Source organism: Polaromonas sp. P1_F1 (genome assembly GCF_056405795.1).
On the sequence record NZ_JBFUBJ010000002.1, the window covers coordinates 170049 to 284896 of the forward strand.

Consider the following 114848-nt stretch of genomic DNA (forward strand, 5'->3'; position numbering starts at 1 on the left):
GTGCGGTCCGTGCGGGAGCAGGGGCTGGACCTGGACATGGCGAACTGGCGGGCAGTTTTTACCGGCCAGGGCGTCACGCCCGCGCGCCAGTCGGAGATGGTTGACGGCGTCAAGGCGTCGCTGGCCTATGAGCTGTGGAAAAAAACGCTCAAGGAAAGTTACTGGGAGCAGTCCTGGCTGTCCGGGGCTGACCTCACCAACTTTATCGACTTTGATACCAAGACCACACAGCTAATGATGCAGCTGCTCAAGCTCAAGGCTTGATAGCCACCGCAAGGAATATGGCTTATTGGTTGGCACCCAGGGCCCGCGCGCGCTGGCGTGTGCTGGTCAATTCCGCAGCTTCTGCGCCGGCTACCGGCCAGCCTGAAAGATGCAGCTGCGCCAGCTCGGCAAGCCCCGCAATCCATTCATGGCTGTCGTTCAGGCAAGGGATGTAGCTGAATTCCTTGCCGCCCGCATGCAGGAAAGCTTCGCGGGCTTCCATGTTGATTTCCTCCAGCGTTTCGAGGCAGTCGCCGGTAAAACCGGGGCAAATCACATCGACCCGCCCGACACCTGCCTTTGCCAGGGCCACCAGTGTGGGCTCGGTATACGGCTCAAGCCATTTGGCCTTGCCAAAGCGCGACTGGAAGGTGACCTTGTACTGCGCAGGCTGCAGGCTCAGTTGGGTGGCCAGCAGCCGGGCGGTTTTATGGCATTCACAGTGATACGGGTCGCCCAGCTTCAGCGTGCGCTCGGGTACCCCGTGAAAGCTCATGACCAGCTGCTCGCCGCGGCCGGCGGTGCGCCAGTGTTCGCGCACGCGTGCCGCCAGCGCGCTGATATAGCCGGGATGATCGTGGTAGTGGTTGACAAAGCGGAACTCGGGGATGCGGCGTATGCGCGCCGCCCAGGCGTAGACCGCATCAAAAACGCTGGCCGTGGTGGTGCCGCTGTATTGCGGATAGGCCGGCAGGATGAGGATGCGCGTGACGCCGTCGGCCTTGAGCTGATCAAGCTGCGAGGCGATGGATGGATGGCCGTAACGCATGGCGTAACGCACCTCGACGGGCAGTCCACGCACTGCCAGGTAACCGCGCAGCATGACGGCCTGCTTTTGCGTCCACACCCGCAGCGGCGAGCCTTCCTTCATCCAGATGCTGGCGTATTTGGCCGCAGACTTTTTGGGCCGCACGCGGAGGATGATTCCGTGCAGGATCAGCCACCAGAGCGCTCTGGGGATTTCAACCACGCGCGGGTCGCTTAAAAACTCCGCGAGGTAGCGGCGCAATGCCGGTGCCGTCGCTTCATCGGGCGTACCCAGGTTGCAGAGCAGGACGGCCGTGCCGCAGGCCGTGGGCGTGGCTGGCGCTGCATCGTGCGTGAAGGGGGGTTCGGGGTTGAAAGGCGTGAGGATGCGCGAGCGAAAAGACATGGGTTATTCTCGCCTATCCCATTGACGCTGCCTATGCTTGACCTGTCCACCATAAAAGCCATCACACTTGACCTCGATGACACCCTGTGGCCCATCTGGCCTGCCATTGAAAGGGCCGAGAAAGCACTGGACGACTGGCTCAGCCAGCATGCACCGATGACCGCGGCGCTGTTTTCCAACCCGGCGGCGCGCCATGAGATCCGGGAGCACGTCACACGCTCGCGCCCGGAGCTCAAATACAACCTGAGCGCGATACGCCGGGAGGCGATACGGGTGGCGCTGTACCGCTCCGGCGAAGACCCGTTGCTGGCGGAGGCTGCGTTCAACGTCTTCTTTGAAGAGCGCAACCGGGTCACCTTGTTTGAAGACGCGGTGCTGGCGCTGGAATTCCTGTCCGGGCGTTACCCGCTGGTGGCGGTTTCCAACGGCAACGCGGACGTCGAACGAATCGGCATCGGCCGGTATTTCAGGGCGGCCATCAGCGCCCAGCAGTTCGGTGTGGGCAAGCCCGACCCGCGCATTTTTCATGCGGCAGCTGGGGCCGTGGAGGTACTGCCCCAGGAAGTATTGCATGTGGGTGACGACGCCACACTGGACGTGCTGGGCGCGCTTAATTGCGGCATGCAGACGGTGTGGGTGAATCGCTCTGACCAGATGTGGGCACACCCCGCGGTGCCGCACGAAACGGTGACCACGCTGACAGAGCTGTGCGATTTGTTCCCGCAGTGAACGGTTGACTTTCAAGAGGCGCTTGCGATGACACTCAAAATCTACGGCACAGCCGCTTCGCGCGCAGCGCGTCCCCTGTGGACGGCACAGGAAATGGGCTTGTCCTATGAGCACATTGCGTTGCCGTATGTGGGCGGCGCTACGCGCACGCCGGAGTTTCTTGCCATCAACCCGAACGGCCGGATCCCCGTGGTGGATGACGATGGGGTCCTGGTCTGGGAGTCCATGGCCTGCGTGCTTTACCTGGCCGAGCGATTCAAAAGCGCTGATGCATCCGGCCTTGCCGCGCAGAGTTCCGCGGAGCAGGCAGACATCCTGCGCTGGAGCTTCTGGGTGGTGACCGAGTGCGAAAAAGACGCCCTGGCGTTCCTGATGCACCGCATCATGATGCCGACAGAGCGCCGCAAGCCCCAGCTGGCCGAGGACGCCGAGCGGCATCTGCTGGGCCCGCTGCGGGTGCTCGAACAGCATTTGCAGTCGCGCAGCTACCTGGCGGGTGAACGCTTTACGGCGGCCGATATCTGCGTGGCTTCCGTGCTGGCGTGGATTCAGGGCGCTGCGGGCCTGATGGCGCAATGCCCGGCAGTGGACGAGTGGCTCAAGCGCTGTCTTGCGCGTCCGGCGTACCGCGCGGTGAGATTTATGGCGAAAAGTGCCTGAAACCCATTGTGGCTGTGCGCAAGCAGCTATTTAATTGATAGCAATACGGGCGACGTGGTCGCGATGACCGCGAGCCGCGGATGTGCCGGGGCAGATCAATGCAGGCGCTGCGCCGCTTCCAGCCCCGAGCGCACGGCTCCCTCCAGCGTGGCCGGATAAGGCCCGGCGATGTAATCGCCGCAGGCATAAAGACCTGGTGCTACCTCGATTGCCGGGCGCAGCAGGCCCGGCGTGCAGGCAAAAGTCGCACGCTTTTCCACGATGGTTTGCACCACCTGCAAGGTGTCCAGGCCCAGCTGCTGTGCCGCCTGCGCCAGTACCTGTGCAGCCAGCGTCGTGCCATCGCCCGTGCTGGCGCTGATCACAAAAGCCAGCAGGCCGGTGGGCCCGCCCAGTTGCCCGCGGTCGAACACAAATTGCGCGGGTCCGGTCGCATCGGCGCGTAAGGCCAGCATGGGCTGCTGAAGGCGCACGCCTGCCGCCCAGGCGTAGACCGTGGTCAGCGCTTCGTGTTGAAGGCCTTTCGCCTGCGCCAGCCAGTCGCCGGGTTGCAGGCCGCTGCTTTCCACAAGCCGCGCCGCTTCATGGGGCGGGCAGGCCAGCACCAAGCAGTCGAAGGCTGCGCTGATGTCGGTGTTGACCACCCAGCTGGAACCGAGGGGCGCAATGGATTGCACGCGGGCGCCCAGCCGCACGGTGCTGCCCTGGGCCGCCAGCCAGCGCAGGGCGGCGTCGGGCAGCAGTGCGCTGAGGTCGGCGCGCGGCAGCAAGAGGTTGGAGCCGTCGCTTTCCGAGAACAGCGAGTCGTGCATCACGCGCAGGAAAACCTGGCCGCTGGCGCGCTCTGCTGGCGTGTTCAGCGCCGAGACGCAGAGGGGCTCGATCAATGAGGCCATGGCACCGGGTAACAGGCCGCGGCACAGGTCGGCCACCGACACGCCGGGGTCGCACTTGAATTTCGCGAGCTGCCAGCCAACGGCGACCTTGAGCATCGAGAGCTTGTCGGCCCAGGACCAGCCGCGTGCCAGGAGGATACCGGCCAGCGCATCAAGCGGGGCCGGCAGCTGCGGAAGGCTCAGGCCGCTGCCGTCCGGAAACCGCAGTGTCAGCGGCATTCGCAGCAAGGAAGTTTCTGCGTCGACACCCAGGTCCTTCATCAGGCGCAGCGTTTCGGCATATGCACCAATCAGGATGTGCTGGCCGTTGTCGAGCACGACCGGCTTGCCTGCCACCGTGCCGCCAACGCGGCGCGCACGTCCGCCGGCGATGCGGGTGGTCTCAAACAACGTGACCTGGTAACCCAGGCGCGTGGCCTCCACGGCAGCAGCGCATCCGGCCCAGCCGGCGCCGATCACGGCGACTCTCATGATGGGCACGGTTGCGTGCAGGTGATCGTGTGAGTTCCATACCAGCCGGGGCCGCGGAACTGGCTTTGCCAGGCCGCAGGCGCAGGGCCCCCGCGGGGGGCAGCGAACCACACGAAGTGGGGAGCGTGGGGGCTCATTGGATTTTGCCGAAGGCCTGGGTCTTCCACGCCAGCCAGAATTTGCGCAGCGGTGTGAGACTGACGCGCTGGTGCAGCACCTGGTAGCCATCGGAGGCGATTTCGCGCAGCAGGGTGCGGTAGATGCTGGCCATCATGAGGCCGGGCTTCTGGGCGCGGCGGTCGGCTTCGGGCAGCATGGCCAGTGCCTCGTCATAGAGCGCCAGCGCGCGGTCGGTCTGGAATTTCATCAGTGCGCTGAAGCGGTCGGAGTACTGGCGCTTGAGGACCTCATGCGCCTTCACGTCAAATTGCTGCAGCTCGTTGACGGGCAGGTAGATGCGCCCGCGCATCGCGTCTTCGCCGACGTCCCGGATGATATTGGTGAGCTGGAACGCCAGGCCGAGCTTGTGCGCGTAGGCGGTGGTGGCTTCGTCGGTCTGGCCGAAGATGCGCGCCGCCACTTCGCCCACGATGCCGGCCACCAGGTGGCAATACTGCCGCAGGCCGGGAAAATCCAGGTAGCGGTTTTGCTCCAGGTCCATCTGGCAGCCATCAATGACAGCCTGCAGGTGGCGCGCTTCAATGCGATAGGTGAGGGCCAGCGGCATCAGCGCCTTCATCACTGGATGGGTTGGGTTGCCGGCATAGGCGTTGAGCACCTCGCCTTGCCACCAGGCGAGCTTGGTGCGCGCTACGCCGGGGTCGGTAATTTCGTCGACGACATCGTCGATCTCGCGGCAAAAGGCGTAGAACGCGGTGATGGCGGCGCGCCGTTCCTTGGGTAAGAACAGGAAGGCGTAATAAAAACTGCTGCCGGATGCGGCGGCTTTTTGCTGGACATATTGCTCAGGCGTCATACGGTAATTGTCACATGGGACTTGTTGGCCGGATGGGTATCAGGATGCTTTGGGGGCAGTGCGTTCGGCGAAGTAAAGCTTCAGCGCAAACACCACGGCAATCAGGACGACCCAGATGATCAACACATCACCGAATTGCCAGAAGAGCCAGAGCGGGGAGCCTAATTGACCCAGCAAGGGCAGCAGGAACGGCTGCAGCCGGGGTGTCCAGAAACCAGGCCTGGACATGCAGGCCGATACCAGGGGATCGAAGCTGCCCGGATTGCATCCGAGGGCCTGCAGTATTTCGCGCGATACATACGTGCTCAGGAAGGGCGTGCCGAAGGCGATGCAAAACGCGATCAACCCCAGCAGCAAAATCCAGAAGCTGACTTGCAAAAACTGGTGCAACCTTCGTTGCATTGGCACTGCCGTGGCGGCAGGCGCACGCGGGGCAGTAATGGCCTTGGGGTTTTGGTATGCATGGCGGCTCCAGCCGATGGCGACCAGCCAGGCCAGGATGAGCCACCAGAAGTTGCGCAACAGGATGAAGGGGTAATCCAGCGGAGTCTGCGCAGACAGAAAGGGTGTGAGCCTTGAGGCCAACGCGTTCTGGAAGAAGGAACACGTTCCGGCTCGCGGGTCTGCATGGAATTGGCAATTGAGGGCGGCCAGCGCCTGCTCTGCGATGACGCCGCCGATCAGCGCGAAGCTGAAGCAAAAGAGGAAGAAGCCCCACACCAGCGCGCGATAGAGGCCCGAGGGCGGCAGTTTTACCGGTGGCGTTGCCATGTGGCTTTCTGTGGGTTTGTTGACAGGTCTGTCCGTCCCTGATGCGATCCGGCTGCTTGGCTACATGAACAGCGCGCGCCAGCCCATCACCAGTACATCCCAGGGGCCGAGCTTGGGGCGCCGCTGCAGGGTATTGAATCCCTGGGCCTCGATTTTCTCAAGGATGCGCAGGCCGCCTTGCACCACCAGCCGCAACTCCCAGCCGCCGCGGCCCGGTATTCTTTTCGTGAGTGGCAAGCCTTTTAGCATCGTGGCCCTTGCAGAGCGTGCGCAAACAGCTATCAAATTGATAGTAGAGGGGTTGGCCTCCAGTGCCAGCAGTTGTGCTTCGTCAACGCCATGGCGGGCCCAGGCATCGGCCGGCAGGTAAATGCGCCCGCGCGGAATGTCCACGCTGAGGTCTTGCCAGAAATTGATGAGTTGCAGGGCGGTGCAAATGCAGTCGCTCATCTGCAGCGAGGCGGCATCATGGATGCCGTACAGATGCAGCAGCAGCCGGCCCACGGGATTGGCCGAGCGGTTGCAGTAATGGGCCAGCTCGGCCTCATCGGCATAACGCTGCTTGACGACGTCCTGCTCGAAAGCGCTGAGTAAGTCAGCCAGCAGATTTACCGGCAGCTGGAATTCCGCCATCATGGGCGCCAGCTGTGCAAACACGGGCGCCCAGCGAGGCGAAGGTGCAAGGCCTGCAGAGGCGGCCATCAGGTCCGCGCGGTAGGCCGCCAGGTCAGCCAGGCGTGCCGCCGGTGGGGCATCGCCTTCATCGGCGATGTCATCCGCCGTGCGGGCAAACCAGTAAATCGCCGCGATGGGCGGACGCAGGCGCGGTGGGCACAGCAGCGAAGCCACCGGGAAGTTTTCATAGTGCGCTACACCCTGCAGAGACGGCGTCAGGGTGGCTGGCGATTGGGAGCCTTGGGTCATGCGGGCGATTGTCGCTTGACAAGCCTTGGCAATTACCCTAGATTACTAACCGGTCAGTCAGTAGCAGTTTCCTGACCCTTTTCCAGGCTCATTTTTTACCCTGCCATCCAAGCGGGTTTCATCCCGATCAGATCATGAACAAAACCGTTTTCTCCCTGGTGGGCGCCGCCGTCCTGCTGGCCGCCTGTTCCAAACCCGCCCCGCCAGAAGAGCCGGTTCGCGCCGTCAAGGTGGTCACTGTCGGGACCAACGCCTTTTCATCGAGCCACGAATATGCTGGCGAGGTCCGCGCCCAGGTGGAATCGAGGCTCGGCTTTCGGGTTGCGGGGAAGATCATCAAGCGGCAGGCTGAACTGGGCCAGCGCGTCAAGGCCGGGCAAGTGCTTGCCAACCTCGATCCCCAGGATTACAAGCTCGCGGCCGATGCAGCCCGTGCGCAGGTCGCCGCCGCCGCCACCAACCGCGACCTTGCTGCCGCCGATTTCAAGCGCTATAGGGAGCTGAAAGAGCAGAACTTCATCAGCGGCGCCGAACTGGAGCGCCGCGAAACCACCCTGAAGGCAGCGCAGGCGCAACTGGAGCAAGCCCAGTCCCAACTGGCCGTGCAGGGCAACCAGGCCAACTACGCGGCGCTGGTCGCGGACGTGTCGGGGGTTGTCACCGCCATCGAGGCCGAGCCGGGCCAGGTCGTGACGGCTGGCGCGCCGGTGGTGCGGATTGCAGCGGATGGTGTGCGTGATGTGGTGTTCTCTGTGCCCGAAGACAAGGTGGCGGCCATCAAGGTCGGCTCGCCGGTCAGTATCCGCGTGTGGTCCCAGACCGCCGAGCTGACTGGAAAAGTGCGCGAAGTGGCGGCCAGCAATGACCCCGTCACGCGGACCTACACCGTCAAGGTTTCCGTTGACGCGAAAGAACCGCCGCCGCTAGGTGCCACGGTGTATGTGGTGCCGCAGGCCGGCAGCGTGGTGGGTGCGCCGGTCATCAAGCTGCCGACAACAGCGCTGCGTCAGGAAGGCAAGGCCACGGCGGTATGGGTGGTTGACAAGGCCACCATGACCGTCAAACCGCAACTCATTCAGGTTGCCACGGCCGACGGCAACGACGTGGTGGTGGCTTCCGGGTTGCAGCCCGGGATGCTGGTGGTCAGCGCCGGCGTGCATGTGCTCTCGCCGGGCCAGAAAGTCAGTATTTACCAGCCAAGTGTGGCTGTAGCCGGCGCCAGTCCTGCGCAAACAGCTATCAATTCAGTAGCAACGCCCGCGACATCCGCGGCGCCTGTGACAGCACCGGTTGCCGTCTCCGCGGCTTCTGCCGCGAAGTGAGGACGGCATGACGCAACCCCATCCAGACAGCAGCAGCGCTGCCGGCGAACTGGCTTCGCCCTCGACCCGTTTCAACCTTTCCAAATGGGCGCTGGACCACCCGGCGCTCACCCGTTATCTCCTGCTGGTGCTGATGATTCTGGGCTTTGTCGCCTACTTCCAGCTTGGGCAGGACGAAGACCCACCGTTTACCTTCCGCGCCATGGTCGTGCGCACCTACTGGCCGGGCGCGACAGCGCAGCAGGTGGCCGAGCAGGTGACCGACAAGCTGGAGCGCACGCTGCAGGAAGCGCCTTATGCCGACAGGATTCGCAGCTACTCCAAACCCGGTGAATCGCAGATCATTTTCCAGATCAAGGACTCGTCCAAACCCGGCGACGTTGCCAACGTCTGGTATTCGGTGCGCAAGAAAATCGGCGACATGCGCGGCACGTTGCCGGGCGGCATCCAGGGCCCGTTCTTCAACGACGAATTCGGCGATGTGTATGGCGTGATCTACGCGCTGGAAGCCGACGGCTTCAATTACGCTGAACTCAAGACTTTTGCCGACGATGTGCGCCAGCAACTGCTGCGTGTGCCCGACGTGAGCAAGGTGGAGCTGTTTGGTGTCCAGGACGAAAAAGTCTACATAGAGATTTCGCAAAAGCGCCTGGCGCAACTGGGGCTGGACCTGAACCAGGTGCTGGCGCAACTGGGCCAGCAAAACGCGGTGGAATCTGCCGGTGCGGTGCAGACGCCGCTGGATGTGGTGCAGGTGCGCGTGGCGGGTCAGTTCGAGGCGATTGAACAATTGCGCATCATGCCGATTCGCGGCAGCTCCGGCAACCAGCTGCAACTGGGCGACATCGCCGAAATCAAGCGCGGTTATGTGGATCCGCCTTCCGTCAAGGTGCATCACCAGGGCAAGGAAGTGATTGCGCTGGGCGTGTCCATGGGCAAGGGCGGCGATATCATCGCGCTGGGCAAGTCGCTCACGGCGCTGTCGGGCCGAATCGAAAAAACCTTGCCAAGGGGCATCGAGCTGGTGAACGTGCAGAACCAGCCCAAGGCGGTGGCCACCTCGGTCAACGAGTTCGTGCGCGTGCTGATCGAGGCCGTGGTGATCGTGCTGGCGGTGAGTTTCATCGCCCTGGGCTTTCACAAGCGGCCGCACAACGGCCCCGGCCAGCTCCCGTTGTGGAAGCGTTATTACATCGACATGCGGCCTGGCCTGGTGGTGGGCATCACAATCCCGCTGGTACTGAGCCTGACCTTTCTGGCCATGTGGTACTACGGCATCGGGCTGCACAAGATTTCGCTGGGCTCGCTCATCATTGCGCTGGGCCTGCTGGTGGACGACGCCATCATCGCTGTCGAGATGATGGTGCGCAAAATGGAAGAGGGCTACGACAAGGTGCGCGCCGCAACCTTTGCCTATGAGATTACGGCCATGCCCATGTTGACGGGCACGCTGATCACGGCCACGGGATTTTTGCCCATCGGCCTGGCCAAGTCCACCACCGGTGAATACACCTTTGCGATTTTTGCGGTGACGGTGATCGCGCTGGTGCTCAGCTGGATCGTCTCCGTTTATTTCGTTCCTTATTTGGGAACGCTGCTTCTGAAGGTGCCGCCGCATGTACAGGAAGTGGCCGCAGGCCAGGACAGCCCGCATGAGATGTTCGACAGCCCGTTCTACAACACCTTTCGCAAAACGGTGAACTGGTGCGTGGAGCATCGCTGGATCACCATCGGCTCGACGGTGCTGATTTTTGCGCTGGGCATCGTCGGCATGGGCAAGGTGCAGCAGCAGTTCTTCCCGGACTCCAGCCGGCCCGAGATCATGGTCGATATCTGGTTCCCGGAAGGAACTTCCTTCGCCGCCAACGAGGCCACGGCTAAACGGGTGGAGGCGCGCCTCATGAAGGAGGAGGGCGTGAGCACGGTCAGCACCTGGATAGGCTCGGGCGTGCCGCGCTTTTATTTGCCGCTGGACCAGGTTTTTCCGCAAACCAACGTCTCGCAGATGATTGTGCTGCCGAAAGACCTGAAGGTGCGCGAGTCGCTGCGCATCAAGCTGCCCGCCCTGCTGGCCACCGAATTCCCCGAAGTGCGCGGTCGGGTCAAGCTGTTGCCCAACGGTCCGCCCGTGCCTTACCCGGTGCAGTTCCGCGTGGTCGGTATTGACCCGCTGGTGCTGCGTGACCGCGCCGATGAGGTCAAGGCGGTGATGCGCGAGAGCGGCAACACGCGCGGTGTGAACGACAACTGGAACGAGTCGGTGAAAGTGCTGCGGCTGGAAGTGGACCAGGCCAAGGCGCGCGCGCTGGGCGTGACCAGCCAGTCGATTGCACAGGCTTCACGCACCATCCTGGCAGGCACCTCAGTCGGCCAGTTCCGTGAGGGTGACAAGCTGATCGACATCGTGCTGCGCCAGCCGCTGGACGAGCGAAACGCAATCACCGACATCGGCAACGCCTACCTGCCTACGGCTTCAGGCAAGTCGATTCCGCTGACGCAGATTGCCAAGCCGGTGTTTACCTGGGAACCGGGCGTGATGTGGCGCGAGAACCGCGACTACGCCATCACGGTGCAAAGTGACATCGTCGAAGGCCTGCAGGGTGCCACGGTGACACAGGAGTTGATGCCCAAGCTCAAGGCGCTGGAAGCCAAGTGGCTGGACAAGGGCATGGCGGGCTACCGCATCCAGGTGGCCGGCGCGGTGGAGGAAAGCAGCAAGGGATCCTCCTCAATTGTGGCGGGCTTGCCGGTCGCACTGTTTATCGTGCTCACCCTGTTGATGCTGCAACTGCACAGCTTCAGCCGTTCGATCCTCGCCTTTTTGACGGGCTTCATGGGCATCGCAGGTGTGGCCGGAGCTCTGCTGTTGTTGAACCGGCCGTTTGGTTTCGTCGCGCTGCTGGGCGTGATTGCGCTGTTCGGCATGATCATCCGCAACTCGGTGATCCTGATCGACCAGATCGAGCAGGACCGCGCCCGCGGCGTACCCACCTGGGAAGCCATCGTCGAGTCGGCCGTGCGCAGGCTTCGGCCGATTGTGCTGACGGCCGCCGCGGCGGTTTTGGCCATGATCCCGCTGTCGCGCAGCGTGTTCTGGGGGCCTATGGCGGTTGCCATTATGGGCGGCCTGGTGGTGGCGACGGTGCTGACCTTGCTGGCCCTGCCTGCCATGTATGCAGCGTGGTTCCGTGTCAAACGGGAAGATAAGCTGGAAGTTAAGCCACACATGGGCGAAAAGCCACAGCCGGCCTGATTCTCTCTGGCCGTCGGTTCCGGACGAAAAACCGGGCCCGATAACGGCTAAAATAGAGAGTTGACCGATTTCAAGCGGGGATTCGGAGGTTTTTCGGATTCCCGTTTTTATTTCAGGCGCGCGGGTGGCGAAATTGGTAGACGCACCAGGTTTAGGTCCTGACGTCCGCAAGGATGTGCGGGTTCGAGTCCCGCCCCGCGCACCACCCTGAGGCTTGTGGGCGGCCCTGTTGCCCCTCCTTGCTTTCAGTCGTTGCGGCAAACCCCGCAACATGCCAGGTGAAAACCTGTTTTGACTATTTTTGATCTTAGGAACCATCATGGCCGTGACTGTTGAAACCCTTGAAAAGCTCGAGCGCAAAATGACGCTCTCGCTGCCCGTCAACACCATTCAGTCGGAAGTTGATACCCGTCTGAAGAAGCTGGCCCGTACGGTCAAGATGGACGGCTTCCGTCCGGGCAAAGTCCCCATGAACGTGGTGGCCCAGCGCTACGGCTATTCGGTGCACTACGAAGTCATGAACGACAAGGTCGGTGAAGCTTTTGCCGTGGCCGCCAATGAAGCCAAGCTGCGTGTTGCCGGCCAGCCCCGCATCAGCGAAAAAGAGGGCGCGCCTGAGGGCGAACTGGTGTTTGACGCGGTGTTCGAGGTCTACCCTGAAGTCAAGATCGCCGACCTGTCGGGCGCCGAAGTCGAAAAGGTCAGCGCTGAAGTCAGCGACGCCGCCATCGACAAGACGCTGGATATCCTGCGCAAGCAGCGCCGTACCTTTGCCCAGCGCGCAGCCGATGCGCCGGCGCAAGACGGTGACCGCGCCACCATCGACTTCGAAGGCAAGATCGACGGCGAGCCTTTCGCCGGCGGCAAGGCCGAGGACTACCAGTTCCTGATCGGCGACGGGCAAATGCTCAAGGAATTCGAAGACGCCGTGCGCGGCATGAAAAGCGGCGAAAGCAAGACCTTCCCCCTGAACTTCCCCGCCGACTACCACGGTAAAGATGTGGCCGGAAAACAGGCCGATTTCCTCGTGACGGTCAAAAAAATCGAAGCAGCTCACCTGCCCGAAGTCAATGAAGCACTGGCCAAGTCCCTGGGCATCGCTGACTCCACGGTCGAAGGCCTGCGCACCGACATCAAGAAAAACCTCGAGCGCGAAGTCAAGTTCCGCCTGCTGGCCCGTAACAAGAACGCCGTGATGGACGCGTTGGTCGCCAACGCCGAACTCGACCTGCCCAAGTCCAGCGTCCAGGCCGAGCTGGACCGCATGATCGAAGGCGCCCGCGCCGACTTGAAGCAGCGCGGCATCAAGGACGCCGACAAGGCGCCGATTCCCGAAGAAATCTTCCGTCCCCAAGCCGAAAAGCGCGTGCGCCTGGGCCTGGTGGTGGCTGAATTGGTGCGCAGCAATGACCTGCAGGCCAAGCCTGAGCAGCTCAAGGCGCACATCGAAGAGCTGGCCGCCAGCTACGAGAAGCCGCAAGACGTAGTGCGCTGGTACCTGAGCGACAACCGTCGCATGGCCGAAGTCGAGGCTGTTGTGATTGAAAACAACGTGACCGACTTCGTGCTGGGCAAAGCCAAAGTCAGCGAAAAAGCCATCTCCTTTGACGAGCTGATGGGCCAGAACTGATTCTTCAGCGCCTTTGCTGACATTGGGGCTTGTGCTTTGCGGCACAGGCCCCAATTTCTTTGAGCTACGGCACAACAGCTCGCGAATCTGTTGTCAGCCATCGCCGAAACTCCCTGGGGGAGTTTTTGGGTACAGTACAAACATCTCTGGAGAAAACATGATGGTCCGAAACAGTATTTACGGCGGCGCTTATACGGCCCCGCAAGCCGGCGCGCAGGATGCACAAGGCTTGGGCATGGTGCCCATGGTCATCGAGCAATCCGGCCGTGGCGAGCGCTCTTACGACATTTATTCGCGCCTGCTCAAGGAGCGCGTGATTTTCCTGGTGGGGCCGGTCAATGACCAGACGGCCAACCTGGTGGTGGCCCAGCTCCTCTTCCTGGAGAGCGAAAACCCGGACAAGGACATTTCCTTCTACATCAACTCCCCCGGCGGTTCCGTGACGGCCGGCATGGCGATTTACGACACCATGCAATTCATCAAACCCGACGTTTCCACCCTGTGCGTGGGCATGGCGGCCAGCATGGGTGCTTTCCTGCTGTCGGCCGGCACTAAAGGCAAGCGCTTTTCGCTGCCTAATTCCCGCGTCATGATTCACCAACCATCCGGTGGTGCGCAAGGCCAGGCGTCGGACATTGAAATCCATGCCCGCGACATTCTCAAGACGCGGGACCAGCTCAACCGCATCCTGGCGGCCAATACCGGCCAGCCTATCGAAAAGATCGAACGCGATACCGAACGTGACTATTTCATGTTTGCGGAAGACGCCAAAGAGTACGGGCTGGTCGACCAGGTCATTTCCAAGCGGCCCTGAGCGTCGAAAGCTCTTCAGTTGCACTGCAACAACGGCGTTTTCTGTAACAGAAACGCCGTTTTTTTATTGGTTATCATTAGGTAACAGTTCCCCCTTCAGGCTCCTTAAAGGCATCCCCCCAATGGCCGAGAAAAAAGGCTCCTCCAGCGAAAAGACTTTGCACTGCTCCTTCTGCGGTAAAAGTCAGCACGAAGTCAAAAAACTGATCGCTGGCCCTTCGGTTTTTATCTGTGACGAGTGCATCGATCTTTGCAACGAGATCATTCGCGACGAACTCCCCGCTGGTGACGACGTTCGTGAGACGCGCACCGACCTGCCCACGCCCTCAGAGATCAAGGGAACACTGGACGGCTATGTGATTGGCCAGGAACCGGCCAAGCGCACCCTGGCAGTGGCGGTGTACAACCACTACAAGCGGCTGCGCCACAAGGAAAAAGCCAAAAAAGACGATGTGGAGCTGACCAAAAGCAATATTTTGCTGATCGGCCCCACAGGTTCCGGCAAGACCCTGCTGGCCCAAACGCTGGCGCGTACGCTGAACGTTCCCTTTGTGATGGCCGACGCTACTACGCTGACCGAAGCAGGTTATGTCGGCGAGGATGTCGAAAACATCATTCAGAAGCTGCTGCAGAGCTGCAATTACGAAGTTGAACGTGCCCAGCAGGGGATTGTCTACATTGACGAAATTGACAAGATTTCGCGCAAGTCCGACAACCCTTCCATCACGCGTGACGTGTCCGGCGAGGGTGTGCAGCAGGCGCTGCTCAAACTGATCGAAGGAACGATGGCGTCGGTGCCGCCACAGGGCGGCCGCAAGCACCCCAACCAGGACTTCCTGCAGGTGGACACCACGAATATCCTGTTTATCTGCGGCGGTGCATTCTCGGGCCTGGAAAAGGTCATCGAGAACCGGACCGAAGCTTCCGGGATCGGTTTTGGCGCGGCCGTCAAGAGCAAGAAGGCCCGCAGCCTGACCGAAGCCTTCAAGGATGTCGAGCCTGAAGACCTGATCAAGTTCGGGCTGATTCCTGAGCTGGTCGGCCGGATGCCGGTCGTGGCGACGCTGGCCGAGCTCACAGAAGACGCCTTGGTGCAGATCCTTACAGAACCCAAAAATGCCGTGGTCAAGCAATTCAGCAAGTTGCTGGCCATGGAAGGGGTTGATCTGGAAATCCGGCCCTCCGCACTCAAAGCGATTGCCCGCAGGGCGCTGGCCCGTAAAACCGGTGCGCGCGGCTTGCGTTCCATCCTGGAGCAGTCGCTGATCGACACCATGTTCGACCTGCCGAATGCCAGCAATGTGGATAAAGTGGTGGTGGACGAGTCCACAATCGAAGAAAACAAAGCCCCCTTGCTTGTGTACCGTGAAGCGGCCAAGAAAGCCTGAACATCCCAAAAGGCTGGCCGGAATGCTTGAAAAGCGCCTCCTGCGCCCCATGTCTGGGTTGATTGTGTTTCGCCGGGCCATGCAACTGGCCGTCACGGCTAACGTTTAAGGTTTATATGTCCGGACAAACTTCATTGCCTTCCACCCCCATTGACCTTCCCCTCCTGCCTTTGCGGGATGTGGTGGTCTTTCCGCACATGGTGATCCCCCTGTTCGTGGGCCGCCCCAAGAGCATCAAGGCGCTGGAGTCGGCGATGGAGGCCGAGCGCCGCATCATGCTGGTGGCGCAGAAGGCTGCGGCCAAGGATGAGCCTTCGGTGGAAGATATGTTCCAGGTGGGCTGCGTTGCCACGATCCTGCAACTGCTCAAATTGCCTGACGGTACTGTCAAGGTTTTGGTGGAAGGACAGCAGCGCGCCAGTGTGAACAAGATCGAAGAGGGCGAGCAGCATTTCACGGCCAATGTCACACCTGTAGAGCCCGTGGTTGTGATCGCCGGTGACAAGACCAGTGAGATAGAAGCATTGCGCCGTGCCGTGATGCAGCAGTTTGACCATTACGTCAAATTGAACAAGAAGATTCCGCCCGAGATACTGACCTCGATTTCCAGCATCGACGATGCGGGACGCCTGGCCGACACGATTGCCGCGCACCTGCCGCTCAAGCTGGATGCGAAGCAGGTGATCCTGGATCTTGACAATGTCAAGGCCCGGCTGGAGAACCTGTACGAACAGCTTGAGCGTGAGGTCGACATCCTCAACGTCGACAAAAAAATCCGCGGGCGTGTGAAGCGCCAGATGGAAAAGAACCAGCGCGATTTTTACCTCAACGAGCAGGTCAAGGCCATCCAGAAGGAACTGGGCGAAGGCGAAGAGGGGGCGGACATCGAAGAGATCGAGAAAAAGATCAAGACCGCCAAGATGCCGCAGGAAGCCCGTAAAAAGGCCGAGAGCGAGCTCAAGAAGCTCAAACTCATGTCGCCGATGTCCGCGGAGGCGACCGTGGTGCGCACCTATATCGATGTGCTGACCGGCCTGCCGTGGAGCAAAAAGACCAAGATCAAACACGACCTGGGCAACGCCGAGAACGTTCTCAACGAAGACCACTATGGTCTTGAAAAAGTCAAAGACCGCATTGTTGAGTATCTTGCGGTGCAGCAGCGCGTGGACAAGCTCAAGGCTCCTATCCTGTGCCTGGTTGGGCCTCCCGGGGTCGGCAAAACCTCCCTGGGCCAGTCGATCGCCAAGGCCACGGGCCGCAAGTATGTGCGTATGGCTTTGGGCGGCATGCGCGATGAAGCTGAAATCCGCGGCCATCGCCGTACCTATATTGGCGCTTTGCCGGGCAAGGTCCTGCAGAGCCTGACCAAGGCCGGCACGCGCAATCCGCTGTTCCTGCTGGATGAGATCGACAAGCTGGGCACCGACTTCCGTGGCGACCCGTCCAGCGCGCTGCTGGAGGTGCTCGACCCTGAGCAGAATCACACCTTCGGTGACCACTATGTCGAGGTGGACTTCGACCTGAGCGACGTGATGTTCGTGGCCACCTCGAACTCGATGAACATTCCGCCAGCCTTGCTGGACCGCATGGAGGTGATTCGCCTTTCCGGTTACACCGAAGACGAAAAGACCAGCATCGCAATGCGCTATCTGTTGCCCAAGCAGGTCAAGAACAACGGCGTGAAGGAAGAAGAGCTTGAAGTGCAGGAGCAGGCGGTGCGTGACATCGTGCGTTACTACACACGTGAAGCCGGCGTGCGCTCGCTTGAGCGCGAACTCTCCAAGATCTGCCGCAAGGTGGTCAAGGGTATCCAGCTCAAGAAGATGACACCCAAGGTCGTCGTGACACCCGATAACCTCAACGATTTTCTGGGCGTGCGCAAGTTCAACTATGGTCGTGCCGAACAACAAAACCAGGTCGGCCAGGTGGTGGGGCTGGCGTGGACGGAAGTCGGCGGCGACTTGCTGACGATTGAGGCTGCCATGATGCCCGGCAAGGGCGTGATCACACGTACGGGATCGCTGGGCGATGTCATGAAGGAATCCGTTGAGGCCGCACGCACGGTGGTGCGCAGCCGTTCCAAGGTTCTCGGCATCAAGGACGAGATGTTTGAAAAGCGCGATATCCATATCCACGTACCGGACGGGGCAACACCGAAGGACGGCCCAAGCGCGGGTGCCGCGATGACCACCGCTTTTGTTTCAGCGATGACGGGTATCCCTGTGCGCGGTGATGTGGCCATGACGGGCGAGATCACGTTGCGCGGCGAGGTCACGGCCATCGGCGGGCTGAAGGAAAAACTGCTCGCTGCCTTGAGGGGCGGCATCAAGACCGTGCTGATCCCCGAGGAAAATGCCAAGGACCTGCAGGAGATTCCAGACAACGTCAAGAGCGGCCTGGAGATCGTGCCGGTGAAATGGATCGACCAGGTGTTGCAGGTTGCGCTCGAGCGCCAGCCTGTTCCGCTGACCGACGAGGAAGCCGCTGTTGTTGCGCCGGCTGCTGTGGTTCCGCCTGCGGAAGCAGCCGGTACGGTGAAGCATTAATGAGGCCTTTCGCAAAGTTTTTTGCGGCTTTTGGAAAAGCCCAAAAAACTACGCTATAATTTGAGGCTGTAATCGCGGGAGTAGCTCAGTTGGTAGAGCGCAACCTTGCCAAGGTTGAGGTCGAGAGTTCGAGACTCTTCTCCCGCTCCAATTCAAAGGGCAGCACTTTAAAAATGCTGTCCTTTTTCATTGGGGGTTTCGTTGGATTATTGGGTAAAGCCGTAGGGCTTTATCAGGCAGACAGAATACGGCGCGGTAACAAAGCGGTTATGTACCGGATTGCAAATCCGAGTAGGTCGGTTCGACTCCGGCCCGCGCCTCCATCACAGCTCCCTGCAACCAGCCCCAGTTATGGGGCTTTTTTGTTTGACAATACGCTGCCGGACGTTTGAATACGGCGTTTGAGCCTGAGTGGTGAAATAGGTAGACACAGCGGACTTAAAATCCGCCGCTTCGTGAATAACGGGCGTACCGGTTCGATTCCGGTCTCAGGCACCACGATTGGGCGGCTCACCCACGCGCCGGGCGCGCTTTTGAAAACTGGGTAAGATAAATTCCATCATGTCCCGCTACAACACACCTTTTGAGATCCACGTCCACGGCGAAGTGCCATTGCGCGCGGACGTTAATTTTGAACAGCTGCAGGAGGCCCTCAAGCCGCTGTGGAAGTACACCGGCTCCAAGTCCCTGGCGGCCGGTGCTGCCAGCGCTTATGAGGAAGAGCCGGGCATCCGGTTCGACGCGCAAAAACATTTGCTGCAAATGTGCTGGACAGTCCCTGGTGACGAAGATTTTCGCCAGGCGCTTGACGAAATGTGCATGGGCCTGAACGACCTCGCGGAAGCGGGCGCTCCCATCGAAGTGACCTTCTATGACTCCGACTTTGACGAAGATGAAGGTGCCGACGATGAGGAGGCCCGTGATGATTTCGCGATGTATTTTGTGGGCCCCACGCCGGCAGCCATCATGCAGGTGCAGCGCGATCTCCTGGTCCAGGACATGATCGGCCTGATGGAGCGCCACTTTGACGGATCAGAGCTCGGTGAGGTCGTTGCGGCTGTCGACAAGCTGTTCGAGCAGCGCTTTGATGCACTGGTGAACTCGATGCAACTCGGTAAACCGCCGCGCGGCCTGGGCGGACCGCCGGGCGGTTCGGGCCATGGCGGCGGTGGCCGCAAGCCCCGGCATTTGCACTAAGCCGGCTTGGGCGAGCCTGAAGCTGCAGGTGAGCCAGGAAAGCCGAGTCCCCTCAGGTAAACATCAATCGCATGCTGGCCGACCTCCAACAGGTCAAAAGCCCCCGGATCCAGCAGCCAGTTCTGTATCAGGCCATCGATCAGCGCATGTAGCCCCTGCGCCGCCGCTGAAGCCGGCGCAGGTAACTGGAGGCGCATCTGTGCAGTTGCCGCCTCCATGCTTTGCTGGATGCCGGATAAAAAACCACCGCGCACTGCCAGGTGACGCAGGCGAACCGCCTGGAGTTCTTCCACATATTCGACCTTCTGGGTCGCCACTTCAAACACGCGCCGCGTTTGCGCGTCAGTCACAATTTGTCGCAGCGCGTTGGCAGTGGAACGTCGTATCCTGTCCATCGGATTGAGGAGGTCCTCGCCCGGATGTTGCTGCGGGTCAATTTCCTGGTTGAACGCGTTTTCCATGGGCAGGGTGACCCGTTCCATCATGGCGTTGAACAGGTCTGCCTTGTCCTTGAAATGCCAGTAGACAGCACCGCGTGTAGCGCCTGCGCGGCGTGCAATGTCCTGCAGGCTTGTGCGTGAGACACCTTGCGCCTGAAACAGGTGTTCCGCAGCATCCAGCAGCTTGTGCCGGGTCGCCATGGCTTCTTCTTTTGTCCGACGGGCCAATCCATGTCTCCTGCAAGTCAATTTAACGGGTTGTCGTATACATTCACAAATGTATGTAAACTATATCACTCGTAAAAACCCTTATTCTTTTTGTTTTCGGCAAAACGATGACTTGCATCAAATGCCGCTCACATATTCCGTTTTCCGCTTTTTTCCCAAATTTTGAGGATCAGCATGCCCAAGTCTCGCATTGTCCATTCGCCTTTATTCTCCCCGTTTGCGCCATACCAGCCTCTCGTCCTGATTGCTGCACTCACATTGTTCCTGGCCGGATGCGGCAAGGGTGCCGGTGCTCCCGGCGGGGCACCGCCTCCTGCGGAAGTGGGTGTGGTGACAGTTACCCAGGGTGACGTCGGTTTGGTGACCGAGCTGCCCGGCCGCCTTGAGGCTTCGCGTGTGGCACAGGTCAGGGCCCGTGCGGCCGGTATCCTGCAAAAACGGCTGTTCCGTGAAGGCAGCGACGTGAAAGAAGGGCAGGCGCTGTTCACGATTGATCCCGCACCGTATGCCGCCGCCGCCGCCAGCGCGAAAGCGGGCCAGGCGCGCGCCGAGGCCAACCTGGCGCAGGCCGCCGCATTGGCCGAGCGTTACAAGCCGCTGGTAGAAGCTAACGCCATCAGCAAGCAGGAATATGCCAACGCTGTCGCGGCGCAAAAGCAGGCGGAGGCCGACGTTGCCGTGGGCAAGGCGAATGTGCAGACAGCCAGCATCAATCTGGGCTACGCGGCAGTGACAGCCCCGATCTCGGGCCGCATTGGCCGCGCATTGGTCACCGAAGGCGCCCTGGTTGGTCAGGGCGAGGCCACCCAGCTGGCTGTGGTCCAGCAAATCAACCCCATGTATGTGAACTTCACGCAATCCGCTCCTGAAATCATGAAGCTGCGTGCCGCCATGGAAAGTGGCCAGTTCAAACGTGCCACCGGTGCCGAAGCGGCCAGCGTGCGCATCGTGCTCGAAGATGGCACTGAATACGCCCGCCCCGGCCGCCTGCTGTTTTCCGACCTGACGGTCGACTCCACGACGGGGCAGGTGACCCTGAGGGCAGAGGTGCCCAATCCCGGTGGCCAGCTGCTTCCCGGCCTTTATGTGCGCGTACGCCTGGAGCAGGCGCAGGCCAGCAATGCCATCACCTTGCCCCAGCAAGCTGTCACGCGCACCGCGCAGGGCGACACTGTCATGGTGGTGGGTGACGATGGAAAAGTCAGCCCGCGCCCCATCAAGATTGGCTCCGCCAAGGGCAACCAGTGGGTGGTGCTCGACGGTCTGAAGACCGGCGAAAAAGTCATGGTGGATGGATTCCAGAAACTGCAGCCAGGTGCACCCGTGAAGCCCGTGCCATGGCAACCGGCCGGTGCGAAGCCGGCCGATGCGGCTTCCGCCCCCGTATCCGCCGCCTCCGGTGCGCAAGCTGCTGCGCCTGCGGCCTCCGCTGCTTCTGCAGCAGCGAAGTAAGGAGCCAACTACATGGCCAAGTTTTTTATTGATCGGCCGATCTTTGCCTGGGTGATCGCACTGTTCATCCTGGTGGTCGGCGGCGTGGCTATCACGCAGCTGCCGATTGCCCAGTACCCGCCCGTCGCGCCGCCTTCGATTGTCGTCAACACCGCCTATCCCGGCGCCTCTGCCCAGACGCTCGAAGACAGCGTGTTGTCGGTGATCGAGCGCGAAATGAACGGTTCACCCGGCCTGATCTACATGGAGTCGGTGGCGCAGGCCGACGGCTCCGGCAGCATCACGCTGAGCTTCGAGCCCGGCACCAACCCCGATCTCGCGCAGGTGGATGTGCAGAACCGCCTGTCGCGCGCCTCGCCGCGGCTGCCCGCCGCCGTCACGCAGCAAGGCGTTCGCGTCGACAAATCACGCTCCAACTTCCTGCTGTTCATCATGCTGTCGTCCGACAATCCCGCGCACGACCCCGTCGCGCTCGGTGATTACGCTTCGCGCAACATCGTGCCCGAGATCCAGCGTGTCAAAGGAATCGGCCAAGCCCAGCTCTTCGGCAGTGAGCGCGCCATGCGCATCTGGCTGGACCCGGCCAAGCTCACGGGTTTCAGCCTGTCGGCAAATGACGTTAACAACGCCATCCGCGCGCAAAATGCCCAGGTGTCGGCCGGCAGCATCGGCGACCGTCCCAATGTAGCGGGACAAGGCATTGCTGCCACCGTGGTAGTCACCGGCCAGCTTGCCAATGTCGAGCAGTTCGGCAACATTGTCCTTCGCGCCAACACCGACGGTTCGTCGGTGCGCCTTAAAGACGTGGCCCGCATTGAACTGGGTGGCCAAACGTATGCCACGTCGGCTCGCCTGAACGGCAAGACGGCGATCGGTATCGGTGTTCAGCTGGCACCCAGCGGCAACGCGCTTGCCGCTGCCAAGGCCGTTCGAACCAAGATGACCGAACTCGAGCGCTATTTTCCGCAAGGCATGAAGTGGAGCATCCCCTACGACAGCTCGCGCTTCGTCAAGATTTCGATTTCCCAGGTCGCGGAAACGCTGTTTGAGGCGGTGGCCCTGGTGTTCCTCGTGATGTTCCTGTTCCTGCAGAACTGGCGCTACACCATCATCCCGACCATCGTGGTGCCGATTGCATTGCTGGGCACTTTCGCCACCTTGCTGGCGCTCGGTTTCTCGATCAACGTGCTCACCATGTTCGGCATGGTGCTGGTGATCGGTATCGTCGTCGATGATGCGATCGTGGTCGTCGAAAACGTCGAACGCATCATGACCGAAGAGGGCCTGCCGCCGCTGGAGGCCACCCGCAAGGCGATGGGCCAGATTTCGGGCGCCATCATTGGCGTCACCGTGGTGCTGATTTCCGTGTTTGTGCCTTTGGCATTTTTCGCGGGCTCGACCGGCAACATCTACCGCCAGTTCTCCGCCGTGATGGTTTCGTCCATCGGCTTTTCCGCCTTCCTGGCCCTGTCCCTCACGCCGGCACTTTGCGCCACGCTGCTCAAGCCGGTTGAGGCTGGGCACCATCACGAGAAAAAGGGTTTTTTCGGCTGGTTCAACCGGGGGTTCTCGCGCACCGCAAAAAGCTATGAAAGCATGGTCGCGCGTATTCTCAAACGCGCCGCACGTTACCTGGTGATCTATGTGGCCATCATTGCCGCTGTGGCGGTGGTATACCTGCGTTTGCCCACATCCTTCCTGCCCAATGAAGACCAGGGCAACCTGCTGGTGAACGTGCAGTTGCCGCCGGGCGCAACTTACGAGCGCACGCTTTCGGTGATGGAGAAAGTCGAGGGTTTCATGCTCAAGCAGCCGGAAGTCGAAAGCATGGTCGGCGTGCTTGGCTTCAGCTTTTCCGGCCAGGGCCAGAATGCCGCGCTGGCGTTCGTGACGCTCAAGGACTGGAACGAGCGCGACGGCGAAGCGCATTCGGCCTCAGCGATAGCAGGACGGGCTTTCGGCGCCCTCATGGGTGTGCGTGATGCCTTCATCTTTCCGCTCAGCCCCCCACCCATTCCCGAACTGGGAACGGCCTCGGGCTTCAGCTTCCGCCTGCAGGACCGCGGAGGTGCGGGCCATGATGCGCTTATCAACGCACGCAACCAGCTTTTGGGCATGGTTGCCAAGAGTCCGGTGCTCACACAGGTACGGCCCGACGGCCTGGAAGATGCGCCGCAGCTGCAGCTGGACATAGACCGTGACAAAGCCAATGCGCTGGGCGTGCCGTTTGACGCGATCAACGCGGTCCTGTCGACCTCGCTGGGATCCAGCTATGTGAACGACTTCCCCAACCAGGGGCGCCTGCAGCGTGTGGTGGTACAGGCCGACGCGCCTTCGCGCATGCAGCCCGACGACCTGCTCCGGCTCAACGCCATCAACAGCCGCGGCCTGCCGGTTCCGTTGTCGTCGTTTGCCAGCACGCGGTGGATCAAGGGTGCGATGCAAACAGTGCGTTACAACGGCTACCCGGCCGTGCGTATCAGCGGCAGCGCCGCGCCAGGCTACAGCTCGGGCGCAGCAATGGCCGAGATGGAAAAACTCGCAGCGCAACTGCCGCAGGGCTTCGGTTTCGAATGGACGGGCCAGTCGCGTGAGGAAAAACTTGCGGGCTCGCAAGCCATGTTGCTCTATGGTTTCGCCATCCTCGCGGTGTTCCTGTGCCTTGCGGCCCTGTACGAAAGCTGGAGCATTCCGCTCGCGGTGATCCTGGTGGTGCCGTTAGGCGTGATCGGTGTGTTGCTGGCAACGCTGCTGCGTAGTTATTCGAATGACGTGTACTTCCAGGTGGGGCTGATCACCATCATCGGCCTGTCGGCGAAGAACGCGATTCTGATCATCGAGTTTGCCAAGGACTTGCAGGCGCAGGGCAAAGGTGTCATCGAGTCGGCGCTGGCTGCCGCGCACCTGCGGTTCCGACCCATCGTCATGACGTCGCTGGCCTTCGGTCTGGGCGTGCTGCCGCTGGTACTGGCTTCGGGCGCCGGCTCCGCAAGCCAGCGTGCCATCGGTACCGGCGTGATCGGCGGCATGATCACCGGCACGATCCTGGCGGTGATTTTCGTTCCGGTGTTCTTTGTGGTCGTGCGCGGCCTCTTCAAGGGCAGCGAGCGGCAAAACAGGATGTATTCGGAGCATGCCAAGGCGGCAGGCATCACCGGAGAAGAAGGAAGTGAAGGTAAAGCCCATGAGTAAATCCAGCATGAAACCCAGGTTCCCGCAGCTTTTGGCGGTTGGTGCTGCGGCACTCCTGGCCGGCTGCTCGATGATTCCGAAGTACGAGCGCCCGGCAGCCCCCATCGCAGACCAGTGGCCGGCTGTTTCCGGTTTCACCACCGGTTCCGCGCAAGCGCAGTCTGCTGCTACCGCACCGGCCGTCGCGGCAGCCGACATCGAGTGGCAGGCTTTTTTCAGCGACCCTAAATTGCGGCAGCTGATTGAGGCCGCGCTGCGCAACAACCGCGACCTGCGCATCGCCGTGCTCAATATTGAGCAAGCCAGGGCCCAGTACCGGATCCAGCGTGCCGACCAGTTTCCCACGATCAATGCCGGCATCACCGGTTCGCGCCAGCCCAATGCCAACGGTAACGGCAGCATCACCAGCACTTATACCGGCGGTTTGCTGATGCCATCCTACGAGCTCGACTTTTTCGGCCGGGTCTCCAGTCTGAAAGAGGCGGCGTTGGCGCAGTACCTGGCAACGGAAGAAGGTCGCAAGACGGCACAGATCAGCCTGATTGCATCGGTGGCCAACACCTACCTCAGCCTGCTGGCCGACGAAGAACTGCTGGCCATCACGCAGCAAACACTGGCTACACGGGAAGAGTCCTTCAAGCTCAGCAAGCTGCGCTTTGACAACGGCGTCGCTTCCGAGCTGGACTTCCGCCAGGCCGAGTCATTGACCGAAGCGGCCCGCGCATCGCTGGCCCAACTGGTGCGCCAGCGTGCGCTGGATCAGAACGCACTGACCCTGCTGATCGGCCAGCCATTGAGCGGTGACCTGGCGGTGGCCTTGCCTGCCGGCAAAGGTCTGGCAGACGCCCCCATGATGGTGGACGTGCCCGCGGGGCTGCCGTCTGACTTGCTGGAACGCCGCCCAGACATCCGCCAGGCCGAGCAACAGCTGCTGTCTGCCAACGCCGACATCGGCGCGGCCCGTGCGGCTTTTTTCCCGCGTATCTCACTCACGGCTTCTGCCGGCAGCGCCAGCTCGCACCTGTCGGGCCTGTTCAAGAGCGGATCCTACGGCTGGACGCTGGCGCCGCAACTGATCCTTCCGCTTTTTGATGCGGGCCGTAACCGTGCCGGGCTGGATTCGGCCAATGCCGGGCGTGACATTGCCATCGCCCAGTACGAAAAGTCCATCCAGACGGCTTTCCGTGAAGTGGCCGATGCGCTGGCGGGCCGCGACACCTTGGGCGAGCAGCTGCGTGCCCAGCAGGCGCAGGCCAATGCCGAGGCGACGCGTTTCAAACTGGCTGATCTGCGCTACCAGAACGGTGTGGCCAGCTATCTGGACCAGCTCGATGCACAGCGCTCGCTGTTCGCCGCACGCCAGGCGGTGGTGCAAACCCGGCTGGCACAGCTGCAAAGCCAGGTCACGCTGTACAAGACCTTGGGTGGCGGCTGGAAAGAGCCGCCTGAGGAAGCCTTGAGCCTGAAGGCGTCCACCCAGCTCAGCCGCTGAGCGGGTGCGCGGCGCCTGAGGGCGTCTGCGGGACCAGACGCCCGCGCTACAAGATTGATAGCTGCTTGCGCCCATGGTTATTGGGCTGGTAGCTATTTTTATTTAAATTCTCACAAGAGCAGGGCGGCCGGTTTTCTTCCGGTACCCAAAATTCAGGTGATTTGTGCCTGCAAGTCAATCATCGTGGGCGCAAGCAGCTATCAAAACAATAGCAATCCTGCTGACACTCGCCATGGCGTCAGAAGGCGCCGCCGCTTCGCCGCCGGAATTGCGTGAAGGCTTGAACCAGGCACTGACTCCAGCCGTGCCGTGATGCACGGCTTGAATCGCGGTACCTGTCCATGCCCCGTGGCTGTCGCCTCGCTCGTTCAGTTGTGAGCAAGTGTTCCCTATGTATCCCCTTGACTTCCGCGCCACCCATGGCTTCGTGAAGGCACGGTAATTGCTGAAGGGTTACTCCCTACGGGGCTGCGCCTGGCGCGGCGGTATATTCGCGCCGACTGACAGGCAAACGGGGGCTCCTCTCACGAGAGGGGCCCCGTTCCATCAACCATGGCGGGCCACAAGCCCGCCAATTTTCTATTCGGGAGTGCAACAGGCATGAACTCAAACTGGACGATGAAGGCGCTGACAAGCGCCGTGCTGCTGGCCTTGGCTGGCCTGGCGGTGGCGGCCACGGTGCCCGCGGGCGTGAAGCTGCACGAGACGCAGGAACTGGTCCGCAACAATGGCTCCGAGCCTGAAACCCTGGATGCGGCACTGGCGACGGGTGTTCCGGCCAACAACGTGATCCGCGACATGTTTGAAGGCCTGGCTGCCGCCGACCAAAACGGCAAGATCGTCCCCGCCGTGGCAGAGAGCTGGAAGCAGATGGACCCCCTGACCTGGGTCTTCAAGCTGCGCAAGAACGCCAAATGGTCCAACGGCGACCCGGTGACGGCCGAAGACTTCATCTACAGCATGCGCCGCTTCGTCGATCCGGCGACCGCCTCCAAATACGCTTCCACCTACGGCGTCTTCCTGCTCAATGCCAAAGAGATCATTGAAGGCAAGAAGCCCGTCACCGAGTTGGGTGTCAAGGCCGTGGACCCTTACACCCTGGAAATCAGGACACCTTTCCCGGTCGGTTTCCTGCCCGAGGTCGTTTCCAATCCCCAGCTCGCTCCCCTGCATAAAGCCACCATCGAGAAATTCGGCAAGGACTGGACCCGGCCCGCCAACATGGTGAACAACGGCGCCTTCTCGCTGAAAGACTGGCAGGTCAACAGCAAGATCATCCTGGTCAAGAACCCGGCGTACTGGGACGCGAAGAATGTCCAGCTCACCAAACTCACCTACCTCTCGGTCGAAGACGGCAATGCCGATGTGAAGCTTTATGAGTCGGGCGAGAACGACTGGGTTTACCAGCTCCCGCCAGGCACCTTCGACAAGTACAAGGCGCAATATCCCAAGGAAATCCGCAACACCGACATGCTGGGCCTGCGCTATTACTCGCTCAACAATGCGGACCCGGCACTCAAGGACATCCGTGTGCGCAAGGCGCTGTCGATGGCGCTGGACCGCGACATCCTCGCGCAGCGCGTGACGGCCGACGGCCAGACCCCGGCATACGGCGTGATCGTCAAAGGCACTTCGGGTGCCGACGTCACCTCTTACGACTGGGCCAAGTGGCCCGCCGACAAGCGCATCGCCGAAGCCAAGAAGCTGCTGAAGGAAGCGAATCTTCCGGCCGGCACCAAGCTCAAGTTCTCCTACAACACCAGCGATTACCACAAGAAAATGGCCATCTTTGCGGCCTCCGAGTGGAAGACCAAGCTGGGCCTGGACGTCGAACTCGAAGCGATGGAGTTCAAGGTGCTGATCAAGAAGCGCACCGACAAGGACTACCAGATCGCCCGCAACGGCTGGATCGCCGACTACAACGACGCCACCACCTGGTTGACGCTGGTGCAGTGCGATTCTGACCAGAACTACCACAACAGCTGCAACCGCAAGGCCTCTGCGCTGATCGATGAAGGCAACCAGTCGATGGACCCGGCCAAGCGCAAGACGCTGCTGACGCAAGCCGCCAGGATGATCATGGAAGACTATCCCATCATCCCTTTGCTGCAATACACCGTGCCGCGCCTGGTCAAGCCTTATGTGGGCGGTTATTCGACCACCAACGCGCTGGACCGCTACCGCGGCAAGGACCTGTACATCATCAAGCATTGATGTCCGGATGGCGGGCGCCGCCGTGCGCCTGCCTGTCCTTGATCTGCTTTTCACCGCCTTTCAACGTTTTTCTGATGCCTCGCAGGCCTTTCAGGGCTAAGCTGTACCTGGCCGACGCGTTCAGGCGCTCACACTGACATAGACCTAGCCCGGAGATATTCCCCATGTGGTCCTACACCTTCAGACGCATCCTGGCGACGATTCCCACCTTGCTGGCCGTTGTCACCGTCTGCTATATCCTCCTGCACGGCACGCCGGGCGGGCCGTTTGACGACGAGCGCAAGGTGTCCGCCGCGGTGCTGGCCAATCTGCAGGCCAAGTACCACCTTGATTTGCCGCTGTGGCAGCAGTACCTGTATTACCTCAACAGCCTGCTGCACGGCGATCTGGGCGCCTCGTTCCGTTATGCCGACTGGTCGGTCAACGAGTTGGTGGCCAATGCGCTGCCGGTGTCCGCGGCGATAGGCGGGGGCGCCATCGTCATCTCCTTCTTTCTCGGTGTGTTCCTTGGCACGGTGGCCGCCGTGCGCCAGAACAGCGCGGTCGACTACCTCGTGATGCTGCTCGGCAATGCCGGGCATGTGTTCCCCTCGTTCGTGATCGGCCCGGTGTTGATCCTGGTGTTCGCCGTCTGGCTGAAGGTGGCACCGGCGGGGGGCTGGAACGACTTCGCGCCGCGCTTCATGATCCTGCCCATGCTGCTGCTGATCTTCATCAACGTGGCCACCATCGCGCGCGTCATGCGCGGCAGCCTGATTGAGGTGCTGCACAGCAATTTCATCCGCACCGCGCGCGCCAAGGGCCTGCCCATGCGCACCGTCATCCTGCGCCACGCCCTCAAGCCCGCGCTGCTGCCGGTGGTGTCTGTCATGGGCCCCCTGGCGATTTCATCCATCACCTCCGCCATCGTGACCGAGTCGGTGTTCTCGCTGCCGGGCATCGGCAAGCTGATCGTCAATGGCGCCGCCAACCGCGACTACACCCTGGTCCTGGGCCTCGTCGTGCTGGTGACCGTGATCGCCGTCACATTGAATTTGCTGGTGGACCTGGCCTACGCCTTGCTCGACCCGAAGATCCGGTACTGAGCAGAGGCCTGCATGCTGCTCGAAAAAAAAACCAGACAAGACCAACTCGCCACGGCTGTCGGCCAGACGCTGGCCGACGCCGAGATCCACGGCCGCAGCCCCTGGGCGGATGCGCGCGTGCGCTTCATGCGCAACAAGGCCGCGGTGTTCAGCCTGTACCTGCTGGCATTTATCACGCTGTGCTGCATCGTCGGACCCTGGCTGCTGCCCAATGCTTTTGACGCCGCCGACTGGGACGCGATGAGCCTGCCGCCCATGCTCAAGGGCTGGCATTTTTTCGGCACCGACGAGTCGGGCCGCGACCTGTTGGTGCGCAGTCTGATTGGCGGCCGCGTGTCGCTCTTGGTGGGATTCCTGGCGACCATGTCAGCCGTCACGCTGGGCATTGTCTGGGGCGCGACGGCGGGCTTTATAGGCGGCAGGGTAGATGCCTTCATGATGCGCGTCGTTGACATGATGTACGCGGTGCCTTACTTGCTGATCGCCATCCTGATGGTGACCATATTGGGGCGGGCTTTTTACCTGGTGGTGATCACCATCACGGTATTTTCGTGGATGAACATGGCACGCGTGGTGCGCGGCCAGACGCTGTCGCTGCGCTCCAAGGAGTTCATTGAAGCGGCCCGCGCGTTGGGCGTGCCTACACGGCGCATCATCTTCCAGCACATTGTTCCCAATCTTCTGGGCATCGTCGCGATCTACACCACGGTCACCGTGCCGGCCGTGATCCTGGTCGAGTCCGTGCTGTCATTCCTGGGGCTGGGCATCCAGGAGCCAATGACAAGTTGGGGCGTGCTGATCCACGACGGTGCGTCCGTCATGGAAGTCTCGCCCTGGATGCTGCTGTTTCCGGCGGGCATGCTCTCGTTGACCCTGTACTGCTTCAACTACATCGGGGACGGCCTGCGTGATGCGCTCGACCCCAAAGACCGCTGAGCCGCACCATGAGCCTGATTGAAGTCAACAACCTCGGGGTCCAGTTCCAGACCCAGGACGGGCTTGTCTACGCCGTCAACGGCATCAATTTTTCGCTGGAGCGCGGCCAGACTTTGGGCATCGTCGGCGAAAGCGGTTCCGGAAAAAGCCAGAGCGTGCTGGCCATGATGGGCCTGCTCGCCGGCAACGGCAAAGCCACCGGCCAGGCCCTCTACAAAGGCCAGGACCTGCTGGCCATGAAGCCGGCCGAGCTCAACAGGATTCGCGGCAACCGCGTGGCCATGATCTTTCAGGACCCGATGACGTCGCTGAACCCTTACCTGACGGTGGAGCGGCAGATGACCGAGGTGCTGCAGTTCCACAAGGGCTTTGACCGGAAGTCCGCCCGCGCAAGGTCGGTCCAGCTGCTGGACGCCGTCAAGATCCCGGAAGCTGCGCGGCGTATCACCATGTACCCGCACGAGTTTTCGGGCGGCATGCGCCAGCGTGTGATGATCGCCATGGCCTTGCTCTGCGAGCCCGAAGTGCTGATCGCCGACGAGCCCACCACGGCGCTGGACGTGACGGTGCAGGCGCAAATCATCGCCTTGCTGCGCGATCTTCAGCGCGACTTCGGAACGGCGATCATCATGATCACGCACGACCTGGGCGTGGTGGCGGGCCTGTGCGATGAAGTGATGGTGCTGTACGGCGGGCGCGTGATGGAGCAGGGCAGTGCCGACAGCATTTTTTATGGAGCCTCCCATCCCTATACCGTGGGCCTGCTGGGTGCCATACCGCGCCTGGACGCGGATGACGAAGCGCTGGTCGCCATCCCAGGCGCGCCGCCCAACATGGCGCGGCTTCCCAAGGGCTGCCCGTTCAGCGAACGTTGTACGCTGGCCAGCGATCAGTGCCGTGACGTGATGCCCGCGTTGCTGCCGGCCTTGCACAACCCGGCGGTGCTCAGGGCTTGCCACAAATCAAGTGAGGCTGTGTCTGAACTTGCGGCCAAGGGAGCCGTCCATGCGTGATGCCTCTCAACCTATTTTGTCGGTGCGCGACCTGAAAGTGCACTTCAGGATCAAAAGCGGCGCCTGGCCCTGGTCGCCGGCGCGAATCCTGAAAGCCGTGGACGGCATTTCCTTCGACATCCATGCGGGCGAAACGCTGGGCGTGGTGGGTGAGTCGGGCTGCGGAAAATCCACCTTGGCGCGTGCGGTGCTGAACCTGATTCCTGCCACCGCCGGCAACATTGTCTGGATGGGCCAGGAGATGACGGGCGCTTCATCTCAAGCCTGGCTGGGCGTGCGGTCAGACATCCAGATGATCTTCCAGGATCCGTTGGCCTCGCTGGACCCGCGCATGACCATCGCGCAGATCATTGCCGAACCTTTGCGCACGCATCGCCCGCGCATGCCCGAGGCCGAAGTGATGCAGCGCGTCAAGGCCATGATGGGCCGCGTTGGCCTGATGGCGCAGCAGATCAACCGCTACCCGCATGAATTTTCAGGCGGCCAGTGCCAGCGCATCGGTATCGCCCGGGCGCTGATCCTGGAGCCCAAGCTCATCATCTGCGACGAGCCGGTGTCAGCGCTCGATGTCTCGATCCAGGCGCAAATCATCAACCTGCTCAAGGCGCTGCAAAAATCCATGGGTCTGGCGCTGATCTTCATCGCGCATGACCTGGCCGTCGTCAAACACATCAGCGACCGCATTTTGGTGATGTACCTGGGGCATGAAATGGAAGTGGCGAAAAAGAAGGCGTTGTATGCCGCGCCGCGTCACCCCTACACGCAGGCGTTGCTGTCGGCCATCCCGATTCCCGACCCGGCGCTGGAGCGCAAGAAGGTGATCCAGCTGCTGCAGGGCGACCTGCCGTCGCCGATGTCACCGCCCTCGGGGTGTGTGTTCCGAACGCGCTGCCCCTTGGCCGTTGCGCGCTGCGCTGAAGAGGTGCCTGAGCTTCGCCGCCTGGACGACCAGACGGAAGCGGCTTGCCTGCTGGCTTGAAGTCTTAAGCCTTTTAGGGCTCCAGCCCTTTAAGCATGAGCGCAAGCAGCTATAAAAATCATAGCAAATTCCGGCCGAATCATCACCGGACAATGCACAGGTACACCGCAAAAACGGCGACCAGCCACAGGGTTTCCAGCAGCATCAGGGCCATGGGCCGCCAGCCGAGCTGCACCAGTGCTTCAAACGAGGTCTTGATGCCCAGCGCTGAAATGGCGACCACGAGACACGCGCGCGACACATGGCCCAGCGCCTCATTGAGCCGTGGCGTCACCACGCCCAGGCTGTTGGCCAGCACCAGCGCCATGAAGCCGACCAGGAAGAAGGGCAGCAGCGGCGTGCGCGGGCCGGTATCGCCGCCGGGGCTGCTGCGCCGCCGCCAGTACCAGGCCAGCACTGCCACCACAGGCACCAGCAGCGTGACGCGAAAGAGCTTGACGATCACCGCGACGTCGCCAGTCTCGTGCGATAGCAGCAAGCCGGCGCCGACAACCTGCGCCACGTCATGGATGGTGCCACCCAGGAAGATGCCGGCAGCGGTGTCGTCCAGCCGCAAACCCTTTGCCAGCAACGGAAACACAACCATTGCCAGTGTCGAGAGGCCGGTGACGCCGACAACGGTTAGCAGTGTGTAGCGCTCGCTCTCTTCGGTTTTGGGCATGACGGCCGCCACGGCCAGCGCTGCGGAGGCGCCGCAAATCGAAACAGCCGCGCCGCAAAGCAGGCCGAAATCGGTCTTTAAATCAAAGCGCCGTGCCAGCCAGGCGCCCAGGGTAATCGTGCTGGCAATGCCCAGCACCGCGGTGGCCAGCGGCCCGATACCCAAGTGCCCGATTTGGGAGAGCGTGATGCGCGCACCCAGCAAGGCCACGCCGATGCGCAACAGGGTTTTGGCGCAGAACTCTATACCGGGCCGGCAGCGTGCGTCCTCGTGCAGGAAATGAAAGGCCAGTCCGAACAGCAGGGCGTATAGCAGTTGCGGGCCGCCGTAATGTTCGGAGACGAAAGTGGCGGCCAGCATGATGAGCAGCGGCGAGGCAATGCCCGGCCAGAGGCTGCGGGTGCGTTGGAGCCAAAGGTGTGCGTGGCTGGGCATGGTGATGCAAACCTGAAAGAAAAGGGCAGGCGAGAGCCGCCGCGGGGGCGGATGAAAAGGAGTGAGGGAGAGGAAAGAGGCTGGGGGAGAAGCGAAGGGCAAAGGCGCGGAGGTAAAACCTTCAGGCAGCCAATGCGGCAAACCCCTGTTGCAAGTCGCATATCAGGTCGACCGGGTCTTCCAGGCCGATGTGCAAGCGCACGATCTGGCCATGGCCCGACCAGTCGGTCACGCTGCGCGCGCCCCGCATGTTGGTCATCGTGACCAGGCTTTCATAGCCGCCCCACGAAGCGCCCAGGCCAAACAGCCGCAGGCCGTCGATCAGCCGCTCGGCGGCGGCCTGGTCGAAGGTGCGCTGGAGCTCGAAGGACAACAGGCCGTTGGTGCCCTTGCAGTCGCGTTGCCAGATGGCGTGACCTGGATGGCCGGGCAGGGCCGGGCAGAACACGGTCGCCACTTCGCTGCGCGTTTGCAGCCAGGCCGCCACCTTCAGGGCGCCGCTTTCATGCAGGGCCAGGCGCGCGGCCATGCTGCGTGTGCCGCGCAGCACCAGGTAGGCATCGTCGGGGCTCACCGTCATGCCGAAGGCATCGCTGCGCTCGTTGAGCGCCTGCCAGGCGGCTTGCGTGGTGGCCACGGTGCCCATCATCACGTCGGAGTGGCCCGACAGGTATTTGGTGGCCGCCATGATGGACACGTCGGCACCCAGTGCCAGCGGCCGGTATTGGTAGCCGGAGCCCCAGGTGTTGTCGGCCACCAGCAGCAGGCCCCGCGCACGGGCAATGCCGGCCAGGCGCGGCAGGTCGCACATTTCATACACCAGCGAACCCGGGCATTCGGCATAAATCATGCGCGTGCCCGGCTCGATTTTTTCTTCCACGTCGCTGCCGTCGGCTGCAAAGAAGGTGCAGCGGATGTTGTAGGGCGTGAGGAAGGACTCCACCAGCTTGCGCGCCGGTTCGTAGACGCTGTCCGACATCAGCAGGTGGTCACCGGGCTTGAGGTAGGACAACAGCGTCATCGCGATGGCGGCCAGGCCTGTGGGAAAGAGCCGGGTGCGCCAGGCGCCTTCAAGCTCGCTGACCATGTCTTCCAGCGCGTAGTTGGTCGGGTTGCCGCGCGCCCCGTAGGTGAACACGCGCTCCTCGCCGCGGCGCAGGCGCATCTCGCGCTGATGCGCCGTGTTGTCGAACAGCACGGTGCTGGCGCGCACCACGGCCGGGTTGACCGGCCGGCCGCCGTCATAGGCCGGCTGTTTGCCGGCGTGGACCAGGCGGGTCAGGGGTGACGCACTGGGTGCGGTGGCCGGTGGTGTTTTTTTGCTCATGTCGGGGCGGTTTGATGAATCCGGGGTCAGTCTAGCTTGGCGCCCGAGAGCTTGACGACGCGCGACCAGCGGGCGATGTCTGCCTTGAGCTGCGCGGCAAAAGCTGCCGGTGTGTTACCCACCACTTCGCTGCCGCCCTCGGTGATCAGCTTGCTGACTTCCGGCGACTTGAGCGAGCGCACGATGCTGTCGTGCAGGTAGGCCACGCGTTCGGGCGGCGTGCCGGCCGGTGCGAAGAAGCCGTACCAGTCTTCAAAGGTCGTGTTCTTGTAGCCCAGCTCTTCCAGCGTCGGCACCTTGGTGAAGACGCCGATGCGGCGCGGGCTGGTGACGGCCAGGGCGCGCATCTTGCCGTTCTGGATGAAGCTGGACACCGAGGCGGTGGAGGTAATGAGCACGTCTACCTGGCCGCCCAGCAGGTCGGTGATGGCGGGCGCCGCGCCCTTGTAGGGCACGTGGGTCATGCTGATGGCGCTGTCTTTTTCCAGAACCACGCCGACGAGGTGCGAGAGTGTGCCATTGCCGGGCGTGGCATAGGTGACTCGCCCGCCTGGGGCTTTGGTCTGCGCGGCGAGGTCGGCAAAACTTTTCAGGGGCGAGTTGCTGGCCACTACCAGCACCAGCGGCGCGGCATTGATCTGGGTGATGGGCAGGAAGTTTTTCAGCGGGTCAAAACCCGGCGAGGCATACAGCGAGGGATTGACGGCCATCAACGAGACCTGGCCTGTGAGCACGGTGTAGCCGTCCGGCTTGGCGTCGGCCACGGCCTTGGCACCTATGTTGCCGCCGGCGCCGCCGCGGTTGTCGACGATGGCGCTCTGTCCGGTGATGTCGGACAGGCGGCTCGTCACGAAGCGCGTCGTGGCGTCATTGCCGCCGCCGGCCGGGAAAGGCGACACAAACTTGATGGCCTGGTTCGGGAAGCCGCCGACCTGCGGCATGGGTTGGGCTGAGGGGGCGCCGTGTACGGAGAGGAGGGCGCAGCACAGTGTGGCTGCGGTGAACTTCAGTTTGGCAAGCATGGGGGCTCCTGAATGAATTGGGGCAAAAGATGAATAAAAAAAATGAGGCGGCGCGGGGCCAAATCAGTATTACGCGGGGTGGGCGGCCGCGGCATCGGGCAACTGGAATGCCTTCAGTTCCAGCGCGTCCAACTGCCCGATCAGGTTCACTTCCCAGGCCAGGTACTGGCGGGCAGCTTCCTTGTTGCCGTCGTGCCGGTCATGCACGAAGAAAAGGTAGTCGATGCAGTCGCTGTCGGCCGGGATGTTGTCAGTGGCCTGCAGCGCAAAGCCGGCGGCGCGCCAGGCATCGAGGCCGCCCTCGAGCAGGCTGGCTTTCAGGCCCAGTGCCTGGAGGTCAACGGCCGCGCAGGCGGCCACAGCGGACTCGTCGGCAACCAGCACCACCGGGCGGTGTTCACCGGCCAGCGCCTGTGCCAGGCGAGGCCGTATGGACCAGCATGTGCCCGCGATATGGTTTTGGCGAAACTGCATGCTGGGCCGCAGGTCGATGGCGGCCACGGTGCCATCGGCCAGCCCGGCCGACAGGGCCTGCGCGGTGGTGGCGGGCAGCGCGGGCAGGGCCACGGGCGCCGTGGCGGGCAGCGCCAGACCACTGGCCAGGCCCTGGTCCAGCACGCTGGCGTCGTGGCCCAGCTGGCGCAGCCAGCTGGCGACCGTCAGGGCGCGTATGCCGTCCGTATCGAACAGCACCAGCCGGGCCTGGCGCACGCCCACATACTGGTCGGTGGCCTGGATCAGCTGGCCGCCCGGCGTGTGCTGCGCGCCCGGCAGGCTGCCGCGTGCAAATTCTTCGGGGCTGCGAACATCGCACAAAAAGAGCGTGCGCGTCGCGTCGCCTGCCCAGCCGTGCACAGTCTGTGCGTCGACGACAGGTACCTCGAAACGCTTTGCAAGCGCCTGGGCCGCCGCACGCATGCCGGCAGGCTCTGTGGGCTGGGCCGAGTCCTTGTAGCGGCGCGTGCCGCCGTGCTCGAGTTTGAAGTCTGCCAGGTACCAGCCCTGGGTACCGTTTTCCAGCGCCGATACAGGGTTGCGCAGGCCCAGGTTGATCAGCGTTTGCGCGCCTATGATGCTGCGAGTGCGGCCTGCGCAGTTGATCACGATGTGGGTGTTATCGCTGGGTACCAGGTCGCGGATGCGCAGGGCCAGCTCGCCGTTCGGGCAACTGATCGCCGTCGGGATGTTCATCTTGCGGAATTCCGAAAACGGCCGGCCGTCGAGCACCACCACGTCGTCTTGCCGCTCCAGCATGGCCGCAAGTTCGGTCGCGCTGACGCGGGGCGTGTGATAGACCTGTTCGGCCAGCTCGCCGAAGGTCTTGGACGGTACGTTGACGCCGGCAAACAGAGGGAAACCGGCGGCTTGCCAGCCGGTTGTGCCGCCCTGCAGCACCTGCACGTCGCTGTAGCCGAGTGCGCTGAAGCGGCGCGCGGCCAAAGGTGCTGCGCCACTGCCGTCGGTGTCATAAACCACCAACCGCACACTGCGGCGCGGCGCCAGGCGCGGTGCGTCCAGTTCAAGCCGGCTGTAGGGAAGGGGGATGCCGTAAAACAAATGCGACTGGCCGTACTGGCCATGCTCGCGCACATCAAACAGGGCGATTTCCGCGCCATCGTGCAGCCAGGCTTTCAGCGTGGCCGCGTCTACAAAACGTGTCATGGGATAGGGGGCGTGTAGGTTCGGAAATTCAGGGAAGGGGGTAAGGGTGCGCGGGGGTCAGCGGCGTGTCTGCACGCCGATGCCCATGGTTTCGTACGTACCTTTTTCCAGGTCGTAGCCGGTGCGGGTGTTCAGCGTTTCAAGCGCGCGGCCATACATGTGCAAGTGGCGTATCACCTGACCGGCCGGGATCTCCACCGAGTGGATGTCTTCGGGCATCAGGGCGATGCCCGTGCCGGGCTCGACCACCACGGCGTTGACCTCCTTGAGCTGCGCCTTGCCCGGCACCGAGCCATCGTCCTGGCGTTCGTACACCCGGTTGAGCTCGCTGCCTTCCACCGCGCTGATGCAGGCCCAGGTGGTGTGGTTGTGCGGCACGATGCGTTTGCCGGGGCGCATCACGTTGAGGTAAAGCGCGAAGCTCTGGTCGGCGTCTTCAGCGATCAGGTAGCGCGCCTGCAGTTCGGGGCTTTCGGGCGCAGCGAAATCCGTGGCACTCCACAGCTCCTTCTGGCCGGCCAGCTGGTTCAAGACCGCGAGCACTTTGGCCAGCGACTGGCGATTTGCTTCACCGCTCCCAACAATAATTTTAATGTTTTGAATGGCGGCGCCAACCACCTGGCTACGCTGTGCTGCTGCGTTCATGGAGATTTTCCTGAGTGAGGTTTCGGTTTATTGAGCCTAATATAGTCAAGGCGTATTCTTGAAACAACTCAGAAATAGAGATAAATACATTAGTATTTGTAATAAGTAAATCCTGTCGAACTCTTTGAATGAAAACCCTTGACCTGGAATTGCTGCGGGCCCTGATGGCCATCGACGAGCAGGACAGCTTTGCCGGTGCCGCCATCCAGCTGGGCAAAACACAGTCGGCGGTGACGCAACAAATGCAGCGCCTGGAAGACCAGATCGGCCATCCGCTGTTTGAAAAGCATGGGCGCCAGAAGCGCCTGACGCCGCATGGGTTAAAGCTGCTCGGTTACGCGCGTCACCTGCTGGCCATCAATGACGATGCCTTGCGCAGCCTGCAGCAAGGCAACCTGGAGGGTGTATTGCGCATAGGCGCGCCGCACGACGTGGCCGACACCATGCTGCCGACGCTGCTGGCACAGGTGGCGCGTGCTTCGCCGCTGTTGCAGCTCGACATCCATGTGGGGCGCAGCCCTTTCCTGATGGAATCCCTCAAGCGCGGCGAGATCGACATGACTATCTCGAACCGCAACGACCCGGCACTTGACGGCGTGGTGCTGCGTACCTCACCCACGGTGTGGTTGTGCTCAGCCAGCTACGTACATGACCGCGCCAAGCCGGTGCCGCTGATCCTGGTGGAGGGCCCCAGCGTATTTCACAGGCTGGCGCGCGAGGCGCTGGACGCCGCCGGAATTCCCTGGTCGCCAAGCTATACCGCTTCCAGCCTGATCGGCATCAAGGCTGCGCTGCGTGCGGGTTTGGGCGTGACTGCGCGCGGTATCGAGATGGCGGGCAGCGACCTGCGCGTGCTGGGCGAAAACGATGGACTGCCGCGTTTGCCGGAGCTTGATTACTACCTGTTCGTTCGAAAGAATGTTATTAACCCGGTGACACGCAAGGTGTTCGAGATGCTGAAATCCAACCTCGGTTTGATTCGCAGTGCGGCGGACCCGGCTATCCCCGCCGCGCGTGCCGATCGGGAAATTTAAGCGCCGTCTGAAAAAGCAAACGGCCGGAATTCCGGAGGGAAAACGCATCCGCGAATGCGCTGCAGACTTTTTAATTACTTTGCTGAAAAGTGTGCGCATGTGAATTTCCGGCATCGTGAGATCACAAAAAATAAACGCGCGAAAACGTTGGACGCGAGCCACAAGTAGCGGCTGTATCTGCGTGGTAACACGGCGCATGCGTCATCTGCGGTGTACGCTCGCCGGACGCTGACGATGCCCACGAGGAGGTGGGGTTGTCTCGCGTATCCGATCAATGCAAGGAGAGTTCATGTCAGTTTCAACATTCCCCATCAAGCGGCGCACGCTGCTTGCTGGTTCCGCAGCCACCCTGGCGCTTGGCGCTGCGCCCGCATGGGCTGCCTACCCCGACAAGCCCATCAAGATCATCGTTCCCTGGGCAACGGGCGGTAGCACCGATGCCATTACCCGCGTGCTCGCACAGCGGCTGAGCGAAGGGCTGAAGCAACCCGTGATCGTCGACAACAAGCCGGGTGGCGCGGGCCACGTGGGCATTGACCAGGCCGCCAAGTCGGCACCCGATGGCTATACGCTGGCGATCGTGGAGTTGTCGCACGTGTACGCGCCTGCAGTTGTTGCCAACCTGCCTTACGACATGCTGCGCGACTTCACGCCGATCACGCTGGTGGGTACATCGCCCATGGTGCTGTTTACCGGCATGGGCCCCGAAAACAGCGACTTCAAGACTTTCCTGAAAACTTCTTCGACCGCCAAGGGCGGGCCTCCTGCCATGGCGAACAGCGGCACAGGGTCTATCAGCCACCTGGTGGGCGAGCTGTTTTCCCAGGAAACCAAAATCAAGTTCAACATGGTGCCTTACCGCGGCGGCGCACCGGCGATGGTGGACCTGGCTGCCGGCCAGGTGTCTTCTTATTTCGCCACGCTGGCGACCGGCTCCAGCCTCATGGCCTCCGGAAAGGTCAAGGCGCTGGCGGTGACGGGCCGCAAGCGCTCGGACGTCCCCATCCTGCGCTCCTTGCCGACGATGACTGAGCTCGGCTTGAAGAACATGGATGTGGCGCAATGGTGGGCGCTTGTTGCGCCAGCGACCACGCCGCTTGAAGTTACCGAGCGGCTTCGCCTCGAACTCCTGAGTGCGATGTCGGATTTCAAGGTGGTGGAACGTATGTCCGCTTTGGGCGTGGAAATGAAAGGTACTTCACGCGACCAGTTGCGTGGATTCCTTCGGGCGGAGTCGGAGCGCTGGCGCACCCTGGCGCGTAACGTGGGATTGAAGCCGCAATAACTTCAGTTCTTCAACGGATTCGGCTCATCACTGAGTCGATGCGTACCAGCGCCGGCGAGTCCAGCCGGCGCTGTGGTGCTATAGCTGCAGGCCCAGCCAGCGTCGTGCGGCTGCGTTCAGTGCCTCCTGTTGACCCGTTGTCAGCAAAGTGATGTGGCCGGATGCGGCGCCTTGCCGCAGCTGCCCGGCGGCTTCGAGCAAACGGCGTGTCTGCCGCGCGACCGGCTCGCCGGTTTCGATCAGGCGAACGTCGGTGCCCACCATTTTCTGCAGTGTGTCCCACGCGAAGGCGTAATGCGTGCAGCCCAGCACCAGGGTATCGACCTGCCCGGCCTGGCCGCCGAAGGGTCCGATCGCTTGCGTGTATTCACGGCATAAAGCACCGATCTGCGCAACATCATGGTTCTGGATCGCATCGGCCAGCCCGTCGCACGGCTGCAGGATGAACTCGGCCTGGCCTTTCAGCGAATCGTGCAGGGCGCGCAGCTTGGCGCTTGCCACCGTGCCGCGCGTCGCCATCACGCCGATGCGGCGTGTCTTGCTCAACGCGACGGCCGGCTTGAGCGCCGGTTCGACGCCGACCAGCGGCAAGTCTGGGTGCTCGGTTCGTACGAGGTGAACGGCGGCGGCCGTCGCGGTATTGCACGCGATCACCAGTGCCTTGATCGCATGCTCTTCGCGCAATTTGCGCACGACGGCGCGCGTGCGCTCAATGACAAAAGCGTCGCCGCGCTCGCCATAAGGCGCGAAGCCCGCATCGGCCAGGTAGACGAAGGACTCCGCGGGCAATTCGGCCCGCAATGCCTTGAAGACGCTAAGGCCGCCCACGCCGCTGTCGAACACGCCGACCGGCCGGTCGGCGCCGGCATGGCCTTCGCTCACGCGGCTGCGACGGGAATGTTTTTGAACTCGCCGGTGGCGATTTTCTTTTGCCACTCGGCTGGGCCGGTGATGTGCGCGCTGGTGCCGCCCGCATCCACCGCCACGGTCACGGGCATGTCAATCACGTCGAACTCATAGATCGCTTCCATGCCCAGGTCGGCAAAGCCCACCACCTTGGCGGTCTTGATGGCCTTGCTGACCAGGTAGGCCGCACCGCCGACGGCCATCAGGTAAGCGCTCTTGTGCTTCTTGATGGCTTCGATGGCGACCGGGCCGCGCTCGGACTTGCCGATCATTGAAATCAAACCGGTCTCGGCCAGCATCATTTCAGTAAAGCCGTCCATGCGGGTGGCAGTGGTCGGGCCGGCAGGTCCTACGGCTTCATCGCGCACTGGATCGACCGGGCCGACGTAGTAGATGACGCGGTTGGTGAAATCCACCGGCAGTTTTTCGCCCTTGCCCAGCATGTCCTGAATGCGCTTGTGCGCCGCGTCGCGGCCGGTCAGCATCTTGCCGTTGAGCAGCAAGGTCTGGCCGGGCTTCCAGCTGGCAACTTCTTCTTTGGTCAGCGTGTTGAGATCGACCTTTTTGCTCTTCTTGTAGTCGGGCGTCCAGTTCACGTTGGGCCAGAGATCCAGCGAAGGCGGGTCCAGGTAGACCGGGCCGCTGCCGTCCATCACGAAGTGCGCGTGGCGCGTGGCGGCGCAGTTGGGGATCATCGCGACAGGCTTGCTGGCCGCGTGCGTCGGGTACATCTTGATCTTGATGTCCAGCACGGTGGTGAGGCCGCCCAGGCCTTGCGCGCCTATGCCCAGCGCGTTGACCTTCTCAAACAGTTCAAGTCGCAGCTCTTCGGTCTTGGTCATCTTGGCGCCAGAAGACGATTTGGCTTGGAGCTCGTACATGTCCAGGTCGTCCATCAGGCTTTCCTTGGCCATCAGCACGGCTTTTTCGGCAGTACCGCCAATGCCGATGCCCAGCATGCCGGGCGGGCACCAGCCTGCGCCCATGGTGGGCACGGTCTTGAGCACCCAGTCGACCACCGAGTCGCCGGGGTTGAGCATGACCATCTTGCTTTTGTTTTCACTGCCGCCGCCTTTGGCCGCCACGGTGACGTCGATCTTGTTGCCGGGCACGAGCTCGGTGAAGATCACGGCCGGTGTGTTGTCTTTGGTGTTCTTGCGGTCGAACTGCGGGTCGGCCACCACAGAGGCGCGCAAGGTGTTGTCAGGGTGGTTGTAGCCACGGCGCACGCCTTCGTTGATGGCGTCGTCAATGCTGCCGGTGAAGCCTTCCCAGCGCACGTCCATGCCGACCTTGAGGAACACGTTGACGATGCCGGTGTCCTGGCAGATCGGGCGCTGGCCCGTCGCGCTCATCTTGCTGTTGGTGAGGATCTGTGCAATCGCATCCCTGGCGGCCGGGCTTTGCTCACGCTCATAGGCGCGCGCCAGGTGGGCGATGTAGTCGGTGGGGTGGTAGTAGCTGATGTACTGCAGGGCAGCGGCTACGGATTCGATGAGGTCGGCTTGCTTGATCGTGGTCATGGTGGGTCGTCGTTATGAGGGCGTTTCGGGGAAATTTCGGGCAAACCCCGCAATTATCCGCCCTTGGGCGGGCGACTCGGGCATGTCGGGCGAGAGGATCCAAAACCCTTCAGATGAGAATCTTTCTCGTCTGCGGTCATACTAGGACTCTTAACCATCTTTTTTGACGCGCAGGATATTTCCATGACGACAAGCAGCACGCGCACGGAGCGCGATACCTTTGGCCCTATCGAGGTGCCGGCCAACAAACTCTGGGGTGCGCAGACGCAGCGCTCGCTGCAGAATTTCGACATCTCGGGCGAGCAGCAGCCACGTGAAATCATCAAGGCGCTGGCGCAGGTCAAGCGCTCATCGGCCAGGGTCAACCATGCGTTGGGCCTTCAGGACGAGAAAAAAACCAAAGCCATCGTGGCCGCAGCCGACGAGGTGATCGCGGGCGGGTATGCGGACGAATTCCCCCTGGTGGTATGGCAGACGGGCTCCGGTACGCAGACCAACATGAACGTCAATGAAGTGCTGGCCAATCGCGCCAGCGAAATTCTGGGCGGCGAGCGCGGCGAGGGCCGCCTGGTGCATCCCAATGACGATGTCAACCGCAGCCAGTCGTCCAACGATGTGTTTCCTACCGCCATGCATGTTGCCGCTGTAGAGGCCATGACCCACAAGCTCCTGCCAGCGATTGCGAAGTTGCGCGCGACGCTGGCGCAAAAAGCCCAAGACTTCGGCACCATCGTGAAGATTGGGCGTACCCATCTGCAGGATGCGACACCACTCACCCTGGGCCAGGAATTCTCGGGTTATGTCGCGCAGCTTGACCACGGCGAAAAGCATGTGCGTGCCGCCTTGCCGCACCTGTATGAACTGGCACTCGGCGGTACTGCCGTTGGTACGGGGCTGAATGCACCGAAGGGGTATGCGGAGCAAGTGGCGGCCGAACTGGCCACGCTGACAGGCCTGCCTTTTGTGACTGCACCCAACAAGTTCGAGGCGCTGGCCTCGGTCGACGGCCTGGTGCATGCGCACGGCGCCCTCAAGACACTCGCCGCCAGCATGATGAAAATCGCCAACGATGTGCGCTGGCTGGCCAGCGGCCCGCGCAGCGGCATCGGCGAGCTCAGCATTCCCGAGAACGAGCCCGGCTCGTCCATCATGCCGGGCAAGGTCAACCCGACGCAGAGCGAAGCCGTCACCATGCTGGCGGCACAGGTGTTCGGCAACGACGTGGCCATCAACTTCGGCGGTGCCTCGGGCAACTTCGAGCTCAATGTGTTCCGGCCCATGGTGGCGCACAACTTTTTGCAAAGCGTGCGCCTGCTGGCCGATGGCATGGTGAGCTTTAACGACCACTGCGCCGTCGGCATTGAGCCGAATCGCGAACGCATCGCCGAGCTGGTTGACCGCTCGCTGATGCTGGTGACGGCGCTGAACACGCACATCGGCTATGACAAGGCCGCCTTCATCGCCAAAAAGGCGCACAAGGAAGGCAGCAGCCTGCGCGATGCGGCACTGGCCTCCGGCCATGTCACGGGCGAGCAGTTTGATGCCTGGGTGCGGCCTGAAAACATGGTGGGCTGACGCTGGCCACACCCGGTTCGGGGGGGGTTAGCTGGTGGGTTGAAGGGATTAAGGGTTTACCCTATGATTGTGTCCGTAGATGCCTCACGCCACAAAGGAAATTCATGACCGCCTTCGCCTTGTATTTGAAGATTGCCCAGCCCGCCGCCAGTGCACGCGTACGCCTTGTATTGCGTGAGCTGGTTGCTGCTACGCCTCTGCATATTTTTATCAGCGCGCTGCGAGCGCGCTAATTTTTGCCGGGCGGTTTGCGCCGCCGGCAGTAGACCGCACCACGCGGTTGCTCTTTTCTCTTGTTTTCTTTTCAGTGCCGCCGGTGCAATGCCGGGCACTTGCTGATCCCGCATTGCGCGCTCAGGCTCAGCGCCGCTAACAAGCGCACTCCCCATTCTGTAAATCAAATCCATCGCAGTGGCCGGGGTTTGGCATGGCGCGATTCTTTCAATCCGCTTTCGTTTTTTTGAGCGATGTGTAAAGTTTTTTTCAAACTTGATCGCGGTCAATGGGCTCATAAATGTCCGCTCTCACAATCCGCTCACAACAACAGCATCAACGATTGCAATCGCAATTTCCACGGCATAAAAGAGACAGGAGACATCAATGACATACGCCCCTACGGCAACCCCCGCACCATCCAGCGCCCATCGCTGGATACAGCTTCTCTTGGGCATCGTCTGCATGGCGATGATTGCCAACCTGCAATATGGCTGGACCCTTTTTGTGAATCCGATTGCCGACAAGTACGGCTGGAGCAAGGCCGCCATTCAGGTGGCCTTCACGATTTTTGTGTTGACCGAAACCTGGCTCGTGCCGATTGAAGGCTACCTGGTCGACCGTTTCGGGCCACGTCCGGTGGTCATGGTCGGCGGCATTCTTTGCGGCGTCGGTTGGGTGATCAATTCTTTTGCCGATTCGCTGATGCTGCTCTACATCGCTGCTGCGATCAGCGGCATTGGCGCGGGTGCGGTGTACGGTACCTGTGTCGGCAATGCCTTGAAGTGGTTTCCGGATCGCCGCGGCCTGGCTGCGGGCCTGACAGCCGCGGGCTTCGGTGCGGGCTCCGCGCTCACCATTCTTCCGATCTCGGCCATGATCAAGGGCAGCGGCTACCAGTCTGCCTTCCTGTATTTCGGGATCATTCAGGGTGTGATCGTATTTGTCGTGTCGTTCCTGCTGACGCGGGCACCGGCGAATCTGGCCAAAAGCGGCTCGATCTCCACGATCAATGTGCAACAGAGCCGGCGCGACTACACGCCGTCCGAAGTCCTGCGTTCACCCGTGTTCTGGGTGATGTACGTCATGTTCGTGATGGTGGCGGCCGGCGGGCTGATGGCTACGGCCCAGCTCGGACCTATCGCCAAGGATTTCAACGTCGGCGACGTGCCCGTCAGCATCATGGGCCTGGCGCTGCCGGCGCTCACATTTGCCCTGGCCATTGACCGCGTGCTCAACGGGCTCACCCGTCCGTTCTTTGGTTGGGTGTCGGACCAGATCGGCCGTGAAAAAACGATGCTGATCGCCTTTGGCATCGAGTCGGTGGGCATCCTGGCTCTCTACCAGTTTGGCCACAATCCGGTCGCCTTCGTGGTCTTGACGGGTATGGTGTTCTTCGCCTGGGGCGAAATCTACAGCCTCTTTCCTTCAACCTGCGCCGATACCTTTGGCTCCAAGTACGCTGCATCCAATGCCGGCCTGCTTTACACGGCCAAGGGGACGGCGTCGCTGCTGGTTCCACTGTCCAGCGTGCTCACGGCAATGACCGGCAACTGGCACGCAGTGTTCATTGTCGGTAGCGTCATGAACGCGATCGCGGCGCTGATGGCCTGGTATGTGCTGCGCCCGATGCGGCGTGCCGAGATGGAAAAGGCCGTGCTGCCGGCGGCCGCCTCCGGCAAGGCTGCCAGCTTCGGTCCTCTTCCGCAGTCCGCGCAATAGAGAGCAGCATTGCGGCCCGGAGCCTGCAGCGCAATGGGCCGCCGTCCTGCGGGTCTGGGACAATAGGGCATGCTCAAGTTTGTCCACCGCACCCTCAACCAGTTCATCAATTCGCAATCGCTTTCGGGCGTGGTGCTGGCGCTGGCCGCTGTGGCCGCGCTGGTGTTGAGCAACTCGCCATGGGGTGAGGCTTACAACCGGTTTGTGCAACTGCCAGGTGAGCTGCGGGTGGGCGGTGATCTGCTGGTGCTCTCCAAGTCGTTATTGCATTGGGTCAATGACCTGTGGATGGCGGTGTTTTTCTTTCTGGTGGGCCTGGAGATCAAGCGCGAGCTGATTGAGGGCGAGCTGGCCTCGCGTGCGCAGGCGCTGTTGCCGGCGGGCGCCGCGTTGGGCGGCATGGTGGCGCCGGCGCTCATCTACATGGCGATCAATGCCGGCGACCCGGTCGCGATGCGCGGCTGGGCGATTCCGGCCGCCACCGACATTGCCTTTGCGCTGGGCATCCTGGTGTTGCTGGGTAGCCGCGTGCCGGCATCGCTCAAGGTGTTTTTGACTGCTGTCGCCATCATTGATGACCTGGGCGCCATCCTGATCATTGCGTTTTTCTACACCGAGGGTTTGTCGGTGATGGCGTTGTTGGTCGCCGGGATCGGTGGGTTGCTCTTGCTGGCCTTTAATCGGGCGAAGGTGATGGCCATAGGGCCCTACGTGGCGGTGGGCCTGGTGATCTGGCTCTTTGTTTACAAGTCCGGCATTCACGCCACGCTGGCAGGTGTGATTACCGCGCTGGCGATTCCCCTTTCAGATGGCAAAGGCGGCTCGCCATTGAAAACCGCTGAGCACGCGCTGCACCCCTGGGTGGCTTTTGCGGTGCTACCGATGTTTGCGTTTGCCAATGCGGGAGTGTCGCTTCAGGGTGTGACCGTCGGAACGCTTCTTCAAAGCGTGCCCTTGGGTATTACGGCAGGCCTGCTGGTGGGCAAGGCCGTCGGCGTGTTAGGGGCTTCCTGGCTGCTGATTCGCTTTGTCGGTGCACGCCTGCCCGCCGGCGCTGGCTGGAGCCAGTTTGTTGGTGTCTGCCTGCTGTGCGGCGTGGGCTTTACCATGAGCCTTTTCATCGGTGCGCTCGCATTTGCCGGCCAGGATGCGGCATACGAGACGCAACTAAAGCTGGGTGTGCTGTGCGGTTCGTTGTTGTCAGGGGTGCTGGGTGCGGTGATGCTGATGCGCGCCAGCGCTGCCGAAAAGGCGCCGGGCTAGGACCGCCTGGCGTGACGCGGTCAGTGCTTTTGTGCGGCGATCGCGGACATGATTTTGTCGGTGTAGGCGATCGCAATCGCCGACAACAGGAAGGTGATATGGATCACCGTTTGCGCGATCAGGACCTTGTCGGTGTAGTTGTCGGCGTTGATAAACGTCTTCAGCAGGTGGATGGAGCTGATACCGATGATGGCCGTGGCCAGCTTGACCTTCAATACCGAAGCGTTCACGTGGCTCAGCCATTCGGGCTGGTCGCGGTGGCCTTCGAGGTTCATGCGGCTCACAAAGGTTTCGTAGCCACCCACGATCACCATGATCAAGAGGTTGGAGATCATCACCACGTCGATCAGCGCCAGCACCACCAGCATGATGACCGTTTCGTTGAGCGACACGACGGGTATGGCGGTCTTGTAGCCTATGCTGGTGATTAGTGCCTGCAACGCGGTCTGACTCCCGAATGCGGCTTCAATCAGGTGCCACAGTTCCACCAGAAAGTGCACTACGTAGACGGCCTGCGCGGCGATGAGGCCGAGGTAAAGCGGCAGTTGCAGCCAGCGGCTGGCGAAAATCAGGTTGGGCAGCGGGCGCAGGGGTGAGATTTTGGCAGGGGCAGGGGATTGAGTGGGTTCAGTCATGATGGCGTAAGCTGGGGTTTGCGGCATTGTAGGGGGAGGGTAGATACCCCTTCAATTGCAGAAGTTGTAAGGTTCAAGCCAGTCAGTGGCTTGTAAGTGCGGCAGAAGACAGTACCACGCATTCAGTGACAAACAGGAGACAAAACCAATGAGCGCCCCTTCATCCGCGATCGAATCCACCCTGGTTGAAAATCGCATCTTCCCGCCGGCGCCGGCCACCGTGAAGGCCGCGCGTATTTCGGGTATGCCGGCTTACCAGGCGCTGTGCGTGGAAGCCGAGAAGGATTTCGAGGGTTTCTGGGCCCGCCTGGCGCGCGAAAACCTGAGCTGGAAGAAGCCCTTCACCCAGACACTGGATGAGTCCAATGCTCCGTTCTACAAGTGGTTTGCCGACGGCGAGCTCAACGCTTCTTACAACTGTCTGGACCGCCATCTGGGCACACCGGTCGAAAACAAAAAAGCCATCATCTTTGAAAGCGACGACGGCAAGGTTACCAACGTCACTTACAAAGAATTGCATGCCAGGGTCAGCCAGTTTGCGAGCGCGCTGAAAGGCGCCGGCATCAAAAAGGGCGACCGCGTCATCATCTACATGCCAATGACGGTCGAAGGTGTGGTGGCCATGCAGGCTTGCGCCCGCATAGGCGCCACGCATTCGGTGGTTTTCGGCGGCTTCTCGGCCAAGAGCCTTCAGGAGCGTATTCAGGATGCTGGTGCGGTCGCCGTCATCACCGCCAGCTACCAGTTGCGCGGCGGCAAGGAGTTGCCACTCAAGGCCATCGTCGATGAAGGCATCGCCATGGGCGGCTGCGAGTCGATCAAAAACGTGATCGTCTACCAACGTACGGCCACTGCCTGCAACATGGTGGCTGGCCGCGACAGCCTGATGCACGAGATCACCGCCAAGGCAGCTCCGGTGTGCGAACCCGAGTTCGTCGGCGCGGAGCACCCGCTTTTTATCCTTTACACCTCGGGCTCGACCGGCAAGCCCAAGGGCGTGCAGCACAGCACCGGAGGTTACCTGCTCTGGGCCAAACTCACCATGGACTGGACCTTCGACATCCAGCCCGCCGACGTGTTCTGGTGCACCGCCGACATCGGCTGGATCACTGGCCACACCTACGTGGCCTACGGCCCGCTGGCTGCCGGCGCAACGCAGATCATCTTTGAAGGAATACCGACCTTCCCGAATGCGGGCCGCTTCTGGCAGATGATCGAAAAACACAAGGTCACGATTTTCTACACGGCGCCTACGGCCATCCGTTCATTGATCAAGGCTGCCGAGGCTGACGAGAAAGTGCATCCGGCCCGCTCCGACTTGAGCAGCCTGCGCATCCTGGGCTCTGTTGGCGAGCCGATCAACCCCGAAGCCTGGATGTGGTACTACAAGAACGTGGGCGGCGAGCGCTGCCCCATCGTGGATACCTTCTGGCAAACCGAAACCGGTGGCCACATGATCACGCCGCTGCCCGGCGCCACGCCGCTGGTGCCCGGCAGCTGCACGCTGCCATTGCCCGGCATCATGACTGCCATCGTCGACGAAACCGGCAAGGATCTCCCCAATGGCGCGGGCGGCATGCTGGTCGTCAAGCGGCCCTGGCCCTCCATGATCCGCACCATCTGGAACGACCCGGACCGCTTCAAGAAAAGCTATTTTCCCGAAGAAATGGGCGGCACGATTTACCTGGCCGGCGACGGGGCAGTGCGCAATGTCGACAACGGCTATTTCCGCATCACCGGCCGTATCGATGACGTGCTGAATGTGTCGGGCCATCGCATGGGCACCATGGAAATCGAATCGGCGCTGGTAGCGCACTCTACGCTGGTGGCCGAGGCCGCCGTGGTGGGGCGGCCCGATGACCTGACGGGCGAGGCCATTGTGGCCTTTGTAGTGCTCAAGCGTTCACGCCCGACGGGTGAAGAAGCCAAGGCGATTGCCAAGGAGCTGCGCGACTGGGTGGGCAAAGAAATCGGCCCGATCGCCAAGCCCAAGGACATCCGCTTTGGCGACAACCTGCCCAAGACCCGAAGTGGCAAGATCATGCGCCGTCTGTTGCGCGGCATCGCCAAGGGCGAGACCATCACCCAGGACACCTCGACGCTTGAAAACCCTGCCATTCTCGATCAGCTGTCTGAAAAGCAGTGATCGAGAACGTGGCGTAGCCGCGTCAGCGAAGCTGGGGCAGGGTTGGGGGACACTCATATCGCGAAGCGATGTGACGTGGCCACAAAACCCTGCCATTCTCGATCAGCTGTCTGAAAAGCAGCGATTCTGAAGTCGGCATAAAAAAAGCCCGTCATTGACGGGCTTTTTTATGGGCGAGAAGCCCTCGGTTATTTCTGGGTCAGGATCCAGGCAACCAGTTTTTTGGCTTCGTCTGGGCTTACCTGGGCGTTGGCTGGCATAGGCACCGGGCCCCAGACGCCTGAACCGCCCTTGATGACTTTGGCAGCGAGCTTGTCGGCTGCGTCTTTTTGCCCAGCATATTTGGCTGCGACATCCTTGTAGGAGGGCCCAACCAGTTTTTTGTCAACGGCGTGGCAAGCCATGCAGTTTTTTGCGGTTGCCAGTTGCAGATCCGCCAGTGCAGGGGTCGATACTGCAAAAACTGCAGCCATGGAAGCGATGACCGAAAGAATGCGTTTCATGGATTGTCCTCGTGGGGAGTTGTGGATTCGGTTACAGTCAATTAACGTCATTGTAGTGGTGCCGGTTGACCCGGGTTTCAAGGGTTGACCCGGCCAGACCACCACACATTCAGAGGAGTTACAGATGTTTTTTCTATTGGTTGGAATTGTTGCGTTGGCACTGAAGTATCTCGAAATCGGGCCCGTTGCCACGTTAAGCTGGTGGATTGTGCTTTCTCCATTCGTGCTTGCAGCCCTCTGGTGGTGGTGGGCGGATGCATCGGGCTATACCAAGCGCAGGGAAGTAGACAAGATGGACAAACGCAGGCAAGACCGCATCGACAAGCAGCGCGACGCCATGGGTATGCTTTCGGCGAAGAAAAAGAAATAGCTGATACAGCGCAACTAGCTAAGACGCCAGGCAAGTTACCCGGTTTTTGCAACTGGCAGCTGGCTCCAAAGCAAAGAGCCCGTGAAGTCTGTAACTTCACGGGCTCTTTGCGCTTCAGCGGATCAAATCAATAGTCGTCCAGCACCGCACCCTTGCTGGCACTTGATGCATTGAAAGCGAACTTGGCCTGGACGCCGCGGGTATAGCGTGGCGCGGGGGCTTTCCAGCCGACCTTGCGTTTGGCCAATTCGGCGTCACTGATATTCAGCTGCAACAGGAGTTGCTTCGAATCGATGGTGATCGAATCTCCCTCATTGATGAAGGCGATATTGCCGCCAGCCGCAGCTTCAGGCGCCACGTGGCCAACCACCATGCCCCAGGTGCCACCGGAGAAGCGGCCATCGGTGATCAAGCCGACACTCTCGCCGAGGCCGGCACCGATCAGCGCGCCGGTGGGGGCCAGCATTTCAGGCATGCCGGGGCCGCCCTTGGGGCCGAGGTAACGCAGCACCATCACGTCACCAGCCTTGATCTTGCCGGCCAGGATGGCTGCAAGTGCTGATTGTTCGTCATCAAATACCCGGGCCGGGCCGGTCATGACGGGATTTTTCAGGCCGGTGATCTTGGCCACGCAGCCTTCGGGTGAGAGGTTGCCCTTCAGGATGGCCAGGTGGCCCTGGGCGTACATGGGTTTGTCGATGGGGCGGATCACATCCTGGTCTGCGCGCGGAACTTCAGGCACGTCCTTGAGCGTCTCGGCGATGGTCTGGCCGGAGATCGTCAGGCAATCGCCATGCAGCAGGCCGGCGGCCAGCAGTGTTTTCATGACCTGTGGAATACCGCCGGCGCGGTGCAGATCCACGGCGAGGTATTTGCCGGAGGGCTTCAAATCGCACAGTACTGGCGTACGCTGGCGCACGCGCTCGAAATCATCAATCGTCCACTCGACGCCGGCCGTGTGGGCGATGGCCAGGAAGTGCAGCACAGCGTTGGTGGAGCCGCCGGTTGCCATGATCACGGCGACCGCGTTTTCAATAGCCTTCTTGGTGACGATGTCGCGCGGCTTGATGTCCTTCTTGATCGCTTCAACCAGAACCTTGGCCGACTCTTTGGCTGAGTTCATTTTCTCGTCGTGCGGATTGGCCATGGTGCTGGAGTAGGGCAGTGAGATGCCCAGGGCCTCGAAAGCGCTGGACATGGTGTTGGCCGTGTACATGCCGCCGCAGCTGCCGGTGCCCGGAATGGCGCGGCGCTCGATTTGCAGCAGGTCTTCGTCGCTCATGCGCCCGGCGGCGTTTTCGCCCACGGCTTCAAACACGCTGACGATGTTGAGGTCTTTGCCCTTGTAGGTGCCCGGCAGGATGGTGCCGCCGTAGACGTAGATCGCCGGCACGTTGGCGCGCAGCATGCCCATCAGACCACCGGGCATGTTCTTGTCGCAGCCACCAACCACCAGCACGCCGTCCATCCACTGGCCCTGCACGCAGGTCTCGATGCAGTCGGAGATCACTTCGCGGCTCACGAGGGAGTACTTCATGCCCTCGGTGCCCATGGCCATGCCGTCGGAAATCGTCGGCGTGCCGAATACCTGCGCGTTACCGCCAGCTTCCTCGATGCCGACAATTGCCGCGTCGGCCAGTTTTTGCAGGCCGCTGTTGCATGGCGTGATCGTGCTGTGCCCATTGGCCACGCCGATCATTGGTTTCTTGAAATCGTCGGCCTCGTAGCCCATGGCGTAGTACATGGAGCGGTTGGGCGCGCGCGATTTGCCCTCGGTGATGTTCTTGCTGCGCGGGTTGGCAACGATGTTGACAGTTTTGGTTTCCATGGGGTGTCTCGTGGTGTTGGCTACTATGGCTTGCCCGCGTTTGACCTTGGGCATGCATCGGGAGAAACAGAGTATGCGTGCTTTGATTGATTCTTTCCAATCCATTATTAATCATCTATTAATATGTATGGCATATGAAAGATATTCTCGGCACCGCGGGCATGGCTTCCCGTAAACCGCCCTTGATCGAGCTTCGCCTGTGGCGTCAGTTTCTGGCAGTGGCCGAGGAGCTTCACTTCGGCCGCGCTGCCAAAAGCCTCAACATGACCCAGCCGCCGCTCACGCAGGCCATTGCGCAGCTGGAGGCGCATTTGGGCCTCAGATTGTTCGACCGCACCAAGCGCAGCGTGCAGCTCACGACGGCAGGTGCTGCCCTGGTGCCCGAAGCGCGTGACCTGCTGACACGTGCCTTGGCTCTTCCGGCCTATGCGCGCGCCAGCGCGGAGGGCGAGGCCGGGCGCTTGCGGCTGGCTTTTGTGTCTACGGTCGGTTTTGAGTTGTTGCCGCGTTGGGTGCTGGCCTTTCGCGAGCAATACCCCAAGGTGCAGCTGGAATTGATAGAGGCGACCGGCGACGTGCAGCTGCAGGCTTTTGAGCGCGGAGAGATCGACGCGGGCTTCATGTTGCATTCCCCTGGGTTCGCGCCGCCAGGCCTGGCCTGCCGGCGCATCAGCCAGGACCCGTTGGTGGTGGCGCTACCCGGGCAGCACTCGCTGGCAAGCAAGACTACGATTGCGCTCCCTGATCTGCTGGGCGAGCCTCTAGTGATCTTTCCGCGGCGAATCGTTCCGTCACTCTACGACGCGATTTTTGCGATGTATCACGCCGCAGGGCAATTGCCGCAGGTTGCCCAGGAAGCCATCCAGATGCAGACTATCGTGAACCTGGTATCCGCCGGGCTCGGCGTGGCCTGGGTTCCCGAGAGCGTGCGGCAGTTTCAGCGCCCTGGCGTGGTGTATCGCAGCCTGCCTGGTGGCAGGCCTTCCATGCGTAGTGGTGCACGGGGTGCTTCGGCCGTGGTGCCTGGCTGTGAGACCAGTCTGGTCTGGCCGCGGGCAAGCGCCAACCCGGCGCTTGCCCGCTTTATCACCTTTATCGGCGCATAGACCGCTCGAAGGCTTCTTCCCGTTCGCGTTGCCGGCGCGCCGCCACCGCACTTTGCTGCTGCTGCTTTTCCGCTGGGGTGAGTTCGCGCTGCTCCATTCTTCGTTGGGCTATTTCGCCGGCACTGCTGCAGCGGGCGCCGTGGTTGGCTTCGCAATTGGCAATGATCTGTTTGTCGGAAGCCTGCGCCTGGGTTTGGGCACCGCCTTTGCGCAGGCCACCCAGTGCCGAGGGCATGGCCTGGCGCGATCCGCCGCTGGATCGGTCAGCAGCAGCTGCCCGCGCATTCGCCGCAGCGTTTTCCGCTGCCCAATCCTTGGGTGCCGCGGCGGCTCCGCCATTGCCATAAAGCACGCCGGGCACGCCTGTTACAGGTGTGCCGTCAGTTGATGCTGGTGCCGCGGCAGGGGCCGGTGCGCGGACAATGAGCTTTTCATTGCCACCGCCGCTGGTCGCACAGGGCGTTTGTGAAAACACCTTTTTGCCGGCTGAATCAAGGCATTGGTAGACCTGTGCCGCAGCGGGTTGTATGCACAACAAACCCAAGCCTGAAACAACGGTAAAACAGAATAAATGACGCATGGTGTGATCCTGTACGGCGTTACTCCCAGTTTAAGCGAGCGGGCTCACTGTAAGCCCTTTCCTACGAGCCTCGCATGCAAAAATACGGCCCATGCTTATTCATCCGCAAATCAATCCGGTTGCCCTGCAGTTGGGTCCCCTGGCCATCCATTGGTATGGCCTGACATATCTGGCGGCTTTTGGCCTCTTCTTCTTCCTGGCTACGCGGCGCCTTCGCCACGAGCCCTATGCGTCCATCACCGGCCCCGGCGCCTGGTCGCGCAGGGACATTGAAGACATCCTGTTCCTGGGTGTCATGGGTGTGGTGGTCGGTGGGCGGCTTGGCTACTGCCTTTTTTACAAGCCCGGTTACTACCTGTCGCACCCGCTTGAAATCTTTTTTGTGTGGCAGGGCGGCATGAGCTTTCACGGCGGGATGCTGGGTGTGCTGGCCTCGCAATGGTGGTTTGCCCGTTCGCGCCAGCGGCCCTGGCTGCAGGTCATGGACTTCGTCGCGCCTTGCGTACCGACCGGGTTGGCGGCGGGGCGCGTTGGCAACTTCATTAACGGTGAGCTCTGGGGACGCTTCAGCGACCCTGCTTTGCCCTGGGGCATGGTATTTCCGGGCAGCGGCGCCATGCAGCCGCGTCACCCCTCACAAATCTATCAATTTCTGATGGAGGGCTTGTTGCTGTTCGTGCTCCTCTGGCTGTACGCGCGCAAGCCGCGTAAGGTGGGGCAGGTCTCAGGGGCCTTCCTGGTCGGCTACGGTGTGTTTCGTTTCATCGCCGAGTTTTTCCGTGAGCCCGACGACTTCCTGGGCATCCTCGCCCTGGGTATGAGCATGGGTCAATGGCTTTGCGTGCCCATGATCGCAGCGGGTGTCGGGCTCTGGGTGTGGGCTTCCCGGCAGGGTCAACCCCGAAAATCCATCGCAGGCAGCTATTGATTTGTGGCGATAGCTCAGGGCGTCAGGACTGTCTGGCGCCCTGAGCCTCTCGCTTCGGGGCGCTAGGGTTTCTCCCTGTCGTTTTCGGGCACAGGGCACTTGCCTGACTGCTTTTTAGCTCCCATAATTATGTGTAATTACTTGAAATTACCGCTGGAATTCTGAAAACTCCAGACGCTGCCGGGGCAGTTGTATGAAAGCAGGTGGGTTTTCGGGACGTACCGGGCCATCGCGGTTGCCGGGTTCGGTGGATGTCTCGTGTATTTGGGTTCATTGCGTCAGCCGGTCAAAAGGGGTCTGTCATGCGTCTGGTCCAGAGTTCATTGCATCAGGAAGTCGCCAATACCCTGCGCGAGCAGATTTTTGCCGGCCAGCTGGCGCCCGGGAGTTTTCTGGACGAGGTGGCGCTATGCGAACGGCTGGAAATCTCCCGCACGCCACTGCGCGAGGCGCTCAAGGTGCTGACCTCGGAAGGGCTTCTGCGCCACGAACCCCGGCGGGGTTGCTTTGTCAATGAGGTGACCGAGCAAGACCTGGACGACATTTTCCCGGTCATCGCCTTGCTGGAGGGGCGCTGCGCCTATGAGGCGGCACGCAATGCCACCGACGCCGATCTGGCTGCGCTCACTACTTTGCATGAGCGGCTTAACAGTCACGCCAAAGCCGGCCGGATCAATGACTATTACGCGACCAATTTCGCCATTCACGAGGCCATCATCCTGTTGGCCAACAACCGCTGGCTCGCGCAGGCGATTGCGGACCTGCGAAAAATATTGAAGCTGGCGCGGCTCCAGCAGTTGCACGCGCCGGGCCGCCTGGCGCAAAGTCTTTCAGAGCACATGACGGTGTTTGCGGCCCTCAAAAGCCGTGACAGCGAAGGTGCCGATGCCGCCATGCGCACTCACCTGACGCGCCAGCGCGAAGCGCTGCGTGACCTTTCCCGCAGCCAGCGCTCCAGGGTGGCCTCATGAGCGCCGCAGACTGGCTCAGCCGCAATGTTTCGCGGCTCACGGCAGGCGAGAAAGGCCTTACAGAAAAAACTGCCGCAGGGCAAGCAAACCGTGCGCAAGCAGCTACAAAAAAGATAGCAGCTAGCGTCGAATTGCCCGCGCGAAGCACGCATGAACGGCTTCAGGCAACCCTGAGTCATAAGGACGAAGCGCTGTCGCCGCGCGTACTCCGCCGCACCTTGCAGGAGCTGCAGGCCATCATCGACCCACGCGTGAGTGAGGTGGAAGGCGGCCGGCGCGCCATGGCCATTGCGGCCTGGTACCAGGGCGCCACCCCGGCTCGCCGGCGCGACCTGTGGATGCTGATGAGTGAGCAGTTCGTCGCCAATCCGCAGAAGGTCAAGGCTGCGCAGGCGCAGTTTGCGGCTGCCGTGGGTACACCCGAAGAGGCGGTGGCCGAGGTGCGTTACCGCCGTGCCACAGTCTCACCGCGCCGGCGTCTGCTGCAGCGCTTCAGCGTCTATCCGGGCGGCATCCAGTTCCTGGTCGAAATGCGTGCGGACATGCAGCCCAGCCTCAAGGCCGACAAGCGCTTGCTCGCCCTGGATGTCGAAATGGAATACATGTTCTCGACATGGTTCGACGTCGGTTTCCTTGACCTGCGCCGCATCACCTGGGATTCACCGGCATCACTGATTGAAAAACTGATCAAGTACGAAGCGGTCCATGACATCAAGGGATGGGCCGACGTCAAAAACCGGCTCGACAGTGACCGTCGCTGCTATGGCTTCTTCCACCCGCGTCTTCCAGAGGTGCCGCTGATTTTTGTCGAGGTCGCGATGGTCGAGACGATCGCGGGCGACATCATGCCTTTGCTCGATGAGCTGGCAGCGCCCTCGGACCTGAGCCGCGCGACCACTGCGATTTTCTATTCCATCAGCAATACGCAGGCCGGCCTGCGCGGCGTGAGCTTTGGCGATTCGCTGATCAAGCGCGTGGTGGAGACCCTGAAAGAGGAGTTTCCCAAGCTCAAGACCTTTGCCACTCTTTCTCCGATTCCGGGGTTTCGCAGCTGGCTGGGCAAGAACGCGGCGGCCATGCTGGAAACGCTGGGAGACAAGGAGCTTGCCGCCCTGGGCCGGGCGGTGGGGTTTGAGCCGCCCACTGCAGGGCACCTGCTGACCGCCGCAGAAAACCCGCTGGCCCTCGGTGAAAAGTCGCCGGTGCGAAAGATGCTGCTGCACTGCGCGGCCCATTACCTGGGCCGGGCCCTGGAAGAGGGCAAGCCGCTGGATCCGGTGGCACGCTTTCATCTGGGCAATGGGGCGCGCGTGGAGCGCATCAACTGGGCGGGCGACCCGACGCCCAAAGGGCTCAGGCAATCGTACGGCCTGATGGTGAATTATCTCTATGACCTCAAGCGCCTGGACAAGCACCGCGCCTTGCTGGCCCAAGGAAAGGTGGCCGTTTCCGGCGCGATTGAGTCGCTTTTGTAGTTTTTTGCAGTTGCAGACGAGCAGTCGACATAAAAAAACGAAGGAGACAGACATGAGACCCGTTCACCTGCTGGGAAGGCTGGCGCTTGCGTCGCTGGCTGCCGTGTTGTTGCTGGGACATTCCGCCCAGGCCCGCGTCACGCGGATCGTGATTGACGAAACCGTTCCCCTGGCGGCAGATTTGTCGGGTGGTGTGGCCTTTGAACAGGTTGCCGGCCGCGCGTTCGGCGAGCTGGACCCCAAGGCGTCTGGCAATGCCATCATCCAGGACATTGAACTGGGCAAAGAGGCCGATGGCAAGGTACGTTACGTGGCCACCTTTGTGTTGACCAAGCCGGTTGATTTGTCCAAGGCCAGCGGCATAATGTGGCATGAGGTGCCCAACCGTGGTTTGCGCCGGCCCAATGTGGTGCAGGAGCGTGCATTGGGTGACATCGACCTCACAAGCGCCTGGCAGGGCGACAATGCCGGCGCCACCATGGTGCGGGCCACTGCTGCGGTCGAGCTTCCCCACTGGCTCAAGGTGCCGGTGGCAAGGAATGCCGACGGCTCACCCGTCACCGGCGAGGTGTTTGGCCGCATCGTCAATCGCACCGGCCCGGGTTCGCAACCGCTGGTTGTGCAAACAAATCCTGTTCCGTACAAGCCCGTGAGCCTGGACACGCGCCAGTCGCGCCTGGTGTCGCGCGCGGCTGAATCCACCCGCGGCGATGTGACCGGCGAGACAGTGATTCCTTCCACCGACTGGGCCTGGGCCAAGTGCGATGCGGCCAATCCTTTTCCCGGCGTACCTGATGCCACGCAGATATGCCTGAAAAACGGTTTTGATGCCGGCAAGCTTTACCAGGTAGTGTTCAAGGCCGCCGATCCTTACCTGCTGGGCGTGGGCTTTGCCGCCTGGCGCGATATGGGGGTGTTCTTCAAGACGGCCAGGGCTGATGACGCCGGCACACCGAACCCGGTGGCTGGGGTGGTGACCCACAGCATTGGCCGGGGCGTCTCGCAATCCGGCAACTTTCTGCGCGGCTGGCTGCACTTGGGCTTTAACCGGGACGAAGCCGGGCGCCAGGTGCATGACGGCCTCTGGCCCATCATTGCGGGCCGGCGCATCGCGCTGAACTTCCGCTGGGCCCAGCCCGATGGCGTGCTGGAGCTGTACCAGGCCGGCAGTGAAGGGCCGCAGTGGTGGGCACGCGCGGCCGACCCGGTGCGCGGTGGGCCGCCTGCCGGTATTCTTGATCGTTGCGAAGCCAGCAAGACCTGCCCGAAAATCGTTGAGCACTTTGGCTCGGCCGAGGTCTGGGCCCTGAAACTTACGCCGGAATGGGTGGGTACCGATGCCAGGGCCGACCTGCCTCTGCCTGCCAACGTGCGGCGCTATTACATTGCCAGCTCCAGCCACGGCGGCGGGGCAGGGGGCTTTGACAACAGCCTGCCGGGCGTGGGCCTTCCAACGGCAGGCGCCAGTTGTCCGGGCAATAATTTCGGCACGGGTGTATTGCCTGCCAACCCGGTGCCGCATACCGAAACCGTGAACGCGCTGCGCGTGCACTTTCGTAACTGGGTGATGCGCGGCACCGAGCCACCGCCCAGCCGCTGGCCCACCCTGGCGCCGCGTGCGGGCGAGCCGCGCGGCACGCTGGCGCTGGCTACCAAGGAAGGCATCGGCTTTCCCACGCTGCCGCAGTTGCGCCCCACCGTGCCCGAGCCGGACTTCATCATGCCGGTGCTCGACTATGACTGGGGCCCCGCCTTCAATCCTGCCGATGGCTCGGGCGTGGCATCCAATGCGCCGCCGCCCATCCGCCGGGTGCTGCCCATGCTGGCGCCGCGGGTGGACGCCGATGGCAATGAGCTGGGCGGCGTGCCGGTGGTGCTGCTCGAAGCGCCGCTGGGCACTTACCTGGGCTGGAACATCACGGCGGGCGGTGCCCGGCCGTTCCACCAGGGGCAGATCTGCAATTACGTGGGCGGCATGGTGCCCTTTGCCCGAACGGCGCAAGAGCGCGGTGCCAACGGTGACCCGCGCCTGTCGCTGCAGGAGCGCTACGGTTCGCACGAGGGCTATGTGGCCGCCGTACGCAAGGCCACCGACAAAGCCCAGGCCCAGGGCTTCCTGCTGGCCGAAGACGCGGTGCGCTTAATCAAGGCTGCCGAAGCCAGTGCGGTGCTGCGCTGAAGGCGATTTTTACCGAATATCATCCCGTAGTAAAACCCATCAAAGGAGACAAACCATGATTTCATTTAACCGGCGCGACGTCCTGCGCATCGCTGCGGCCAGTGCTGCAACCGCATCACCCCTGCTGCATGCGCAGTCAGCCTGGCCCACCAAGCCAGTGACGATGATCGTGCCGTTTCCAGCCGGTGGCGGCACCGACGCATTCGCCCGCCCGCTGTCCGCCCAGTTCGCGAAGCTGACCGGCAAGCAGCTCATCATCGACAACCGCGGCGGCGCCGGCGGCACGCTGGGGGCCAGTATCGCTGCCAGGGCCCAGCCCGACGGCTATACGCTCTTCATGGGCGCAGTGCACCACACCATCGCGCCCTCGATGTATCCCAAGCTGGACTACGACATCGAGAAAGATTTTGTGCCACTGGCCCTGATGGCCAACGTGCCGCAGGTGCTGGTGGTCAACCCCCGCAACTTGCCGTTCCCCGACTTCAAGGCCTACCTTGAAGCTGTGCGCAAGGCGCCGGGCAAGTACAACTACGGTTCGGCCGGCGCGGGCACTTCGCACCACCTGGCCGGCGAGTTGTTCAAGCAGCAGACCAAGACCTTCATCACCCACATTCCCTACCGCGGCGCGGGCCCGGCCCTGCAGGATTTGATTTCCGGCAATGTCGACATGATGTTTGACGGCCTGGGCTCTTCCGCCAACCATATCAAGGGCGGCCGGATCAAGGCGCTCATGGTGTCCGGCACCAAACGCAACCCGGCTTTCCCGGATGTGCCCTGCGCCGGCGAACTGGGCTTGCCCAACTACACCGTGACCACCTGGTACGGCATGTGGGCGCCCAAGGGTACGCCGGCAGACGTGCAGGCGCGCATCGTGGAAGACCTGCGCAAAGCCGCCACCACCGACGAGCTCAAAGCCATCTGGGCCAACAACGGCGCGGACTTCGGCAACCTCACGCCGCAGCAATTCGGCGCGTTCGTGAGCGGCGAGGTCAAACGCTGGTCGGCCGTGGTGAAAGCCTCTGGCGCCAAACTCGACTGATCCCTTGATGACCGGTGTCGTTTTACTGGAAGTGAAGGGCCCCGTTGCCTTTGTGACGCTGTCCCATCCCGGCAAGCTCAATGCCATGTCTCGCGCCATGTGGCGCGAGTTGCGCGCGGCGTTTGAGCGCATCCAGCAAAGCGCAGCGTTGTGTTGCGTGCTGGTGCGGGGAGAGTGCGGGCAATTTTGCGCGGGCGGCGACATCTCCGAATACGCCGGCTTTCGCTTTGAAGAAGCGGGTCTGCGCGCGTTTCATGAAGACGATGTATGGGGCGGCTTGCAGGCCATGCTGGACTGCGACGTCCCCATCATCGCGCAGATCGAAGGCAACTGTATAGGCGCCGGCGTTGAGATCGCCAGCTGCTGCGATATCCGCATTGCCGGCGATACGGCAAAGTTTGGTGCGCCCATCGCGAAGCTCGGGTTCCCGATGGCGCCGCGCGAGGCTGCACTGGTGATGCGTGCCGCCGGGGAGCTGACCGCTCGGGAGATGCTGCTTTCGGCTGCCGTTCTGGGGGCCGCCGAGATGAAGCAGCGCGGCTTTCTCAACCAGGTTGCTCCAGGCCAGGACGTCGGGGCCCTGGTCATGGCTTGCGTGGATCGCACCTGCGCCCTTGCGCGTGGCGCCGCGCGCCTGAATAAACAGGCATTCAGGGCTCTGGCGCCCACTGGATCAGCGCAACCAGCTACTGATTTGATAGCAACAGCCTACCGTTATGCACCTTCTGCCGAGCACCGGGAAGGTATTGCCGCTTTCACTGAAAAACGCCTGCCCCGGTTTGATCGCCGAGCGGCCGAAATTCCAACCATAGCCAGCCTGACCCATGAAAAACCATAACCTGTTTGCAGCGCTTCGAGCCGCGTTTCCTTCTTCGCTCAATGAAGTTGCCGTCGAAACCGACAACGGCCTTTGCTATTCGTGGCGCGACCTCGAACGCGGCACTGCGATGATGGCCAACCTGCTGGCTTCGCTGGGGTTGCCTGAAGGGGCCAGGGTGGCGGTGCAGGTCGAGAAGTCGGTGGAGGCCATGATGCTTTACCTGGCGACGCTGCGCGCCGGCTATGTGTTTTTGCCGCTCAACACTGCCTACCAAAGCGCCGAGATCGAATACTTCATCGGCAACGCGGAGCCGTCGGTGATGGTCTGCAGCAGCAAGAATTTTGGCTGGGTCAGCAAGATCGCCTTCAAGGCCGGCACGCAGAACGTGTTCACACTGGACGATGACCGCACAGGCTCGCTGCTGGACCGTGCAACGCATTGCAGCGACCGGCATGAAGTGGTGGCACGGCGGGCGGACGACCTGGCCGCCATCCTCTACACCAGCGGTACCACCGGCCGCAGCAAGGGCGCCATGCTTTCCCACGGCAACATGCTGAGCAATGCGCTGGTGCTTAAAGATGCCTGGGGCTGGACGGCTACCGGAGGGCCCGAAGGCCGTGGCGATGTGCTGATCCATGCCCTGCCGATTTTTCATGTGCACGGACTCTTTGTTGCCATTCACGGTGCGCTCATCAACGGCAGCAAGATGATCTGGCTGGCCAAATTCGACCCCAAGCTGGTGGTGAAAAAGCTGCCCCAAGCCACGGTGTTCATGGGAGTGCCCACGCTGTATGTGCGCCTGCTGGCCGAGCCGGGCCTGACGCGCGAGGCTTGCCGCAACATGCGGCTCTTTGTGGCGGGGTCGGCGCCTTTGCTGATCGAGACCTTCAACGAGTGGAAAGAGCGCACCGGCCACACCATTCTGGAACGCTACGGCATGTCGGAAACCGTGATGCTCACGTCCAACCCCTACCAAGGCGCCGAGCGGCGCGGCGGTACGGTGGGCTTTGCGCTGCCGGGTGTCAGCCTGCGTGTGCAGGACGAAGGCGGCGAGTCATTGCCGGCCGGCGAGATCGGCGGCATCCAGGTCAAGGGCCCGAATATTTTCAAGGGCTATTGGCGCATGCCGGAGAAGACAAAAGAAGAGTTCACCGCAGACGGCTACTTCAAGACCGGCGACGTGGGCAAGATCGACGAGCGCGGCTACATCGTCATCGTGGGCCGCAGCAAGGACCTCATCATCAGCGGCGGCTACAACGTCTATCCCGCCGAAATCGAAGGCTACATCAACGACATGCCTGGCGTGGCCGAAAGCGCGCTGGTCGGTGTGCCGCACCCGGATTTCGGCGAGGTCGGCGTGGCCGTCGTTATCGCCAAGCCGGGCGTCGTGCTCGAGGGCAGCGGGATTGTGGGCGAATTGAAATCGAAGCTGGCCAACTTCAAGATTCCCAAGCACTGCTTTGTGGTCAGTGAATTGCCGCGCAACACCATGGGCAAGGTACAGAAGAATTTGCTGCGTGAGCAGTACAAGGGATTGTTTACCCGGGCCGCGGCTTAAGAACAGGTTCTAAGGCGCAAAGTCGTCGACCTGGATCACCTTGTCGGCGGCGCGTAAATAAGCCAACGCCAGGTCCGGGCGGCTTGAGGCTTTCGCGGCGTGCTCCATGGACTGATTGCTGCGCACGGCCTTGTTCAGCGCCACGGTTTCTTCGCCGAGCTGCGTTGCCAGATCGAGCGCATCCATCAGGTCGCGCAGCCCGCCGCTGGTAGGCGTTGCCAAGTCAGGGCACAAGCGTTTCACCACGACGGGGTGGGTTCGCAGAAGTTTGGCCAGCTCCAGCAACTGAACATCCCGAAGCGGTGCCAGGCGTGTGCTGCGGTTCAGCACCAGCGCACCCACTACACGCCTTAGCGGCGAAGGAAAGTTGGCATAGAGGGCCTCCAGCGTGTTGCCGGCTTCATCGAGCCGTACGCGAATGGCTGCCTGTGCGACCGGCAGCATATTCGTATCCTTGTCGACGGCATAACGCCAAAGGCAGGCGCTGGCCATGTAGAGGTGGGCCAGCACATCGCCCAGCCGGGCCGACAGCAGCTCCATGCGCTTGAGCTTGCCGCCCAGCAAGCCCATGGCCAGGTCGCAGGTCAATGCGTACTGGCTGCTCAAGCGGGCGATGAGTCGGGCTTCTTTTTCCAGGCCCGCGGGGGGCGAGCCTTGCAAGGGTGCACCGGCTATGCTGTGCCAGAAGTTACGCAGCACGTGTCCGCCATGGCCGATCAGCGCTTCCCCCAGCGCCTGCGCATCGTTGCCTTGCACGGCTTGCATTTCCTTCATCACGTAGGGGTGGCAGCGCACCGCGCCTTGTCCAAAAATGATCAGCGAGCGGGTCAGGATGTTGGCGCCTTCCACGGTGATGGCAATAGGCGCGCCGCGGTAAGCCACCGACAACAGATTGGATGGCCCCTGGATGATCCCCTTGCCGCCCAGGATGTCCATGCCGCGGTTGACGGCGCGCCGGCCGGCTTCGGTCAGGTGCACTTTCAGGATGGCGCTGGCCACGCTGGGCTGCTCGCCCTTGTCGAGTACGGCGGCGGTGTAGCGGCGTGCGGCGTCCGTCGCATAGAGCTCACAGGCCATTTCCGCAATCACGCCGGCAATCGCGTCGAAGCGGCCGATGGGCAGGCCGAACTGCTCCCGCACCTGGCCGTAACCGTTGGCGACGAAAAGCGCGGTTTGCTGCATGGCCGAGCCCAACGCCGGCAGGGAGATCGCGCGCCCCGCCGCCAGGCATTCCATCAGCATGCGCCAGCCCTGGCCGACCTGCTGCTCGCCACCGATGATCCAGTCCATGGGGATGAAGACTTCACGGCCTTCGATGGGACCATTCATGAAGGCGGCGTCCATCGGCCGGTGCCGCCTGCCGATCTGCATGCCCGGTTGCGGCACGGGAATCAGCGCGCAGGTGATGCCCAGGTTGCGCTGTCCTTCGGGCAGGGTTTCGTCCACCGCGTTGAAGGCCAGGCCGACTACGGTAGCCACCGGCGCCAGGGTGATGTAGCGCTTGGAGAAATCCACACTGAAGCCGCGCACCATGACGCCGTCGATCTCGCGCGCGGTGACAACGCCGCGGTCAGGGATGGATGCGGCATCGGAGCCCGCATAAGGCGAGGTCAGTCCGAAGCAGGGCAGGTCGCGGCCATCGGCCAGGCGTGGCAGGTAGTGCTCTTTTTGCGCCGCTGTGCCATAGCGCAGCAACAGTTCGGCCGGACCCAGCGAATTGGGCACCATGACGGTGACTGCCGCAGAAATATTGAGTGTGGCGATACGCGTCACTACCGTGGCATGGGCGTAGTGGCTGAAGCCGAGGCCGCCCCACTCCTCGGGAATGATCATTCCGAAGAAGCGCCTGCCGCGCATGAAAGCCCAGACTTCGGCCGGCAGGTCGCCAGCCTGGTCGATGGCGAAATCGTCCAGCAGTGCGCACAATGCCGTGACCTCGTTGTCCAGGAAAGCCTGCTCTTTGGCGCTCAGTACATTGGGTCCAGCGGCCAGCAGGGCATCAAAATGGGGCGTTCCCGAGAACAGCTGGCCTTCGAACCCGACCGTGCCCGCCTCCAGCGCTGCCCGCTCGGTATCGCCCATGACGGGCAGTGCACGGGCAAAGGGTTTCATGGCGGCCTCGCCTAACCATCGGGTCAATCCCATGGGTTTCTCCTGAGCTGAAAGTAAGGGGTTGCCCTTAGCGTATGCAGCGCAGGCCAATTGGGCAGCCGTCCTTGGGCGTATCTGGCTGTAGGCGAATTGGCCCAGATGCCGGGCTGCCGTGGAGGCAAGCCCCGGGGAGAAAAAGTTCCCGCGGCTCTAGGGCCTGTCATCATATAAATCGCCCCCGCGTGGCATCCGGAAAAGGCCGCAATCTAGGCGCGAAATGAAGCCGGGGTAGGCCCCCGGTGAGGCTTCGCAACGACGAGTGCGGCCTTTTCCGGGTGCCACCCGTAGGGCTGGGGCTGCAAGGGGCGCCTCGCGTTGTTGCAGCCCTTGACCGGGGGGATACCCCCGGTCGGCGGCCTGCGCCTAGCGCTGCGCCCCTTGCAGCCCCAGCGCGGGGGCGATTTATATGATGACAGGCCCTAGCCCTCTTATACAATTGCTCCGGTCTGATTTTTGCTTGAGTTTCCTGGTTTTTACTTCCAAGTTTTAAGAGGAGTTACGGACATTATGAAAAAGCATCTTGGCTATCTGGCGATTTCAACCATCCTGGCAGCCATGCTGGCCGGTTGCGGTAAAAAAGAGGAGGCACCTGTCGCTGCTGCTCCGGCGCCCGCAGCAAGCGCACCCGCCGCTGCCCCCGCCGAAGAAAAGGTGCTCAATGTCTACAACTGGCCTGACTATGTCGCCAAGGACATGATCGCCAACTTCGAAAAAGAAACCGGCATCAAGGTCAACTACCAGACCTTTGAAAACAACGAAGCCCTGCACGCCAAGCTGGTGGCAGGGAACACCGGCTACGACATCGTGGTGCCGGGCGCCGTATTCGCCAAACCACAAATCGACGGCGGCCTGCTTGCCAAGCTCGACAAGTCCAAGGTCGCCAACTACGGCAACCTCGACCCCGCCATCATGGAAAAGCTGGGCACCATCGACCCGGGTAACGCCTATCTCGTCCCCTGGGCCTGGAGCTTCACCACGGTTGGCATCAACAAGGCCAAGGTAACGAAGGCGCTGGGCTCCACCCCCATGCCTGAAAACGCATGGGACCTGGTGTTCAACCCGGTCTACACCGCCAAGCTCAAATCCTGCGGTATTGCCTACCTCGACTCGCCAACCGAAGTGCTGCCGCCCGCCATGCATTACCTGGGCAAAAACGCCTATTCGAACGACCCGGCCGACCACAAGGCTGCGGCCGCAATGCTGGCCAAGGTGCGTCCGCACATCCGCATGTTCTCCAGCACCATGATTGACGACCTGGCCGGCGGCAAGGCCTGCGTGGCACTGGCTTGGGCCGGCGACATCAACATCGCCCGTGCCCGCGCCCTTGAAAACAAGAGCGGCAATGACGTCGAGGCCCTGTTGCCCAGCACCGGCGGCCTGATCTTCTTTGACACGCTGGCCATTCCGAAGGATGCCAAGCACCCGAACAACGCGCTGGCTTTCATCAATTATTCGCTGCGCCCCGAGGTGTCCGCGTCCTTGACCAACGAGCTGGGTTACGCCACCGCCAACAAGGCCAGCCTGGCCAGCGTCAAGCCCGAGATTGCCAAGGACAAGGCGGTATTCCCCGATGCGGACAACCTGAAGAAAATGGTGTCTCCGGCCAGCTTCAGCAACGAAGCGCGTGAATCCATGAGCAACGTGTTCACTGCCTTCAAAAAAGGCAAGTGACGTTTTACTGATCTCTGGCAAGCGCTGATTTCAGTGTGAACCCGGCTGTGCATGCAATGCTTTGTGTGCGCAGCTTTTTTCTTGGTGAGAACCCCTGTTCATGAATCTACCCCTCCCGGCCGGTGACGGATTTTTGCGGACTGAGCAGCTGGTCAAGCGCTTTGATGGTGTGGCGGCGGTGGACGATGTGTCCCTGTCGATTCACAAGGGTGAAATCTTCGCGCTGCTCGGGAGCTCGGGTTGCGGCAAGTCGACCTTGCTGCGCATGCTGGCGGGTTTTGAAAAACCGACCGAAGGCTCGGTGATCCTGGACGGTGTGGACATCGCCTCTTTTCCGCCTTACGAACGGCCCATCAACATGATGTTCCAGTCGTACGCGCTCTTTCCCCATCTGACGGTGTGGGACAACATTGCCTTCGGACTCAAGCGCGAAGGCATGCCCAAGGGTGAGATCGAGGCGCGTGTGCAGGAGATGCTCAAGCTGGTCCAGCTGGAGACCTTTGCCAAACGCAAGCCGCACCAGCTCTCGGGCGGCCAGCAGCAGCGTGTGGCCCTGGCGCGCAGCCTGGCCAAGCGGCCCCAGTTGCTGCTGCTCGATGAGCCGCTGGGCGCGCTCGACAAGAAGCTGCGCGAACGCACCCAGTTCGAACTGGTCAACATTCTTGAATCCGTGGGCGTGACCTGCGTCATGGTGACGCACGACCAGGAAGAAGCCATGGCCATGGCATCCCGCATTGCCGTCATGAGCCACGGCCGTGTCCTGCAGGTCGGCACACCCAAGGAAATCTACGAGCACCCCAACTGCCGGTTTGTGGCCGACTTTATCGGCAACGTCAATATGTTTGAAGGTGAGCTCACGCTGGACGAGGCGGACCGCTGTGAAGTCACGACGGAGCAGGGCGTGGTGAATGTGGGCCACGGCATTAGTGGAACGTTAGGCATGTCGGTGGCCATCGCGGTGCGGCCGGAGAAGATTCACATTGCCAAGACCCGCCCTGAGGTGAACATCAACCTGTTCACTGGCAAGGTGCGGGAGATTGCTTATTTCGGCAGCTACAACACTTTCATTGTGGAAATGCCGGGCGGCCGCAGGGTGAAGATCACCGAGACCAACACCACGCGCCACGAGAGCTCCCTGATCACCTGGGAAGACGCGGTGTTCTTCTGGTGGGACGATTCGGCGCCCGTGGTGTTGACTCAATAAGCTGCTGCTGCGACGCCAAGCTATCTCACTACCGCGATGAAAATTCATTCCTGGCTTCAACTCAACCTGGGGCGACGCTTCGTGATCGGCGTGCCCTATGTCTGGCTGCTGTTGTTCTTTGTGTTGCCTTTCCTGATCCTGCTGCGGATCAGCGTCACGGACATGGGCAACGGTGTGGATCCCTTTGCGCCGCTGATCGAGACGGTGCAGGGGTCCTGGCACGTCATGCTGCGCTACAACAACTATGCGTCCATCTTCATCGACAAAGCGGCCGATACCGCAGGCGGCTTCGGCAACACCATCTACATGGAGGCGTACAAGACTTCGCTGAAGTACGCGGTACTGACGACGCTGTCGTGCCTGCTGATTGGCTATCCGTTTGCGTACTTCATTGCCCGGTCGCGGCCAGCGATCCGGCCGGCCTTGCTGATGCTGGTCATGCTGCCGTTCTGGACGTCCTTCCTGCTGCGCGTGTACGCGTGGAAGGGCATCCTGGCCGACCAGGGCGTGCTCAACAACCTGCTGCTATCCCTGGGCATCATCCAGGAGCCGATGGTGATGCTTTACACGGATGTGTCGATGCTGGTGGGTATGACTTATGTGTACTGCCCCTTCATGATCCTGCCGCTTTACGCCAACCTGGTGAAGATGGACTTTCGTCTGCTGGAGGCTGCCCACGATCTGGGCGCCAGCGCCTGGAAGGCTTTCTGGCTGATCACTGTTCCGCTCAGCAAGTCCGGGATCATCGCCGGCTCGATGCTGGTTTTCATCCCCAGCGTCGGCGAGTTCGTGATTCCGTCGCTGCTGGGGGGCGCTGAAAACATCATGATCGGCCGCGTGGTGTGGGACGAGATGTTCAGCAGCAACAACTGGCCGCGCGCATCCGCGCTGGCCGTGGTGATGATCCTCCTGATCCTGGTGCCGCTGGCTTTTTATTACCGCTCCAGCAGCGACCGTGACGCGCAAGGACGCCACTGAGATGAAAGAAGCCATGAGAACCTTCCTGCGCCTGGCAGAAGGCAACATAGGCCGGATCTGGATGGGGCTGGTGTACCTTTTCCTCTATATCCCGCTGATTTTCCTCATCGTCTTTTCATTCAACAGCACCCGGCAAGACGGTGTTTTCACCGGCTTTTCAACGCGCTGGTATGAGGCGCTGCTGTCGGACTCGCGGTTGGTGGAAGGATTTTTTCTGTCCCTCAAGGTGGCGCTGATCACCGGCACGCTGTCGGTGGTGCTCGGCAGCTTTGCTGCCTTTGTACTGGTGCGCTATTTGCGCTTTACCGGGCGTACGCTGTTCTATGGGTTGGTCAACGCGCCGCTGGTCATGCCCGAGGTCATCATCGGCCTGGCCTTGCTGCTGCTGATGGTGGCGGTGCAGCGCACCATCGGCTGGCCGGACCGGGGTTTCATCACCATCGTGACGGGGCACACCTTGCTCGGCATGGCCTACGCCACGGTGGTCATCCAGTCACGCCTCAGTGAAATGGACCGCACCCTTGAAGAGGCCGCCATGGACCTGGGCTGCCGGCCCGTGCAGGTGTTTTTTCTGGTGACCTTGCCAAGCATTGCACCGGCACTGGTGTCGGCCTGGCTGCTCACCTTCACACTGTCGTTTGACGACGTGGTGATCTCCGAATTCTTGTCAGGGCCCGGCGTGACGACCTTGCCGCAGGTGATCTTCAGCTACGCCCGCCGCGGTGTGAACCCGTCGATTTACGCAGCGGCCACGATTTTGATCACGGTGGTGTCGTTGGGCATCATTGCCTACAGCATTTCCGTGATGCGCCGGCAAAAGCGGCTGGACCGCGAAATCAGTGCGGCGGCTCGACCGGAACAGGCTTTCCCGGACCCCGTCCGGGCAAAGTAGCCAGCACGACGCCGGTCAGCGCGATGGCAAAAGCGCCGATCTGGGTGCCATTGAGCTTTTCTCCCAGAACAATGACGCCGACCGCTGCGGCACTGACCGGCAGCAATACGGTGAAAACGCCGGCCTGATTCGCCGGAATCGTCCTGAGCCCGGTCATCCAGAGCCAGACCGTCCATACGCTGGCTGCGAGCGAATAAAACAGCAGCAACAGCCACGCGGAGGGCGCCACCTTGCCAAAGTCAAATCCCCAAGCCATCCAGAGGCCGAAAGGGGTGACGAGGGCAAAGCCCCAGAGGTTGATCAGTGCGGTGATGCGTTTGGGGCTGAGTACGCCGGTCAGCTTCTTGCCGATGACGGCGTAGGCCGCCTCGCATAAAACCGCGCCCACCAGCAGCAAATTGCCCAGCCAGGCATTTCTGTGTGCCAAATCGGCCTCCGGACCAATGCTGACGGGCGCAACCAGCTCATTTTTTGATAGCGAAACAAGGCCAATGCCGAGCACCGCGCAGGCTATAGCGCCCCATACGCGCGCACCGATGCGCTCCCGCAGGAAGAGCCAGCTCATCAGCGCAACGGCTGCCGGAATGGAAGCCATGATCACACCGGCCGCAACCGCGCTGGTCATGCTCACGCCGAACAGCATGCAGATGGAAAAGAGGAAATTGCCCAGAAAGGATTCGAGGAACAGCAGTCGGCTGGTTTGCCGGCTCATGGGGACTTCGCCTGCCGGTTTTTTCAGCCAATGCAGCATTGCGGTGCCACCGATGCCAAAGCGCAGCCAGGCCAGCAAAAAGACGGGGAAGGCGATGACGAGGGGTTTGGAAAGCGCCACGTAGCTGCCAACGAGCGACATGCTGAGCGCCAGGCAGGCGTAGGCCACGATTCGGTTCATTAAACTGGAGGCTCCTGTGGTGCGGGCCAGTGCGGGGGCCTGCGTTTGTACCGGCCGGGAACGGCCTGGCAGAGGTTGAAATCATGCCTTAATTTCAGAGGGGCATTGCCGGTTACACGCAGCCTGGACAGCCCACAATCCAATGACGACTCTGGCGACGACACTCAAACAATGCCTCAATCTCCTGTCCGTTATGTTTTTGTTTACGGCACCCTGCGCAAGGGTGAGCAGCGTGACATCAACCATTTGCAGCCGCCACCTCGATGGATAGGGCGTGCCAGCGTGGCTGGCGTGATGCACCACCTGGGCAGCTATCCTGGCCTGACGCTAACCGGCCCGGGCACCGTGCAGGGAGAGGTGTATGCCGTGGCGCCCGAGCTGGAGCGTGTGCTGGATGAAATTGAGGAGGTCTGGCCGCAGCAGACCGGTGAATACACCAAGCGCGAGGTGGCGGTGCAGCTTGAGCCGGTATCCGGGCCTGGCCAACCGGAGCGCGCGCGGGAACTGGTGTGTTTCCTCTATGAGATCGCTCCCGAACGGATTCACGGAAAACCGGTGATTACGCTGGGCGATTGGGTGTTGCACCGAACTGGTGGCGCTAGCTGAGTCTCGCAGAGGGTCTGAGGGCCTCGAGAGGAAAGTCAGGGCCGAGGTGCGCTCTTGGCCATCGATACAAGCTGCCTTTCACATTTCATCATTCAATAAATTGATTCCGTAATGTGGAATTAACGAATGCTGCAGTGCAAAATTATTTCTCAATATGAGAGATTGAATTTTGCATTACGATAATTTTAATAAATATCATTGATTTTATTGAATTTTATTTTTGTCTTATATAAGACATAAGATCTTCACAAGGTCTTGTAGAAGACTTAAAGTTGATCCATCGAATTAGCCATTTCTTTATTCAACCTACGGAGCCCACCATGCCGCAAACCCTGACCGAACAATTGAGCCGCGACCAGCAAATTTCCGCCCTGGAAAAAGACTGGGCCACCAACCCGCGCTGGAAAGGCATCAAGCGCGGCTACAGCGCCGCCGACGTGGTGCGCCTGCGCGGATCCTTCCCGATCGAACACACGCTGGCCCGCCGCGGTGCCGAAAAACTGTGGGATCTGCTGCACAACGAGCCTTATGTGAACTGCCTGGGTGCACTCACTGGCGGCCAGGCCATGCAGCAGGTCAAGGCCGGCGTCAAAGCCATCTATCTGTCGGGCTGGCAAGTTGCTGCCGACAACAACAGCTACTCCGCCATGTATCCGGACCAGTCCCTGTACCCGGTGGACTCGGTGCCCAAGGTCGTTGAAACCATCAACAACACCTTCCGCCGTGCAGACGAGATCCAGCACTCCAAAGGCATTGATGCCGGCGACAAAGACTACATCGACTACTTTGCACCCATCGTCGCGGATGCTGAAGCCGGTTTCGGCGGTGTTCTGAATGCCTTCGAACTGATGAAGGCCATGATCAAGTCTGGCGCAGGTGGCGTGCACTGGGAAGACCAATTGGCTTCCGTCAAGAAGTGCGGCCACATGGGTGGCAAGGTATTGCTGCCCACCCGTGAGTCCTGCCAGAAGCTGATCGCTGCGCGTATGGCGGCCGACGTCTGCGGCGTGCCCACGCTGGTGATTGCCCGCACCGATGCTGAAGCCGCTGATTTGCTGACTTCCGACTACGACGAGATCGACAAGCCTTTCCTGACCGGCGAACGCACGGCCGAAGGCTTCTACAAGACGCGCAAGGGTCTTGAGCAGGCTGTAGCCCGTGCCAACGCCTATGCCCACTACGCTGACCTGGTGTGGTGCGAAACCGGCACGCCTGACCTCGACTTCGCGAAGAAATTCGCCGATGCTGTGCACAAGGTTCACCCAGGCAAGATGCTGGCCTACAACTGCTCGCCGTCTTTCAACTGGAAGAAAAACCTCGACGATGCCACCATCGCCAAGTTCCAGCGCGAGCTCGGCGCCATGGGATACAAGTACCAGTTCATCACGTTGGCTGGTATTCACTCCATGTGGTACAACATGTACGACCTGTCGCAAGACTACGTCAAGCGCGGCATGACGGCTTACATCGAGAAGGTGCAGGAGCCCGAATTCGCAGCACGCGACCGCGGCTACACCTTTGTGTCGCACCAGCAGGAAGTTGGCACTGGTTACTTCGATGAAGTGACCACCGCCATTCAGGGCGGCAAATCCAGCGTGACCGCACTGACCGGCTCTACCGAAGAAGAGCAGTTCCACTGATCTCACCTGACCGACGATTACCCAGACACTAGCGCCCTTAACGCGCAGCTTTTCAGCCCGGACAGGACTTAGGGCCTGTCCGGGCTTTTTTACAGGCATTTTTTAGCGTAGAGTGCAGTTTGTTACATAAAACACAAGATGTGCATGATTAACCGGAGGAGGTTGCCGTGTCGGAATTAACCGTGGGTTTCAAGCGTGTTCCCTGTCCTGATTGCAATGGCACCGGCGAACTGCGCATTGAAAGCGAAAACATCAATGAGCATTTTGAAGTCGAAAAACAAACGGTGATCACCGAATGTCCGCGTTGCCTTGGCCTGGGATTTTTGCCGCCGGCCTCACCGCAATAGGACTTTGTGGCGCGAGGCAAACAGGTGGCCGGCGAGCCATCTGCAAGCTGCCGTAAAATAGCCGCATGCAATCAATCAAGCTGGAAACAGGAAGGATCGTTCGGGTTATGACACCGCGAACTACGCCCTCGTCCGTTTTCTGGAGTCATCCAGGGCGCTAGTCCGCACCCCTTGGTGATTGTTAGCTACTGATTTCATAGCTTAAATCCATATCCCCCATCAAAGCGCGGCAGGTTCCGCGCTTTTTTGTTTTTCTGATTTCAGCCTGCTTATAAAAGTTATTCACATGATTCAAATCACGCTCCCCGATGATTCCAAGCGCGAATACCCCCAAGCCGTCACGGTGGCCGAAGTCGCCGCCTCAATCGGTACCGGCCTGGCCAAAGCGGCCTTGGGCGGGAAAGTTGACGGCAAGGTGGTCGACACCAGCTATCTGATTGATAAGGACAGCTCGGTTTCCATCATCACAGCCAAGGATGCCGACGGGTTGGACATGATCCGCCATTCCACGGCCCACTTGCTGGCCTACGCCGTCAAGGAACTGTTCCCGGATGCGCAGGTCACCATAGGCCCGGTGATTGAAAACGGGTTTTTCTACGATTTCTCCTACAAGCGTCCGTTCACGCCGGAAGACCTGGTGGCGATCGAAAAGCGCATGACGGAACTTGCGGCCAGGGATGAGCCAGTGACGCGCCGGGTGCTGCCGCGCGATGAAGCCGTGGCGCATTTCAAGAGCATAGGCGAGCATTACAAGGCTGAAATCATTGCGAGCATTCCCGCCAATGAGGATGTGTCGCTCTACCGTGAAGGCGCTTTTGAAGACCTGTGCCGCGGCCCCCACGTGCCCAGCACGGGCAAGCTGAAGTTCTTCAAGCTCATGAAGGTGGCCGGCGCCTACTGGCGCGGCGATCACCGCAATGAAATGCTTCAGCGCGTTTACGGCACGGCCTGGGCCACCAAGGATGAACTGCAGCAGTATCTGACGATGCTCGAGGAGGCTGAAAAGCGCGACCACCGCAAGCTCGGCAAGGAACTGGACCTCTTTCACATCGACGACCATGCACCTGGCCTGGTGTTCTGGCACCCCAAGGGCTGGACGGTCTGGCAGGGCGTTGAGCAGTACATGCGCAAGGTCTACCAGGACAACGGCTACCAGGAGGTCAAGGGCCCCCAGATCATCGACAAGACGCTGTGGGAAAAAACCGGCCATTGGGACAAGTACCGTGACAACATGTTCACGACCGAGAGCGAAAAGCGCGAATACGCCCTCAAGCCCATGAACTGCCCCGGCCATATCCTGATCTTCAAGCAGGGCATTAAAAGCTACCGCGACCTGCCGTTGCGCTACGGCGAGTTCGGCCAATGCCACCGCAACGAGCCTTCGGGTGGGCTGCACGGCATCATGCGTGTGCGCGGTTTCACGCAGGACGACGGCCACATTTTTTGCACCGAAGATCAGATACTGAAGGAATGCGTGGACTACACGACCTTGCTACAAAAGGTGTACACAGATTTCGGCTTCAAGAACATCATCTACAAGGTCGCCACGCGTCCCGAGGCCCGCATCGGCTCGGACGAAAGCTGGGACAAGGCTGAGCATGCGCTGATGGAAAGCCTGCGCGCGTCCGGTTGCGAGTTTGAGATTGCCCCCGGCGACGGCGCTTTTTACGGCCCGAAGATCGAATACACGCTGAAAGACGCCATCGGCCGCCAATGGCAGTGCGGCACCATGCAGGTCGATTTTTCGATGCCGGAACGTCTGGACGCCGAATATGTGGGCGAAGACGGTAACCGTCACCGCCCCGTGATGCTGCATCGCGCGATTGTGGGCAGCCTGGAGCGTTTTATCGGGATTTTGATCGAAGAGCATGCCGGCGCGCTGCCGACCTGGCTGGCTCCCGAGCAGGTTTCGGTGCTCAATATCACCGATTCCCAGGCTGAATATGCCCGGGAAGTTGCCAAAACACTGCAAAATCAAGGGCTTAGGGTCAATCTGGACCTGCGCAACGAGAAAATTACGTATAAAATACGGGAGCACTCGATGAAAAAGCTGCCGTATATCCTTGTCGTAGGCGACAAGGAGAAAGCGGCAGGTGCCGTTGCAGTGCGCGCCCGGGGTAACAAAGACCTTGGAGTGATGCCTCTCGAAGCCTTCGCTGAAACGATCGCTTCCGACATCGCGAAAAAAGCCTGATTTTTAACAAAATTGTTGATGAATTTGGCCTGTCGTCCTTACAGGACGGGCGCAAGCAGCTATAGCTTTTATAGCAAGAGTTAAAGGATAGAACCATCGCTACTGAATTTCGTGACCGCCGTCACCGTGAAGAACGCAAGCACCGCTTGAACCGTGAAATCATGGCCCCTGAAGTACGTCTGAGCGGGCCAGACAATGAGCCGCTGGGCATTGTCAGCATCACCGAGGCTTTGCGCCTTGCGGGTGAGGCCGATGTGGACCTCGTCGAAATCTCCCCCACAGCGGTTCCACCGGTGTGCCGGTTGATGGATTACGGCAAGTTCAAGTACGCCGAGCAGAAAAAGGCGGCGGAAGCGAAGTCCAAGCAAAAAGTGATCGAGATCAAGGAAATCAAATTCCGGCCCGGCACTGACGATGGGGACTACAACATCAAGTTGCGCAACATCAAGCGCTTCTTGGAAGAGGGCGACAAATGCAAGATTACTTTGCGTTTTCGCGGTCGCGAAATCACGCACCAGGAACTGGGCTTGGCCCTGCTGGCGCGTATTCGTGATGAGTTGGCCGATTTGATTGTGGTGGAGCAATTCCCCAAGCTTGAAGGCAGGCAGATGGTCATGATGATCGCGCCGGGTCGTAAAAAACCGGGTACTGCCAAGCCGGCAGCCGAGACGGCTCCGGCACAGTCCGCAGCCTGAGGCTGGCGGACAGCGGATAAGGACAAGGGGCGCTTTGCGGCGTTCCTGCGAAAGCAGGTGCAAGCCAGCTTTCCAAAAGCGGAGGGGTCAAACCTTTTGCGATCAGCGGGAAGTCGAAAGATTTTCCGCTTAACAAGTGTCTCGGGGCCATCAAGTCTGCGGAAGGTTCGCAGCGCCTCACGAGCACAAATGAAAAGGAGCATTCACATGCCCAAAATGAAGACCAAGAGCGGCGCTAAAAAGCGTTTCCGCGTTCGTCCGGGTGGTACCGTCAAGCGCGGCCAAGCCTTCAAACGTCACATCCTGACCAAGAAGACCACCAAAAACAAACGCCATCTGCGTGGTGCGGTGACTGTCCATGAGACCAATATGGGTCACATGGCACAGATGCTCCCAGGCCAGGGCATTTAATTAACGACGAACAAGGAGTACACACATGCCTCGCGTCAAACGTGGTGTAACGGCTCGCGCCCGCCACAAAAAAGTTTTAGCCCTTGCAAAAGGTTTCCGCGGCCGCCGCGGCAATGTCTTCCGTATCGCCAAAGAAGCGGTAATGAAGGCTGGGCAATATGCCTACCGTGACCGCCGTACCAAGAAACGCGTGTTCCGCCAGTTGTGGATCGCCCGTATCAACGCTGCAAGCCGTTCATTCGGCCTGACTTACAGCCAGTTTGCCAATGGCCTGAAGAAAGCCGGCATCGAGATCGACCGCAAGGTTCTGTCCGACATGGCCATTCATGACAGCGCCGCTTTCGGCGCCATCGTTGAACAGGTGAAAGCCAAGCTGGCTGCCTGATTTTCAAGCCGGGCAGTGTTGGTGCTATTAAATCAATAGCTGCTTGCGCAAGAAAAGAAAGGGCTGGAGCTTGAAAAGGCTCTGGCCCTTTTTCATGGCTCTTTCTGCAGTACTCCCGGAACACGAGTGCTGCTGAAAGCGCCTTCGCTGTTTTGTATTTCGAACAAGAGAACGTATGACTCAACCCGATGCCCTCCAGGAACTGGTCAGCACCGCCCATGCCAGTTTTGCGCAGGCCAACACGCCCGCCGACCTGGAAAACGCCAAGGCGCAGTTCCTGGGCAAAACCGGCCGCGTCACGGAATTGATGAAAGGCATGGCCGCACTCAGCGTGGAAGAAAAAAAATCCCGTGGTGCCGCCATCAACCTGGCCAAACAGGCCATCGAAGCTGCATTGAACGATCGCCGTCAGGCACTGGCCGATGCCGAGCTGCAAAAACAACTGAAAGCCGAAGCGCTCGACGTGAGCCTGCCCGGCCGCCAGCGCGCGCAAGGCGGCTTGCATCCCGTTTCGCTGACGCTGGAACGCATTGAAGGCATTTTTGGCTCCATGGGTTTCGACGTGGCCCAAGGCCCCGAGATCGAGACCGACTGGTTTAATTTCACCGCGCTCAATACGCCCGAAGACCATCCAGCGCGTTCGATGCACGACACCTTTTATGTCGAGGGCGGCACCGAGGCCGCGCCCAACCTGCTGCGCACCCACACCAGTCCCATGCAGATCCGCTATGCGGTCCAGCATGTCAAGAAGCATCGCGCGCTGATCGATGCCGGCGGCCGCATGCCCGAAATTCGCGTCATCGCACCGGGCCGCACCTACCGTGTCGACAGTGATGCCACCCACTCGCCCATGTTCCACCAGTGCGAGGGCCTGTGGATAGGCGAGAACGTGAGCTTCAAGGATCTCAAATTCGTCTTCACCGATTTCTGCCGCACCTTCTTTGAAAGCGACGATCTGGTGCTGCGTTTCAGGCCCAGCTTTTTCCCTTTCACCGAGCCCAGTGCCGAGATCGACATCCAGTTCCAGGCTGGCCCGCTGGCCGGCCGCTGGCTGGAAGTGGCCGGCTCCGGCCAGGTGCACCCGAATGTGGTGCGCAACATGGGGCTGGACCCCGAGAAATACATCGGCTTTGCCTTCGGCATGGGCCCTGACCGCCTGACCATGCTGCGCTACGGCGTCAACGACCTGCGTCTGTTCTTCGACGGCGACATCCGCTTCCTCTCCCAGTTTCAGTCCTGAAATAACAAGAACAAGAAAACAAGGTTAGACCATGCAATTCCCAGAATCCTGGTTGCGCGAATTCTGCAACCCGCCTTTGACGACCCAGCAGCTCGCCGACACACTCACCATGGCCGGCCTGGAGGTCGAAGAACTCAAGCCGGTGGCGCCTCCGTTCACCAGGATTGTTGTTGGCGAAATCAAGGAAGCCGTCCAACACCCGGATGCCGACCGCCTGCGCGTCTGCCAGGTCGACGTGGGGCAGGGCAGCCTGCTCAACATCGTTTGCGGTGCACCCAACGCCCGCGTCGGCATCAAGGTGCCATGTGCCCTGGTCGGCGCCGAGTTGCCTCCCGGTGAAGACGGCAAGCCCTTCCTGATCAAGGTCGGCAAACTGCGCGGCGTGGAAAGCCAGGGCATGCTGTGTTCGGCGCGCGAACTCAAGCTCTCTGAAGACAACGGCGGCCTGCTCGAACTGGTGGCCGATGCGCCGCTGGGCCAGGACATCCGTGAGCATTTGAAGCTCGACGACACCCTGTTCACCCTCAAGCTCACGCCCAACCTGGCGCATTGTCTGAGCGTCTACGGTGTTGCGCGCGAAGTCGCTGCGCTCACGGGTGCACCGCTGAAGACACCGGTCATTCCCGCCGTGGCTGCCGCCGACACCGCGAAACTGCCGGTGAAGATCAGCGCGCCCGATTTGTGCGGCCGCTTTTCCGGCCGCGTGGTGCGCAACGTCAATACGAAAGCCACCACACCCCAATGGATGGTCGATCGCCTGGCGCGCTGCGGCCAGCGCAGCGTGACGGCGCTGGTGGACATCTCCAACTACGTGATGTTCGAGCTGGGCCGTCCCTCGCACATCTTTGACCTCGAAAAAATCCATGGCGGGCTCGATGTCCGCTGGGGCAAGCCCGGCGAGACGCTCAAGCTGCTCAACGGCAATACCGTGACGGTTGACGAAAAAGTTGGCGTGATTGCCGACAATGCACAGGTGGAGTCGCTGGCCGGCATCATGGGCGGCGATGCGACCGCCGTCTCGGACGACACGAAACATGTCTACGTCGAAGCTGCCTTCTGGTGGCCCAAGGCCATCGCTGGCCGTTCGCGCCGTTATAACTTTTCGACTGACGCAGGCCACCGTTTTGAGCGAGGCGTTGATCCCGGGCAGACCGTCGAGCACATCGAGCGCATCACCCAGCTGATCATCGACATCTGCGGCACACCGGAAACGGTGTGCGGCCCCATGGACGACCAGCAGGTTAACGTGCCCAAAGCGGTGCCAGTCACTTTGAGGGTGGCGCGTGCAGCCAAGGTGATCGGCATGCCCCTCACGCAGGCGCAATGCCTGGACGCCCTCCAGCGTCTGGGCCTGCCGGTGACGCAAGGCGAGGGCACGCTGACCGTGACACCGCCCAGCTACCGCTTTGATCTGCAGATCGAAGAAGACCTGATTGAAGAAGTGGTGCGCATGGTGGGTTACAACCAGCTCCCCGAAACACCGCCGCTGGCCCCCATCACCGCCAGGTTGCGCGCTGAAGCCGAACGCAGCCCCTTTGGCGTGCGTCGCGCCCTGGCATCACTGGGTTACCAGGAAACCATTAACTTCAGCTTCGTGGAAGAGCGCTGGGAGCTTGAGCTTGCCGGTAATCCCAACCCCATCAAGCTGCTCAATCCCATCGCCAGCCAGATGAGCGTGATGCGCTCTTCACTGCTGGGTTCGCTCCTGCAGGTGCTCAAGTTCAACCTGGACCGCAAGGCGCCCCGTGTGAACGTGTTTGAGTTGGGCCGCGTTTTTCTGCGCGACACCCAGGTTCAGAACACCGACACCACTGTGGCAGGCTTCAACCAGCCCATGCGTGTGGCTGGCCTGGCCTACGGCCCTCGGGCGGCGATGAACTGGAGCCAGCCTGACAAGGCCGTGGATTTCTTCGATGTCAAGGGCGACGTGGAGACTTTGCTTGCACCGCTTCAGGCCGTTTTTGCGCCGGCGGTGCACCCCGCCATGCATCCCGGCCGCTGCGCAAGCGTGTCCGTGGGCGGCAAGCCGATTGGCTTTGTGGGCGAGTTGCACCCGCAGTGGCGCCAGGGCTACGACCTGGCCCAGGCGCCGCTCCTGTTTGAGCTGGAGCTTGATGCCGTGCTGCAGCGGCTTGTGCCGGAGTTCAAGCCGGTCAGTAAGCTCCAGCCGGTGGAGCGTGACATCGCCGTCATCGTGGCCGAAAGCGTCACACATGCTGCGCTGATGTCGGCCATCCACGGTGCAAACACGCAGGGCCTGCTCAAGGGCGCGACGCTGTTTGACGTCTATCGGCCGCAGCAGGCAAGCGCGAGCATGCAGCTTGGCGAAAAAAGCCTGGCCGTGCGCTTGGTGCTTTCGAGCGACGCCGCTACACTGACAGATGAGGAGATTGAGGCGGCCGTTCAGTCGGTGCTCGACAATCTGCAAGGTCAGTTGGGTGCCCGCTTGCGGGCCTGACCTTTCACGAATAGCGCTCACAATAAAAGTCGCCAGGAGTACCGTTGCATGGATTTTTCTGTAGAAAGCCTGGAAACCCCGGCGCTGACAAAGGCGCATCTGGCCGAGTTGCTGTTTGAACAGATCGGGCTCAACAAACGCGAATCAAAAGACATGATCGACGCGTTTTTTGACCTGATCTCGGACAGCCTGGTGGACGGAAATGATGTGAAAATTTCCGGGTTTGGTAATTTCCAGATTCGCACCAAAGCCCCACGCCCTGGCCGCAACCCGCGAACCGGCGAAGCCATCCCCATTGAGGCCCGCAGGGTGGTGACATTTCATGCCAGCCACAAGCTCAAAGACCAGATCCAGGGCGAAACTGTTGCCGAATAAGTACTAAACCCGGTGGCTTTGTCCGCTTGATTTACGTATCCGGGTAGGTGGTTGTAATTAAATGTCACCTGTGTGACGGAACAACACATGCCAAAAAACCGGCTCAACTCTTTGCGCTAAGTTTCGACTTAGAGTAGATTTGGAGGTTTCCTCCTTAGCGCATTGATTTAATTGGAGAAAACGCTCCCACCCATTCCCGCGAAACGCTATTTCACCATCGGTGAAGTCAGTGATTTGTGCGGTGTCAAACCTCACGTGCTCCGTTATTGGGAGCAAGAGTTCACGCAGCTACGCCCGATGAAGAGGCGTGGCAACCGCCGCTACTACCAGCACCATGAGGTGCTGATGATCCGCCGGATCCGTGATTTGCTCTATGACCAGGGCTTCACCATCAGCGGCGCACGCAACAAGCTTCAGGAAATTGTCCAGACCGAACGCGACAAGCGCCGTAACGGTGAAGTCATGCTTGACGGCGTAGAAGTGCTGGAAGGCGGTGAGTCCCTGCTGGAGGATTTTGAGGATTCCAGTGACCACTCGGACTTTGAAGACAGCGAGCCGGAGGGCGCGGATTTGCCCAGCGGCAGCGCGGCTCAGCAACGACTGCAATTGGTACGGCGCGAGTTGTTTGAAATTCGTGATCTCCTCAGCGCCGGGCACTGAGAAGCATTTTCGGCACGCTATAATAAAAGGCTTGTCGGTGTGTGGCGCAGCCTGGTAGCGCACTTGCATGGGGTGCAAGGGGTCGAAGGTTCGAATCCTTTCACACCGACCAATAAAACCATCAGATAGCCGGTTAGCTAACGCTAACCGGCTTTTTTTGTTTGGGTCGAATATTTGTTGAGGTAGCCGGTCGGCTGTCTTTGAGATCGACGTCAGAGGATTGCCCGTCGTTTAGCTCGACGCAATCGTGTCTGGGGAAAACGCGATGGCAAGTTGCAGGCGCCTGCGTATCAGGCCGGAACAATGCTGGGGATCTGCGTGGCCGGCGGGGTGTTACGGCTGCGGCCGCAGCGAACCAGGCCGTCAATCATCACCATGCCAACGCCGGGAATATCCCCGCGTTGCACACTGTCCAGCAGGTTGAGCCCCGCTGAGTGCTGGGCTTTGTCCATGAAGACCAGATCGGCATCACGGCCTGTTTCTATTAAGCCGCAATTGAGTTTACGAATGCGCGCGGTGTTGCCCGTGGCAAAGCAAAAAACCAGCTCCGCCGGGATATTGCCCAGACTGGAAAGGAGGGCGATAAGGCGCAGCACACCCAGCGGCTGGACACCGGACCCGGCCGGCCCGTCGGTACCCAGGATGACGCGGTGCGGGCACTTGAGCTGCAGCGCCGCCTGCGCGGCTGCAATGGCGACTTTTTCATTGCCGTTATGGACAATTTCAATGGCGCGTGATGATTTCTCACAGAGTTCGCAAACATGTGCTTCCGACAGTGCCGTATGACCGCCATTGATATGGCCGATGACATCGGCGTCTGCTTCCAGCACCACGTCCTTGTCAATCAGGCCTGAGCCGGGAATGGAAGGGCCGCCGGTGTGAATGGTGCTCTGGATGCCATACTTTCGCGCCCAGCCCACCATTTCCTTGGCCTCGTAACCCGCCTTGACTGAACCCAGGCCCACTTCGCCGAGCAAAGTTACACCGGCGTCGGCAAGGTCCTTGAAATCCTGTTCGGTCATGCCTTTTTCGATGATGGGGGCACCAGCCAGTACCTTGACGCCGCCTGGGCGGAAGTTGTCGAACGCCCGTTGCGCGGTTATGGCCAGCGCCTTGAGGCCGACGATGTCCTTGGGACGCCCCGGCAAGTGAACCTCGCCAGCGGAAATCATGGTGGTGACACCGCCGTGCATGGTGGAGTCAATCCAGCCGATCTGGTTCTGGCGCGGCGTCCAGTCGCCGAAAACCGGATGTACATGGCTATCGATCAAACCAGGTGCCACGCAAGTCTGGTGCGCGTCAATCACGGTCTGCGCATGCGCTGTATCACAGTCCTTGGCCTTTCCGATAGCCACGATAAGGCCGTCGTTCACGACGATGGTGTCCGCGTCCAGGATAGGTTGGTCGATGTCTCCGGAGAGCAGCAGGCCAATGTTCCTGATGACGACCTTTCCTGATTTTCCGCTTGATGCCGCTTCTGCCATGGGTGGTCTTTCAAATGCGTCGGGTTGAGCTCAAGGATTCAGCATGACAGTGCGCAGCACGGTGCTGATGATGAAGGCCTGCCATTGCGCCAGCGCCTCAGGTGTTTGCAGGTCTTCGCCGAGGAAGGCTGACAGCGTGTGGCGGTTCGAGATATAGAAGTAGCCGGTGGCGGCAATCAGCAGATAGACATTGCGGGCGGAGATGTCTGCCCGGAAAATCTTCTTGCGCACACCGCTTTCCAGCAGTTGCCGGATGATGGCGATGGCGGGAGACGAGTAATCCCGGGCGCGCTGCGATTTGGCGATGTGCTTGCCGCGGTGCAGGTTTTCCGTATTGAGCAGCGTGATGAACTCCGGATTTTTGCTGTAGTAGGACACCACGAAGCAAATCACGTCCGTCAGAGACTCCACCGGGTGGTCGATGTCCAGTGACAACTCGAGCTCGGCATCATTCATGCGGCGGTACATGTCTTCCAGCACTTCGATGAACAAGCCTTCCTTGCTGCCGAAGTAGTAATAAATCATGCGGTCGAATGACTTGGCCGACCTGGATATTTTCTCTACGCTGCCGCCGTCATACCCATAGCGCGCGAAGACGCGGGTGGCTGCGCGCAAAATGTTGTCGCGCGTGGTCTGCGCGGCTTGCTCCCGTACGCCGGGCCGCTTGGCGACCGTGCGTTTGGTTGTGGCAGTGCGCGGCTTGATGGTTTTGGCCGTCTTCGCTGTCATGTAGAGGTATCCAGTCGCGGTTTATGCGTGATCAAGCGAGAAGGTGTGAGGAGCAATTTCCCACGGCAATGCAATGAGTTGAAGGCAAACGCCGGGCCATCTCTACTGTTCGGCAAAGGCGCGTTCGATCACAAAATCTCCCGGCTTGGATGTATTGCCTTCGATGAAGCCCTTGCCTTCCAGCATGTGCTTGAGGTCCTTGAGCATCGCGGGACTGCCGCAGATCATCACACGGTCATGCGCCGGATCCAGTGCCGGCAACTGCAGGTCGGCCAACATTTTCCCGCTTTCGATCAGGTCGGTGACGCGGCCCATGTTGCGGTAAGCCTCCCGCGTAACGGTAGGGTAGTACAGCAACTGCCTGGAGATCAGCTCACCGAGAAATTCATGTTGGGGCAAGTGATCCACAACCAGGTCGTGATATGCCAGCTCGTCTGCCTGCCGCACGCCATGGACCAGCACGATCTGTTCAAACCGTTCGTAAGTCTCCGGGTCCCGGATGATGCTCATGAATGGCGCCAGACCCGTGCCGGTCGAGAGCAGGTAAAGCCGTTTACCTGGCAGCAGGTAATCGATTACCAGTGTGCCGGTTGGCTTGCGCCCAACGATGATTTTGTCGCCGACCTTGATGTGCTGCAGCCGTGACGTCAGGGGACCTTCCGCGACCTTGATGCTGAGGAATTCAAGATGCTCTTCATGATTGGGGCTCACGATGCTGTAGGCGCGCAGCAAAGGCTTGTCGTTGACCCTTAATCCGATCATGGTGAAGTGGCCGTTGCTAAAGCGCAGTGAGGTGTCGCGTGTGGTGGTAAAGGTAAACAGGCGATCAGTCCAGTGATGGACGGACAACACAGTTTCTTCATTGAAAGCGCTCATGGTGTTATTCGGAGTAATGGTTATGAATTAGAGAGGCCGCGTTGATGTCTCATGGGTTCATGATCTGCCGATTTATGAGCCGATTTTTCCATTGCGCGGTCTCGATAGGTATTGCATGTACTGGCCAAACGATGCCGCCACAGAGGCAATGTGCCACATTAATGTAGTGAACGCAACATTTAAATTCAGTATGTACAACATTCTTAAATAAGTTTACGACAGCCATGTAAATACTATTGCGTGAGAAATCCGTATGCGCTACATTGAATCTAATATGTAGTGAATGCAACATGTAAATTAAGTGGGCACTACATTGGTGAATTAGCCCCAGGATGGTGAAGGCGGCAGAAGGACGAGCACGATGACTGAACATACAAAGACGGACGGCCTGCCAGGTATGGATGCCTTGACGTTTCCGCAAGTTTTGGAAAAGGCCCGGCCGCGAAACGAGCGAATGAACAGCGAGAAAATCGAGTGCAATGCCTGCCCGGTTCTATGCCAGATTTCTGAGGGCCGCAGCGGAGCCTGCGATCGCTATGCCAACCACGGTGGAACGCTTGTTAGGGTCGACCCAGTGTTGCTGTTGCGCCGTACGCTGTCGGGCGAGGGCGCGCATATTGTGCCGTTTGCGGCGCGCGCAGATGCCGGACTTTCCGCGCCGAAAGATCTGCCCGGTGGCACGGATGACGCATCAACGGTTTCATGGAGCGGCGATCTTCTACTGGCTGATGAAGTGTTTGTCACGGGTGTGGGCTCATCAACAACCTATCCCGACTACAAGCCGGCACCATTCATCGTTTCATCGAAAGCGGCCGGTGTTGATCTGGTCACTGTGGTCACGGAAGGAATTTTCAGCTATTGCAGCTTCAAGGTAAAAATTGACACTGACCGCTTCCTGGGTGCCGAGCAGGCCAATGTGCGCTGCAAGGGAGAGGTAATCGGGCATGTGACGACGGCCGAGTATGGCTCGCAGATGTTGTCCCTGGGTGGTGTGCATCACCTGACGGGAGGCAGCAAGAAAGAAGGCCGTGTCACGGTGGAGATGATGAAGGCGCTCGGCAACAAGCAAGCCGTGGAGTTCACGATTGACGGTGGTTCCCAAATACTGATTCAAGCCGGCCGTGCACCTGTCGTGAATGGCGTTGAAGAAGAGCGTATGCGCGTGGGTTGCGGGTCGGCCACGGTTGGCATTTTTGCAAAGCAGTTGTTCGGCAAGCTCGACGAGGTGGTGGTTGTCGACGACCACATTACCGGTGTACTGACCGAGCACCAGGCGGGGCGTTGTCTCGATATGCGCCCGTCAGGTGTCCGGATGCGCGGACGAAAGTCCACGCCGGGGCGATATTTCCAGGTGGCCAATCCCGGAACGGGCTGGGGTGGGACGGATATCGCCGATCCCCTGTCCATCATCGAGGCGTGGGACGGTAATGTCGCCTGGCCGGGCCTGCGCTTGTTGATGACATCCACCACCGGTGAGCATGCAAGCTGGTATGTGCTCAACGAAGAGCTCATTCCCGTGGAGCAGGAGATGCCGGCGGAAGTGCGTCATGTCGTTGAGCGTATCGGTGAAAACTGCGAGCCCTCCTTGGCGACCGTGCTTTTCCTTGCCGGAGCGGGCGGTAGCCTGCGGGCGGGTGTGACTGAAAATCCGGTTTTGCTGACACGTGCCATCAAAAATTCCCTGGTGAATGTGACCTGTGGTGGGGCTCCTGCCTATATCTGGCCTGGTGGAGGAATCACCGTGATGGCCGATGTCATGCGGATGCCGGACAACAGTTTCGGAACCGTTCCCACACCGGCCATCGTGGCTCCCATTGAATTCAGCATGAAGCTTGACGACTATCGCGCGCTGGGCGGGCACATGGACTATGTGCGTACGCTGGAGGATGTGTTGCGTCGCGGTGCCTGGCACAACGAAGGTGCGCCTGTCGCCCTGGAATGGGCCAGGCTGCCTTCTGCCAATCCTTGGCCTCTGGCGCGTCCCCCCTTGCTGGGCTGAGGCGCTTGCGTATGAACCCTCAACGCATGCAACTTCCCGATGGGCGCTGGCATTTCCAGCACGGGCCGATGGACATCATCATTGGCGCCTATGGAAGGCCGGTTGCGGTTGAGGCTGCTCATGCCAAAGCTTGGGAGCGTTTCAGCGGTATCCTCGGCGAGCTGGTTGAGGAACTTCCCCTCTTGCGGCAGCCCGTACTGGATGAGTGTTATCTGCAGGGGGTCGTTGCCCGGCGCATGTGGAATGCATGCCGCCCCTACCGGCGCGATTTCATCACCCCGATGGCGGCCGTGGCGGGTGCGGTCGCGCAGGAGTTGGTTGCCTGCTACGTCAATAGCGGAGTAGACCGCGCTTGGGTCAACAACGGCGGCGACATTGCCCTGCATTTGGCGCCGGCGCAATCGGTGCGGATCGGCCTGTATGCGGATCTGGCACGCCTTGATGCAAACGAGGTATTGGCCGGTGTTCATACCGACGGGCAATTCGAGGTTTCCAGCGCGCTTCCAGTTCGCGGCGTCGCTACCAGCGGTTGGCGGGGGCGAAGCTTTTCACTGGGTATTGCCGACAGTGTTACGGTCCTTGCGTATACCGCCGCGCAAGCGGATGCCGCAGCCACCATGATTGCGAATGCGGTCGATGTTGCCGACATGCGGATCAAGCGCAGCAGGGCTTGTGACCTGAAGGACGACACCGACCTTGGCGAAATGCTGGTGACAACTGACGTGCCGTTGCTGGAGGCGGAGACGGTTCGGCGTGCATTGCGCGCCGGGCTTGAACGCGCCCAGGCTTTACAGGCTGCGGGACTGATCTGGTCGGCTGCGCTGGTTTGTCAAAACCAGCTGATGACCACCTCTGATAAAACGCAGCAACGATTGCAAAATCGCAGTGCTGCAGTGCCGGCTGGTTCGGTATTTGCTTAATGAAATGAATGGACCTCACACCATGATTGAAATTCGGCGTATTTTTACGCACGTGGAGCAGATACGGCATGAATTCGGGCCGGTAGCGCCTGTGCCTTTGCTGCGCGGCGCGATTGCCGCGGTGCTGACCAATCCATTTGCCGGGCGATATGAGCCCAATATCTTGCCGATGATGGACCAGCTTCAGCCTGTTGGTATCCAGATGGCCGAGCGTCTGCGCGCCGCAATGGATGTGCCAGCCGAACATATTGAGGGTTATGGAAAAGGGGCAATCGTGGGCGCGGCCGGGGAACTGGAGCATGGTGCGCTCTGGCATGTGCCTGGCGGGTACGCGATGCGTGAGCTGCTTGGCTGGAAAGGCGATCGCAACGCTTATGCGCGTGGGCAGGCTGAGGAAAAAACCGGCCAGCCCGGTAACGCCTTGTCCATTGTCCCTTCGACAAAAAAAGTGGGTGCACCGGGTACGGCGCTGGATGTTCCTTTAACGCACGTCAATGCCAGTTATGTCCGTAGCCATTTCGACGCAATTGAGGTGCGTGTGCCGGGGGCTCCCTTGTCGGACGAAATCGTTTTCATCCTGGCCATGAGCACGGGCCCGCGCATTCACGCCCGGGTGGGTGGGCTGGCCGCCAGTGCCATCGCCAAATGGGATGGCTTGCGTTAAACCCGATGCGCCAGATACTTAGCAGGCACCGAGACAAGGAAAAACCATGACAGCCAGGATTCGAAAAATTGTTGTGCAAATCGACGAAACATACATCGAGATGGGAAAGGCCGTCACTCCCCCGACGCGAAAGGCATTGGCGATGGCCGTGATCGAGAATCCTTTTGCCGGGGTGTACGCGGAAAAACTCGATGCGCTGATTGACATTGGTGAGGAGCTTGGCGGGCTGCTGGGGCAAAAGTGCGTGCAGGCCCTTGGCATTGCCCCGGGCCAAGCCCATAGTTACGGCAAGGCCGCCATCGTGGGTGAGGCCGGTGAGCTGGAGCATGCGGCAGCGATCCTGCATCCCAGGCTGGGCGCGCCCCTGCGTCTGGCGGTGGAAAAGGGTGCTGCTCTGGTGCCGTCAAGTAAAAAGCGCGGTGGTCTTGGTACTGCCATTGACGTGCCGCTGGGACACAAGGATGCCGCATTCGTGCGCAGCCATTTCGATGCGATGGAAGCCCGCATCGCCGACGCTCCCCGCGCCAACGAAATTGTGGTGGCGGTCGTCGTTACGGACAGCGGCCGGCCCCTGCCGCGTGTGGGGGGGCTTCAAACCAGTGAAATCAAGGGGGAGGATGGGTTAAGGTAGCCCCGGGCTGCCAATCCATCGCTCATCGTCATGACCCATCGCCTTTCGCCTTCCATCTGACCCAAGACAACCAGGAGTACTTATGAAGCTGCACCACAAAATGCTGAGCACCGTCGCTTTCCTCGGGCTGATCACCTCATTCGTGAACGCTCATGCCCAAGGCGTCATCAAGATAGGGGAAATAAACAGCTACAAGGCCCAGCCTGCTTTCCTGGAACCGTACAAGAAAGGCATGGAACTGGCCGTTGAGGAAATCAATGCTGGCGGCGGAATCAACGGCAAGAAGGTCCAGCTGATTATTCGCGACGACAACGCAAACCCGGGCGATGCGGTCCGTGCAGCCGAAGAACTTGTCTCGCGCGAAAAAGTCGACGTGCTGACAGGCTCTTTCCTTTCCAATATCGGCCTGGCGCTCACCGATTTCGCCAAGCAGAAAAAGTTCTTTTTTCTGGCAGCGGAGCCTCTGACGGACAAAATCGTCTGGCAAAACGGTAATCGCTACACATTCCGCTTGCGGACCTCCACCTACATGCAGGTGGCCATGCTGGTCCCCGAAGCCGTTGCGATGAAGAAAAAGCGCTGGGCGGTGGTGTACCCCAACTACGAGTATGGGCAGTCCGCAGCAGCGACGTTCAAGACCTTGCTGAAGGCCGCGCAGCCCGATGTAGAGTTCGTGGCCGAGCAGGCGCCTCCACTGGGCAAGGTCGACTCGGGCAGTGTTGTGCAGGCCATGGCGGACGCCAAGCCGGACGCCATCTTCAATGTTCTTTTTGGTGCCGACCTCTCGAAGTTTGTTCGTGAAGGCAATACCCGTGGCCTGTTTCAGGGGCGTGAAGTCGTCAGCCTGCTGACGGGCGAGCCCGAATACCTCGACCCGCTCAAGGAGGAAACGCCCAACGGCTGGGTGGTTACCGGTTATCCGTGGTACGGCATCCAGACACCCGAACACAAGGCTTTCTTTCTTGCTTATCACGGCAAGTACAAAGACTATCCGCGCCTGGGTTCCGTGGTCGGCTATAGCGCCATCAAGTCCCTGGCCGAAGGCATGAAAAAAGCCAAATCGACCGATACGGAAAAGCTGATTACCGCTTTCCGCGGCCTGAACGTGACAACACCCTTTGGCCCCGTGGTTTTTCGCCCGGAAGACCACCAGTCCACCATGGGTGCCTATGTGGGACGCACAAAAAATGAAGGCGGCAAGGGCGTGATGGTCGACTATCGATATATCGATGGTTCAAAAGTCCAGCCCAGCAACGCCGAAGTGAAAAAAATGCGCGCTGCCGATTAGACCGAGGCAAGTGTTGACGGCGGCAGGTGCCGCGCCTCGTGCATGCACTCATGGCGGTTGGCCGGCAGTTCCGGTGCCGCCGTCATGTTAAAGGTGTGTCCACTGTGCGCTGCTTGCCGGTCATGCTATCCCGCAGAAAAAAGGTTTGTTCATGAGCTTCTCAGGCTTTATCGTGCAGTTGCTTAATGGCCTGGCCGGTGCATCGTCGCTGTTTCTCGTGGCGGCTGGTTTGTCGTTGATCTTTGGTGTTACCCGGATTGTCAACTTTGCCCATGGATCTTTTTTCATGGTGGGCATCTACGTTGCCTATTCATTGGTCAGTGCTCTTGGCAATACCTTGGGTTTCTGGCCTGCCTTGCTGATTGCCGCTTTGGCTGTTGGTGTTCTCGGCGGCCTGGTCGAGGTTTTGTTGCTGCGCCGTATTTACCGTGCACCGGAACTCTTTCAGTTGCTTGCAACGTTTGCGCTTGGCCTGGTGATCAAGGATGGCGTGCTGTGGTTTTGGGGCCCCGAGGAGCTGCTTGGCCCCAGGGCTCCCGGCCTGACTGGCTCTGTGTCGATTTTGGGGCGTCAGTTTCCTTCCTATGATCTTTTCCTGATCGTCGCGGGGCCTGTCGTCCTGGGTCTGCTTTGGCTCCTGCTCACCAAAACCCGCTGGGGTACCCTCGTTCGAGCCGCCACGCAGGATCGCGAAATGGTCAGCGCGCTGGGTGTGAACCAGGCGTGGTTATTCACAGCGGTTTTTGCATTGGGCGCACTTCTGGCGGGCCTTGGGGGCGCGCTTCAGCTACCGCGCGAGCCCGCCAACCTGGAAATGGATCTCAACATCATCGGCGCCGCGTTTGTGGTGGTGGTGGTCGGGGGCATGGGCTCCATCCCGGGTGCCTACGTGGCGGCACTGCTGATTGCCGAACTCAAGGCCATTTGCATCTGGCTGGGGCTGGTTGAAATTGCGGGTATCAGCATCTCTTTTTCCAAGCTGACCCTGGTGGTGGAGTTCGTGGTGATGGCTGTTGTCCTGGTGGCCCGACCCTGGGGGTTGTTCGGCAGGCCACAGGCGCCCAACCGGCATGCAGGCATGGCCGAAGAACCGCTGCGCCGGCCACACCGCTTGTATGTCTGGGGTTGTGCGGGCCTGCTGGCGCTACTGGCTTTGATGCCTGTGCTGGCGGCACAGTCCCCTTACGTCACCGTGTTACTGATTGACTTGCTGGTTGCCGTCCTGTTCGCTGTCAGCCTGCATTTCATCATGGGGCCCGCGGGAATGCACTCGTTCGGGCATGCCGCCTACTTCGGCCTTGGGGCCTATGGCGCCGCCTTGCTGGTACGAAGCCTGAACATGCCCATGGAGCTGGCTCTGGTCGTGGCACCCGTTGTGGCGGCCGTGGGGGCCTTTGTGTATGGTTGGTTCTGCGTCAGATTGTCTGGTGTTTATCTGGCGATGCTGACGCTGGCCTTTGCACAAATCACCTGGGCAGTTTGTTATCAATGGGACGTGTTCACCGGCGGCAGCAACGGATTGACCGGCGTCTGGCCTTCCGAGTGGCTGGCGGACAAGCGCATTTATTACTACCTCACTCTTGTCCTGGTGGCCGGGGGCGTCTTGCTGATGCACCGAATTCTGTATTCACCGTTTGGCTATGGCATGCGTGCGGCACGCGACTCGGTGCTGCGTTCGGACGCCATCGGCATGAATGTCAAACGCCTGCAATGGGTTGCGTTTGTGATTGCAGGTTCATTTGCGGGGCTGGCCGGTGCGCTTTATGCTTTTTCAAAAGGCAGCATTTCGCCTGAAAGCCTGCACGTCAGCAAGTCGATCGATGGTCTGGTGATGGTTTTGCTGGGGGGTATCCAGACGCTTTTGGGACCTGTCGTGGGGGCCGTCACATTCACGTGGCTGCACGATACCGTGGCGCGAAACACCGACTATTGGCGGGCCATGCTGGGCGCCATCATCCTGGTTCTTGTGCTGCTGTTCCCCCAGGGAATTGCAGGCTTTGCCAAACAGCTGCTGGCCAGTCGCCGCAGTGCGGGAGAAAAGTCATGAGCTTGCTGAAGGTATCAGGATTAGGAAAATCCTTTGGCGGTGTCAGGGCTGTCGATAGCGTGAATTTCGAGCTGGCGCAGGGCGAACTATTGGCTTTGATTGGGCCCAACGGCGCCGGAAAATCAACCATGTTCAACATGGTCAATGGGCAGTTGCGTGCAGATGCCGGCTCCATTCAGCTGGACTCGCAGGAGCTGATCGGCCTGGCGCCCCGGGATATCTGGCGCCGCGGTGTCAGCCGGACATTCCAGATCGCGGAAACCTTTTCCTCGCTGACGGTAGTGGAAAACGTCCAGATGACCTTGTTATCTGCGGACAGGAAGTTGTTTTCCATGTGGCGCCGCGCCGCAGATTACAAACGCGACGAGGCCATGGCACTCCTTGAGCAGGTCAATATGAAAGCGCAGGCTGACCGCCCTTGCAGCGTGCTGGCGTACGGGGACGTCAAGCGCGTTGAGCTCGCCATGGCCATGGCCAACAACCCTAAATTACTGCTCATGGATGAGCCGACAGCCGGCATGGCGCCCAGAGAGCGGAATGACCTGATGGCGTTGACTAAACAACTGGTCATTGACCGGGGCATGGCGGTGCTGTTTACCGAGCACAGCATGGACGTGGTGTTTGCCTATGCCGACCGCATGATCGTGCTGGCGCGCGGCCGGTTGATTGCGGAAGGCAAGCCACTGGAAATTCGCGACCACCCCGAAGTCCAGGAAGTCTATTTTGGCAGTGGCAAAACTTTCGAGAAGAAAGCCATTGAAAAGGAGATGGCGTAATGCGCGACGGCAAAGAGATGCTGCTGGAGGCGAAAGACCTGTCGGCCTGGTATGGTGCGGCGCAAATACTGTTTGGCGTCAATCTCTCGGTCGGGCGCGGCGAGGTCGTCGCCTTGATGGGGCGCAACGGCGCCGGCAAATCGACCACCCTGAAGACGCTGATCGGGATGCTCGACAAGCGGCGTGGCAGCGTGACCTTTCTTGGCAAAGATATCTCCGGCAGTGAACCACACCATGCGGCTCGCATGGGTCTGGGGTTTGTGCCGGAAGACCGGCGAATCTTCACCGACCTGACCGTGAATGAAAACCTGGAAGTAGGACGGCAGGCGCCGCGCCGCTGGCCCGACGGCAGCGAGGCTCCCTTGTGGACGCAGGAACGCCTCTTCAAGCTGTTTCCCAACCTCGGTGAGATGCCCACGCGCCCCGGCGGCCGCATGAGTGGCGGCGAGCAGCAAATGCTGACGGTGGCCAGGACCTTGATGGGAAATCCCTATCTGGTTCTGCTTGACGAGCCTTCCGAAGGCGTAGCGCCCGTCATTGTGGAGCAAATGGCCAACATGATTCTGGAGCTGAAGGCCCATGGCGTGAGCATTCTGCTGTCCGAGCAAAACATGCATTTCGCCGAACTGGTGTCAGACAGGGCGTACGTCCTGGAGAAAGGGCAAATCCGTTTTGAAGGATCCATTGCGGAGCTGGCTGCCAATGAAGAAGTGCGCCGTGCCTATCTCAGTGTGTAGGCTGCGCCGCAACCTGGTTATGGTTCGGTAAATATGGGTTTGACAGTCACGCTTTCCGTTAATCAGCAAAAGCGTACGCTGCCYGTTGCGGAGCAGGCCAGCCTGCTGACGGTGCTGCGTAACGATTTCGCGCTGAATGGCCCGAAATATGGCTGCGGTCTGGGAGAGTGTGGCGCATGCACCGTGCTGGTCGACGGTGTGGCGGCACGCGCTTGCGTTATTCCGGCGTGCGGCGTGGCGGGCCGCGAAATCACCACCCTTGAGGGTCTGGGTACGCCGGCGGCCCTTCACCCGGTCCAGCAGGCGTTTATCGAAGAGCAGGCCGCCCAGTGCGGCTACTGCCTGAACGGCATGATCATGATGACCGTCGCATTGCTGGCGCGAAACCCCGCGCCTGGCGAGGATGACATACGCCGCGAGCTGTCAGGCAATCTCTGCCGCTGCGGCACGCACCTGGAGATCGTGAAGGCTGTGCTGCGTGCGGCAGAGCTGACGCGCCAAAGCCTTGCCCGGGGTAACTCGCCATGACGCGTCGCGCCGATGCGCCCCTGACACGCGCCGATTTTCATGCGGCCAGCGGCGTCTTGCTGGTGAGCCGCGAGCCGCCGCCGGCGCCTCCACCCGCCCGTGGCCAACCTGCACTGGTCAGCGCCAATCCGCAAGAGGGCGTTGAAATACTGGTTGCCGTGTGGGATGACGGCAGCGTGACGGCCCTGAACGGCCATGTAGATCTTGGCACCGGTATCCGGACGGCCCTGGCGCAGATCGTGGCTGAAGAGCTGGACGTTGCGCTCGGGCAGGTCAGCATGGTTCTTGGGGACACGACGCGCGCACCCAATCAGGGGGCCACGATTGCCAGCGCGTCCATCCAGGTTCATGCCGTCCCTTTGCGGGCCGCGGCGGCGCAGGCACGCGCGTGGCTGGTGACGCGTGCCGCCGGCGTGCTGCAGGTGGACCCTTCCCTGCTCGCCGTGCGAGACGGCGTTGTTTCCGTGGTGGGGCAGGACGATAAATCGGTGACGTATGGCGCATTGCTGGTCAATGAGCATGCACATCTCTCGCTGGTGCCGGGCACCCCTGTCAAGGATGCTGCCGACTACCGCCTGGTGGGGACCAGCGCGGCACGCCTGGATATCCCGGCCAAGGCCACCGGCGCTCTGACGTTTGTGCACGACATGCGCGTGCCCGGCATGCTGCACGGCCGCGTCGTGCGGCCACCTTATGCCGGCGCCGACAACGGCGACTTCATCGGCAATACGCTGGAATCAGTGGATGAATCATCGATCGCGCACATTCCGGGCATTCGCGCGGTGGTGGTGATCCGCGACTTTGTCGGCATTGTCGCGGAGCGCGAAGAGCAGGCCGAACAGGCGCTGCGTGAATTGCGTGTCAGCTGGAAGCCGTGGCCCGGTCTCGCCAATCTGGGCGACCTTGAGCAGGCGATCCGCAACAACCCGGCCACGCAGCGCAGGCTTGTCGACGACGGCAACGTGGACACCGCGATGGCAAGCGCGGCACAAGCCCTGGCGCGCAACTACGTCTGGCCCTATCAAATGCACGGCTCCCTCGGGCCCTCGTGCGCCGTGGCCGACTGGCAGCAGGAGCGCCTGACGGTATGGGCGGGAACCCAAAACCCCCATGTGCTGCGGACCGATTTATCACGACTGATCGGCCTGGCCGATGTCGCCATTGATGTGATCCGCATGGAAGCGGCAGGCTGCTACGGGCGAAACTGCGCTGACGATGTGGCGGCAGATGCCGCGCTGCTGTCGCGTGCCGCTGGCTGCCCCGTGCGTGTGCAACTGACGCGTGAGCAGGAAAACGCCTGGGAACCCAAAGGCGCCGCCCAGCTCATGCAAGTGAACGGCGGGTTGAATGCCGACGGATCGGTGGCTGCGTATGACTTTCAAACCTCATACCCTTCAAACGGCGCTCCCACGCTGGCGCTTTTGCTCACGCGCACCATTGAGCCTGTTGCGCAGGCCTATGAAATGGGCGATCGGACCGCCCGGCCGCCCTACGACTACGCCAACATGCGCATCGCCGTCAATGACATGGCGCCGCTGTTGCGTGCGTCATGGCTGCGCGGTGTCTCGGCGCTGCCCAATTCATTCGCGCATGAGTCCTACATCGACGAACTGGCAACAGCAGCCGGTGTCGATCCGGTGGAGTTTCGGCTGAGGTACCTGAAAGAGCCGCGCGCTGCCGAGCTGGTGCGCGCCACGGCCGAGCGCGCCGGCTGGATGGCGCATACGACACCGCAGCAGCAGCCGGCAGCGCCAGGTGACCCACAGGACGTCGTGCGCGGCCAGGGCTTTGCGTATGCCCGCTACATGCACAGCAAATGGCCGGGGTTTGGGGCGGCATGGGCGGCCTGGGTGGCCGACGTCGAAGTGAATCGCAAGACGGGCGAGGTGCATGTCCGGCGCGTCGTGGTAGGGCATGACGCCGGCACGCTGATCAACCCCGCCGGGGTTCAGCACCAGATCCATGGCAATGTAGTGCAGACGACCAGCCGTGCACTCACGGAACAGGTCACGGTGTCGCCCAAGACAAATCAGGTGACCAGCCTGGAATGGGGAAGCTATCCAATCCTGAACTTCCGGGACGTGCCGGTGATTGAGGTCGTGACCATGGCGCGCCCCGGTGAGCCACCGCTTGGCGCCGGAGAGTCGTCTTCGGTGCCGGGTACGGCAGCTATTGCCAACGCCATTTTTGATGCCACCGGCGTGCGTTTTCGCCAGCCGCCTTTCACGCCGGAAGTCGTACGTGCTGCGCTCAACCCGGGGCTCGCGGCCGCGCCAGCTATCCCGGCGGCTCCGGCCCGGTTGCCAAATCCCGCACCTGAGGGCACGGCATGGCCGAAAGGCATGGCCTGGTGGTCCCGCGCAGGCGCCTTGCTCGCGGGGGTTGTGGGCATCGTGTGGGCGCTGGCAGGCGGCCGATCGGTCATCGCCCCGGTGGCGCAGAGCGGCGCATCCGTCTACACCGCCGCAACCCTGGAGCGCGGCCGGCAGCTCGCTGCCGCGGGCGATTGTGTGGTGTGCCACACAGCACCCGGCGGCATACCCAATGCCGGCGGCAGGGCCATGGATACGCCTTTCGGAAAGATTGTTACCACCAACCTCACGCCCGATGCGGACACCGGAATAGGTTTGTGGTCTTTTAGCGCCTTCCAGCGCGCCATGCGTGAAGGAATTTCCCGCGATGGTCACTATTTGTATCCCGCGTTTCCCTATACCGCGTTCGCCAAAACCAGCGATGAAGATCTGACCGCGCTGTATGCCTACCTGATGGCCCAGCCCCCCGTGCGATCAGAACCACCGGCCACGCGGCTGGCTTTTCCCTTTGGTGTGCGGCCGCTGATGGCTGGATGGAATGCCCTGTTTCATGACCCGGCACCTTACCGGGTCGACCCGGCGCAGACTGCCGAATGGAATCGTGGTGCCTACCTGGTCAACGGCCTGGGCCATTGCGGCGCCTGCCACACGCCACGCAACGCCGCGGGCGCAGAGCGCAGCGGGAAGGCTTTTTTAAGCGGGGCCGTGGTGGATGGCTGGGACGCTCCGGCGCTGACCGCGCTCTCGCGTGCGCCCGTGCCCTGGAACGCCGCGGAACTGTACCGCTACCTGCGTAGCGGCTACTCTTCGCAGCACGGTATTGCCGCGGGCCCCATGGCGCCTGTGATCAAGGAACTGGCTGCCTTGCCCGAAGAAGATATTCGTGCAATGGCGGCTTACCTCGTGTCTTTTAATGAGCCAACTACGGAAGCCGAAAGCGTCCAACGCAGCAGGCAGGTCGTCTTGTCCACCCGGCAATCTGCCGGCAACTTGCCGGGCCCTGGCCAGCGCCTGTTCGATGGCGCTTGCGCATCGTGCCATCACGATGGCGACGGCCCGCGACTGCTGGGTGTGAACGTGCCGCTGGCCCTTAACAGCAAGCTGCACAGCGAGCGGCCCGACAATCTGGTGCGGGTGATCCTTGAGGGAATTCAGTCACCGGCGAGCAAAGATATCGGGTTCATGCCGGCTTTTCGCCATAGCCTGGATGATGCCCAGGTTGCAGCGCTGGCTGCTTATATGCGCGGACGCTATGCCCCCTCGGAACCGGTCTGGCAGGATTTGCCGGCAATCGTTTCACGGCTTCGCGCCACGCCGGGCCAGCACTGAATCTTTTCAATCAGGCGAAGGCCGCGCGGCCTGCGTCGCCCTGACAAGCGCCGCGCGCGCCAGCAGGCGTGTGGAGTCCAGAGTCGGCAGGGGCGAGTTTGAATCGCTCATGATCAGGGGGATTTCCGTGCAGCCCAGGACGACAGCATCACAGCCGTTGCTTTTCATCCGGTCAATGACTTTCTGAAAATACCCGATCGCTTCCGGCTTGAAGACACCGTACACCAGCTCGTCCATGATGATGCGGTTGATTTCGTCGCGCTCCGCGCCATCTGGACGCAGGTATTGCAGTCCGCGGGCCGCGAGCTTGTCGGGGTAGACCTCACTGTCGACGAGCCATCGCGTGCCGGTGATGCCGATGCGCCGGAACCCGCGCCTGGCCGCTTCTTCGGCAACGACTTCTGCGATATGGAGCCAGGGCAGGGGGGATCGTTCCTGTACGTAAGCAAACGCCTGGTGAATGGTGTTGTCGGGGCAGACTAGGAAGTCCGCCCCGGCTTTTGCGAGCTTGTGCGCGGAGGCGAGCATGATGTCGCCCACGCCGTCCCAGTCGTTGCGATAGATGCACGCCATGTAATCTGAAAGCGACGGCGTATGCATGGACACTTCAGGGTGGGCATGCGGCCCCATGGACCCGGCGCCTTCCACACAGATGGTTTGATAACAAAGCGCAGCGCCTTCGGCGGAGCAGCCGACGATACCGATGTGTTGGGGCATGACCTGTCTCCGTATTTGCTACGCGGGCTCTGGCACCGGGTCGGCAGCAGGCGAGGTGGCCGGGTGCGGTGTGACTTCTCCCTCAGCGAGTTCCCCTCCCAATGCCTCCAGCATGTCCGGAATCAGCGAAGACAGCTCGCCGGTAATGATGGCCGCATCGCTGTCAAAGCCGTCGTCGTCCTTGCCGCTTTCCTGTACGCCGTCCAGCACCACATCGAGCAGCTTGAGTTTTTTCAGCTGCGCGGTTTCCGTCAGCACAAAAGACACGCGCTCGTTCCACGTCATCGCCAGCTGTGTGGGTAGTTTGCCGGCAGCAATGTGCTGGGCCACTTCGTCGATCTCCAGCGTGTGGCGCGAATAGCGCACCGTGGACTTCTGGTCATCGGGTGTCTTGAGCTCGCAGTCGCGGTCTACCGTGAAGTTATATGGCGCTTCCCGGGTCGACAGCCAGTGCGACATGGCAGCAGCGGCCGACATTTGCGTCTGGACGGGGCTGGCCTTCAGGCCGGGCAGGGCGCCCGGCACCTCGCTCAACGCTTCCACGAAGTAACTCACGATTTTGTCGGCACCTGTGAGGTTGCCGGAGTCAACCACCAGGAATTTGTTGACGACGTCGATCCAGAGCGTGGTGGTCGAGCGTTTGGTGAAGGCGCGCGGCAGCAGGTCCAGCATGACTTCCTGCTTGAACTCTTTTTTGATCTTGGCGCCCACGCGTTCGCGGCCGGTTTCTTCCTTGTATTTTTCGATGCGTTCTTCCACCGCGGCCTTGATGGCGGACGAAGGCACAGGGCGGCGTTCGGTGCAGAGGCGGGCGATTAACTGGCGGCCCACGCTTTCGAGCAGTACGGTGCTTTTGTTGCCGCGCGGTGGCACCCAGCCACTGGATTCAGGCTCTGTTGCGCCGCAGGGAACGAAACGGTGGGACTGGAAAATTTCTTCAAGCACGTCCAGCGGAGGAAGCACAAAATCGTCGGCAATGCGGAAAAAGATTGCGGTGTTGAACATGAAATCCGGGGAAGAGGTTAAAAAAGAGACTGCCGGAAGGCCGATGAGGGGGCGGAAAATCCGCGGTGAGAACCAGCCGGATACAGAGAAATTCTACCGGGCGCCCTGTCTGCAGAATGTAACGGCCGGCAAGGGCTTGAAGACCTTCATTCAATATCAAACGAATGGATGCCGTAGGCACCCTTGCGGCGGTCTTCGAAGTACTGCTCCAGCGTCTGCTTGACCGTCTTGAAGGCAATTTCGTCCCAGGGAATTTCGGCCTCAGTGAACAGTTTGGCCTCCATGGTCTCATGGCCTGGATTGAATTCGGTGCTCAAAAGCCGAGCCCGGTAATACATGTGCACCTGCCCGACGCGCACCACGTTCATAACCGTGAAAAGGCCCTGCATTTCATATTGGGCGCCGGCTTCTTCATCGGTTTCACGGGCTGCGCCCTGCGAGGTGGTTTCGCCCAGCTCCATGAAGCCGGCAGGCAAGGTCCACTTGCCCCGGCGCGGCTCGATATTGCGTTTGCAGAGCAGCACTTGCGCGCCGTCCTCGCCCCAGCTGGGCACGGTGCCGACGACATTGAGCGGGTTTTCGTAGTGAACCGTGTTGCAGGCCGGGCAGACGGCCCGCTCTTTCGTGTCACCGTCGTCCGGCAAGCGATAAGCCACGGCGGTGCCGCAGACGCGGCAGTGGTTCAGGGGCGGACGTTGCATCAGATGAGTGTAGCGGCTTTGCGCCGGCCGAGGCCTGCCAGGGGGCACTGCAGGCCCCCCGCAGTGCTATAAAAAACGTAGCTGCTTACGCCGATGCTTATTGGGTGCATGGCCTATTTTGCTTACCCTTCCTATTTGAGTGACGAGTAATTCACCGGGACCCAGGCGTATGCCTTGCCCGCGCCCTTGCGCACATGGCCAAGGCCAGGGAAGGCGATATGCGCCGCGCCGACCAGGTAGCCATTTTTGGCGGCATCGGCGTAGGCCTTGGCGCGTTCCTTGGCGGCCGGTGGGGACTCGGAGTCAAACTTGATGGTGACCTCCGGGTTGTCGAACTGGACTGCCGCCACATGCATCAGGTCGCCCCACAGCATCAGCTTCTCCCCCTTGCTTTCCACCACATACACGCTGTGGCCGGCGGTGTGGCCGTGAGCGGGCTGCGCCTTCACGCCGGGCACGAGCTCGGTGACGCCTTCAAAGGTCTTGAGCTTGCCGGCCGTTGCGTAAGGCTTGATGGACGCCATGGCACCCTGGAAAAAGCCTTGGGATTCTTTGGGCGCTGCGTTCATTTTGGCTTCATCCAGCCAGAAGTCGGCGTCCGCCTTGTCCACACGCACAACGGCATTCGGAAACGCCATGGCGCCGTTCACCACCAGGCCGCCCACGTGGTCGGGGTGCATGTGGGTGATATAGATCTCGTCGACCTGCTCGGGCTGGTAGCCGGCGGCTTTGAGGTTGGCCTGCAGGCTGCCCAGCGTCGGGCCGAAGAGGCCGGACGCACCCGTGTCGATCAGCACCAGCTTGCTGCCGGTGTTGATGAGGTAGGCATTGACTGAAGTCTCGACTGCGTCAGGTAAAAAAGAACGCTTCAGTGCCGCGCCGACTTTCGCCGGCGTTGTGTTGGTGAGCAGGTCTTTCACGGGCAGCTTGACAGTGCCGTCCGACAGGGCGGTGACTTCAAAATCGCCCAGCGTGACGCGGTAGTAGCCGGGCGCCTGGCTCTTGACCATGGGGCCGGCCGCAAAAGCGGGCAAGGTGAAAGAAGCGCTCAGGCTTGAGGCCAGGATGGTGGCTGCCAGGGTTTTCAAAAAGCGTGACATGAAAAAACTTCCTTGGGTAAATGGAATGATGGACCGGACTCACCCGTCATACGGGGACCGGGTGGATTCTTATGCAGGCGCGCCATGAATGAAGCCGCAGCCGCAGTAACCCGGCTGTCGTGCTGGTTTTGCCCGAAGTGGAGTGCTATTAAATCAGGAGCCGATTGCGCCCGTATTCATTGGGCTGAAAGCCGAAAAGGCATAAGAACATGGGTAGGGCATAAAAAAACCGGGCATAAGCCCGGTTTCATGAATGCGCACCCAGCACGGGTATTGATCAAGTCTTGGTCGTCTTGGTGTGCTTTTCAATCAGGGCGCGTGCCGTGTCCAGCAGCTTCTTGCCGTCAAAACCCTTCTTGTTCATGTCTTCCACCCATTCGACTTCCACCGTACGCGATTTGCGGCGGAATTCCTGGGCTTCGGCCGCGCTCACGGTGTAAATCGTGTTGCCGCGGTCACTGGCGGTCTTGCGGCCGGGAACGTCGTTGCCCTGCTGCACCTTGCCCAGCCATGCCGAGGTGGCCATGCCGGAGTTGTTGTCGATGACCTTCTTGAGGTCGGGTGCGAGCGAGTTGTATTTCGCCTTGTTCATGGCCATCACAAAGGTGGTGGTGTAAAGGCTGCCGCCGGCGGGGTCGAACTCGGCATGGAATTTGGTGAGCTCGTTGACCTTGACCGAAGGCACGACTTCCCACGGAATCACGCACCCTGTAATGGTGCCCTTGCTCAGCGCGTCGGGAATCTGCGGCAGCGGCATGCCGACGGGCGTGGCGCCCAGCACGCCCATGAGCTTGGTGACCTGGCGGGTCGGCGCGCGCAGCTTGAGGCCGCGCATGTCGGCAATCGACTTGACGGGCTTGTCGACCGTGTGGATCACACCGGGGCCGTGCACCTGCAGCGCCAGCACCTGCGTATCCTTGAATTCATCGGGTGCAACGGTTTGCACGTATTCCCAGAACGCCTTGGAAGTCGCTTCGGCGTTGGACATCATGAAGGGCAGCTCAAACACCTCGATCCGCGGGAAGCGGCCGGCCGTATTGCCGGGCAATGTCCACACCACGTCAACCACGCCGTCTTTGGCCTGGTCGTAGAGCTGTACAGGCGTGCCGCCCAGCTGCATGGCCGGGTAGCCTTCAAACTTGATACGGCCGCCGGATTCTTTTTCGACCTTGTCCATCCAGGGCTTGTGCATGGCCAGCCAGACATTGGACGAGGGCGACATGAAAGTATGGAACTTCAGTGTCACGGCCTGCTGGGCCAGGCCCGACAGCGCCGGTGCGCCCAAGGCTGCGGCGGCGCTGGTCTTGAGAAGGGTTCGTCGCTGAATCATGGCGTGTCTCCTATAAACAATTTGACTAACTTAAGGCAAGCGGATGGGTTTGAGAAGCGGTAAAAGCCCTAGCCATAGACCCTAGCTGATGTATTTCACCAGCCACAGCGATATGCCCGGGAACAGCAGCAGCAGGGTGGTGCGGATGGTGTCGCTGATGAGGAATGGCATGACACCTTTGTAGCTTTCGCTGATAGGCACGTCTTTGGCCAGGCCATTGACCACATAGACGTTCAGGCCCACCGGCGGCGCCAGCATGCCAAAGCCGACCGTCATCAGTACCATGATGCCGAACCAGATCGCGGTGGATTCCTTGGCCATGCCGAAATCCAGGCCCATCACCATCGGGAAAAAGATGGGAATCGTCAGCAGCAGCATGGACAACTCGTCCATCACGGCCCCCAGCACCACGTAAAACAGCAGGATGGCCGTGACAACCATCAGCGGCGACAGTCCCCAACCGCCGACCACGCCGGCGAGCTGGTTAGGCACCTGCGTCAGGGCCAGGGCGGAGTTCATGAGGTCGGCGCCTATAAAGATCAGGAAGATCATGGCCGAGCTTTCCGCCGTGGCATAAAAGCACAGCTTGAATTTGGCCCAGGTGATCTCGCGCTTGAGCAAGGCGGCTACGAAAGTGGCGGCGGCACCCACCGCGGCGCCTTCAGTCGGCGTAAACAGGCCGCCGTAAATGCCGCCGAAGACGATCAGGAAGATGATGGCGATGGGCAGTATGCCCAACGCGGAGGCCATCGTCATCGGCGGCCTGTCGTTGTCTACCTCGGGCGCCTGTCCGGGCACCAGCCGCACGTAGATGGCAATGGCCACCATGTAGCCGAACATCGCGATGATGCCCGGCACCATGGCCGCCGCAAACAGCTTGGCGATATTCTGCTCGGTGAGGATGGCGTAAATCACCAGCGGCACCGATGGGGGGATCAGGATGCCCAGGGTGCCGCCGGCTGCCAGAGTGCCCGTGGCAAGCCGGCCTGAATAACCGTGGCGTTTCATCTCTGGCAGTGCCACGCCGGTGATGGTGGCGGCCGTGGCCACCGAGGAGCCGCAGATGGCGCCGAATGCCGCACAAGCCAGGATGGACGCCATGGCCAGACCGCCCTTGAAGCGGCCCATCACGCCTGCCGCAAAACCGAACAGCGCGCGGCTGATGCCGCCCTGCGTCGCGAAATGCCCCATCAGGATGAAGAGCGGAATCACCGACAGGTCGTAGCTGGCAAAGCGCGCAAAGGCCTGGGTGTTGAGGAAGCTGGAAAACGGCCCCCAGCCGGTCTGCATCACGTAACCGATGGCGCCCGCGGTAAACATGGCAACTGCGATAGGCACGCGCACGGCCATGAAGACCAGCATGATGCCGAAAATGACGAGAGCCAGCGTGATGGAGCTCATACGTGTGCCTCCAGCTCGTCCAGCGGATTGTGCGGCGCATGGGCGTCGCCGAAGCCGAAGACGGATTGGTACACACCGATCACGCAGGTCAGCACAAAGGGCGGAACCATGGCGGCATACACCGTCCATTCGGGAAATCCCAGGATCTGGGTTTCAGAGTGCGTGTTGTACGAATTGAGGCCGCCCAGCACCGTGCGCCAGGCCAACAGGGCAAACACCAGGCCCAACAGCAAGGCACCGAAACGGTCCAGCCTGTCGTTCGAGGTTTCGCCCAGTTTGGCGGTGAAGAAGTCGACGATGATGTTGCCGCGTTTGATCTGGCAAAGGGGCATGAACAGCGCGATCGCGGCCCCGGTGACCACACCGGTGAGTTCGAAGTCGCCGACGAGGGTCGCGCCCAGCAGGTTGCGGCCAATCAGGCTGGCACAGGTCATGAGCGTGATCACCGTGAGCAGAACGCCGGCCAGCACAGCGCAGAATTTTGCAAGGGACTGCAGGATTTTCAAGAAGGCTCTCCAAAAAGCAGGTCTTGGCATTTGGGAGCTCCCAAAAACCGGGTAAGCCGATTATCAGAATTGAGGAGGCAAGCAGTCAGGCGGGTTACCCCGGGTAAAACGGGGTATTTGCGCGGTGATTAAAGCAGTTGCGCGGTTATCGCGCAGCTGCCCCGCCGTGACATGCGCTTGCCAACACCTTGTTCAGATGACTTTGACAGTGAGTGTTTCCAGCCCCGCTACACCGCCGACCATGGTGTCGCCCGAAACCACGGCCGCGACGCCTTCGGGCGTGCCGGTGTAAATCAGGTCGCCGGGCTGCAGCTCCCATGCTGCCGACAGGTGTTCAATGGTTTCGGCAATATTCCAGATCAGCTTGGAGACATTGCTGCGCTGGCGATCCTTGCCGTTCACCTGGATGTAGAGCTCGGCATTGGCCACGTCACCGGCCTGGCCAGCGGGTGTGATAGGGCCGATGGGGGCGGAGTGGTCATAGGCTTTACCAATGCACCATGGGCGGCCTTGCTTCTTCATCTCGCCCTGCAGGTCGCGGCGCGTCATGTCCAGGCCCACGGCATAACCGTAGATGTGCTTTTGCGCGTCGGCGGCCTTGATGTTTTTACCGCCGGTGCCAATGGCCACGACCAGCTCGATTTCATGGTGCAGGTTTTTGGTGAGCGATGGGTAGGGGATGGTGCCCGTCGCGCCGGCGTCCACCACGACAGCGGCATTCGCGGGTTTGAGGAAAAAGAAGGGCGGCTCACGGCCGGTAAAGCCCATTTCCTTGGCGTGTTCTTCGTAGTTGCGGCCCACGCAATAAATGCGGTTGACCGGAAACCGGTCTTTGGTGCCGACAACGGGGACGGACACCGCGGCCGGTGGGGTGATGACAAAACTCATGACAACCTTTCTTCTCTGTGTATGCCCAGTGCCAGATGCACCGGGCGGTCTGAAAAACTGAACAGCACACAACCTTGCGCCGAACGCAATTGCGCAGTGTGCCACGACGGAATCACAAAATGGTCGCGCGGGCCAAACTCGAACGTCCGGGTTTCGCCGTTCCGTTCAATGTCAACGGAGCCCGTGCCCTCAACCACGCTGAACACGGCCCCGTCAGTCTGGCGCCAGGGCTTGCCCGCAAAGCCTGCCGGCAGGCGCTGCATGAAGGTGGCCATGGTCGGCATGGGCGAGCCGCCGGTGGCCGGGTTGACATAGCGCAGCTTGACGCCGTCCCAGGCGTCGATGTCGGCGTGGGTTTCCAGCTGGTGCAGGGTCTCGCGTGTGCGGTCGTAGGGGTAGCTGAAGATCGGTGAGGTCTCACCAAACGGGGCGTCATACCGCATCGGCAGCATGTTGGCGCCGTAGCGGTGGCTGCTGATGCCCTGGGGCTTGGTGACTTCCTGTTGCTTGGCTGTGCCGTTCTCGGCAAAACCCGCATCGAAGAAACGTAGCATGGGGATGTCCAGGCCGTCCAGCCAGACCACCGGCGTATCGGATTCGACACGGCCTTCATGCCCGTGGTCGTGCCAGGTCCAGCTCGGGGTGATGATGAAGTCGCCGGGTTTCATCTGCGTGCGTTCGCCGTCGACCGCGGTGAAAGCGCCGTGGCCTTCCACGACAAAGCGCAGCGCGCTTTGCGTGTGGCGGTGGCTGGGTGCAATCTCCCCGGGCAAGATGACCTGCAGACCCGCGTACAGCGATTGCGTGATACACGACTGTCCGCGCAAGCCGGGGTTCTCCAGGATCAGCACACGGCGTACCGCTTCTTCGGCGGTGATGAGTTCGCCCGACTTTATCAAGAAGGGGCGTACATCGGCGTATTTCCACAGAGCCGGCTGGCAAGGTGTGCTGGGCGACTGCGGCACCAGCGCGTGCAGCACTTCCCACAGTGGCGTCATGCTGTGCGTCGAGATGGCGTCGTAAAAAGCCTTGCGCCCGGCGCTGTTGAGCGCCGTGCTTTTGCCGTGGGCGGGAGGGGGCGACATGTCCATGATGGGGTCCCAGTCTCTGGTTTAAAGATCGCCGTTTAAAGAGAGCCGTCGTCGAAATACACGCCGTCCCGCGTGAGCAACTGCTGCAGCTGCTTCACGTCGGTATCGGAAAAAGCCTGCCCGGCGCCCGGCATGGCCGCCGCCGTGCCCGCTGCCTGGCCCATCACAAAGCAACCGCCGCTGGCGCGCGCGGCCGACTGGCCTTCGTGCGTCATCGAGGCGCAGCGACCGGCCACCAGCAGGTTGGCGACACCTTGCGGCACCAGCATGCGCCAGGGCAAGTCGTTGTAGGCGCGGCCTTCAGCCGCATCCACGTTGTGCGGAAACTGCCAGTCGATCCGGCCATCGGCATGCAGTTCCATCGGCCAGGCGTTGATGCCGATGGCATCGTTAAAGCGGGCAGATGAAAGGATGTCTTCACCGCTCAAGGCATAGAGCCCTTGGATGCGGCGCGTCTCGCGGATGCCGACCTGTGGCGCAATGTCGACGATGGCGGAGTCCGCAAAACCTGGCACTTCATGCTTCAGGAAGCGGAAGTATTCGGTGATCTGGCGCCGGCCTTCAAGCTCGCCCTCGCTGAGCTGCCGCGCGTCGGTGGCATCCATGGCCGTACCTTGCGCGTTGCGTATCTGCGTGACGTTGGCGCGCCATTCGGTCGGGTTCTTCTGGGGGCGGAGGATGGCACCTTCACGGGGAAACTTGTAGCGGCCTGGCTCACGCGCCTGGCTCTCGGCCATCAAGGTGTTGATGGCTTTGAATTCGCCCACAGCCGCCAGCGCGCGGGGTGCGTCCACGTGGCCGACGCGAAACATGGTGGAGGGAAACAGCGCGCTGCCGTGCCCGTCGCCCAGCTCAAACGGCACACCGGCAAAGTTCGCCACATCGGCGTCGCCCGAGCAGTCGATGAAACGCGCGGCACGAATTGCCTGGCGGCCGGATTTGGTCTCGACCACCAAAGCGCTGATGCGGTTGCCCTCCATCACCACCGCAGCAGCCCAGGCGTGAAAAAGGATTTGCACACCGGCCGCCACCAGCAACTGGTCGGCTGCGCACTTGTAAGCCGACACGTCGTAGGAGCGCACGCGGATGCGGCCCTGCATGCCGTCCTGCGGCGCGTTGAGGCCACCCAGCGCGTCAATGCGCTGCAGCAGGTCGTCGGCCACGCCACGCACCACCTGTTGCATCCGGCCGCTTTTGCGGCCGTAGAGGCCCGCGAAATTGGTGACGCCGCCGGCTGTGCCCATGCCGCCTAGAAAGCCGTAGCGTTCCACCAGCAAGGTGCGCGCGCCGTGCCGCGCGGCGCTGACGCTGGCAGCAAGCCCTGCTGGCCCGCCGCCGATTACGACGACATCGAATTCGCCGTAGACGGGCAGGGTGCGTGCGGGCTCTGTGATCGTGGGCATGGCTGTCTTTCGCTGCCTATTCGAGTTTGATACCGCGCGACTGGATGATGCCGCCCAAAATGGCGGCTTCGTCTTTGACGCGGCTCCTCAGGCCGTCGGGCGAAGTGCCCACAGCTTGCCACCCCTGGTTAAACAACTTTTGCCGCGTGTCGGCGTCGCGGATGATGCGCGGCACTTCTTGCGCCAGCCGCGCCTGGGCGGCTTTGGAGAGGCCCACCGGGCCGATCAGCGCCGTCCACACTTCGAGATTGACGTTGGTCACGCCGGCATCGGCCAGCGGCGGCACCTCGGGCACAAGAGAAGAGCGCCCGCCGGCAAGGCCGATCGCCCGAAGCTTTCCCGACCGCACATGCGGCATGGCCACGCCGGGCGGGATCAGCGCCATCTGGATCTGGCCGCCCAGCATGGCGGTCACCACCTGCGGGTTGCCGGCGAAGGGCACGTGAACAGGTGTGACGCCGGGCATGCGGCTTTTCAGCAGTTCCATGCCCAGATGTGCGACCGAGCCGTTGCCGACTGAACCATAGTTCCATTGGCTGCCGCCCTGGCGTGCGGCAGCGAAGAATTCGGCGCCACCGGGCTGGCTCGCAGGCGCTACCAGCACCAGCGGTGCGGTGGTCAGCAATGAAATGGGCGCAAAGTCTTTGGCCGGGTCATAGGGCAGTCTGGAGTACAGCAGCTTGGCCGAGGTCAGGTTGCCGTTGATGACGACGCCCAGCGTATGGTCGTCAGTGGCTTTGGCGACCTGGTCGGCCGCGATGTTGCCTGACGCGCCGGGTCTGTTTTCCACAATCACGGGTTGGCCGAGGGCGTGGCTCAGGGGTTCGGCCAGGCTGCGCGCCGCCATGTCGGGCGTAGAGCCGCCCGGAAACCCCACCAGGATGCGCACCGGCCTGGTCGGCCAGGCCGCATCTTTTAAGTCTTTTGGAGCTGCAGCCCATGAGGGATAAGCGCAAGCAGCTATCAAAAGCGTAGCAATTATCCGGAGGGCAGCGGTGTTGGGAAGAAGAGTCATGACAATCCCTGGGGCTTTTGAAACCGTCATTGGAACAGTTTTGACGGCTCGATTCCGTCGTACATCCACTTCAGGCCGGCGAAACCCGCGCTCTCGGTGCCGCTCTGGAACATCTGGTTGCGCAATTCGCGTTGAACACCGGCCGCATGGTAAATATCACCGTAAAAACGGGCAGTCAATTGCACGCGGCCAGTGCGCAGGTAGCGCTTTTGCTGGTATTTCTGAAAAGCCTTTGGCACATCGCCGCGGGTAAAGCGCAGCGCTTCACGCAGCACGACGGCGTCTTCAATAGCCTGGCCGGCGCCCTGGGCCAGGTACTGCAGCATCGGGTGGGCGGCGTCGCCCAGCAGGGTCACGCGCCGGTCGGTCCAGTTTTTCACGGGTTCGCGGTCGCACAGCACCCACATCTTCCAGGTCTCGATTTTCCCCAGCAGTTCCTTGACTTGTGGGCAGGCATCGGCGAAACGCTCGTTCAGCTCGGCTGTATCGCCAAAGGTGTTCCAGCCCTCATCGTATTTGTTGCTGTGAAAAACAGCCACCAGGTTGAAGAGTTCGCCGCGGCGCAGTGGGTAGTGAACCAGATGGGTTTTCTCGCCGCCCCAAAGCAGCACATCGTCGCTCCATAGATGAGCCGGAACATCCTCACGCCTGAGCACGGCGCGGTAGGCGATATGCCCCGACACGCGAGGTTTGCCGTCGCCCACCACGGCTTCACGGATGCGGCTCCAGATGCCGTCTGCGCCTATCAGCGCGCTGCCTTCAACGGTTTCTCCGCCTGCAAGGTGCACAGTCACGCCGCTTTCCGACTGGTCAAACGACTCCACCCTGGCGCTGGTGCGCAAGGTGACGTTGGGCTGCGCCCGGCAGGCATTGAGGAACACCTGGTGCAGGTCGGCGCGGTAAATCACGCCATAAGGAAAGCCATAGGTGGCGCGGGCCAGGTCGCCAAGCGGGACACGGACAACCTTCTCGCCCGTGCGCACATCGTTCATGCCAAGACCGGTGGGAAAGAACGCCACACGGTTGACGGCTTCAGTGAGGCCCAGGTAGTCAAACATGCGGAAAATATTGGGACCGAGCTGGATGCCGGCGCCGATCTCGCCAAAACTCGCCGCCTGCTCCATGAGTGTCACGGCGCGCCCGTCCTGCGCGAGCACCAGGGCCGCGGCCAGCCCGCCGATGCCGCCGCCCGAGATGAGGATGGGGGATGTGTGTGACATGTGTGAGAGGGTATCAGGGGGGCTTTGACAATGATAAGTATGCTTATCATGTATGTCCCTAGTACATACCCTGAGCGCAAAGCTGAACGGTAAACTCGGCAAATGGCAAAAAGCTTTAACTTCAGCGAGGCCCCCGGGCACTTGATTCGCCGGGCGCAACAACTCGCGGTTGCGATCTTCATGGAGGAAACAGCCGGTTTTGACGCGACGCCTGTGCAGTTCGCCATCCTGAACGCCTTGATGGACGACCCGGGCGAAGACCAGATCACGCTGTCGGGCCGCGTTGCCTTTGACCCGGCCACTTTCGGCTCGGTGATCGGTCGGCTGGAAGCCAAAGGCTGGGTCAAGCGGGAGGCTGACCCATCTGACAAGCGCCGCAAATTGCTGTGGACGACGCCCGAAGGGGAAAAAGTTGCACTGCAGATGAAACGTGCTGTCAGCAAGGCACAGCAGCGCATCGTGAGTCCGCTGGATGATGACGAGCGGGTGCAGCTCGGCGTGTTGCTTGGGAAGCTGATCAGCGGCCACGAAAACGCGGCCAGGTAGCCGGCATCGGAACTGCGCGCAGACAATAAAAAACGGGGCCGTCAGCCCCGTTTTTTATTGTCTGCCTGTTTGCCAGGCCCTGGCCAAAGGCTCAGGCTGACTTGGCCACCAGGGCGAAATGCTCCACCGTGGGCGGGCCGGCAAAGAAGGGCCCGACAATGGCTCGCCAGTCGGCAAAGGCGGGCGACTGACGAAAGTCGACGGTGTGGTTTTCCAGTGTGTCCCAGAAGATCTGCAGGATGTAGCGCTCAGGGCTTTCAATGCCCTTGTTGACCTTGAAACCTTGAAAGCCCCTGGCTTTGGAAATGACTTCGCGGATGCCGCGCTGGATGGCTTCGTCAAAAGCTGCTTGCTGGCCCGGGTGAATGCGGATGTCGGCGAGTTCGAGAATCATGAACAACTTTCTGAAGTAATTAATACTGGGTAGCCGGCAACTCTACCGTCAATCCGTCGAGCGCGGGCGTGAGCTTGATCTGGCAACTGAGCCGGCTGTTGGGAAGGCGCGGCGCGGCGGTAAATGCCAGCATGCCGAGCTCTTCGCCATCAGGTGGCGGCAGGGTTTGCGTGTCCGAGGAAAAAGGCTCCTGCACGTGTACATGGCAGGTGGCGCAAGTCAGCAGGCCGCCGCAGTCGGCGGCAATGCCGTCAATGCCTGCGGCCACTGCGGCTTCCATCAGACTTTTGCCAACCTTGCCTTTTACCGGCGTGGAGCGGCTGCCCGATTCGATGAAATGGATGGTGATCATGTTTTTTTTAGGGATGGCCGTGGCGGCTAGATCCGGCTGAAGTATTCACGTCTTTGCCAGTCGTCCTGGTCCTGGGCCTCGGCATGGCGGGTGATTTCGGCCTGTTTGACTCGCGTGAGGTAAGCCACGAACGCGCTGCCGAATGCCTCCACCAGCGCCCTGTCGCCTTGCAAGGCTTGCAGCGCCTCTTCGAGACTGGTGGGCAATTTCTCGGCGGTGTCACCATAAGGCGCGTCGGTGGCCGGCGGGGCTTTCAGGCGGCGCGCGATGCCGTCCAGCCCGGCGTGGATTTGCGAGGCCAGATAGAGATAAGGGTTCGCGGCGGGTTCGCCGAGGCGGTTCTCGATACGTGTGCCGTTGTCGTTGCATTGGCCAACTACGCGCAGCATGGCACCGCGGTTGTCCCGGCCCCACAAAATCGATTGGGGCGCCAGCGCATTCGGCCGAAAGCGGCCGAAACCATTGATGGTGGGCGTGCAGAAGGCCGTCATGCCGCGCGCATGCGCGAGCAACCCGGCGAGGTAGTGTTCGCCGGTTTCGGTCAGCATGTACTGCGCGTGCACGGGTGTGCTTCCGTCCGCGGGGCTTTGGCGTTTGAAGGCGTTGGCACCGGTTTTCAGGTCCACCAGTGACTGGTGCAGATGCCAGCCGCTGGACATGATGTTGGGAAAGGGCGGGCGACACACGAAGGTCGCGTGGTAACCGGCACGCCGCAAGGCCTGCTTCACCGCGCTGCGAAACAGCACCATGTTGTCGGCGGCAGTCAACGCATCGGTGGCTTCAAACACCGCCTCGACCTGGCTGGGCCCCAGTTCGATTTCCAGCGACAGCAGTGGCAGGCCCAGCGCCTGCGCCGTGCGCTGCACGATGCGCAGCGGCTCTTCGGCCATGTCCGCCCATTGCTCTGACAGGAGGTGGTAGCCGGGATGGATCATGCGCACCTCCGGCGGCAAGCCCGGCCAGTCGGCCAGCGCCGGGTCAAGCTGGGGAGCGTTGCCACCCTCGGAAATCCGGTAAATGTGGAACTCGATCTCCAACCCGCACTTCATGCTGTAGCCGGCCTCCGCCAGTTTGGCGAGAGCATCTTGCAGTACCCGGCGCGTGTCGAGTTCTACCGGGCGGCCGTCGGGAAACCATGGCTGGCATTGCACCCAGCCGGTTTTGTCGGCCCAGGGCAATTCTTTCAAGCTTGCCGGGTCGGCCAGCAGCATCACATTGCCGCCAAATTCAAAACCCGGCAGTTCGTCGGCGCCGCCGGCCTCGAACACTTTGTACGCGGTGCGGTCGGCGGTGTCCTTGAGCAGCAATGTGCTCACCATGCCGACGCCGTCCGTCATGGCTTGTCCGGCTGAAGAGGCCACCAGTGTCTTGCCGCGCAGCATGCCGTGCAGGTCGCACCAGGCAAAACGTACCAGCTCCAGGCCGCGCGCCTCGATGCGCCGCGTGGCATCGGCCAGCGCAGCCTGCCTTGCGGCGTCGTGCACTCCGCATTGCACCGCAAAGCTGCTCATGGTTGAGTGACGGTGCTGGGTGAGTCGGAGGTGGCCCCGGCGCCCAGCCACGGCGCACTCTCGCGTTTGGTGCGGGCGGTTTGCTGCCACCACGCGGCCCATTCACCGGCCGGCGCAATGCCGTCCACCGTATCGGGACCGGTGATCACCCTGGCCTGCGCAGGGTCGGCAATGCCGGGCGCCACACCGCCGTTTTGCACGGTCTCAATCGCCTTGAGCAGCACGCGCCGGTTGGCCATGATGACCTTGTCGGAGGTAGCCAGGTGTTCGCGTGTGCGGTCCTGGATTTCGCCCATGCTTTCCACGGCCCATTGGTCGTGCACATTGATGTCTTCTTCGCCCATGCCCAGGTAGGTGGTGCTCATCTGCTCTTCGGCGTTGAAGCCCCAGTTGTTGTGGCGGCCCGCTTTGGGGATGTAATCGGGCAGGGCAATGAACTGCTGGCGCTGCGCGCGCATGCTCTCGCGGTCCAGCGGGGCGCCAAAGCTGGTGAAGAAGGTGTACCAGTAGGTGTTCGTGTCGTCTACCGGCACATGCATCTGCGTGATGGTCATGGTTTCCGACAGCGGAATCACAAACGTGGCCGGGAAGATCGCGTTGGTCACGCGCACATGGGTGAGTTTGTCGGTCATGGCGCGCAGCGCGGTCAGCTGCATGCCCCAGGGCTTGCTTTCAAAGCTGATGTCGGGTTGGGCGAACTCGCGCATGATGCGCGTCATCGGCCACTGCTCGCCATCCTTCGTGCCGGCGCTGGCGCTGCGAAACTGCTTGCCGGCCGGGTTCTGGCCGATTTCATCGAGCGGATCGTCCTGCAAAAAGCGATGCAGGAAAGACGGGTGCGCCGGGTCGATGCCCACCTCGAAAGCCTGCAGCCAGTTGGCGTTCCACAAACCCTTGAAGGCAAAGCTGTGCGTGGACGGTGCGGTAAAACAGTCAAAAGCGGGGAAGGGCGGCGGTGTACTGCCTTCGTCGCCCAGCCAGGCAAACAGCACGCCGGCTTTTTCAATGACGGGATAGCTGCGCTGGCGTATGCGTTCGCACAACTTGCTGCCTGTGGGCTCTGCCGGGGTTTCCAGGCAGCGGCCGTCGGTGGCGAACTTCCAGCCGTGAAAAG

At 61.1% G+C, this 114848-nt stretch carries 98 protein-coding genes and 5 tRNA genes (2 of these 103 cut by a window edge); 64 read left to right on the top strand and 39 right to left on the bottom strand.

What is annotated here, in order from left to right; all coding sequences use genetic code 11:
• Positions 1-264 carry the end of a tripartite tricarboxylate transporter substrate-binding protein gene (locus AC1DZE_RS06970; protein ID WP_477699910.1) on the top strand. Its footprint begins 732 nt before the window's first position, so 264 of the gene's 996 nt are visible here — the last part of the coding sequence; the start codon falls outside the window, past its left edge; the stop codon is at positions 262-264.
• Between the two features lie 22 nt (positions 265-286).
• Here AC1DZE_RS06970 and hemH read toward each other — a convergent pair whose 3' ends face one another.
• Positions 287-1417 carry a ferrochelatase gene (gene hemH, locus AC1DZE_RS06975; RefSeq protein WP_477673075.1) on the bottom strand — a complete coding sequence of 377 codons (1131 nt, stop codon included), beginning with the start codon at positions 1415-1417 and terminating at the stop codon, positions 287-289.
• A gap of 33 nt (positions 1418-1450) precedes the next feature.
• Here hemH and AC1DZE_RS06980 point away from each other — a divergent pair, with 33 nt between their 5' ends.
• Positions 1451-2146, top strand: coding sequence for an HAD family hydrolase (locus tag AC1DZE_RS06980; RefSeq protein ID WP_477669020.1), 696 nt, complete (start codon positions 1451-1453; stop codon positions 2144-2146).
• Between the two features lie 27 nt (positions 2147-2173).
• A complete protein-coding gene (locus AC1DZE_RS06985) occupies positions 2174-2806 on the top strand; it encodes a glutathione S-transferase family protein (protein WP_477669021.1) in 633 nt (210 codons plus the stop codon).
• 95 nt (positions 2807-2901) lie between these two features.
• Here AC1DZE_RS06985 and hpnE read toward each other — a convergent pair whose 3' ends face one another.
• The 4 genes from hpnE to hpnC all read right to left on the bottom strand — a co-directional run bounded on the left by hpnE (position 2902) and on the right by hpnC (position 6844).
• On the bottom strand, positions 2902-4173 hold the full coding sequence (gene hpnE / locus AC1DZE_RS06990) for a hydroxysqualene dehydroxylase HpnE (RefSeq protein ID WP_477699911.1): 1272 nt from the start codon (positions 4171-4173) through the stop codon (positions 2902-2904).
• A gap of 133 nt (positions 4174-4306) precedes the next feature.
• Positions 4307-5149 carry a presqualene diphosphate synthase HpnD gene (gene hpnD / locus AC1DZE_RS06995; protein WP_477669023.1) on the bottom strand — a complete coding sequence of 281 codons (843 nt, stop codon included), beginning with the start codon at positions 5147-5149 and terminating at the stop codon, positions 4307-4309.
• 39 nt (positions 5150-5188) lie between these two features.
• On the bottom strand, positions 5189-5920 hold the full coding sequence (locus AC1DZE_RS07000) for a hypothetical protein (RefSeq protein ID WP_477669024.1): 732 nt from the start codon (positions 5918-5920) through the stop codon (positions 5189-5191).
• A 60-nt stretch (positions 5921-5980) separates the two neighbouring features.
• Complete coding sequence (hpnC, locus tag AC1DZE_RS07005) at positions 5981-6844, bottom strand: squalene synthase HpnC (RefSeq protein WP_477669025.1); 864 nt, start codon at positions 6842-6844, stop codon at positions 5981-5983.
• Between the two features lie 134 nt (positions 6845-6978).
• On the opposite strand from hpnC, the gene AC1DZE_RS07010 reads away from it, so the two are divergent.
• From AC1DZE_RS07010 to AC1DZE_RS07060, 11 genes are all read left to right on the top strand, one after another.
• Entirely contained in the window at positions 6979-8166 is a 1188-nt protein-coding gene (locus tag AC1DZE_RS07010; RefSeq protein ID WP_477669026.1) for an efflux RND transporter periplasmic adaptor subunit, read from the top strand.
• Between the two features lie 7 nt (positions 8167-8173).
• Positions 8174-11419, top strand: a complete 3246-nt coding sequence (locus AC1DZE_RS07015; protein WP_477669027.1) for an efflux RND transporter permease subunit — start codon at positions 8174-8176, stop codon at positions 11417-11419.
• 118 nt (positions 11420-11537) lie between these two features.
• Positions 11538-11624 (top strand) — tRNA-Leu (locus AC1DZE_RS07020).
• A 114-nt stretch (positions 11625-11738) separates the two neighbouring features.
• The gene (gene tig, locus AC1DZE_RS07025) at positions 11739-13049 is read left to right on the top strand and encodes a trigger factor (RefSeq protein ID WP_477669028.1); all 1311 of its coding nucleotides are present in this window, start codon (positions 11739-11741) and stop codon (positions 13047-13049) included.
• A 157-nt stretch (positions 13050-13206) separates the two neighbouring features.
• On the top strand, positions 13207-13863 hold the full coding sequence (gene clpP / locus AC1DZE_RS07030; RefSeq protein ID WP_477669029.1) for an ATP-dependent Clp endopeptidase proteolytic subunit ClpP: 657 nt from the start codon (positions 13207-13209) through the stop codon (positions 13861-13863).
• A gap of 121 nt (positions 13864-13984) precedes the next feature.
• Positions 13985-15250 (top strand): ATP-dependent Clp protease ATP-binding subunit ClpX, encoded by a 1266-nt coding sequence (gene clpX / locus AC1DZE_RS07035; RefSeq protein ID WP_457280299.1) that lies wholly within the window; start codon positions 13985-13987, stop codon positions 15248-15250.
• Between the two features lie 116 nt (positions 15251-15366).
• Entirely contained in the window at positions 15367-17796 is a 2430-nt protein-coding gene (lon, locus tag AC1DZE_RS07040) for an endopeptidase La (RefSeq protein ID WP_477665737.1), read from the top strand.
• Between the two features lie 74 nt (positions 17797-17870).
• Positions 17871-17946: transfer RNA gene (locus AC1DZE_RS07045), tRNA-Gly, on the top strand.
• A 99-nt stretch (positions 17947-18045) separates the two neighbouring features.
• Positions 18046-18119 (top strand) — tRNA-Cys (locus AC1DZE_RS07050).
• An 82-nt stretch (positions 18120-18201) separates the two neighbouring features.
• A tRNA-Leu gene (locus tag AC1DZE_RS07055) sits at positions 18202-18294 on the top strand.
• A 63-nt stretch (positions 18295-18357) separates the two neighbouring features.
• Positions 18358-18993 carry a DUF6806 family protein gene (locus AC1DZE_RS07060; protein ID WP_477669030.1) on the top strand — a complete coding sequence of 212 codons (636 nt, stop codon included), beginning with the start codon at positions 18358-18360 and terminating at the stop codon, positions 18991-18993.
• On the opposite strand, the gene AC1DZE_RS07065 is transcribed toward AC1DZE_RS07060, so the two are convergent.
• Entirely contained in the window at positions 18990-19661 is a 672-nt protein-coding gene (locus AC1DZE_RS07065; RefSeq protein WP_477669031.1) for a TetR family transcriptional regulator, read from the bottom strand. The two genes, AC1DZE_RS07060 and AC1DZE_RS07065, sit on opposite strands and share 4 nt — an antisense overlap.
• 174 nt (positions 19662-19835) lie before the next feature.
• On the opposite strand from AC1DZE_RS07065, the gene AC1DZE_RS07070 reads away from it, so the two are divergent.
• From AC1DZE_RS07070 to oppF, 8 genes are all read left to right on the top strand, one after another.
• Positions 19836-21113 carry an efflux RND transporter periplasmic adaptor subunit gene (locus AC1DZE_RS07070; RefSeq protein WP_477669032.1) on the top strand — a complete coding sequence of 426 codons (1278 nt, stop codon included), beginning with the start codon at positions 19836-19838 and terminating at the stop codon, positions 21111-21113.
• A 12-nt stretch (positions 21114-21125) separates the two neighbouring features.
• Positions 21126-24305: an efflux RND transporter permease subunit gene (locus tag AC1DZE_RS07075; RefSeq protein WP_477649569.1), complete on the top strand. Its 3180-nt coding sequence runs from the start codon at positions 21126-21128 to the stop codon at positions 24303-24305.
• On the top strand, positions 24298-25797 hold the full coding sequence (locus AC1DZE_RS07080) for an efflux transporter outer membrane subunit (protein WP_477699912.1): 1500 nt from the start codon (positions 24298-24300) through the stop codon (positions 25795-25797). The genes AC1DZE_RS07075 and AC1DZE_RS07080 overlap by 8 nt, the downstream gene beginning before the upstream one ends.
• A gap of 600 nt (positions 25798-26397) precedes the next feature.
• Positions 26398-28011 (top strand): peptide ABC transporter substrate-binding protein, encoded by a 1614-nt coding sequence (locus tag AC1DZE_RS07085; RefSeq protein WP_477669034.1) that lies wholly within the window; start codon positions 26398-26400, stop codon positions 28009-28011.
• Between the two features lie 164 nt (positions 28012-28175).
• On the top strand, positions 28176-29096 hold the full coding sequence (gene oppB, locus AC1DZE_RS07090; RefSeq protein WP_477672382.1) for an oligopeptide ABC transporter permease OppB: 921 nt from the start codon (positions 28176-28178) through the stop codon (positions 29094-29096).
• 12 nt (positions 29097-29108) lie between these two features.
• Positions 29109-30032, top strand: coding sequence for an ABC transporter permease subunit (locus AC1DZE_RS07095; RefSeq protein ID WP_477699913.1), 924 nt, complete (start codon positions 29109-29111; stop codon positions 30030-30032).
• Between the two features lie 8 nt (positions 30033-30040).
• Complete coding sequence (locus AC1DZE_RS07100; RefSeq protein ID WP_477669037.1) at positions 30041-31045, top strand: oligopeptide/dipeptide ABC transporter ATP-binding protein; 1005 nt, start codon at positions 30041-30043, stop codon at positions 31043-31045.
• Positions 31038-32024 carry a murein tripeptide/oligopeptide ABC transporter ATP binding protein OppF gene (gene oppF, locus AC1DZE_RS07105; RefSeq protein ID WP_477669038.1) on the top strand — a complete coding sequence of 329 codons (987 nt, stop codon included), beginning with the start codon at positions 31038-31040 and terminating at the stop codon, positions 32022-32024. The genes AC1DZE_RS07100 and oppF overlap by 8 nt, the downstream gene beginning before the upstream one ends.
• Before the next feature lie 82 nt (positions 32025-32106).
• On the opposite strand, the gene AC1DZE_RS07110 is transcribed toward oppF, so the two are convergent.
• The 5 genes from AC1DZE_RS07110 to AC1DZE_RS07130 form a co-directional block, all read right to left on the bottom strand.
• Complete coding sequence (locus tag AC1DZE_RS07110; protein WP_477669039.1) at positions 32107-33120, bottom strand: YeiH family protein; 1014 nt, start codon at positions 33118-33120, stop codon at positions 32107-32109.
• Positions 33121-33241: 121 nt separating this feature from the next.
• On the bottom strand, positions 33242-34447 hold the full coding sequence (metC, locus tag AC1DZE_RS07115; RefSeq protein ID WP_477673404.1) for a cystathionine beta-lyase: 1206 nt from the start codon (positions 34445-34447) through the stop codon (positions 33242-33244).
• Between the two features lie 26 nt (positions 34448-34473).
• Complete coding sequence (locus AC1DZE_RS07120; protein WP_477673405.1) at positions 34474-35469, bottom strand: Bug family tripartite tricarboxylate transporter substrate binding protein; 996 nt, start codon at positions 35467-35469, stop codon at positions 34474-34476.
• 69 nt (positions 35470-35538) lie between these two features.
• Entirely contained in the window at positions 35539-37131 is a 1593-nt protein-coding gene (locus AC1DZE_RS07125; RefSeq protein ID WP_477669042.1) for a rhodanese-like domain-containing protein, read from the bottom strand.
• Between the two features lie 57 nt (positions 37132-37188).
• Positions 37189-37776: a cysteine dioxygenase family protein gene (locus tag AC1DZE_RS07130; protein ID WP_477669043.1), complete on the bottom strand. Its 588-nt coding sequence runs from the start codon at positions 37774-37776 to the stop codon at positions 37189-37191.
• 128 nt (positions 37777-37904) lie between these two features.
• Here AC1DZE_RS07130 and AC1DZE_RS07135 point away from each other — a divergent pair, with 128 nt between their 5' ends.
• Entirely contained in the window at positions 37905-38810 is a 906-nt protein-coding gene (locus AC1DZE_RS07135; protein ID WP_477669044.1) for a LysR substrate-binding domain-containing protein, read from the top strand.
• Between the two features lie 289 nt (positions 38811-39099).
• Positions 39100-40095, top strand: coding sequence for a Bug family tripartite tricarboxylate transporter substrate binding protein (locus AC1DZE_RS07140; RefSeq protein ID WP_477669045.1), 996 nt, complete (start codon positions 39100-39102; stop codon positions 40093-40095).
• 78 nt (positions 40096-40173) lie between these two features.
• On the opposite strand, the gene murI is transcribed toward AC1DZE_RS07140, so the two are convergent.
• On the bottom strand, positions 40174-40977 hold the full coding sequence (gene murI / locus AC1DZE_RS07145; RefSeq protein ID WP_477669046.1) for a glutamate racemase: 804 nt from the start codon (positions 40975-40977) through the stop codon (positions 40174-40176).
• Positions 40974-42524, bottom strand: a complete 1551-nt coding sequence (locus AC1DZE_RS07150) for a fumarate hydratase (protein ID WP_477669047.1) — start codon at positions 42522-42524, stop codon at positions 40974-40976. Before AC1DZE_RS07150 ends, murI begins: the two co-directional genes overlap by 4 nt.
• A gap of 183 nt (positions 42525-42707) precedes the next feature.
• Here AC1DZE_RS07150 and fumC point away from each other — a divergent pair, with 183 nt between their 5' ends.
• Positions 42708-44099, top strand: a complete 1392-nt coding sequence (gene fumC / locus AC1DZE_RS07155) for a class II fumarate hydratase (RefSeq protein WP_477669048.1) — start codon at positions 42708-42710, stop codon at positions 44097-44099.
• Positions 44100-44155: 56 nt separating this feature from the next.
• Here fumC and AC1DZE_RS07160 read toward each other — a convergent pair whose 3' ends face one another.
• Positions 44156-44611, bottom strand: a complete 456-nt coding sequence (locus tag AC1DZE_RS07160; RefSeq protein WP_477669049.1) for a hypothetical protein — start codon at positions 44609-44611, stop codon at positions 44156-44158.
• Positions 44612-44699: 88 nt separating this feature from the next.
• Between AC1DZE_RS07160 and oxlT the strand changes: the two genes are divergently transcribed.
• A complete protein-coding gene (gene oxlT / locus AC1DZE_RS07165) occupies positions 44700-46034 on the top strand; it encodes an oxalate/formate MFS antiporter (RefSeq protein ID WP_477669050.1) in 1335 nt (444 codons plus the stop codon).
• A gap of 69 nt (positions 46035-46103) precedes the next feature.
• Entirely contained in the window at positions 46104-47297 is a 1194-nt protein-coding gene (gene nhaA, locus AC1DZE_RS07170; RefSeq protein WP_477669051.1) for a Na+/H+ antiporter NhaA, read from the top strand.
• Between the two features lie 20 nt (positions 47298-47317).
• On the opposite strand, the gene AC1DZE_RS07175 is transcribed toward nhaA, so the two are convergent.
• A complete protein-coding gene (locus AC1DZE_RS07175; protein WP_477651054.1) occupies positions 47318-47932 on the bottom strand; it encodes a YqhA family protein in 615 nt (204 codons plus the stop codon).
• A gap of 148 nt (positions 47933-48080) precedes the next feature.
• Between AC1DZE_RS07175 and acs the strand changes: the two genes are divergently transcribed.
• A complete protein-coding gene (gene acs / locus AC1DZE_RS07180; protein ID WP_477669052.1) occupies positions 48081-50078 on the top strand; it encodes an acetate--CoA ligase in 1998 nt (665 codons plus the stop codon).
• A 188-nt stretch (positions 50079-50266) separates the two neighbouring features.
• On the opposite strand, the gene AC1DZE_RS07185 is transcribed toward acs, so the two are convergent.
• A complete protein-coding gene (locus AC1DZE_RS07185; RefSeq protein ID WP_457280326.1) occupies positions 50267-50581 on the bottom strand; it encodes a c-type cytochrome in 315 nt (104 codons plus the stop codon).
• A 124-nt stretch (positions 50582-50705) separates the two neighbouring features.
• On the opposite strand from AC1DZE_RS07185, the gene AC1DZE_RS07190 reads away from it, so the two are divergent.
• A complete protein-coding gene (locus AC1DZE_RS07190) occupies positions 50706-50951 on the top strand; it encodes a TIGR04438 family Trp-rich protein (RefSeq protein WP_477649753.1) in 246 nt (81 codons plus the stop codon).
• Positions 50952-51078: 127 nt separating this feature from the next.
• Here AC1DZE_RS07190 and ilvD read toward each other — a convergent pair whose 3' ends face one another.
• Complete coding sequence (gene ilvD / locus AC1DZE_RS07195) at positions 51079-52779, bottom strand: dihydroxy-acid dehydratase (protein ID WP_477669053.1); 1701 nt, start codon at positions 52777-52779, stop codon at positions 51079-51081.
• A gap of 134 nt (positions 52780-52913) precedes the next feature.
• Between ilvD and AC1DZE_RS07200 the strand changes: the two genes are divergently transcribed.
• Positions 52914-53885: a LysR family transcriptional regulator gene (locus tag AC1DZE_RS07200; protein WP_477669054.1), complete on the top strand. Its 972-nt coding sequence runs from the start codon at positions 52914-52916 to the stop codon at positions 53883-53885.
• Here AC1DZE_RS07200 and AC1DZE_RS07205 read toward each other — a convergent pair.
• On the bottom strand, positions 53872-54465 hold the full coding sequence (locus tag AC1DZE_RS07205; protein ID WP_477669055.1) for a DUF4124 domain-containing protein: 594 nt from the start codon (positions 54463-54465) through the stop codon (positions 53872-53874). The two genes, AC1DZE_RS07200 and AC1DZE_RS07205, sit on opposite strands and share 14 nt — an antisense overlap.
• Before the next feature lie 91 nt (positions 54466-54556).
• Here AC1DZE_RS07205 and lgt point away from each other — a divergent pair, with 91 nt between their 5' ends.
• The 7 genes from lgt to AC1DZE_RS07240 all read left to right on the top strand — a co-directional run bounded on the left by lgt (position 54557) and on the right by AC1DZE_RS07240 (position 63435).
• On the top strand, positions 54557-55393 hold the full coding sequence (lgt, locus tag AC1DZE_RS07210; RefSeq protein WP_477669056.1) for a prolipoprotein diacylglyceryl transferase: 837 nt from the start codon (positions 54557-54559) through the stop codon (positions 55391-55393).
• A gap of 302 nt (positions 55394-55695) precedes the next feature.
• Positions 55696-56364 carry a GntR family transcriptional regulator gene (locus AC1DZE_RS07215; protein WP_457280332.1) on the top strand — a complete coding sequence of 223 codons (669 nt, stop codon included), beginning with the start codon at positions 55696-55698 and terminating at the stop codon, positions 56362-56364.
• Complete coding sequence (locus tag AC1DZE_RS07220; RefSeq protein WP_477673465.1) at positions 56361-57839, top strand: malonyl-CoA decarboxylase domain-containing protein; 1479 nt, start codon at positions 56361-56363, stop codon at positions 57837-57839. Before AC1DZE_RS07215 ends, AC1DZE_RS07220 begins: the two co-directional genes overlap by 4 nt.
• 52 nt (positions 57840-57891) lie before the next feature.
• Positions 57892-60018 carry an alpha/beta hydrolase domain-containing protein gene (locus AC1DZE_RS07225; RefSeq protein WP_477669058.1) on the top strand — a complete coding sequence of 709 codons (2127 nt, stop codon included), beginning with the start codon at positions 57892-57894 and terminating at the stop codon, positions 60016-60018.
• Positions 60019-60073: 55 nt separating this feature from the next.
• Positions 60074-61057: a Bug family tripartite tricarboxylate transporter substrate binding protein gene (locus AC1DZE_RS07230; RefSeq protein WP_477669059.1), complete on the top strand. Its 984-nt coding sequence runs from the start codon at positions 60074-60076 to the stop codon at positions 61055-61057.
• A gap of 7 nt (positions 61058-61064) precedes the next feature.
• Entirely contained in the window at positions 61065-61895 is an 831-nt protein-coding gene (locus AC1DZE_RS07235) for an enoyl-CoA hydratase/isomerase family protein (protein WP_477672993.1), read from the top strand.
• The gene (locus tag AC1DZE_RS07240; RefSeq protein ID WP_477699914.1) at positions 61882-63435 is read left to right on the top strand and encodes a malonate--CoA ligase; all 1554 of its coding nucleotides are present in this window, start codon (positions 61882-61884) and stop codon (positions 63433-63435) included. The genes AC1DZE_RS07235 and AC1DZE_RS07240 overlap by 14 nt, the downstream gene beginning before the upstream one ends.
• Positions 63436-63444: 9 nt before the next feature.
• On the opposite strand, the gene AC1DZE_RS07245 is transcribed toward AC1DZE_RS07240, so the two are convergent.
• Positions 63445-65580, bottom strand: a complete 2136-nt coding sequence (locus AC1DZE_RS07245) for an acyl-CoA dehydrogenase (RefSeq protein WP_477669062.1) — start codon at positions 65578-65580, stop codon at positions 63445-63447.
• A gap of 513 nt (positions 65581-66093) precedes the next feature.
• Between AC1DZE_RS07245 and AC1DZE_RS07250 the strand changes: the two genes are divergently transcribed.
• From AC1DZE_RS07250 to AC1DZE_RS07265, 4 genes are all read left to right on the top strand, one after another.
• Positions 66094-67257, top strand: a complete 1164-nt coding sequence (locus tag AC1DZE_RS07250) for an extracellular solute-binding protein (protein ID WP_477669063.1) — start codon at positions 66094-66096, stop codon at positions 67255-67257.
• A 100-nt stretch (positions 67258-67357) separates the two neighbouring features.
• Complete coding sequence (locus AC1DZE_RS07255) at positions 67358-68461, top strand: ABC transporter ATP-binding protein (protein ID WP_477669064.1); 1104 nt, start codon at positions 67358-67360, stop codon at positions 68459-68461.
• 36 nt (positions 68462-68497) lie between these two features.
• Complete coding sequence (locus tag AC1DZE_RS07260; RefSeq protein ID WP_477669065.1) at positions 68498-69439, top strand: ABC transporter permease; 942 nt, start codon at positions 68498-68500, stop codon at positions 69437-69439.
• Between the two features lie 13 nt (positions 69440-69452).
• Positions 69453-70331: an ABC transporter permease gene (locus tag AC1DZE_RS07265; RefSeq protein ID WP_477669066.1), complete on the top strand. Its 879-nt coding sequence runs from the start codon at positions 69453-69455 to the stop codon at positions 70329-70331.
• Here AC1DZE_RS07265 and AC1DZE_RS07270 read toward each other — a convergent pair.
• Positions 70276-71223 (bottom strand): DMT family transporter, encoded by a 948-nt coding sequence (locus AC1DZE_RS07270; RefSeq protein WP_477674515.1) that lies wholly within the window; start codon positions 71221-71223, stop codon positions 70276-70278. The two genes, AC1DZE_RS07265 and AC1DZE_RS07270, sit on opposite strands and share 56 nt — an antisense overlap.
• A gap of 171 nt (positions 71224-71394) precedes the next feature.
• On the opposite strand from AC1DZE_RS07270, the gene AC1DZE_RS07275 reads away from it, so the two are divergent.
• The 12 genes from AC1DZE_RS07275 to AC1DZE_RS07330 all read left to right on the top strand — a co-directional run bounded on the left by AC1DZE_RS07275 (position 71395) and on the right by AC1DZE_RS07330 (position 82346).
• Positions 71395-71829, top strand: coding sequence for a gamma-glutamylcyclotransferase family protein (locus AC1DZE_RS07275; RefSeq protein WP_477669068.1), 435 nt, complete (start codon positions 71395-71397; stop codon positions 71827-71829).
• Between the two features lie 320 nt (positions 71830-72149).
• Positions 72150-73469: an isocitrate lyase gene (gene aceA, locus AC1DZE_RS07280; RefSeq protein ID WP_457280344.1), complete on the top strand. Its 1320-nt coding sequence runs from the start codon at positions 72150-72152 to the stop codon at positions 73467-73469.
• A gap of 167 nt (positions 73470-73636) precedes the next feature.
• Positions 73637-73816, top strand: a complete 180-nt coding sequence (locus tag AC1DZE_RS07285; protein ID WP_431095808.1) for a hypothetical protein — start codon at positions 73637-73639, stop codon at positions 73814-73816.
• 286 nt (positions 73817-74102) lie between these two features.
• Entirely contained in the window at positions 74103-76010 is a 1908-nt protein-coding gene (gene thrS, locus AC1DZE_RS07290; RefSeq protein WP_477669069.1) for a threonine--tRNA ligase, read from the top strand.
• Positions 76011-76105: 95 nt separating this feature from the next.
• Positions 76106-76705: a translation initiation factor IF-3 gene (gene infC, locus AC1DZE_RS07295; protein ID WP_477669605.1), complete on the top strand. Its 600-nt coding sequence runs from the start codon at positions 76106-76108 to the stop codon at positions 76703-76705.
• Between the two features lie 207 nt (positions 76706-76912).
• Positions 76913-77116: a 50S ribosomal protein L35 gene (gene rpmI / locus AC1DZE_RS07300; protein WP_007870723.1), complete on the top strand. Its 204-nt coding sequence runs from the start codon at positions 76913-76915 to the stop codon at positions 77114-77116.
• Between the two features lie 25 nt (positions 77117-77141).
• Positions 77142-77501 carry a 50S ribosomal protein L20 gene (gene rplT, locus AC1DZE_RS07305; protein ID WP_348046678.1) on the top strand — a complete coding sequence of 120 codons (360 nt, stop codon included), beginning with the start codon at positions 77142-77144 and terminating at the stop codon, positions 77499-77501.
• Positions 77502-77676: 175 nt separating this feature from the next.
• Positions 77677-78741 (top strand): phenylalanine--tRNA ligase subunit alpha, encoded by a 1065-nt coding sequence (gene pheS, locus AC1DZE_RS07310; RefSeq protein WP_477673160.1) that lies wholly within the window; start codon positions 77677-77679, stop codon positions 78739-78741.
• A gap of 31 nt (positions 78742-78772) precedes the next feature.
• Positions 78773-81199: a phenylalanine--tRNA ligase subunit beta gene (gene pheT, locus AC1DZE_RS07315; protein WP_477669071.1), complete on the top strand. Its 2427-nt coding sequence runs from the start codon at positions 78773-78775 to the stop codon at positions 81197-81199.
• 48 nt (positions 81200-81247) lie between these two features.
• Entirely contained in the window at positions 81248-81574 is a 327-nt protein-coding gene (locus AC1DZE_RS07320) for an integration host factor subunit alpha (protein ID WP_457280348.1), read from the top strand.
• A 171-nt stretch (positions 81575-81745) separates the two neighbouring features.
• Positions 81746-82234: a MerR family transcriptional regulator gene (locus AC1DZE_RS07325; RefSeq protein ID WP_457280349.1), complete on the top strand. Its 489-nt coding sequence runs from the start codon at positions 81746-81748 to the stop codon at positions 82232-82234.
• Positions 82235-82269: 35 nt separating this feature from the next.
• Positions 82270-82346, top strand: a tRNA-Pro gene (locus AC1DZE_RS07330).
• A 178-nt stretch (positions 82347-82524) separates the two neighbouring features.
• On the opposite strand, the gene AC1DZE_RS07335 is transcribed toward AC1DZE_RS07330, so the two are convergent.
• The 3 genes from AC1DZE_RS07335 to AC1DZE_RS07345 all read right to left on the bottom strand — a co-directional run bounded on the left by AC1DZE_RS07335 (position 82525) and on the right by AC1DZE_RS07345 (position 85323).
• On the bottom strand, positions 82525-83718 hold the full coding sequence (locus AC1DZE_RS07335; protein WP_457280350.1) for an amidohydrolase family protein: 1194 nt from the start codon (positions 83716-83718) through the stop codon (positions 82525-82527).
• Positions 83719-83748: 30 nt separating this feature from the next.
• Positions 83749-84447: a TetR family transcriptional regulator gene (locus AC1DZE_RS07340; protein ID WP_477669072.1), complete on the bottom strand. Its 699-nt coding sequence runs from the start codon at positions 84445-84447 to the stop codon at positions 83749-83751.
• A gap of 102 nt (positions 84448-84549) precedes the next feature.
• A complete protein-coding gene (locus AC1DZE_RS07345) occupies positions 84550-85323 on the bottom strand; it encodes a ferredoxin--NADP reductase (RefSeq protein ID WP_457280352.1) in 774 nt (257 codons plus the stop codon).
• Positions 85324-85684: 361 nt separating this feature from the next.
• Between AC1DZE_RS07345 and AC1DZE_RS07350 the strand changes: the two genes are divergently transcribed.
• The 10 genes from AC1DZE_RS07350 (at position 85685) to AC1DZE_RS07395 (ending at position 98554) form a co-directional block, all read left to right on the top strand.
• The gene (locus tag AC1DZE_RS07350) at positions 85685-87322 is read left to right on the top strand and encodes a 6-hydroxynicotinate reductase (RefSeq protein ID WP_477672807.1); all 1638 of its coding nucleotides are present in this window, start codon (positions 85685-85687) and stop codon (positions 87320-87322) included.
• Between the two features lie 11 nt (positions 87323-87333).
• Positions 87334-88242 carry a UPF0280 family protein gene (locus tag AC1DZE_RS07355; protein WP_477672806.1) on the top strand — a complete coding sequence of 303 codons (909 nt, stop codon included), beginning with the start codon at positions 87334-87336 and terminating at the stop codon, positions 88240-88242.
• Between the two features lie 22 nt (positions 88243-88264).
• Positions 88265-88906: an amino acid synthesis family protein gene (locus tag AC1DZE_RS07360; protein ID WP_477669075.1), complete on the top strand. Its 642-nt coding sequence runs from the start codon at positions 88265-88267 to the stop codon at positions 88904-88906.
• 46 nt (positions 88907-88952) lie between these two features.
• A complete protein-coding gene (locus AC1DZE_RS07365; protein WP_477669076.1) occupies positions 88953-89537 on the top strand; it encodes an amino acid synthesis family protein in 585 nt (194 codons plus the stop codon).
• An 82-nt stretch (positions 89538-89619) separates the two neighbouring features.
• Complete coding sequence (locus AC1DZE_RS07370) at positions 89620-90825, top strand: ABC transporter substrate-binding protein (RefSeq protein WP_477669077.1); 1206 nt, start codon at positions 89620-89622, stop codon at positions 90823-90825.
• Between the two features lie 151 nt (positions 90826-90976).
• Complete coding sequence (locus AC1DZE_RS07375) at positions 90977-92872, top strand: ABC transporter permease (RefSeq protein WP_477699915.1); 1896 nt, start codon at positions 90977-90979, stop codon at positions 92870-92872.
• Positions 92869-93648: an ABC transporter ATP-binding protein gene (locus AC1DZE_RS07380; protein ID WP_477669079.1), complete on the top strand. Its 780-nt coding sequence runs from the start codon at positions 92869-92871 to the stop codon at positions 93646-93648. The genes AC1DZE_RS07375 and AC1DZE_RS07380 overlap by 4 nt, the downstream gene beginning before the upstream one ends.
• Positions 93648-94385 (top strand): ABC transporter ATP-binding protein, encoded by a 738-nt coding sequence (locus AC1DZE_RS07385; RefSeq protein ID WP_477669080.1) that lies wholly within the window; start codon positions 93648-93650, stop codon positions 94383-94385. Before AC1DZE_RS07380 ends, AC1DZE_RS07385 begins: the two co-directional genes overlap by 1 nt.
• Before the next feature lie 39 nt (positions 94386-94424).
• Positions 94425-94913, top strand: coding sequence for a (2Fe-2S)-binding protein (locus AC1DZE_RS07390; RefSeq protein ID WP_477672262.1), 489 nt, complete (start codon positions 94425-94427; stop codon positions 94911-94913).
• Positions 94910-98554 carry a molybdopterin cofactor-binding domain-containing protein gene (locus AC1DZE_RS07395; protein ID WP_477672261.1) on the top strand — a complete coding sequence of 1215 codons (3645 nt, stop codon included), beginning with the start codon at positions 94910-94912 and terminating at the stop codon, positions 98552-98554. Before AC1DZE_RS07390 ends, AC1DZE_RS07395 begins: the two co-directional genes overlap by 4 nt.
• Positions 98555-98560: 6 nt before the next feature.
• Here AC1DZE_RS07395 and AC1DZE_RS07400 read toward each other — a convergent pair whose 3' ends face one another.
• The 12 genes from AC1DZE_RS07400 to AC1DZE_RS07455 form a co-directional block, all read right to left on the bottom strand.
• Positions 98561-99271 carry an aspartate/glutamate racemase family protein gene (locus AC1DZE_RS07400; protein ID WP_477669083.1) on the bottom strand — a complete coding sequence of 237 codons (711 nt, stop codon included), beginning with the start codon at positions 99269-99271 and terminating at the stop codon, positions 98561-98563.
• A gap of 18 nt (positions 99272-99289) precedes the next feature.
• The gene (locus tag AC1DZE_RS07405; RefSeq protein WP_477672260.1) at positions 99290-100276 is read right to left on the bottom strand and encodes a recombination-associated protein RdgC; all 987 of its coding nucleotides are present in this window, start codon (positions 100274-100276) and stop codon (positions 99290-99292) included.
• 146 nt (positions 100277-100422) lie between these two features.
• Positions 100423-100977, bottom strand: coding sequence for an NUDIX hydrolase (locus AC1DZE_RS07410; RefSeq protein WP_477669085.1), 555 nt, complete (start codon positions 100975-100977; stop codon positions 100423-100425).
• Positions 100978-101108: 131 nt separating this feature from the next.
• A complete protein-coding gene (locus tag AC1DZE_RS07415) occupies positions 101109-102077 on the bottom strand; it encodes an MBL fold metallo-hydrolase (RefSeq protein WP_477669086.1) in 969 nt (322 codons plus the stop codon).
• A gap of 277 nt (positions 102078-102354) precedes the next feature.
• Positions 102355-103407: a TRAP transporter substrate-binding protein gene (locus tag AC1DZE_RS07420; RefSeq protein ID WP_477669087.1), complete on the bottom strand. Its 1053-nt coding sequence runs from the start codon at positions 103405-103407 to the stop codon at positions 102355-102357.
• 81 nt (positions 103408-103488) lie between these two features.
• Positions 103489-104808 (bottom strand): TRAP transporter large permease, encoded by a 1320-nt coding sequence (locus AC1DZE_RS07425; RefSeq protein ID WP_477669088.1) that lies wholly within the window; start codon positions 104806-104808, stop codon positions 103489-103491.
• Entirely contained in the window at positions 104805-105314 is a 510-nt protein-coding gene (locus tag AC1DZE_RS07430; protein WP_477669089.1) for a TRAP transporter small permease, read from the bottom strand. Before AC1DZE_RS07430 ends, AC1DZE_RS07425 begins: the two co-directional genes overlap by 4 nt.
• Before the next feature lie 192 nt (positions 105315-105506).
• Positions 105507-106202, bottom strand: a complete 696-nt coding sequence (locus AC1DZE_RS07435; RefSeq protein ID WP_477669090.1) for a fumarylacetoacetate hydrolase family protein — start codon at positions 106200-106202, stop codon at positions 105507-105509.
• A complete protein-coding gene (gene gtdA, locus AC1DZE_RS07440; RefSeq protein WP_477699916.1) occupies positions 106199-107293 on the bottom strand; it encodes a gentisate 1,2-dioxygenase in 1095 nt (364 codons plus the stop codon). Before gtdA ends, AC1DZE_RS07435 begins: the two co-directional genes overlap by 4 nt.
• A gap of 35 nt (positions 107294-107328) precedes the next feature.
• The gene (locus tag AC1DZE_RS07445; RefSeq protein WP_477673948.1) at positions 107329-108696 is read right to left on the bottom strand and encodes an FAD-dependent oxidoreductase; all 1368 of its coding nucleotides are present in this window, start codon (positions 108694-108696) and stop codon (positions 107329-107331) included.
• 16 nt (positions 108697-108712) lie between these two features.
• On the bottom strand, positions 108713-109711 hold the full coding sequence (locus AC1DZE_RS07450; RefSeq protein WP_477673949.1) for a Bug family tripartite tricarboxylate transporter substrate binding protein: 999 nt from the start codon (positions 109709-109711) through the stop codon (positions 108713-108715).
• Between the two features lie 26 nt (positions 109712-109737).
• Positions 109738-110931: a 3-hydroxybenzoate 6-monooxygenase gene (locus AC1DZE_RS07455; RefSeq protein WP_477669094.1), complete on the bottom strand. Its 1194-nt coding sequence runs from the start codon at positions 110929-110931 to the stop codon at positions 109738-109740.
• A 102-nt stretch (positions 110932-111033) separates the two neighbouring features.
• Between AC1DZE_RS07455 and AC1DZE_RS07460 the strand changes: the two genes are divergently transcribed.
• Positions 111034-111477 (top strand): MarR family winged helix-turn-helix transcriptional regulator, encoded by a 444-nt coding sequence (locus tag AC1DZE_RS07460; protein ID WP_477669095.1) that lies wholly within the window; start codon positions 111034-111036, stop codon positions 111475-111477.
• A gap of 91 nt (positions 111478-111568) precedes the next feature.
• Here AC1DZE_RS07460 and AC1DZE_RS07465 read toward each other — a convergent pair whose 3' ends face one another.
• The 4 genes in view from AC1DZE_RS07465 to AC1DZE_RS07480 are tightly spaced (at most 26 nt apart) and all read right to left on the bottom strand, a layout consistent with a single transcriptional unit that may run on beyond the window.
• Positions 111569-111871: an antibiotic biosynthesis monooxygenase family protein gene (locus AC1DZE_RS07465; protein ID WP_477669096.1), complete on the bottom strand. Its 303-nt coding sequence runs from the start codon at positions 111869-111871 to the stop codon at positions 111569-111571.
• Between the two features lie 19 nt (positions 111872-111890).
• The gene (locus tag AC1DZE_RS07470; protein WP_477674374.1) at positions 111891-112223 is read right to left on the bottom strand and encodes a 2Fe-2S iron-sulfur cluster-binding protein; all 333 of its coding nucleotides are present in this window, start codon (positions 112221-112223) and stop codon (positions 111891-111893) included.
• A gap of 26 nt (positions 112224-112249) precedes the next feature.
• Entirely contained in the window at positions 112250-113734 is a 1485-nt protein-coding gene (locus AC1DZE_RS07475) for a glutamine synthetase family protein (protein WP_477669098.1), read from the bottom strand.
• Positions 113731-114848, bottom strand: the 3' portion of a protein-coding gene (locus AC1DZE_RS07480; protein WP_477699917.1) for a Rieske 2Fe-2S domain-containing protein. It continues 295 nt past the right edge of the window; the window shows 1118 of its 1413 coding nt (coding positions 296-1413); its start codon lies beyond the right edge, outside the window; it ends in the stop codon at positions 113731-113733. The genes AC1DZE_RS07475 and AC1DZE_RS07480 overlap by 4 nt, the downstream gene beginning before the upstream one ends.

Coding starts and splice junctions, on each gene's coding strand:
- hemH (WP_477673075.1), bottom strand. CDS start 1,417: ATGTCTTTTCGCTCGCGCATCCTCACGCCTTTCAACCCCGAACCCCCC.
- AC1DZE_RS06980 (WP_477669020.1), top strand. CDS start 1,451: ATGCTTGACCTGTCCACCATAAAAGCCATCACACTTGACCTCGATGAC.
- AC1DZE_RS06985 (WP_477669021.1), top strand. CDS start 2,174: ATGACACTCAAAATCTACGGCACAGCCGCTTCGCGCGCAGCGCGTCCC.
- hpnE (WP_477699911.1), bottom strand. CDS start 4,173: ATGAGAGTCGCCGTGATCGGCGCCGGCTGGGCCGGATGCGCTGCTGCC.
- hpnD (WP_477669023.1), bottom strand. CDS start 5,149: ATGACGCCTGAGCAATATGTCCAGCAAAAAGCCGCCGCATCCGGCAGC.
- AC1DZE_RS07000 (WP_477669024.1), bottom strand. CDS start 5,920: ATGGCAACGCCACCGGTAAAACTGCCGCCCTCGGGCCTCTATCGCGCG.
- hpnC (WP_477669025.1), bottom strand. CDS start 6,844: ATGACCCAAGGCTCCCAATCGCCAGCCACCCTGACGCCGTCTCTGCAG.
- AC1DZE_RS07010 (WP_477669026.1), top strand. CDS start 6,979: ATGAACAAAACCGTTTTCTCCCTGGTGGGCGCCGCCGTCCTGCTGGCC.
- AC1DZE_RS07015 (WP_477669027.1), top strand. CDS start 8,174: ATGACGCAACCCCATCCAGACAGCAGCAGCGCTGCCGGCGAACTGGCT.
- tig (WP_477669028.1), top strand. CDS start 11,739: ATGGCCGTGACTGTTGAAACCCTTGAAAAGCTCGAGCGCAAAATGACG.
- clpP (WP_477669029.1), top strand. CDS start 13,207: ATGATGGTCCGAAACAGTATTTACGGCGGCGCTTATACGGCCCCGCAA.
- clpX (WP_457280299.1), top strand. CDS start 13,985: ATGGCCGAGAAAAAAGGCTCCTCCAGCGAAAAGACTTTGCACTGCTCC.
- lon (WP_477665737.1), top strand. CDS start 15,367: ATGTCCGGACAAACTTCATTGCCTTCCACCCCCATTGACCTTCCCCTC.
- AC1DZE_RS07060 (WP_477669030.1), top strand. CDS start 18,358: ATGTCCCGCTACAACACACCTTTTGAGATCCACGTCCACGGCGAAGTG.
- AC1DZE_RS07070 (WP_477669032.1), top strand. CDS start 19,836: ATGCCCAAGTCTCGCATTGTCCATTCGCCTTTATTCTCCCCGTTTGCG.
- AC1DZE_RS07075 (WP_477649569.1), top strand. CDS start 21,126: ATGGCCAAGTTTTTTATTGATCGGCCGATCTTTGCCTGGGTGATCGCA.
- AC1DZE_RS07080 (WP_477699912.1), top strand. CDS start 24,298: ATGAGTAAATCCAGCATGAAACCCAGGTTCCCGCAGCTTTTGGCGGTT.
- AC1DZE_RS07085 (WP_477669034.1), top strand. CDS start 26,398: ATGAACTCAAACTGGACGATGAAGGCGCTGACAAGCGCCGTGCTGCTG.
- oppB (WP_477672382.1), top strand. CDS start 28,176: ATGTGGTCCTACACCTTCAGACGCATCCTGGCGACGATTCCCACCTTG.
- AC1DZE_RS07095 (WP_477699913.1), top strand. CDS start 29,109: ATGCTGCTCGAAAAAAAAACCAGACAAGACCAACTCGCCACGGCTGTC.
- AC1DZE_RS07100 (WP_477669037.1), top strand. CDS start 30,041: ATGAGCCTGATTGAAGTCAACAACCTCGGGGTCCAGTTCCAGACCCAG.
- oppF (WP_477669038.1), top strand. CDS start 31,038: ATGCGTGATGCCTCTCAACCTATTTTGTCGGTGCGCGACCTGAAAGTG.
- AC1DZE_RS07110 (WP_477669039.1), bottom strand. CDS start 33,120: ATGCCCAGCCACGCACACCTTTGGCTCCAACGCACCCGCAGCCTCTGG.
- metC (WP_477673404.1), bottom strand. CDS start 34,447: ATGAGCAAAAAAACACCACCGGCCACCGCACCCAGTGCGTCACCCCTG.
- AC1DZE_RS07120 (WP_477673405.1), bottom strand. CDS start 35,469: ATGCTTGCCAAACTGAAGTTCACCGCAGCCACACTGTGCTGCGCCCTC.
- AC1DZE_RS07125 (WP_477669042.1), bottom strand. CDS start 37,131: ATGACACGTTTTGTAGACGCGGCCACGCTGAAAGCCTGGCTGCACGAT.
- AC1DZE_RS07130 (WP_477669043.1), bottom strand. CDS start 37,776: ATGAACGCAGCAGCACAGCGTAGCCAGGTGGTTGGCGCCGCCATTCAA.
- AC1DZE_RS07135 (WP_477669044.1), top strand. CDS start 37,905: ATGAAAACCCTTGACCTGGAATTGCTGCGGGCCCTGATGGCCATCGAC.
- AC1DZE_RS07140 (WP_477669045.1), top strand. CDS start 39,100: ATGTCAGTTTCAACATTCCCCATCAAGCGGCGCACGCTGCTTGCTGGT.
- AC1DZE_RS07150 (WP_477669047.1), bottom strand. CDS start 42,524: ATGACCACGATCAAGCAAGCCGACCTCATCGAATCCGTAGCCGCTGCC.
- fumC (WP_477669048.1), top strand. CDS start 42,708: ATGACGACAAGCAGCACGCGCACGGAGCGCGATACCTTTGGCCCTATC.
- AC1DZE_RS07160 (WP_477669049.1), bottom strand. CDS start 44,611: ATGAGCCCATTGACCGCGATCAAGTTTGAAAAAAACTTTACACATCGC.
- oxlT (WP_477669050.1), top strand. CDS start 44,700: ATGACATACGCCCCTACGGCAACCCCCGCACCATCCAGCGCCCATCGC.
- nhaA (WP_477669051.1), top strand. CDS start 46,104: ATGCTCAAGTTTGTCCACCGCACCCTCAACCAGTTCATCAATTCGCAA.
- AC1DZE_RS07175 (WP_477651054.1), bottom strand. CDS start 47,932: ATGACTGAACCCACTCAATCCCCTGCCCCTGCCAAAATCTCACCCCTG.
- acs (WP_477669052.1), top strand. CDS start 48,081: ATGAGCGCCCCTTCATCCGCGATCGAATCCACCCTGGTTGAAAATCGC.
- AC1DZE_RS07185 (WP_457280326.1), bottom strand. CDS start 50,581: ATGAAACGCATTCTTTCGGTCATCGCTTCCATGGCTGCAGTTTTTGCA.
- AC1DZE_RS07190 (WP_477649753.1), top strand. CDS start 50,706: ATGTTTTTTCTATTGGTTGGAATTGTTGCGTTGGCACTGAAGTATCTC.
- ilvD (WP_477669053.1), bottom strand. CDS start 52,779: ATGGAAACCAAAACTGTCAACATCGTTGCCAACCCGCGCAGCAAGAAC.
- AC1DZE_RS07200 (WP_477669054.1), top strand. CDS start 52,914: ATGAAAGATATTCTCGGCACCGCGGGCATGGCTTCCCGTAAACCGCCC.
- AC1DZE_RS07205 (WP_477669055.1), bottom strand. CDS start 54,465: ATGCGTCATTTATTCTGTTTTACCGTTGTTTCAGGCTTGGGTTTGTTG.
- lgt (WP_477669056.1), top strand. CDS start 54,557: ATGCTTATTCATCCGCAAATCAATCCGGTTGCCCTGCAGTTGGGTCCC.
- AC1DZE_RS07215 (WP_457280332.1), top strand. CDS start 55,696: ATGCGTCTGGTCCAGAGTTCATTGCATCAGGAAGTCGCCAATACCCTG.
- AC1DZE_RS07220 (WP_477673465.1), top strand. CDS start 56,361: ATGAGCGCCGCAGACTGGCTCAGCCGCAATGTTTCGCGGCTCACGGCA.
- AC1DZE_RS07225 (WP_477669058.1), top strand. CDS start 57,892: ATGAGACCCGTTCACCTGCTGGGAAGGCTGGCGCTTGCGTCGCTGGCT.
- AC1DZE_RS07230 (WP_477669059.1), top strand. CDS start 60,074: ATGATTTCATTTAACCGGCGCGACGTCCTGCGCATCGCTGCGGCCAGT.
- AC1DZE_RS07235 (WP_477672993.1), top strand. CDS start 61,065: ATGACCGGTGTCGTTTTACTGGAAGTGAAGGGCCCCGTTGCCTTTGTG.
- AC1DZE_RS07240 (WP_477699914.1), top strand. CDS start 61,882: ATGAAAAACCATAACCTGTTTGCAGCGCTTCGAGCCGCGTTTCCTTCT.
- AC1DZE_RS07245 (WP_477669062.1), bottom strand. CDS start 65,580: ATGGGATTGACCCGATGGTTAGGCGAGGCCGCCATGAAACCCTTTGCC.
- AC1DZE_RS07250 (WP_477669063.1), top strand. CDS start 66,094: ATGAAAAAGCATCTTGGCTATCTGGCGATTTCAACCATCCTGGCAGCC.
- AC1DZE_RS07255 (WP_477669064.1), top strand. CDS start 67,358: ATGAATCTACCCCTCCCGGCCGGTGACGGATTTTTGCGGACTGAGCAG.
- AC1DZE_RS07260 (WP_477669065.1), top strand. CDS start 68,498: ATGAAAATTCATTCCTGGCTTCAACTCAACCTGGGGCGACGCTTCGTG.
- AC1DZE_RS07265 (WP_477669066.1), top strand. CDS start 69,453: ATGAGAACCTTCCTGCGCCTGGCAGAAGGCAACATAGGCCGGATCTGG.
- AC1DZE_RS07270 (WP_477674515.1), bottom strand. CDS start 71,223: ATGAACCGAATCGTGGCCTACGCCTGCCTGGCGCTCAGCATGTCGCTC.
- AC1DZE_RS07275 (WP_477669068.1), top strand. CDS start 71,395: ATGCCTCAATCTCCTGTCCGTTATGTTTTTGTTTACGGCACCCTGCGC.
- aceA (WP_457280344.1), top strand. CDS start 72,150: ATGCCGCAAACCCTGACCGAACAATTGAGCCGCGACCAGCAAATTTCC.
- thrS (WP_477669069.1), top strand. CDS start 74,103: ATGATTCAAATCACGCTCCCCGATGATTCCAAGCGCGAATACCCCCAA.
- rpmI (WP_007870723.1), top strand. CDS start 76,913: ATGCCCAAAATGAAGACCAAGAGCGGCGCTAAAAAGCGTTTCCGCGTT.
- rplT (WP_348046678.1), top strand. CDS start 77,142: ATGCCTCGCGTCAAACGTGGTGTAACGGCTCGCGCCCGCCACAAAAAA.
- pheS (WP_477673160.1), top strand. CDS start 77,677: ATGACTCAACCCGATGCCCTCCAGGAACTGGTCAGCACCGCCCATGCC.
- pheT (WP_477669071.1), top strand. CDS start 78,773: ATGCAATTCCCAGAATCCTGGTTGCGCGAATTCTGCAACCCGCCTTTG.
- AC1DZE_RS07320 (WP_457280348.1), top strand. CDS start 81,248: ATGGATTTTTCTGTAGAAAGCCTGGAAACCCCGGCGCTGACAAAGGCG.
- AC1DZE_RS07335 (WP_457280350.1), bottom strand. CDS start 83,718: ATGGCAGAAGCGGCATCAAGCGGAAAATCAGGAAAGGTCGTCATCAGG.
- AC1DZE_RS07340 (WP_477669072.1), bottom strand. CDS start 84,447: ATGACAGCGAAGACGGCCAAAACCATCAAGCCGCGCACTGCCACAACC.
- AC1DZE_RS07345 (WP_457280352.1), bottom strand. CDS start 85,323: ATGAGCGCTTTCAATGAAGAAACTGTGTTGTCCGTCCATCACTGGACT.
- AC1DZE_RS07350 (WP_477672807.1), top strand. CDS start 85,685: ATGACTGAACATACAAAGACGGACGGCCTGCCAGGTATGGATGCCTTG.
- AC1DZE_RS07355 (WP_477672806.1), top strand. CDS start 87,334: ATGAACCCTCAACGCATGCAACTTCCCGATGGGCGCTGGCATTTCCAG.
- AC1DZE_RS07360 (WP_477669075.1), top strand. CDS start 88,265: ATGATTGAAATTCGGCGTATTTTTACGCACGTGGAGCAGATACGGCAT.
- AC1DZE_RS07365 (WP_477669076.1), top strand. CDS start 88,953: ATGACAGCCAGGATTCGAAAAATTGTTGTGCAAATCGACGAAACATAC.
- AC1DZE_RS07370 (WP_477669077.1), top strand. CDS start 89,620: ATGAAGCTGCACCACAAAATGCTGAGCACCGTCGCTTTCCTCGGGCTG.
- AC1DZE_RS07375 (WP_477699915.1), top strand. CDS start 90,977: ATGAGCTTCTCAGGCTTTATCGTGCAGTTGCTTAATGGCCTGGCCGGT.
- AC1DZE_RS07380 (WP_477669079.1), top strand. CDS start 92,869: ATGAGCTTGCTGAAGGTATCAGGATTAGGAAAATCCTTTGGCGGTGTC.
- AC1DZE_RS07385 (WP_477669080.1), top strand. CDS start 93,648: ATGCGCGACGGCAAAGAGATGCTGCTGGAGGCGAAAGACCTGTCGGCC.
- AC1DZE_RS07395 (WP_477672261.1), top strand. CDS start 94,910: ATGACGCGTCGCGCCGATGCGCCCCTGACACGCGCCGATTTTCATGCG.
- AC1DZE_RS07400 (WP_477669083.1), bottom strand. CDS start 99,271: ATGCCCCAACACATCGGTATCGTCGGCTGCTCCGCCGAAGGCGCTGCG.
- AC1DZE_RS07405 (WP_477672260.1), bottom strand. CDS start 100,276: ATGTTCAACACCGCAATCTTTTTCCGCATTGCCGACGATTTTGTGCTT.
- AC1DZE_RS07410 (WP_477669085.1), bottom strand. CDS start 100,977: ATGCAACGTCCGCCCCTGAACCACTGCCGCGTCTGCGGCACCGCCGTG.
- AC1DZE_RS07415 (WP_477669086.1), bottom strand. CDS start 102,077: ATGTCACGCTTTTTGAAAACCCTGGCAGCCACCATCCTGGCCTCAAGC.
- AC1DZE_RS07420 (WP_477669087.1), bottom strand. CDS start 103,407: ATGATTCAGCGACGAACCCTTCTCAAGACCAGCGCCGCCGCAGCCTTG.
- AC1DZE_RS07425 (WP_477669088.1), bottom strand. CDS start 104,808: ATGAGCTCCATCACGCTGGCTCTCGTCATTTTCGGCATCATGCTGGTC.
- AC1DZE_RS07435 (WP_477669090.1), bottom strand. CDS start 106,202: ATGAGTTTTGTCATCACCCCACCGGCCGCGGTGTCCGTCCCCGTTGTC.
- gtdA (WP_477699916.1), bottom strand. CDS start 107,293: ATGGACATGTCGCCCCCTCCCGCCCACGGCAAAAGCACGGCGCTCAAC.
- AC1DZE_RS07445 (WP_477673948.1), bottom strand. CDS start 108,696: ATGCCCACGATCACAGAGCCCGCACGCACCCTGCCCGTCTACGGCGAA.
- AC1DZE_RS07450 (WP_477673949.1), bottom strand. CDS start 109,711: ATGACTCTTCTTCCCAACACCGCTGCCCTCCGGATAATTGCTACGCTT.
- AC1DZE_RS07455 (WP_477669094.1), bottom strand. CDS start 110,931: ATGTCACACACATCCCCCATCCTCATCTCGGGCGGCGGCATCGGCGGG.
- AC1DZE_RS07460 (WP_477669095.1), top strand. CDS start 111,034: ATGGCAAAAAGCTTTAACTTCAGCGAGGCCCCCGGGCACTTGATTCGC.
- AC1DZE_RS07465 (WP_477669096.1), bottom strand. CDS start 111,871: ATGATTCTCGAACTCGCCGACATCCGCATTCACCCGGGCCAGCAAGCA.
- AC1DZE_RS07470 (WP_477674374.1), bottom strand. CDS start 112,223: ATGATCACCATCCATTTCATCGAATCGGGCAGCCGCTCCACGCCGGTA.
- AC1DZE_RS07475 (WP_477669098.1), bottom strand. CDS start 113,734: ATGAGCAGCTTTGCGGTGCAATGCGGAGTGCACGACGCCGCAAGGCAG.